The organism is Bryobacter aggregatus MPL3 (genome assembly GCF_000702445.1).
GTDB lineage: Bacteria > Acidobacteriota > Terriglobia > Bryobacterales > Bryobacteraceae > Bryobacter > Bryobacter aggregatus.
This window is the reverse complement of record NZ_JNIF01000003.1, coordinates 1,035,514-1,150,856: the sequence shown is the minus strand read 5'-3', so window position 1 is coordinate 1,150,856 and position 115,343 is coordinate 1,035,514. Positions and strand designations below refer to the sequence as shown.

99 protein-coding genes, 2 tRNA genes, 1 pseudogene and 1 riboswitch (2 of these 103 only partly in view) are annotated in these 115,343 nt (G+C 58.1%); of the genes and pseudogenes, 41 read left to right on the top strand and 61 right to left on the bottom strand.

The window, feature by feature from the left end; all coding sequences use genetic code 11:
- The 6 genes from M017_RS0105665 to M017_RS0105635 form a co-directional block, all read right to left on the bottom strand.
- A protein-coding gene (locus M017_RS0105665; RefSeq protein WP_031496471.1) for a phosphoketolase family protein crosses the window boundary here: on the bottom strand, positions 1–973 show its 5' portion. Its footprint begins 1,385 nt before the window's first position; the window shows 973 of its 2,358 coding nt (coding positions 1–973); it begins with the start codon at positions 971–973; its stop codon lies off the left edge, out of view.
- Entirely contained in the window at positions 966–2,153 is a 1,188-nt protein-coding gene (locus M017_RS0105660) for an acetate/propionate family kinase (protein WP_031496469.1), read from the bottom strand. The genes M017_RS0105665 and M017_RS0105660 overlap by 8 nt, the downstream gene beginning before the upstream one ends.
- A 48-nt stretch (positions 2,154–2,201) precedes the next feature.
- The gene (locus tag M017_RS0105655) at positions 2,202–3,056 is read right to left on the bottom strand and encodes an ice-binding family protein (protein WP_051669542.1); all 855 of its coding nucleotides are present in this window, start codon (positions 3,054–3,056) and stop codon (positions 2,202–2,204) included.
- 980 nt (positions 3,057–4,036) lie between these two features.
- Positions 4,037–4,453 carry a hypothetical protein gene (locus M017_RS0105645; protein WP_031496464.1) on the bottom strand — a complete coding sequence of 139 codons (417 nt, stop codon included), beginning with the start codon at positions 4,451–4,453 and terminating at the stop codon, positions 4,037–4,039.
- Complete coding sequence (locus M017_RS0105640; protein WP_031496463.1) at positions 4,446–4,958, bottom strand: SRPBCC family protein; 513 nt, start codon at positions 4,956–4,958, stop codon at positions 4,446–4,448. Before M017_RS0105640 ends, M017_RS0105645 begins: the two co-directional genes overlap by 8 nt.
- Positions 4,955–5,329 (bottom strand): ArsR/SmtB family transcription factor, encoded by a 375-nt coding sequence (locus M017_RS0105635; protein WP_031496461.1) that lies wholly within the window; start codon positions 5,327–5,329, stop codon positions 4,955–4,957. The genes M017_RS0105640 and M017_RS0105635 overlap by 4 nt, the downstream gene beginning before the upstream one ends.
- A gap of 220 nt (positions 5,330–5,549) precedes the next feature.
- Here M017_RS0105635 and M017_RS0105630 point away from each other — a divergent pair, with 220 nt between their 5' ends.
- Genes M017_RS0105630 through prpE form a run of 5 tightly spaced genes read left to right on the top strand, consistent with a single transcriptional unit; the run spans position 5,550 to position 10,545 of the window.
- On the top strand, positions 5,550–5,945 hold the full coding sequence (locus M017_RS0105630; protein ID WP_031496459.1) for a YciI family protein: 396 nt from the start codon (positions 5,550–5,552) through the stop codon (positions 5,943–5,945).
- Positions 5,945–7,162: an RNA polymerase sigma factor gene (locus M017_RS0105625; RefSeq protein WP_031496458.1), complete on the top strand. Its 1,218-nt coding sequence runs from the start codon at positions 5,945–5,947 to the stop codon at positions 7,160–7,162. The genes M017_RS0105630 and M017_RS0105625 overlap by 1 nt, the downstream gene beginning before the upstream one ends.
- A gap of 39 nt (positions 7,163–7,201) precedes the next feature.
- Positions 7,202–7,666: a (2Fe-2S)-binding protein gene (locus M017_RS0105620; RefSeq protein ID WP_031496457.1), complete on the top strand. Its 465-nt coding sequence runs from the start codon at positions 7,202–7,204 to the stop codon at positions 7,664–7,666.
- On the top strand, positions 7,659–9,725 hold the full coding sequence (locus M017_RS0105615; protein ID WP_031496456.1) for a xanthine dehydrogenase family protein molybdopterin-binding subunit: 2,067 nt from the start codon (positions 7,659–7,661) through the stop codon (positions 9,723–9,725). Before M017_RS0105620 ends, M017_RS0105615 begins: the two co-directional genes overlap by 8 nt.
- A 25-nt stretch (positions 9,726–9,750) precedes the next feature.
- Positions 9,751–10,545, top strand: a complete 795-nt coding sequence (gene prpE, locus M017_RS0105610; RefSeq protein ID WP_051669541.1) for a bis(5'-nucleosyl)-tetraphosphatase PrpE — start codon at positions 9,751–9,753, stop codon at positions 10,543–10,545.
- Here prpE and M017_RS0105605 read toward each other — a convergent pair.
- The 7 genes from M017_RS0105605 to M017_RS0105575 all read right to left on the bottom strand — a co-directional run bounded on the left by M017_RS0105605 (position 10,528) and on the right by M017_RS0105575 (position 19,692).
- Entirely contained in the window at positions 10,528–11,532 is a 1,005-nt protein-coding gene (locus tag M017_RS0105605) for a radical SAM protein (RefSeq protein ID WP_031496452.1), read from the bottom strand. The genes prpE and M017_RS0105605 overlap by 18 nt on opposite strands.
- Before the next feature lie 104 nt (positions 11,533–11,636).
- Positions 11,637–12,635, bottom strand: coding sequence for a ribonucleotide-diphosphate reductase subunit beta (locus tag M017_RS0105600; protein ID WP_031496451.1), 999 nt, complete (start codon positions 12,633–12,635; stop codon positions 11,637–11,639).
- A 1-nt stretch (position 12,636) separates the two neighbouring features.
- Positions 12,637–14,943, bottom strand: coding sequence for a ribonucleoside-diphosphate reductase subunit alpha (locus tag M017_RS0105595; RefSeq protein WP_031496449.1), 2,307 nt, complete (start codon positions 14,941–14,943; stop codon positions 12,637–12,639).
- A gap of 182 nt (positions 14,944–15,125) precedes the next feature.
- A riboswitch (cobalamin riboswitch) is annotated at positions 15,126–15,329 on the bottom strand.
- Positions 15,330–15,387: 58 nt separating this feature from the next.
- Positions 15,388–15,921 (bottom strand): peptidoglycan recognition protein family protein, encoded by a 534-nt coding sequence (locus M017_RS0105590; protein ID WP_031496448.1) that lies wholly within the window; start codon positions 15,919–15,921, stop codon positions 15,388–15,390.
- Positions 15,922–15,924: 3 nt separating this feature from the next.
- Positions 15,925–16,533, bottom strand: coding sequence for a hypothetical protein (locus M017_RS0105585; RefSeq protein WP_031496447.1), 609 nt, complete (start codon positions 16,531–16,533; stop codon positions 15,925–15,927).
- Between the two features lie 111 nt (positions 16,534–16,644).
- Positions 16,645–19,341, bottom strand: coding sequence for an ABC transporter permease (locus tag M017_RS0105580; RefSeq protein WP_051669540.1), 2,697 nt, complete (start codon positions 19,339–19,341; stop codon positions 16,645–16,647).
- Positions 19,342–19,347: 6 nt separating this feature from the next.
- Entirely contained in the window at positions 19,348–19,692 is a 345-nt protein-coding gene (locus M017_RS0105575; protein WP_031496443.1) for a PadR family transcriptional regulator, read from the bottom strand.
- 206 nt (positions 19,693–19,898) lie between these two features.
- On the opposite strand from M017_RS0105575, the gene M017_RS0105570 reads away from it, so the two are divergent.
- The 3 genes from M017_RS0105570 (at position 19,899) to M017_RS28545 (ending at position 23,370) form a co-directional block, all read left to right on the top strand.
- On the top strand, positions 19,899–20,252 hold the full coding sequence (locus tag M017_RS0105570; RefSeq protein WP_031496442.1) for a PadR family transcriptional regulator: 354 nt from the start codon (positions 19,899–19,901) through the stop codon (positions 20,250–20,252).
- Positions 20,253–20,256: 4 nt separating this feature from the next.
- Entirely contained in the window at positions 20,257–22,878 is a 2,622-nt protein-coding gene (locus M017_RS0105565) for an ABC transporter permease (protein WP_051669539.1), read from the top strand.
- 231 nt (positions 22,879–23,109) lie between these two features.
- The gene (locus M017_RS28545; protein ID WP_080507523.1) at positions 23,110–23,370 is read left to right on the top strand and encodes a 4Fe-4S dicluster domain-containing protein; all 261 of its coding nucleotides are present in this window, start codon (positions 23,110–23,112) and stop codon (positions 23,368–23,370) included.
- Here the strand turns inward: M017_RS28545 and queD are convergent.
- The 5 genes from queD to M017_RS0105535 all read right to left on the bottom strand — a co-directional run bounded on the left by queD (position 23,355) and on the right by M017_RS0105535 (position 29,911).
- A complete protein-coding gene (gene queD / locus M017_RS0105555) occupies positions 23,355–23,738 on the bottom strand; it encodes a 6-carboxytetrahydropterin synthase QueD (protein ID WP_031496437.1) in 384 nt (127 codons plus the stop codon). The two genes, M017_RS28545 and queD, sit on opposite strands and share 16 nt — an antisense overlap.
- Positions 23,726–25,651: a DNA repair helicase YoaA gene (locus tag M017_RS0105550; RefSeq protein WP_035957686.1), complete on the bottom strand. Its 1,926-nt coding sequence runs from the start codon at positions 25,649–25,651 to the stop codon at positions 23,726–23,728. The genes queD and M017_RS0105550 overlap by 13 nt, the downstream gene beginning before the upstream one ends.
- A gap of 55 nt (positions 25,652–25,706) precedes the next feature.
- The gene (locus M017_RS0105545; protein ID WP_031496434.1) at positions 25,707–26,912 is read right to left on the bottom strand and encodes an MFS transporter; all 1,206 of its coding nucleotides are present in this window, start codon (positions 26,910–26,912) and stop codon (positions 25,707–25,709) included.
- Between the two features lie 72 nt (positions 26,913–26,984).
- Positions 26,985–27,545, bottom strand: a complete 561-nt coding sequence (locus M017_RS0105540) for a hypothetical protein (protein ID WP_155121259.1) — start codon at positions 27,543–27,545, stop codon at positions 26,985–26,987.
- A 230-nt stretch (positions 27,546–27,775) separates the two neighbouring features.
- Positions 27,776–29,911, bottom strand: coding sequence for a hypothetical protein (locus tag M017_RS0105535; protein ID WP_031496431.1), 2,136 nt, complete (start codon positions 29,909–29,911; stop codon positions 27,776–27,778).
- Positions 29,912–30,114: 203 nt separating this feature from the next.
- On the opposite strand from M017_RS0105535, the gene M017_RS0105530 reads away from it, so the two are divergent.
- Positions 30,115–30,834 (top strand): nucleotidyltransferase family protein, encoded by a 720-nt coding sequence (locus M017_RS0105530; protein ID WP_031496430.1) that lies wholly within the window; start codon positions 30,115–30,117, stop codon positions 30,832–30,834.
- On the opposite strand, the gene M017_RS0105525 is transcribed toward M017_RS0105530, so the two are convergent.
- The 9 genes from M017_RS0105525 to M017_RS26325 form a co-directional block, all read right to left on the bottom strand.
- Positions 30,831–32,984 (bottom strand): hypothetical protein, encoded by a 2,154-nt coding sequence (locus tag M017_RS0105525; RefSeq protein ID WP_031496429.1) that lies wholly within the window; start codon positions 32,982–32,984, stop codon positions 30,831–30,833. The two genes, M017_RS0105530 and M017_RS0105525, sit on opposite strands and share 4 nt — an antisense overlap.
- Before the next feature lie 16 nt (positions 32,985–33,000).
- Positions 33,001–34,800 carry a SpoIVB peptidase S55 domain-containing protein gene (locus M017_RS0105520; RefSeq protein WP_080507522.1) on the bottom strand — a complete coding sequence of 600 codons (1,800 nt, stop codon included), beginning with the start codon at positions 34,798–34,800 and terminating at the stop codon, positions 33,001–33,003.
- 74 nt (positions 34,801–34,874) lie between these two features.
- Positions 34,875–35,726, bottom strand: coding sequence for a glycosyltransferase family 2 protein (locus tag M017_RS0105515; RefSeq protein WP_031496426.1), 852 nt, complete (start codon positions 35,724–35,726; stop codon positions 34,875–34,877).
- 3 nt (positions 35,727–35,729) lie between these two features.
- On the bottom strand, positions 35,730–36,911 hold the full coding sequence (locus M017_RS0105510) for a glycosyltransferase (RefSeq protein ID WP_051669536.1): 1,182 nt from the start codon (positions 36,909–36,911) through the stop codon (positions 35,730–35,732).
- A complete protein-coding gene (locus M017_RS27420) occupies positions 36,908–37,786 on the bottom strand; it encodes a glycosyltransferase family 2 protein (protein ID WP_031496422.1) in 879 nt (292 codons plus the stop codon). The genes M017_RS0105510 and M017_RS27420 overlap by 4 nt, the downstream gene beginning before the upstream one ends.
- On the bottom strand, positions 37,783–38,958 hold the full coding sequence (locus M017_RS0105500; RefSeq protein WP_080507521.1) for a glycosyltransferase family 4 protein: 1,176 nt from the start codon (positions 38,956–38,958) through the stop codon (positions 37,783–37,785). The genes M017_RS27420 and M017_RS0105500 overlap by 4 nt, the downstream gene beginning before the upstream one ends.
- Positions 38,959–39,005: 47 nt before the next feature.
- Positions 39,006–40,094, bottom strand: coding sequence for a hypothetical protein (locus tag M017_RS0105495; protein ID WP_031496418.1), 1,089 nt, complete (start codon positions 40,092–40,094; stop codon positions 39,006–39,008).
- Entirely contained in the window at positions 40,091–41,572 is a 1,482-nt protein-coding gene (gatB, locus tag M017_RS0105490; protein ID WP_031496417.1) for an Asp-tRNA(Asn)/Glu-tRNA(Gln) amidotransferase subunit GatB, read from the bottom strand. Before gatB ends, M017_RS0105495 begins: the two co-directional genes overlap by 4 nt.
- A gap of 5 nt (positions 41,573–41,577) precedes the next feature.
- The gene (locus M017_RS26325; RefSeq protein ID WP_051669535.1) at positions 41,578–42,300 is read right to left on the bottom strand and encodes a DUF2461 domain-containing protein; all 723 of its coding nucleotides are present in this window, start codon (positions 42,298–42,300) and stop codon (positions 41,578–41,580) included.
- A 56-nt stretch (positions 42,301–42,356) separates the two neighbouring features.
- On the opposite strand from M017_RS26325, the gene murB reads away from it, so the two are divergent.
- The 5 genes from murB to M017_RS30135 all read left to right on the top strand — a co-directional run bounded on the left by murB (position 42,357) and on the right by M017_RS30135 (position 45,130).
- Positions 42,357–43,268 (top strand): UDP-N-acetylmuramate dehydrogenase, encoded by a 912-nt coding sequence (gene murB / locus M017_RS0105480; RefSeq protein ID WP_238325820.1) that lies wholly within the window; start codon positions 42,357–42,359, stop codon positions 43,266–43,268.
- Positions 43,269–43,304: 36 nt separating this feature from the next.
- The gene (locus M017_RS0105475) at positions 43,305–43,589 is read left to right on the top strand and encodes a hypothetical protein (protein ID WP_035957684.1); all 285 of its coding nucleotides are present in this window, start codon (positions 43,305–43,307) and stop codon (positions 43,587–43,589) included.
- 190 nt (positions 43,590–43,779) lie between these two features.
- Positions 43,780–44,226 carry an SRPBCC family protein gene (locus M017_RS0105470; protein WP_031496410.1) on the top strand — a complete coding sequence of 149 codons (447 nt, stop codon included), beginning with the start codon at positions 43,780–43,782 and terminating at the stop codon, positions 44,224–44,226.
- A 108-nt stretch (positions 44,227–44,334) separates the two neighbouring features.
- Positions 44,335–44,652 (top strand): ArsR/SmtB family transcription factor, encoded by a 318-nt coding sequence (locus M017_RS30140; RefSeq protein ID WP_031496409.1) that lies wholly within the window; start codon positions 44,335–44,337, stop codon positions 44,650–44,652.
- On the top strand, positions 44,645–45,130 hold the full coding sequence (locus tag M017_RS30135; RefSeq protein WP_031496408.1) for an SRPBCC family protein: 486 nt from the start codon (positions 44,645–44,647) through the stop codon (positions 45,128–45,130). The genes M017_RS30140 and M017_RS30135 overlap by 8 nt, the downstream gene beginning before the upstream one ends.
- Here M017_RS30135 and M017_RS30625 read toward each other — a convergent pair.
- The gene (locus tag M017_RS30625; RefSeq protein ID WP_202901619.1) at positions 45,105–45,329 is read right to left on the bottom strand and encodes a DUF3565 domain-containing protein; all 225 of its coding nucleotides are present in this window, start codon (positions 45,327–45,329) and stop codon (positions 45,105–45,107) included. The genes M017_RS30135 and M017_RS30625 overlap by 26 nt on opposite strands.
- A 277-nt stretch (positions 45,330–45,606) precedes the next feature.
- Here M017_RS30625 and M017_RS0105450 point away from each other — a divergent pair, with 277 nt between their 5' ends.
- From M017_RS0105450 to M017_RS0105440, 3 genes are all read left to right on the top strand, one after another.
- Entirely contained in the window at positions 45,607–45,927 is a 321-nt protein-coding gene (locus M017_RS0105450; protein WP_155121258.1) for a hypothetical protein, read from the top strand.
- A 210-nt stretch (positions 45,928–46,137) separates the two neighbouring features.
- The gene (locus M017_RS0105445; protein WP_031496403.1) at positions 46,138–47,064 is read left to right on the top strand and encodes a glycosyltransferase; all 927 of its coding nucleotides are present in this window, start codon (positions 46,138–46,140) and stop codon (positions 47,062–47,064) included.
- A gap of 94 nt (positions 47,065–47,158) precedes the next feature.
- Positions 47,159–49,606, top strand: a complete 2,448-nt coding sequence (locus M017_RS0105440) for an ADOP family duplicated permease (protein WP_031496402.1) — start codon at positions 47,159–47,161, stop codon at positions 49,604–49,606.
- Positions 49,607–49,792: 186 nt separating this feature from the next.
- Here the strand turns inward: M017_RS0105440 and M017_RS0105435 are convergent, their stop codons facing one another.
- From M017_RS0105435 to M017_RS0105410, 5 genes are all read right to left on the bottom strand, one after another.
- Complete coding sequence (locus M017_RS0105435; RefSeq protein ID WP_238325818.1) at positions 49,793–50,944, bottom strand: hypothetical protein; 1,152 nt, start codon at positions 50,942–50,944, stop codon at positions 49,793–49,795.
- Between the two features lie 405 nt (positions 50,945–51,349).
- On the bottom strand, positions 51,350–52,057 hold the full coding sequence (locus M017_RS0105430) for a hypothetical protein (RefSeq protein ID WP_155121256.1): 708 nt from the start codon (positions 52,055–52,057) through the stop codon (positions 51,350–51,352).
- Between the two features lie 928 nt (positions 52,058–52,985).
- Positions 52,986–54,020, bottom strand: a complete 1,035-nt coding sequence (locus tag M017_RS0105420; RefSeq protein WP_031495428.1) for an IS481 family transposase — start codon at positions 54,018–54,020, stop codon at positions 52,986–52,988.
- A 799-nt stretch (positions 54,021–54,819) separates the two neighbouring features.
- Positions 54,820–55,881, bottom strand: coding sequence for an IS5 family transposase (locus M017_RS0105415; protein ID WP_031495380.1), 1,062 nt, complete (start codon positions 55,879–55,881; stop codon positions 54,820–54,822).
- Positions 55,882–56,249: 368 nt separating this feature from the next.
- The gene (locus M017_RS0105410; protein WP_155121255.1) at positions 56,250–57,221 is read right to left on the bottom strand and encodes a c-type cytochrome; all 972 of its coding nucleotides are present in this window, start codon (positions 57,219–57,221) and stop codon (positions 56,250–56,252) included.
- A 453-nt stretch (positions 57,222–57,674) separates the two neighbouring features.
- On the opposite strand from M017_RS0105410, the gene M017_RS0105400 reads away from it, so the two are divergent.
- Positions 57,675–58,019, top strand: a complete 345-nt coding sequence (locus M017_RS0105400; RefSeq protein WP_031496393.1) for a PadR family transcriptional regulator — start codon at positions 57,675–57,677, stop codon at positions 58,017–58,019.
- Positions 58,016–60,658: an ABC transporter permease gene (locus M017_RS0105395; RefSeq protein WP_031496392.1), complete on the top strand. Its 2,643-nt coding sequence runs from the start codon at positions 58,016–58,018 to the stop codon at positions 60,656–60,658. Before M017_RS0105400 ends, M017_RS0105395 begins: the two co-directional genes overlap by 4 nt.
- Before the next feature lie 65 nt (positions 60,659–60,723).
- Here M017_RS0105395 and M017_RS0105390 read toward each other — a convergent pair whose 3' ends face one another.
- From M017_RS0105390 to rsmG, 3 genes are read right to left on the bottom strand one after another with little or no spacing between them, the layout of a single operon-like run.
- Positions 60,724–61,473 carry a ubiquinone/menaquinone biosynthesis methyltransferase gene (locus M017_RS0105390; RefSeq protein WP_031496391.1) on the bottom strand — a complete coding sequence of 250 codons (750 nt, stop codon included), beginning with the start codon at positions 61,471–61,473 and terminating at the stop codon, positions 60,724–60,726.
- Positions 61,473–62,552 (bottom strand): 3-dehydroquinate synthase, encoded by a 1,080-nt coding sequence (gene aroB / locus M017_RS0105385; protein ID WP_031496389.1) that lies wholly within the window; start codon positions 62,550–62,552, stop codon positions 61,473–61,475. The genes M017_RS0105390 and aroB overlap by 1 nt, the downstream gene beginning before the upstream one ends.
- 10 nt (positions 62,553–62,562) lie before the next feature.
- Complete coding sequence (gene rsmG / locus M017_RS0105380; RefSeq protein ID WP_031496387.1) at positions 62,563–63,201, bottom strand: 16S rRNA (guanine(527)-N(7))-methyltransferase RsmG; 639 nt, start codon at positions 63,199–63,201, stop codon at positions 62,563–62,565.
- Positions 63,202–63,422: 221 nt separating this feature from the next.
- Here rsmG and M017_RS0105375 point away from each other — a divergent pair, with 221 nt between their 5' ends.
- Positions 63,423–64,517, top strand: coding sequence for a Fic family protein (locus M017_RS0105375; RefSeq protein ID WP_031496385.1), 1,095 nt, complete (start codon positions 63,423–63,425; stop codon positions 64,515–64,517).
- A gap of 166 nt (positions 64,518–64,683) precedes the next feature.
- On the opposite strand, the gene M017_RS0105370 is transcribed toward M017_RS0105375, so the two are convergent.
- The 5 genes from M017_RS0105370 to M017_RS0105350 form a co-directional block, all read right to left on the bottom strand.
- Positions 64,684–64,757, bottom strand: a tRNA-Gln gene (locus M017_RS0105370).
- A 63-nt stretch (positions 64,758–64,820) separates the two neighbouring features.
- Positions 64,821–66,353 (bottom strand): Ppx/GppA phosphatase family protein, encoded by a 1,533-nt coding sequence (locus tag M017_RS0105365; protein ID WP_031496384.1) that lies wholly within the window; start codon positions 66,351–66,353, stop codon positions 64,821–64,823.
- 3 nt (positions 66,354–66,356) lie between these two features.
- On the bottom strand, positions 66,357–67,400 hold the full coding sequence (locus M017_RS0105360; RefSeq protein ID WP_031496383.1) for a D-2-hydroxyacid dehydrogenase: 1,044 nt from the start codon (positions 67,398–67,400) through the stop codon (positions 66,357–66,359).
- A gap of 46 nt (positions 67,401–67,446) precedes the next feature.
- Positions 67,447–70,872: a peptidase M16 family protein gene (locus tag M017_RS0105355; RefSeq protein WP_155121254.1), complete on the bottom strand. Its 3,426-nt coding sequence runs from the start codon at positions 70,870–70,872 to the stop codon at positions 67,447–67,449.
- A 47-nt stretch (positions 70,873–70,919) separates the two neighbouring features.
- Positions 70,920–71,678, bottom strand: coding sequence for a response regulator (locus M017_RS0105350; protein WP_031496379.1), 759 nt, complete (start codon positions 71,676–71,678; stop codon positions 70,920–70,922).
- Positions 71,679–72,066: 388 nt separating this feature from the next.
- Here M017_RS0105350 and M017_RS0105345 point away from each other — a divergent pair, with 388 nt between their 5' ends.
- Positions 72,067–72,663 (top strand): sigma-70 family RNA polymerase sigma factor, encoded by a 597-nt coding sequence (locus M017_RS0105345; RefSeq protein WP_162179841.1) that lies wholly within the window; start codon positions 72,067–72,069, stop codon positions 72,661–72,663.
- Here M017_RS0105345 and mutM read toward each other — a convergent pair.
- From mutM to M017_RS0105320, 5 genes are all read right to left on the bottom strand, one after another.
- On the bottom strand, positions 72,632–73,378 hold the full coding sequence (gene mutM / locus M017_RS0105340) for a bifunctional DNA-formamidopyrimidine glycosylase/DNA-(apurinic or apyrimidinic site) lyase (protein ID WP_031496376.1): 747 nt from the start codon (positions 73,376–73,378) through the stop codon (positions 72,632–72,634). The genes M017_RS0105345 and mutM overlap by 32 nt on opposite strands.
- Positions 73,371–73,685 carry a Rieske (2Fe-2S) protein gene (locus M017_RS0105335; protein ID WP_031496375.1) on the bottom strand — a complete coding sequence of 105 codons (315 nt, stop codon included), beginning with the start codon at positions 73,683–73,685 and terminating at the stop codon, positions 73,371–73,373. Before M017_RS0105335 ends, mutM begins: the two co-directional genes overlap by 8 nt.
- Before the next feature lie 129 nt (positions 73,686–73,814).
- Positions 73,815–75,152, bottom strand: a complete 1,338-nt coding sequence (locus M017_RS0105330; RefSeq protein ID WP_031496374.1) for an alginate export family protein — start codon at positions 75,150–75,152, stop codon at positions 73,815–73,817.
- A gap of 16 nt (positions 75,153–75,168) precedes the next feature.
- Positions 75,169–76,803, bottom strand: coding sequence for a SulP family inorganic anion transporter (locus tag M017_RS0105325; protein WP_035957683.1), 1,635 nt, complete (start codon positions 76,801–76,803; stop codon positions 75,169–75,171).
- Positions 76,800–77,033, bottom strand: coding sequence for a hypothetical protein (locus M017_RS0105320; RefSeq protein ID WP_155121253.1), 234 nt, complete (start codon positions 77,031–77,033; stop codon positions 76,800–76,802). Before M017_RS0105320 ends, M017_RS0105325 begins: the two co-directional genes overlap by 4 nt.
- Before the next feature lie 102 nt (positions 77,034–77,135).
- Between M017_RS0105320 and M017_RS0105315 the strand changes: the two genes are divergently transcribed.
- The 5 genes from M017_RS0105315 to M017_RS0105295 all read left to right on the top strand — a co-directional run bounded on the left by M017_RS0105315 (position 77,136) and on the right by M017_RS0105295 (position 80,039).
- Positions 77,136–77,211, top strand: a tRNA-Thr gene (locus M017_RS0105315).
- A 190-nt stretch (positions 77,212–77,401) separates the two neighbouring features.
- A complete protein-coding gene (locus tag M017_RS29640) occupies positions 77,402–77,614 on the top strand; it encodes a hypothetical protein (RefSeq protein WP_031496369.1) in 213 nt (70 codons plus the stop codon).
- Positions 77,615–77,779: 165 nt separating this feature from the next.
- Positions 77,780–79,069, top strand: coding sequence for a flavin monoamine oxidase family protein (locus tag M017_RS0105305; RefSeq protein ID WP_031496368.1), 1,290 nt, complete (start codon positions 77,780–77,782; stop codon positions 79,067–79,069).
- Positions 79,070–79,117: 48 nt separating this feature from the next.
- Positions 79,118–79,531, top strand: a complete 414-nt coding sequence (locus tag M017_RS0105300; protein ID WP_155121252.1) for a hypothetical protein — start codon at positions 79,118–79,120, stop codon at positions 79,529–79,531.
- Between the two features lie 109 nt (positions 79,532–79,640).
- Positions 79,641–80,039 (top strand): YciI family protein, encoded by a 399-nt coding sequence (locus M017_RS0105295; protein WP_031496365.1) that lies wholly within the window; start codon positions 79,641–79,643, stop codon positions 80,037–80,039.
- On the opposite strand, the gene M017_RS0105290 is transcribed toward M017_RS0105295, so the two are convergent.
- From M017_RS0105290 to M017_RS0105275, 4 genes are all read right to left on the bottom strand, one after another.
- Complete coding sequence (locus M017_RS0105290; RefSeq protein WP_031496363.1) at positions 80,036–80,944, bottom strand: FecR family protein; 909 nt, start codon at positions 80,942–80,944, stop codon at positions 80,036–80,038. The genes M017_RS0105295 and M017_RS0105290 overlap by 4 nt on opposite strands.
- Entirely contained in the window at positions 80,937–81,482 is a 546-nt protein-coding gene (locus M017_RS0105285; protein ID WP_238325817.1) for an RNA polymerase sigma factor, read from the bottom strand. Before M017_RS0105285 ends, M017_RS0105290 begins: the two co-directional genes overlap by 8 nt.
- A gap of 10 nt (positions 81,483–81,492) precedes the next feature.
- Positions 81,493–81,936 (bottom strand): hypothetical protein, encoded by a 444-nt coding sequence (locus tag M017_RS0105280; protein ID WP_155121251.1) that lies wholly within the window; start codon positions 81,934–81,936, stop codon positions 81,493–81,495.
- Between the two features lie 84 nt (positions 81,937–82,020).
- Positions 82,021–82,905, bottom strand: coding sequence for an amidohydrolase family protein (locus tag M017_RS0105275; protein ID WP_031496359.1), 885 nt, complete (start codon positions 82,903–82,905; stop codon positions 82,021–82,023).
- A gap of 42 nt (positions 82,906–82,947) precedes the next feature.
- Here M017_RS0105275 and M017_RS0105270 point away from each other — a divergent pair, with 42 nt between their 5' ends.
- The 3 genes from M017_RS0105270 to M017_RS0105255 all read left to right on the top strand — a co-directional run bounded on the left by M017_RS0105270 (position 82,948) and on the right by M017_RS0105255 (position 87,067).
- Positions 82,948–85,098 (top strand): anthranilate synthase component I, encoded by a 2,151-nt coding sequence (locus tag M017_RS0105270; protein ID WP_031496357.1) that lies wholly within the window; start codon positions 82,948–82,950, stop codon positions 85,096–85,098.
- A 223-nt stretch (positions 85,099–85,321) separates the two neighbouring features.
- Positions 85,322–86,623, top strand: coding sequence for a hydroxysqualene dehydroxylase HpnE (hpnE, locus tag M017_RS0105260; protein WP_031496355.1), 1,302 nt, complete (start codon positions 85,322–85,324; stop codon positions 86,621–86,623).
- Positions 86,624–86,632: 9 nt separating this feature from the next.
- Complete coding sequence (locus M017_RS0105255) at positions 86,633–87,067, top strand: peptidase associated/transthyretin-like domain-containing protein (protein ID WP_031496353.1); 435 nt, start codon at positions 86,633–86,635, stop codon at positions 87,065–87,067.
- Positions 87,068–87,073: 6 nt separating this feature from the next.
- Here M017_RS0105255 and M017_RS0105250 read toward each other — a convergent pair whose 3' ends face one another.
- Both M017_RS0105250 and M017_RS0105245 read right to left on the bottom strand, forming a co-directional pair.
- Positions 87,074–88,324 (bottom strand): arsenic transporter, encoded by a 1,251-nt coding sequence (locus tag M017_RS0105250; RefSeq protein ID WP_031496352.1) that lies wholly within the window; start codon positions 88,322–88,324, stop codon positions 87,074–87,076.
- A gap of 128 nt (positions 88,325–88,452) precedes the next feature.
- Positions 88,453–91,920 carry a carboxypeptidase-like regulatory domain-containing protein gene (locus M017_RS0105245; RefSeq protein ID WP_031496351.1) on the bottom strand — a complete coding sequence of 1,156 codons (3,468 nt, stop codon included), beginning with the start codon at positions 91,918–91,920 and terminating at the stop codon, positions 88,453–88,455.
- A gap of 180 nt (positions 91,921–92,100) precedes the next feature.
- Between M017_RS0105245 and M017_RS0105240 the strand changes: the two genes are divergently transcribed.
- From M017_RS0105240 to M017_RS0105230, 3 genes are all read left to right on the top strand, one after another.
- Entirely contained in the window at positions 92,101–93,498 is a 1,398-nt protein-coding gene (locus M017_RS0105240) for an Asp-tRNA(Asn)/Glu-tRNA(Gln) amidotransferase GatCAB subunit A (RefSeq protein WP_051669533.1), read from the top strand.
- Positions 93,499–93,514: 16 nt separating this feature from the next.
- A complete protein-coding gene (locus M017_RS0105235; RefSeq protein WP_035957681.1) occupies positions 93,515–94,561 on the top strand; it encodes a WD40/YVTN/BNR-like repeat-containing protein in 1,047 nt (348 codons plus the stop codon).
- Between the two features lie 93 nt (positions 94,562–94,654).
- Positions 94,655–94,939 (top strand): hypothetical protein, encoded by a 285-nt coding sequence (locus M017_RS0105230; protein ID WP_031496345.1) that lies wholly within the window; start codon positions 94,655–94,657, stop codon positions 94,937–94,939.
- Between the two features lies 1 nt (position 94,940).
- Here M017_RS0105230 and M017_RS0105225 read toward each other — a convergent pair whose 3' ends face one another.
- Positions 94,941–95,384 carry a GNAT family N-acetyltransferase gene (locus tag M017_RS0105225; RefSeq protein ID WP_031496344.1) on the bottom strand — a complete coding sequence of 148 codons (444 nt, stop codon included), beginning with the start codon at positions 95,382–95,384 and terminating at the stop codon, positions 94,941–94,943.
- Between the two features lie 7 nt (positions 95,385–95,391).
- Positions 95,392–96,438 (bottom strand): aldo/keto reductase, encoded by a 1,047-nt coding sequence (locus tag M017_RS0105220; RefSeq protein WP_031496343.1) that lies wholly within the window; start codon positions 96,436–96,438, stop codon positions 95,392–95,394.
- Between the two features lie 224 nt (positions 96,439–96,662).
- On the opposite strand from M017_RS0105220, the gene M017_RS0105215 reads away from it, so the two are divergent.
- From M017_RS0105215 to M017_RS26320, 3 genes are all read left to right on the top strand, one after another.
- Complete coding sequence (locus M017_RS0105215) at positions 96,663–100,109, top strand: TonB-dependent receptor (protein ID WP_031496341.1); 3,447 nt, start codon at positions 96,663–96,665, stop codon at positions 100,107–100,109.
- A 66-nt stretch (positions 100,110–100,175) separates the two neighbouring features.
- A complete protein-coding gene (locus tag M017_RS0105210) occupies positions 100,176–100,796 on the top strand; it encodes a hypothetical protein (protein WP_155121250.1) in 621 nt (206 codons plus the stop codon).
- An 11-nt stretch (positions 100,797–100,807) separates the two neighbouring features.
- Positions 100,808–101,488 carry a formylglycine-generating enzyme family protein gene (locus tag M017_RS26320; protein WP_162179840.1) on the top strand — a complete coding sequence of 227 codons (681 nt, stop codon included), beginning with the start codon at positions 100,808–100,810 and terminating at the stop codon, positions 101,486–101,488.
- Here M017_RS26320 and M017_RS0105200 read toward each other — a convergent pair whose 3' ends face one another.
- Both M017_RS0105200 and M017_RS0105195 read right to left on the bottom strand, forming a co-directional pair.
- Positions 101,489–101,686 (bottom strand): hypothetical protein, encoded by a 198-nt coding sequence (locus M017_RS0105200; RefSeq protein ID WP_031496337.1) that lies wholly within the window; start codon positions 101,684–101,686, stop codon positions 101,489–101,491.
- Positions 101,687–102,508, bottom strand: a complete 822-nt coding sequence (locus M017_RS0105195; protein WP_155121249.1) for a hypothetical protein — start codon at positions 102,506–102,508, stop codon at positions 101,687–101,689.
- Positions 102,509–102,588: 80 nt separating this feature from the next.
- On the opposite strand from M017_RS0105195, the gene M017_RS0105190 reads away from it, so the two are divergent.
- The 3 genes and pseudogenes from M017_RS0105190 to M017_RS28540 all read left to right on the top strand — a co-directional run.
- Positions 102,589–103,641: an NAD-dependent epimerase/dehydratase family protein gene (locus M017_RS0105190; RefSeq protein WP_155121248.1), complete on the top strand. Its 1,053-nt coding sequence runs from the start codon at positions 102,589–102,591 to the stop codon at positions 103,639–103,641.
- Complete coding sequence (locus M017_RS0105185) at positions 103,635–105,470, top strand: thiamine pyrophosphate-binding protein (RefSeq protein ID WP_035957679.1); 1,836 nt, start codon at positions 103,635–103,637, stop codon at positions 105,468–105,470. Before M017_RS0105190 ends, M017_RS0105185 begins: the two co-directional genes overlap by 7 nt.
- 24 nt (positions 105,471–105,494) lie before the next feature.
- Positions 105,495–105,990: pseudogene (locus M017_RS28540) on the top strand (transposase); the annotation flags it as partial.
- 26 nt (positions 105,991–106,016) lie between these two features.
- On the opposite strand, the gene M017_RS0105175 reads toward M017_RS28540, so the two are convergent.
- From M017_RS0105175 to rfbF, 4 genes are read right to left on the bottom strand one after another with little or no spacing between them, the layout of a single operon-like run.
- Entirely contained in the window at positions 106,017–107,060 is a 1,044-nt protein-coding gene (locus M017_RS0105175; protein ID WP_080507514.1) for a glycosyltransferase family 2 protein, read from the bottom strand.
- Positions 107,057–108,406 carry a lipopolysaccharide biosynthesis protein RfbH gene (gene rfbH, locus M017_RS0105170; RefSeq protein ID WP_031496329.1) on the bottom strand — a complete coding sequence of 450 codons (1,350 nt, stop codon included), beginning with the start codon at positions 108,404–108,406 and terminating at the stop codon, positions 107,057–107,059. The genes M017_RS0105175 and rfbH overlap by 4 nt, the downstream gene beginning before the upstream one ends.
- On the bottom strand, positions 108,403–109,431 hold the full coding sequence (locus M017_RS0105165; RefSeq protein WP_051669531.1) for an NAD-dependent epimerase/dehydratase family protein: 1,029 nt from the start codon (positions 109,429–109,431) through the stop codon (positions 108,403–108,405). Before M017_RS0105165 ends, rfbH begins: the two co-directional genes overlap by 4 nt.
- Positions 109,431–110,207, bottom strand: coding sequence for a glucose-1-phosphate cytidylyltransferase (rfbF, locus tag M017_RS0105160; RefSeq protein WP_031496325.1), 777 nt, complete (start codon positions 110,205–110,207; stop codon positions 109,431–109,433). The genes M017_RS0105165 and rfbF overlap by 1 nt, the downstream gene beginning before the upstream one ends.
- A gap of 131 nt (positions 110,208–110,338) precedes the next feature.
- Between rfbF and M017_RS0105155 the strand changes: the two genes are divergently transcribed.
- On the top strand, positions 110,339–111,859 hold the full coding sequence (locus M017_RS0105155) for a glycosyltransferase family 39 protein (protein ID WP_162179839.1): 1,521 nt from the start codon (positions 110,339–110,341) through the stop codon (positions 111,857–111,859).
- On the opposite strand, the gene M017_RS0105150 is transcribed toward M017_RS0105155, so the two are convergent.
- Positions 111,846–112,679, bottom strand: coding sequence for an alpha/beta hydrolase (locus M017_RS0105150; protein ID WP_051669530.1), 834 nt, complete (start codon positions 112,677–112,679; stop codon positions 111,846–111,848). The two genes, M017_RS0105155 and M017_RS0105150, sit on opposite strands and share 14 nt — an antisense overlap.
- Positions 112,680–112,789: 110 nt before the next feature.
- On the opposite strand from M017_RS0105150, the gene M017_RS0105145 reads away from it, so the two are divergent.
- Together M017_RS0105145 and M017_RS0105140 are read left to right on the top strand one after the other, a co-directional pair.
- Positions 112,790–113,425, top strand: coding sequence for a sigma-70 family RNA polymerase sigma factor (locus tag M017_RS0105145; RefSeq protein ID WP_051669529.1), 636 nt, complete (start codon positions 112,790–112,792; stop codon positions 113,423–113,425).
- Positions 113,426–113,434: 9 nt separating this feature from the next.
- Positions 113,435–115,343, top strand: partial view of a protein kinase domain-containing protein gene (locus tag M017_RS0105140; RefSeq protein ID WP_031496319.1) — the 5' portion only. 602 nt of this gene lie beyond the right edge of the window; 1,909 of the gene's 2,511 nt are visible here — the first part of the coding sequence; its start codon is at positions 113,435–113,437; its stop codon lies beyond the right edge, outside the window.

Below are 115,343 nucleotides of genomic sequence, written 5' to 3'. Positions count from 1 at the left end.
TCCATTGCTCCAGCATCTGCAGGTGCTCGGGTTTTGTGGCCAATTCGGCGAGTGGCACTTGATGGGATCGAAAGGTATTTTCTACCGGTTTACCGTCGACAAACTTTGGTCCGGTCCATCCTTTCGGAGTCTTCAGAATCAGGAGGGGCCAGAGGGGCCTCACCTGAAAGCCATTTGTCCGGATCTCGTTCTGGATTCCCCGGATCTCTGTGACTATCTGATCGAGCGTAGATGCCATGAGCGGATGGAGAAGCTCAGGGTCATCGCCCTCGACAAAGTAAGGCTTGTAGCCATAACCCAGGAAGAGCTGCTCCAATTCCGGCTGCGGAATGCGCGCCAGCACGGTCGGGTTCGCGATCTTATAACCGTTGAGGTGCAGGATCGGAAGGACGGCCCCGTCGTGTACGGGGTCGAGGAACTTGTTGGAATGCCAGCTTGCCGCAAGGGCGCCCGTCTCTGCTTCTCCGTCGCCAATCACACAAGCCGCTATGAGATTGGGATTATCGAACACTGCACCATAGGCATGTGTCAGGACATAGCCCAGCTCACCGCCTTCATGGATGGAGCCAGGAGTTTCCGGTGCAACATGGCTCGGAATTCCGCCGGGGAAAGAGAACTGCTTGAACAGCTTCTGCAATCCAGCGGTATCGTGGCCAATGCTCGGGTAAACCTCGCTATAAGTGCCCTCCAGATAGGTATTGGCGACGACGCCTGGCCCTCCATGGCCAGGGCCTGCGAGAAAGATCATATTCAAGTCGAAGCGCCGGATGACCCGGTTCAAGTGGGCATAGATGAAGTTCAACCCAGGCGTGGTGCCCCAGTGTCCCAGCAGCCTGGGCTTGATATGCTTGATCGTCAACGGTTCCCGTAGTAGCGGATTGTCCAACAGATAAATCTGCCCGATCGACAGATAATTTGCGGCTCTCCAATAAGCATGGAGTGGTTTCCATTCGTCGCAAGACACGTCATTCATTCGTCTTCTCCTTGGATTTCTCCACGATTGCAAAAGCAGCGCGAGCCAGCACGGACTCTTCATTCGTACGAATCACGCGGACACAGGCGGGACTGTCCTCTTTGGAGATGACGCACGAATTGGACTGGTTTCGGGCACTGTCAATCGAGATCCCAAGAAACTCGAGACCGGCACAGATGCGCTTGCGGATTTCCGGAGCGTTCTCCCCAATCCCTCCGGCAAAGACAACCGTATCAATGCCGCCTAATACCGTGGCAAATGCGCCCAGCCATTTTCTGGCTTGATAGCAGAACAACTCGACTGCCTCAGCCGCTCGCTCATCCTGCGCTTGCCGCTCCAGCAGATCGCGCATATCGGAGCTGCTGCCGGAAACGCCCAGGAGACCGCTCTCATGGTGCACCATCCGGTTGAAGTCCTCTGCGCTCATTCTCTCTGTGCGCAGTATGTACGCTGCCACGCCCGGATCCAGATCTCCGGCTCGTGTCCCCATCACCAGCCCTCCGGCGGGTGTAAAGCCCATGCTTGTATCGACACTCCGCCCCTCTCGTAAGGCGGCCATGCTGGCGCCATTCCCCAGATGAGCGAGCACAACGCGGCCACGAGCCGCCTGCCTTCCGGCGATGTTGGTGAGAGATTCGAGGAGGGATTGGTAGGAAAGGCCGTGGAAGCCGTAGCGCTCTACTCCTTGCGCCTCGAATCTTTGGGGAATGGGGAGCAGGCGCGCAACGCGGGGCATGCCGCGATGAAAAGCGGTGTCGAAGCAGACGATCTGCAGGAGTTGCGGCATTCTACGAGCGAACGCCTCAATCCATTCGATTTCCCGTGGCAGGTGTTCCGGATCGAACGGACTGATCTGGCGTAATTCTTCCAGAAGTTCGGGTGTCACCCGCTCCGGCTGCGTATGGTGCATCCCATGAACCACGCGATGCCCCACCGCAACGATCGCATCGAAGCCAATCTCCTTCTCGATCCAGTCCAGCAGGGACTCGCCATCGAGAGTCAGGTTCTGCACAGCGCCGCTGCGTAGAACCTCAAACTGCAATGTCTCTTGCCCCGATCCCACGCGGTCCAGCTTGCCTTGTCCCCAGCAGTTGAGCGAATCCGATTGGATCTCGTAGCAGGCAAAGCGAATGCTGGAGGAACCCGCATTGATGGTGAGGATCGTTGGTGGAGGGGGCATGCCGATTGGACTAGCATATGCAATCGGCATGCAAATCACAGCAAGGCGCTAGGTTCGGAAGAAGCGCTTTCCGATCAAAAGCAGTCCCGCGGCCGACATCAGAATGCTGGCAGGCTCCGGAACCGCAGAGGGTGCTCCGACAAAGCCGTTGCTTCCGAAGTCCACCCGGCCCGTGGAGTTATCGAATGCGTTACAGCTATTTGAAACCACATTGGTGTCCATGGTAACGGCAGCATTCAGTGCGATCGCGCGGCCACAGATCACAGAGACATTTGTGGTCAGAGTGATGCTGGTGAGTGCAATCACGTTGCCCGCAAACGTCGTACCCGTACCCAAAGTGGCTGAACTCCCCACCTGAAAGTACACCCCGGTACTGGCGTCACCGTTGATCACCGTAACATTAGCGTTGGATGCGGTGGTTAAGGTAGAGCCGATCTGAAAAACAAATAGAGCATTCGGATTGTTCTGCGCGTCGAGCGTTAGGGTTCCTGTCAACTGAGCAGAAGAGCTGAAGTAATAGACTCCGGGGGTCAATGTCAAGCCTCCAAGGTCCGTTCCCGACAGGTTGGTAGTGAACGGAAGGGCGACAAGTTCATTGTATGCCGTGAGTGCATCGGCTTGAGCGTTCTGGGCCTGGATATCGTCATTATGTACGACAGAGGATCCAATCAATGTGAGGTTGCCCTCACCGGTAATTGAGGTGCCCGGCCATAGTCCCAAGTCGCCATTGAGCGTCGTCGGACCGGTAATGGTGACTGTGGTTGCTCCGAGAACGGCAAAAGGTACGGCTGTGCCAAGCGTTACAGTTGCTGCTGCGGCTTGGGTTCCGAAGATTGAGAGAAGTGCCAGGATGGAAAGTCCTGGAAAACAGAGACGCACATTCGCCTGGATGGGTGAATTCATGTTGACAAGCTCCGGAGCTGCAAGAGCAATTCCAGGCCCATATCTCAAAAGTGCTGCAATTTCTACTGAACTCTCTTAGGCCGAACGGTGGAATAGTACTCCACTCAAGTTGTACTTACGGGCTAGCCGCTGGGGGGAGAAGAATCCCGCGCCGCGAGGTGACCATGTGAGGTCAATTGACGGAATAAGGTCAGCTTTCCAGGATGTGTTCTGATGATTCCCTGCTTGTAACGCCAGCCCCCTTTCGGCTGTCTCCAGAGCAAAGAAAGCTTGGGTTAGAAAACGGCTCTCAGTTGCAGAAATGTAGCTGAATCAGGTCCTGGTTTGGGTTGTGATGGAACGCCTCGGTGCAACAGTGCGATCCTAGATGGAGGACTCGCTCCGGTGCAGTTGTCTCGTGAGCCAGCAGTATCGGTTTGAACACCTTCGTTGCCGCTACGAATGCTCTGTTCGGTTTGATATTGGTTCGCTCACTTGGTGCGTCCCCATTCCCTACACCTACGTTTCTGCAGCGCATTGGCAATGGCTGAAATGCTGCTAAGCGTCGATTCGAAGGACTTCACGCGGCCGGTCCAGAATGCTCTATGGCACCCCGAAAAACGATGGATCGAGGCACTTTGAACAAATCAATCATGGGGCAATTTCTGCCCGGCGCGCTACGCTTGCGTCTGGTGAGCCTGGCTGATATTTTCTTTGGCTGCTCCCATCGCAGAATCTCTCTCCCAATGACTCTCCAAGAGGAAGAAGGCGGGTACCACAAGCAGCTGGGGCGGCCGGAATCTTATGTCGCGTGTCTTGATTGCGGACGCCGGTTCATATACGACTGGAACACGATGCGCGTGACGCGCCGCGAACTTCCCATTGTGAAAGTGGTGGTCTTGCTGTGCTTGCTCGACACAAACCTTGTGCGGAATGCCGGGCGGCTATCGGATCCAACCGTGGTGTCTCCACGCTTTCATGCTTGAGCCGTGAGAGCCTCTTTAGACTTGAGTTGTTTTGCCCGCCAGCCTTCCCCCCACCCACGCCCACGGTAAAGCCGTCACGGCGAGTCCGATGGAATACCACTTGGGGCCATACTCTGGCCCTTCATTCCAGGTGCCGATGACGCCCGCGGTTGCCAGCACCGTTCCGATCACTCCCAGAACGAGCGCATAGAACATCGGTCTTGCCGGGGCCAGCTTGGCCGCGACATAGCTTCCCAGAATGCCGAAGATCGCCCGATAGACAGAGGCCAATAGCCAGAGCGGTGTTTCCATCGGCTGCCCCATCGGAGGGAAGATTCCCGTCCCGTGCATCAAGGCGTCGGTCCCCACGGAGAGCAGCACCACAACCAGAAATCCTGCGCCGAGTGCGGCTGCGGCGCGGCCGGTCTGCTGCGGCTGTGTTGTTTCAATCATTGTCCTTTGATCCTTTTGATCCGTAGAGTGCTGTTAAGAGAGCAGCAAGATTGTTGTAGCATTCGGCGACGCCCTGGTCCATCGGGGTCTTCAGGATTGCGTCGCGTGTTTGCTGGGAATCGTACTCCATGGTCAGAGTCAGGAGCGTCTTTTCTCCCACTTCGCTGAGCTCAAGTGTTCCCACGGCCTCGCCCTCATACCAGCTCTCGTCGAACTTCTCGGTCTGCACCATCCGCTCTGGAATGATGAGTTCGCGAATCACGCCGCCCATCCCCATCTCGATTCCTTTGGGGCTACGCCAGACATAGCGATAGGCGCCACCGACGCGGAGGTCCATATCGCAAACCACCATCGTCCATCCTGGAGGCCCTGAGAACCAGCGCAACATCAACTCAGGCTGGGTCATCGCATCGAATACCAGATGGCGCGGGGCATGGAACAGCCGGGTCATCACAATGTTGCGCTCTCCGCTCGTCGATACGGTCAAGTTTGCCGGATTCGTCATTGTTTCTTTCCTTTCAAACCTCGCGGGTGCCGGGCGCCCGCTTTCTTCATCTCCACCAACAGGGCATCCAGGCGTGAGAAGTTGAGTTCCCAGAATTCCCGGTAGCTTTCGAGCCATGCATTGGCCTGCGCGAGGGGTGCAGGCTCAAGGCGGCTTGGCCGTCTTTGTGCATCCCGGCCGCGAGAGATCAATCCGGCTTTCTCCAATACCTTCAAGTGCTTTGAGATTGCCGGCTGTGTCAGCGCAAAAGGCTCTGCCAGTTCGCTGACGGACGCTTCCCCTTGGGCGAGCCTTGCCAGGATTGCTCGCCGTGTCCGGTCGGCTAGGGCCGCAAAAGTTGCATCCAGACTTGCATCACTACTTGATTGCATAACCAAGTGGAAATATACGGTCTCTTGTTCTTTCTGTCAATCGAAAAGTTTTGAAATGCCATAAGATCATTGGAGTCAAAACTCACTTCTGGATCACTCCGGACGCTGCGGAGATGCCTGGACAGGATTTTTCCCTTTCCATGTCGAGAACGCCCGGGCCGCTCCGACTCCTCTATGAAATCGCGTCAAGCCGATGCGAGAATCGAAAGGATCAAATGATATGAAATACATTCTGATGATGTCGCAGAAGTGCTCCGAGGGCCCTAGCATCCTCGATTGGCCTCAGGCCGACATCCAGGCTCATATTGGCTTTATGATCAAGCTCAACAAAGAGCTTGTTGCCTCAGGGGAGTTGGTTTCTGCCGAGGGCCTGGCTTTCCCGAATGAAGCAAAACTTGTTCGGGCTGGCGCGGATGGCGAACCGATCACCGATGGTGTTTTCCCGGAGTCAAAGGAGTTTCTCGCCGGTTATTGGATTGTCGATGTGGAGAGTCCCCAGCGCGCTTACGCGATTGCGGCAAAGGCTTCTGCTGCTCCTGGTGTGGGTGGGGCGCCGCTGAATATGGGGATTGAAGTCCGGCAGATCATGAGTGGGCCACCTCCAGAGTCTCTGTGATTCCCCGGCGACTGGACCCGCAAACAGAGCACCTGCTTCGCGAATTGGCGCCTCAGGTTCTGGGCTCTGTGATGCGCCGCTTTCGCGATTTTGCTGCAGCGGAAGATGCGGTGCAGGAGGCACTTGTTGCCGCTGCGTTCCAATGGCCCCGCGATGGACTCCCGGAACATCCACGAGGGTGGCTGATCCAGGTCGCTTGTCGGCGTATGGTGGATCACCAACGCAGTGAGATTGCTCGCCGCCACCGCGAAGGCATTGTGGCCGGGCAGCAAAAGGAGCAGGAGTCAGAGCAGGACGATACGCTCATCCTGCTCTTTATGTGTTGTCATTCCGCTTTGACGCCGGCTTCGGCAATTGCTCTGACCTTGCGCGCTGTTGGTGGGCTGAGTACTGCAGAGCTGGCAAGTGCCTTTCTTGTGCCAGAGTCGACGATGGCGCAACGCATCAGCAGGGCGAAGCGCAGCATCAAAGACTCGGGAGTGCCGTTTCGTCCTCCTACCAGCGAAGAGCGGGCGCAACGTCTTCGCTCTGTCCTGCATGTGCTCTATTTGATCTTCAATGAGGGCTACACGAGCAGTAGCGGCAGCAGTCTGCAACGGTGCGAATTATCGCGGGAAGCAATTCGGCTTACCCGGGCTGTCCATGCTCTGTTGCCGGAAGATGCGGAAGTGACGGGTCTGCTGGCATTGATGCTGCTGACCGATGCCCGTCGCCTTGCCCGCACCGGTGTCGATGGGGAACTCATCCCGCTGACGCAGCAGGACCGCAGCAAGTGGGATCAAGATCAAATCAAAGAAGGCATTGCACTGCTAACCGCTGCACTCTCCAAAGCTTCGGTTGGACCCTATCAACTCCAGGCCGCCATCGCTGCTTTACACGATGAAGCGGCAACGGCAAAAGAAACAGACTGGCCGCAAATCCTGGCGCTGTACGAACTGTTGCAGCGCGTGTCTGACAACCCGATGGTGATCCTGAATCACGCGATTGCAGCCGCAATGGTACATGGCCCGGCCACCGGCCTCAGACTGTTGGACCAGCTTGAGCGCGACGGGCGTCTGGCGGGTCATCATCGTCTTGATGCCGTGCGTGCCCATTTTCTCGAGTTGGCTGGGGATCGCGAAGCGGCCATCACATACTATCTTCTTGCCGCCAGCCGCACCACCAATCTTCCCGAGCGCAACTATCTGACCACTCAGGCGGCACGCTTGCGCGACTAGCGCCCTTCCGTTCTCCGCCCATGCCTGTAAACTTGTCGCATGGACCTCACAATTAATGGTGTCCGTCGCACCGTGCGCAGCGATCCTGGTCGTCCCTTGCTTCACGTCCTTCGTGATGAGCTCGACCTCACCGGAACCAAGTATGGCTGTGGCGAAGGCCAATGCGGCGCCTGTACTGTGCTTCTTGATGGAGCCGCTGTGCGGTCTTGCCTCACCCCCATCCGCGCCGCTCAGGGCAAAGCAATCACCACGATTGAAGCGCTCGAGCGCAACGGCGAACTCCACCCCGTGCAGCAGGCCTTTCTCCAAGCAGACGCGCTGCAATGCGGCTTTTGCACCGCTGGAATGATCATGGCTTCGGTGGGACTGCTCCAGAAGAATAGCGACCCGAGTGCGGGTCAGATCCAGTCCGCCCTCCAAGGCAATCTCTGCCGTTGTGGCACTTATCCCCGCATTGTCGAAGCCGTTCAACTTGCAGCGAAAGCAGGCACCCGCAATGTCTAATTTCGAAATCGAAGCCGAACGCTACGAACTCCACGCAAGCCCCACTTACAACTTCTCTCCCCATCGCCGTGGCTTCCTGAAATCGATTGGCGGCGGCCTGGTCGTGTTGCTCTCGCTGAACGCGCAGGAATCGGGACGGCGCGGTAGCGGCAACGCAACCCCGCAGAATCTGGGCGCCTGGCTGCACATTGCCCAATCTGGAGCGATCACCGTCTATACGGGCAAGGCGGAAGTGGGGCAGAACATTCGCACTTCGCTCGCGCAGGCAGTGGCCGAAGAGCTCCACGTCGATCCCAGCACGATCACACTGGTGATGGGCGACACGCAACTGACGCCTTACGACATGGGCACCTTCGGCAGCCGCACGACGCCGATCATGGCGCCGCAACTGCACAAGGTGGCGGCCGAGGCTCGTGAGATGCTGCTCGATCTTGCGGCCGCGCAGTGGAAGCTCGATCGCAAACTGCTGAGCATCCGTGATGGCCGCGTCCAGAACCCGGCTGGCGCCTCGCTTACTTTTGGTGCACTGACCAAAGGCCAGCAACTGACGCGCACCATTACGGCAGACATCGCCGTCACGCCTGCTACCGAGTGGAAGGTGGCGGGGCACGATCTGCGCAAGCTGAATGCCCGCTCGATCGTCACAGGCAAAGAGAAGTACACATCAGACCTGAAGCTGCCGGGAATGGTCTACGGCCGTGTTGTGCGTCCTCCGGCTTTTCGAGCCCAACTGCTCACGGCTGACCTCGATGCGGCAAAGCAAATGCCCGGCGTCGCCGCGGTGCGCGATGGCGATTTCCTCGGCGTCACCTGCAGCGATGCAGCACAACTCGAAGCAGCCAGCGCTGCTGTCAAAGCGACGTGGAAGACCACACCACAACCGAAGTCGAGCGAGCTTTTCTCCTGGCTCAAAACGCACCCCGCTGCGGCAATCGAATGGAAGCCAAGCGAAGCCGACATCCACACCGAGGCAACTTACACGCTGCCTTACATCGCGCATGTACCGCTTGAGACACGCGCGGCTGTCGCGCAATGGGAGGGCGATGCGCTGACGGTTTGGACAGGCACGCAGGTTCCCTTCGGTGTGCGTGCGGAGTTGGCCGATGCCTTCAAGATTCCCGAAGAAAAAGTCCGCGTGATCGTGCCGCCGACAGGTTCTGGCTACGGTGGTAAACACAGCGGCGAGTGTGCGGTGGAGGCGGCCCGTCTCGCGAAGGCGGCAGGCAAACCCGTGAAGCTGCAATGGACCCGGGAGGAGGAATTCACCTGGGCTTACTTCCGGCCCGCAGGCGTGATTGACGTCCGCGCTGGAGCACGCAAGGACGGCACGATTCTCGATTGGCAGTTCCATAACTTTAATTCCGGCGGCGCTGCCTTGCGCAGTCCTTACAACATCCCCAATCAGATTGCGGTGTTCCACCAGGCAGATTCGCCTCTGCGGCAAGGCTCATACCGGGGCCTGGCTGCTGCGGCCAACCACTTTGCCCGCGAATCGCACATGGATGAGCTGGCCCGCGCCATCGGGATGGAGCCCGCCGCCTTCCGTTTCAAAAATGCTACGGACCCGCGTCTCCGCGCGGTCATCGAAGCGGCAACAGAACGCTTCCATTGGGGGCAGGCAAAGAGCCGTCCAGGACAGGGCTTCGGGATGATGGCTGGTTTGGACAAGGGCGGCTATGTCTCGGCCTGTGTCGAGATCACGGTGACGAACAATCAGGTGCGTGTGGATCGCATCGTCCAATCCTTCGAGTGCGGCGCGATTGTGAATCCGTTGCAGTTGAAGAGTCAGATTGTCGGTGGGGCGATCATGGGCCTTGGCGGCGCGCTGTTGGAGCAGATCGATTTCGACAACGGCCGCATTTTGAACCCGAAGTTGTCGCAGTACCGTGTTCCGCGCTTCGGCGATGTGCCGTTGATTGACGTGGTGCTGGTGGATCGCAAAGACCTGCCGTCGGCAGGCGCGGGAGAAACGCCGATTGTTGCGATCGCCCCGGCGATTGCCAATGCGATCTTCGACGCAACCGGCAAGCGCCTGCGGGCGATGCCGCTGAAGCTCTAAACCCCTCTGCAACAATGAAGTACAAGTGACAGGCCCCTTTGACATCATTGGCGATGTGCATGGCTGCGCGGAAGAGCTCCGCGCCCTGCTCGTCCAACTCGGCTGGCAATCGCAGCCCCTCCCAACCAACAACGCTCTCTGGGGCAACGAATCCTGGCAGCATCCCGAAGGCCGGATCGCGATCTTTGTCGGCGATCTGGTCGATCGTGGCCCGCGCATCCTCACCTCGCTGTGCATCGTGCGCAATATGATCGCCTCGGGCGTTGCCCATTGCGTGCTGGGCAATCATGACGAGAAGCTCTCCCGCTGGTTGCGTGGCCGCAAGGTGCAGATCAATCACGGCCTCGAACGCTCCGTTGCCGAACTCCAGCGGTTGCACCGCAGTGAACGCGGGCTCATCGCCACTTTCCTTGAGGAACTGCCGCTCCAATTGATTCTCGATGGTGGCGCGCTCGTTGTTGCTCATGCCGGCCTGTCCGAAGAATTGCATGGCCGCAATTCGCCGGCAGTCCGTGCCTTCTGCCTCTATGGACAAACCACGGGCAAGACCGACAAGTTTGGCTTGCCCATCCGTGGCGACTGGGCGACAAAATATAGTGGCAAGGCGCTGGTCGTCTTCGGGCACACGCCGGTGGTCGAACCGCTCTGGAAAAACAACACGGTCAACATCGACACCGGTGTGGTGTTTGGGGGCAAGCTCAGCGCGCTGCGCTACCCCGAGCGCGAGATCGTTTCCGTACCCGCGCGCAAGCAGTATACAGTTCCGGCCCGGCCGCTGGCTGCCGTAGAGCCGGAAGACGCCTCATTGCAGGATCTTTAGCTCCACCGGTTTCATTGGCACCGGCTTCTTCGGCCACACTTTTCCCACCGCGATGGAGGCCTTGAAGAGCAGTCCAACCGGCAGAACGCCGCCCAGCTTATAGTTCCCGATCGCGGCCAGCCCCATCGAAGCGATGCAGCCGCACTGCGAGCAGTCCGGTTTGCCACCAAACTGGCAGGGCGTCACCTCGGTTTTGAAGTCGGCTGAGAGCGTCTGGGTCGTCAAGGCAAAGATGCAGTCTTCCGGACGATGGGGCGGCGCCTCAAACTGGTGGATTAGGGGCGAGCTCATGTCGAGCTTCGGAAAGGCAACCCGCAACTCCAGCAGCTCCGCCACAACCCGGCGACGTTCCTCGGGCGTCAGGATCTCCGGTGCGACGTCCCCCACCTGCGGCGTGAAGATGCTGAACCAAACTTTATGGATCTCGGCCCGTGGGGTCCAGAACTCCAGAAACTCGCGCAAGTAGCCGGGCCGCTTCAGCATCTGCCCTGTAATCGTGCTGTGGATGGTCACCTTCTGCCCGGCGATGTTCTTCAGGATCCGCTCATAGGTGGCCGGGCTGCGCCGCACGTCGTGCTCGGGCTGCAAGCCGTCGATCGACACCACCAGGCTCATCTTCGGCAGTGTTGCCCACTCATCTGGAAAAGTCCGAAACGCGCTCGTCACCACCTGGACATGCACCCCACGCTGGACAATCAGGGGAATCATGATCTCCAACTCGCGATAGCGCACCAGCGGATCGCCCCCCACTAAGGAGAGATGCATCGGCTTGAGCCGATCCACCACCTCCAGTACCCCATCCACCAGTGCTTGCCCCTTACGGTCACTTAAGCTGCGCAAGGTGGCGCCGCCCCCCAAGTGAGAATCCTCATAGGCATAGCAACCGGGGCAACGCAGAGGGCATTCCTTGGTGATCTCGATCGATAACGATGGATGCTCCCCTTTCAGAATCTTCCCCCAGGCCCCCAATATTTCAGAAGTCTTCACTCCACATCCTTTCGACTCCGCAGCGGATCCCTCATTGCTTAGATGCTTTTGCACCCCTTCGGAAACAGGAACTATGCAGGGATTGGTACGATTTCCCGTTTTCCTTAGAACTCTTCAGAGAAGGCGACGTCTCCCGTGACCGCCACCTGGTAGGCCGAGACACGGCGTTCAAAGAAATTGGTGAGCTCTTGCACGTCTTGCAATTCCATGAAATCGAAGGGATTCTTCGATCCATATAGGGGAGGCAACTGGAGGGCTTCCAGTCTGCGATCGGCTACATATTGCAGATACTCGCGCATACTGGCCACCGACAGTCCCGTCACGCCAATGCTGAGCGTGTCTTCGGCAAAGGCGACTTCGCACTCCACCGCCTCGCGGATCATCTCCGCCACGCGTTCTCCGAAACTCGCGTCAAACAGTTCTGGCCGCTCGTGGCGTGCGGTGGCGATCACTTCCATCGCGAACTGAATGTGCGCGCTCTCGTCGCGAAACACCCAACTGGTGCCGGCGGCTAAGCCTTGTAGTAGGCCGCGCGAGCGTAAGTAATAGACATAAGCGAAGGCGGCAAAGAAAAATAAACCTTCAATGCAGGCCGCGAAACAGACAAGATTCAATAAAAAGGCCCGCATCTGCTCGTCCGTGCGGAGTTCCGTCAGTTCGTTGATCGACTCGATCCACTTAAAACAAAACTGAGCCTTCTTTTGAATCGACGGAATGGTGTCAATCGCCGCAAATGCTTCCGCTCGCTCTTGTGGATCGGAAACATAAGTGTCCAGCAGCGTGAGATAAAACTGCACGTGCAAGGCTTCCTCATACAATTGCCGCGACAAGTACATGCGGGCTTCGGGTGAATTGATGTGCTGGTAGAGGTTGAGCACCAGATTGTTGCCGACAATGCTGTCGCCGGTGGCAAAGAAAGCCACCAGCCGCTTGATCAGATGCTGTTCTGCAGGCGTCATGCGGGAGCGCAGGTCGGTGACGTCGGTGGAGAAATCCACTTCTTCGACGGTCCAGGTGTTCTTGATTCCCACCTTGAACATGTCGAAGAAGACGGGATATTTCATCGGGCGCAAGGTGAGGTTGAAACCGGGGTCGAGAATCATGTTACTGGCAGGCCTCACAGCTTTCGGGGCTTTCTAAGGAACAGGCGACGGCACGCGCCGCACTCGGAGCGCTGACGGTGGTCTTGGCGATCTTGGACGCCGGACGGGAGCGCAGATAGTAAGTCGTCTTGAGTCCTTTCTTCCAGGCATACATATACATGGAAGAAAGTTTTCCGATGGTCGGGCTTTCGAGGAAAAGGTTCAGCGATTGGCTCTGGTCGATGAAGGCTCCACGCTCGGCAGCCAGATCAATCAGGGAGCGCATCGGCACTTCCCAAACAGTGCGATACACCTCGCGCAATCCCGCCGGTACTTCTTCGATTCTTTGCACAGAACCTTCGCCAAGCTTCAGCCGGTTTCGCAGATCCTCCGTCCACAGACCGAGGGCCTTCAATTCCTGAGCGAGGTAACGGTTGACCTGGATGAAGTCGCCCGAAAGCGTCTCCCGCTTGAACAGATTGGAGATTTGCGGCTCGATACATTCATAGCAGCCGGCAATCGAAGCGATGGTTGCGGTGGGGGCGATGGCGATCAGCAGCGAGTTGCGCAATCCAAAGTGCTGGATGCGTTGGCGCAGGGCGTCCCAACGGGTGGGATCGTTTGGTGCGATGCCCCAGGCATCGAACTGGAGATCGCCGACTGCGGCACGCGTCTCGGCAAACGAAGGGTGCGGACCAAACATCTCGGCCAGGCTGCAAGACGCACTGAGGGCATGAAAGTAGATCTCCTCCTGGATCTGTGTCGAAAGCCGGCGTGCCTCCTCTGAGGCAAAGGCGAGCTTCAACTGGAAGAAGACATCCTGCAAGCCCATGATCCCCAGGCCCACCGGACGCCAGCGCCGGTTCGACACGGCTGCTGTATCAGTGGGATAGAAGTTAATGTCGATCACACGATCGAGGAAGGGAACGGCGCTCGCGACGGTCGCGGCCAGCTTCTCAAAGTCGAAGGCCCCATTCGTCACATGCCGCGCCAGATTCACCGAACCGAGGTTGCACACCGCCGTCTCTGATTGTGAGGTGACTTCGGTGATCTCGGTACACAGATTGCTCAGATGGATGACATTCTGCGGCTGTAGCGTCTGGTTCGATTTCTGATTGCAGGCGTCCTTGAAGGTCATCCAGCCGTTGCCGGTCTCAGCGAGGGTACGCATCATCCGCGAGTACAGGTCACGCGCTTGCATCTGGCGTTCGTACTTGCCTGCGGCTTCGGCCTCGAGATAGGCCTTGCGGAAGGCTTCGCCATAAAGATCGGGAAACTCCGGCACCCGCGCCGGGTCAAATAAAGACCAGGGGCCATCTGTCTCCACCCGTTCCATAAACAGGTCGGGAACCCAGTGAGCAAGATTCAGGTTGTAAGTGCGGCGCGCCTCGTCGCCGGTATTTTCACGCAACTCAAGAAATTCTTCAATGTCGGCATGCCAAGGCTCCAGATAAACGCAGCAGGCGCCCTTGCGCTTGCCGCCCTGATTGACGGCCAGCACTGAAGAATCGAGGGTCTTCAACCACGGCACGATGCCATTGGATTGGCCGTTCGTACCGCGAATCAGAGACCCGCGCGAGCGAATGCGGTGATAGGCCAGTCCTACTCCGCCCGCAAACTTCGACAGCCGTGCGATGTCTTTGTAGCGGTCGTAGATCGAATCAAGATTGTCTTCCGGCGAATCGAGCAAAAAACAGGAAGACATCTGCGAATGTGTCGTTCCGGAATTGAACAAGGTGGGCGAACTGGGCAGATACTCCAGAGCTCCCAGCAAGCGATAAAAGCCCACGGCTTCGGGCACATTTTCAGACAAACCACAGGCGACGCGCAAGAAGAAGTACTGCGGTGTCTCGATCACTTCGCGCGTGACCGGGTCCTTCAATAGATAGCGGTCGTAGACCGTGCGGATGCCGAAGAACTCAAAACGATCGGAATACAGATCGTCGATCGCCGCATTCAGCTTGCGTGCGTTGGCCCGCACAAAGGTGGCGGTTGTTTCTGCAATCAGGCCTGCACGAAAGCCGGCCTCAATTGATTGCGAAAACGAGAAGACGTTCTGATTTTGCACTTCCTTCTCGATGCAGCGCACGAGCAGGCGGGCGGCCAGACGAGAGTATTCCGGCTCCTCGGCAATCAGCGATGCCGCAGTCTGGATTGAGAGCGAATCAAGGTCCTTCGTCGTTGAGCCATCAAAGAGGCCACCGATGGTGTTGGTGGCAACTCGCATCGGGTCCACGTCCTTGAGCCCAACTGAAGATCGCTCGACGGCGCGAATGATCTTGTCGACGCTCACCGCTTCAAAGCTGCCATTGCGCTTGCGTACACGCATGCTCGTCGGAGGAACGGTGGCATGAATGCCGGGAATCAGCTCAGCTGTCTTGAAATTGCCTGTGGAGACCACGCTGTACCTTTCGCGCCGAAAGGAAAACAGCAGAAGCCAGCGCCCGCAGGCCAATCGCCCACGATGCGCCAACACCAGCCCTTCCCTCGAGGCTTGTGACAATACAGCACCTGGGGTGCTGGCTATCGGCAGGTCTTCGGACTCACAGGCATGTGCTTTCGCTTTTCCTAACACCCACGCTTCCCAATCGGCTTGTGCCAACCAGTGCTTTTACTGGGCTTCGTTCCTGTATACCGCTGCGGGTCAGTTCTGGATTTGCACCAGGATTCCCTTTTGATTTCCAACTTTGGAAAACCGACAGCAAGCCCAATATAAGGGGCCACTTTGGACGAAGTCAACTGCTAATTGTGGTGGATCCTTGAGCAACGATCCTTACCCCGCTTCGGTCATCCGCTGGAGGATGCCTGCAATCATGTCGCTTTTGGAAACACGGCTGCCGGGGCAGGCATGTGTCGTCTTCTTGTCTTCTTTGTGGAGCTTCAAGGATCTGGGATCAAGGCCCGCAAGCGAATGCAGTGCCGAGAGAGCAATGATTGCATTCTGACGGACAGCGCGACTGAAAGGCTCAGATTCGTAGTCTCCCACCATCTCGACTCCCCAACTCACAGAATTCCAAGAAGGTGAGTGGATGCCGGATGTCGTCAATGGCGTAAACTCCCAGATCAGGAAGTCGGCGACAAAGAGGTGTGGCCCGGCAGACCATTTTTGCTGGTTCTGGTAGTAGTTCTGGAGATTGAACATGCGGCGGATTCCGGAGACCTTGTGCCAATCCGCCAGTTTCGGTACTCCCGTGTTGTGCAGCACGACAAACTGTGGCTTCCAGCCGGTCAAATGGATGCCCTTCACGTAGGCCTCAAACTGAAGCGGGGTAAAGCACCGCGCCGAGATTCCCTTCCAACTTGCCATGGTTCACTCCTTTTTTGCTGGCACACTCTGGACTTGGCCGTAGAGCTTGCGGAGATCATAGGACCGGGTTCTCGTGGGCTTCACCTCCACGCCGTTCGCCAGTTTCTCCCAATCCTCTTCCTGGTAAAACCCGAGGACGATCGATGAGCCATCGACCCGAAGCAATTTTGCTTTGGAAACCCGCAGCAACTGGCCGCGCTTGGTGTCCACAACCGCAATATGGGAGGCTCCCAAGCCCCCGTCTTCCATCAGCAAAAGAAGCGCCCGGTTGCGGCCCACCATGACTTCTTTGAGATCGGAAATCGCATAGCGCTGCGCCGTGAGCTTTCGAGACTTGCCCCCGGGCCCATAGAGCCACAGAGACTGCCCTTCATTCTCATAGCCACCCGCGCCGTCTGTTCCTGTATAGGCGATTTGCGTCCCATCGCTGAGGATCCATCCCCGATAGGCTCGATTCGCGATCTTGACCGGCTTGCCATGGTCCGTGGCCCACAGTGGCCCGGTAAAGGCCCCTTCCGCATGCTCGACGTGCAGGTCGGCGTAGGCGGGGCTGCCCTGAGAAAAAAGCAGGAGCGGAATGGCGGCCATCATGGCAAGAACTTTGAGAAGCATCCGGTGTCGTTTCTCTCTCTAGACTCCTGGCTCGCTACACCCGTAACGCGCCTACACCCCAAATTGCGTCACAGTTGCCAATCTTGGGCCATGCTCCCGGCAGAAACTTGTTTACTCTGAGCGCAGCGACTGGATTGGATCCAGCCGTACCGCCCGGATCGCAGGCGGCACCGCGGCCAGGATGGCGGCGGACAGCAGCACGATAGCCGTCAGCCCGATCATGCCCCAATCGGCAGCTTTTGCTCCGTAGAGCAACTCCTGGAGATAGCGTTGCGCCGTAATGCCCAGTCCTGCGCCCACCGCCAGACCGGCAATCACCATCGCAAACGAACCGGCGGTCACGCCACGTACGATGCTGCTCCCCGGTGCGCCCATTGCCAGGCGAATTCCAATCTCGCGCCGCCGCTGGAGCACCGAGTAGTCGAGCACGCCATACAATCCGACCGACGCCAACACGAGTGCGACTACGGAGAAGAACAGCGCCAGCATGGCGAGCAAGCGTTCGCGCACCGTATGCATTTCGACAAGCTCCTGCTGGGTCCGCAAGTTACTCACCCGGAAGCCCGAGCCCGCGGCGGCCACCTGTTGCCGCAATGCTGGGCCCAGCAACAGAGGGTTTGCGCTACTGGTGCGGACAAAGATGCTTCCCCCGCTGATGGCTTGTTCCACACCCTTCTCATCCACATTCCGCAGTGGTGTATAGGCAACCGGGAGCATCGGCTGTCGCATCCTACTGTAGCGGGCATCCCCTACCAGTCCCACGATCTGATAAGGAATCGGCGCTCCGTTTTTCCTTGGGATGGCAAAGCTCTTGCCTATGGGACTCGCTCCGCTAAAGTAAGTCTTCGCGAAGGTCTCGTTGACCAGCGCGGTTCCTGGGTGCACATCATCGGGCCGCAGATCCCGTCCCTCGAGCAGCGGAATCTTCATCGTCTCCATCCACCCGGGGCTCACTCCCAAAAAGTAAGTCAAGCGATCAGTTGGCGGCGCTCCCTGAATCGAAATGAAGTTGTTCGACATGGTTCCGCTCAGTAGCGGCCATTGCGCCAGGGCCGACTTCTCAATTCCTGGCAAGGCGCCCAACTGGGAGCTGAGTTGTGCCCACTTGATCGGGGATTGCGGTGTTTGGGTGACGGCCTCCAGTACAAGCAAACGTTCTGAGGAGAATCCCGTTTGCTCATGGGCGAGCCGGTCGTAGCTTGCCACAAACATCGCGCCGAGAAACAGCACCACTGCGCAGAATGCGACTTGTGCTGCAATCAGTCCCTGCATCAGCCGGCGCGACTGGCGTGGATCGGCGCTGCCTTTCAATGCGTTGGCCGGGCTCACTCCGGAGGCTCGCAGCGCTGGAGTCAAGCCGAAGAGCAGCGTCACGCCGCAAGCCACCGCCAGCCCAAAGCCCAAGACCCGCCAGTCCATTGTCAGGTGCAGGCGCGCCGGGTTGTCTGGTGGGTTGATCAGGCTGACCACCAGCGGGGCAGACCACAGAGCAAACAAGGCTCCGAGTCCTGCGGCGAGAAAAGCGATCCAGGCGCTCTCGATCAACACCAACTGCACCAGCCGCCCGCGCCCGGCGCCGAGGGACACCCGCAGCGCCATCTCCTTGGCACGTGCGGCGGCCCGCGCGGTCATGAGGTTGCCCGCATTGCCGCAGGCAATCAGCAGCACCAATGCCACCAGTCCTGCCAGGGCGATGAGTCCCAACTGATTGTTGCGCTGTATGCCAGACATCCCCGATGCGGCGGGTTGTAGCACTAGCTTGTCCTTCGGATAATCGCGAAGCAAATGCGCAGGGAAGTTGACGAAGCTCTTGGCGCGCTCTTTCTCCATCTGGTGGTAACGCGCATAGAGCTTGTGCTGGAATCCGTCGATCGATACGCCTTCATGCGGTCTCACAAAAATCCGCAGCCAGAAGGCATTCCGGTTGCTGAGGACCCCTGCGTTTTGCATCATCATCGGGAGAAACACGTCGACCATCGTTCCTGGTTCTGTGCCGGTGAAGTTTCCCTCAATCACTCCTACGATCTCGAAAATCTGGTTCCCCATCCGGAAGCTACGGCCGACGGCGCGCGGGTCTTTGCCAAATCTGCGAGCCCAGAAATCTTCTGAGATCACGGCATAGGGATGGGTGCCGGGCTGTTGATCGTCGGTGTCGTTCAGCAATCGCCCTTGTGCTGGGCGTAACCCAAAGCTGGAGAACAGCGAGCCCGAAACAAATTGGCGATAGGCTTTCTCCATCTCCAGGTCTGAGCCGAATGTCATGTCCGAGCGGTCGGCGAATGAAACTGCCAGCGTATCGGCCTGCCCGTGCAAGGCTTCGCGAAAGGCTAGAAAAAGCGTGTAAGAGAAGCTCTCGTTCGACTGCGGCTTGCCGTCCTTGTCGGTGCCATTGCATAGCGCGGCAAAGAGCCGCTCGGGAGCTGTGATCGGAAGCGGACGCAGCAGCAGGGCATCGATCAGCCGAAACGCCGCCAGACACGCCCCAATTGCCAGTGCGAGCGAAAGAATCGTTGCCGCCGAAGTCACTTTGGTCTTCATCAGTTGGCGCCAGCCATAGCGGAGGTCCTGCGCAAAGCGTTCCCACCAGGTCCAGGTCCAATGCATACGAGTCTCCTCCTGAATCTGCCCTTGGTTGCCTAAGGATCGGGCCGCTGCGTCGCGGGCGCTGCTGGGGTCGACGCCTGCCTCCATTTGTTCCTCTGCCTCGGTCTCCAGATGAAAGCGCAGCTCTTCGGCCAGTTCTTGCTCGCGTCTGCTCCTGGCCCGCCAGTTCCGAATCTGAAACCAAAATCTGCGCAATCGGTTCATACGTTCCTACTCTGCGGGCCGCAGCACCCGTCCGATAGCTTGCGATAACTGGTCCCAACGCGCCTGTTCGGTGGTCAACTGCTTGCGTCCTGTCTCGGTCAGGCTGTAATACTTTGCTCGTTTCCCTTTGTCGGAAAGCGCCCACTCCGCTGCCACCCACCCCTGCGCCTCGAGGCGATGCAAGGCGGGATAGAGGGAACCCGTCTCCACCTGCAGCACCTCATCAGAACTCTGCTGGATGTGCTTTGCCACGGCATGTCCATGGGCGGGTCCAAACAGCAGCGTTCGCAGAATCAGCAGGTCGAGGGTGCCTTGTAGCAGCTCGAGCCGGGAGCGAGGGGAAGGTGGCATAAATTGTATAGACAGTCTACGGAATCAATACGTAGGATGTCTACACAAGGTTGGGGAAGAAAAATGATCTTTCTGGGCTAAGTGGAGCGAGATGCGGACAAGGCAATCTTGGGAAGCAGCAGGCAATCTCCGTCTCATCCCAGAAAACTAATTATTTCTTGCTGTTTTGCTCCACTAGATTTTCTTCTGGTGCTACATTCGCAACAATGGCAAGAAAATCTCGAGCAGACAAGCCCGGCGACATGCTGGCTGGCACGCTCGACATGCTCATTTTGAAGACTCTCCATGCCGCTCCCGCTCATGGCCATACCATCGCGAACGTCATCGAGAAATCTTCAGACGAAATCTTGCAAGTGGAGCATGGTTCTCTCTACCCGGCGCTCCATAAGCTCGAAAATCAGGGGCTGATCGCCTCTTTCTGGGGGACTTCCGAGAACAACCGAAAAGCGAAGTATTACCGCATCACGACCGAGGGAAGGGGCCACCTCCTGCAGGAACGCAGCCGCTGGGAAGCCTTGGTCAGTGCGGTGGTGCGCGTTTTGGGGCCGCTTCCGGATTAGCCCGATGTCCTGGCGTCGCATCTTTCAAAAACGGCGGCGGGACACGGACCTGCAGCAGGAGCTGGCCTCCTATCTCGAGCTCGAAACCGCAGACAACATCGCGCGCGGCATGTCGCCTTCTGAGGCGCGCCTCGCGGCCCGGCGCAAGCTGGGCAATATCACGGGAATCAGAGAGGCAGAGCACCACTTGAACACCATTCGCTTTTTCGAAACAGTATGGGCCGACCTGCGTTTTGCCGCGCGAGGTCTCGCTCGCAACCCCGGCTTCACCTTTTTTGCGGTGCTCACCATCGCGCTGGGGCTTGGCGCCAATGCCGCCATCTTCAGTCTGGTGGACGGCGTGCTGGTGAAAGCCACCGGCTATCCCGAGCCCGACCGGATCGTGCAGCTTTGGGAGCGTGGGCCCAGTTGGCCCCGCAACGTGCTCTCACCCGCCAACTACATCGATTGGACGCAGCAGAGCAAATCCTTCTCCGCGATGGCGGCGGAAAATCGCGTCTCGATGACTTACTCGGGCGGTGGCGAACCGCGCTCGCTCAGCGTCGGCACTGTCTCGGCGCCGTACTTTGAGGTCTTCGGCGTCAAGGCTGCCGCGGGCCGCACCTTTGCGCCGGACGAGGATCAGGCTGGCAAGGGCAAGGTGGCCGTTCTCACGCACCGCCTCTGGCAAGGGCTTTTCGGGGCCGACCCGCAGATGCTGGGCCGCTCGGTCCAACTCAACGGCGAAAGCTACACCGTCATTGGCATCCTTCCCGGATCGAGTGAATTCGACCGCCGCCGTGCCGATCTTTGGATTCCTCTCGTCTTTGATGCGAAACCGGCTCGCGACTATCATTCCTACACCGCCGTGGCTCGCCTCAAGCCCGGCGTGAGTTTGGCCCAGGCGCAGTCGGAGATGAGTGCGATTGCCGCAAATATCGCGTTACTGTACCCGGCGATCAAGAAAGACTGGGGTGCCACCGTCGATCGCTACATCGATCGTCTGGTGGGCAACCAACTCCGGCTTTCATTGACGATTCTGATGTGGGCGGTGGTTGCCGTTCTGCTCATTGGCTGCGCGAATCTGGCGAATCTGCTGATGGCCCGCACTACGCTCCGCTCGCGTGAAATTGCTTTAAGAACTGCGCTGGGCGCCCGGCGCGGACGCATTGTTCGTCTGCTGCTCACCGAAAGTCTGTTGTTGTCCGCCTGTGGAGCGCTGGCCGGGGTCATGCTCGGCTATGGTCTGCTGCACTGGATCAAAAGCCTGCTGCCGCCTTTCTATTTTCCTGCCGAAGCGGACATCGCGATGGATGGCCGCGTGCTTCTGTTCCTGGCGGTGGTCACGATTCTGACGGGCATCGCTTTTGGTCTCGCGCCTGCGCTCGCCGCCTCCCGCCGCGACACGGTGGAGCATCTCAAGGAAGGGGGGCGCTCGAATTCTTCAGGCCGCTCGAAGGTCTATGCACGCCAGATCTTCGTTGCCGCTCAGGTGGCCGCGGCGCTGATTCTGCTGGTGGGTAGCGGCTTGCTCCTGCGCAGTTTCGAGCGTGTGCTGCACATCGATACCGGCTTCCAGTCAGAAGGGCTTGTCTCCGGCTGGCTGCCGCTGGCGATGGAGCAGGATCCCGATCCGGTTAAGCTCACACCCTATATCCATCGCATTCTCGATGAGGTGCGCGCTGTCCCGGGTGTCACGCATACCGCGGTCGGCACCGGAGTGCCGCTCCAGGGCTGGGGGGACGGAATGCCCTTCCGCAAGCCCGAGGCCCCCAATGACACGCTTGGTTCCGGTTTTAAGATCGTCACCCATGACTACTTCGCAGCTCTAGGCCTTCATCTGGTCGCGGGCCGCTTTCTGGACGCTCGCGACACGGCCCATTCGCCGGCGGTAATCGTTGTCAACGAGTCTTTTGCCAAGCGCTACTATCCGGGCGCCAATCCGCTGGGGAAGACGATTCTGGTGGCAAAGATTTTGCCTTCGCGCCTGGGGCTGGGGCCGGAGCTGTCGTGGGAGATTGTCGGGGTTGTCGCCGACGAGAAGGGCAATGGACTCGAAAGCACGACAGACGAAGGCGTCTATGCCAGCTTTGAACAAAATCCTGTTGTGCGTGTGGGGCTGGTGGCAAAAGGAGGAGGGCGCGCGTCTTCCCTGATTCCGGCTGTCCGCGAAGCGGTCTGGCGCGTGAACAAGAATCAGGTGATCGACCGGCTGCGCACGGTGGAGGAGATCAAGACCGAGTCGATGGCGTCCCGCCGCATGACTACCTCGCTGCTGGCAGGCTTTGCTTTTCTGGCGATGCTCCTCGCTTGCGCCGGCATTTATGGAGTGTTGTCCTTTGTCACCGCTAGCCGCAGTCAGGAACTTGGCATCCGGGCGGCGATGGGAGCCACCCGTACTGACCTCATCCGCATGGTTTTGAGCGGTGGGGCCAAACCCGTCCTGGCGGGTATCGCCATCGGTCTGATCGGCTCGATTGCCCTCAGCCGCTTCATCCAGTCGATGCTGTTTGCCACAGACCCGATTGACGCACAGGTTCTGATCTCGGTGAGCCTGCTCTTCCTGACGGTGGCGCTTGGCGCCTGCTTCCTCCCCGCCTGGCGGGCCTCTTCAGTCGACCCGATGAGCGCCCTGCGTCAAGATTAAAGGCTACTTCTGGTTCTAACGCTGTGGGTTCTCGTGCGGCGCTCTGTGGCGCCGCCTGGACAGTTGCTGGGTGACACTCGATGGACCCGGGGCACGGACTTGCATCCAGAGGAATTGACCGGCCCCGCTTCTGACAGCAACTTCAATCGTTTCAAGCGGATGGGTTGAAACGCAAAGCTGCTGTCAGACCTCTAAACAGTTCGCTTTTCCTCATGCTAATCTGGTAAAGACATGGCTTACGTAATTGCAGAACCTTGCATTGGGACGAAAGACACGGCATGCGTTGACGCCTGCCCCGTAGATTGCATCCACCCCAAAAAGGACGCCGAAAAGTTCGAAGGTGAAAAGATGCTCTACATCGATCCCGTAGAATGCATCGATTGTGGTGCTTGCGTTCCGGTTTGCCCCGTTTCGGCGATTTTTGCTCTCGATGATCTGCCAGAGAAGTGGTCGGAATTCGCCCAGGAAAACGCAACCTACTTCGGTCGGTAAGCCGCCGAGCATTTCTCGGTCTCAAACACCCGGACATACGAAACTCGTGCTGAGGCAGTCGCCATCGACTGCCTCAGTGCATTTTCGACCTCGTCGGAAAAGAACTTTGCCAGATTCTCCGCAGTCGGATTGATCTGGTCGAAGGGCGCCACCTCGTTCAACAGGGCGTGATCGAACTTGTCGATCCAGGGCGCCAGCGCCTTCTTGATCAATTCAAATTCCGTCAACATTCCCAGTTCGTTCAGCGTCTCGCCCTCGAGGGTGATCTGCACCTTGTAGTTATGCCCGTGAACGCTTGCGCATTTGCCGGGGTAATCCTTCAGGAAATGTGCAGCTGAAAACTGCTGCTCCACAATCACTTCGTACACTGGAAAAATCTCTCTATCTCCGAAATATCGGTTGTAAAGCCATAGTCGGGCAGGGAATCGAAGAAGACCTGGCCGTATTTGGTCGCGGTGATTCGGGTGTCGAGTAAGGCCAGTACGCCGCGGTCACTTTTGGCGCGAATCAGCCGTCCAAAGCCCTGCTTCAGGGCGATTGCGGCCTGCGGAATCTGATACTCGTAGAACGGCTGTCCGCCCGCCTGCTTGATCTGGTTCGAGCGCGCCTCGACAACCGGGTCTGTCGGCACCGCAAAGGGCAGCTTGTCGATGATGACGCACGACAACTGATCGCCCTGCACATCCACTCCCTGCCAGAAGGAACTGGTTGCGAATAGGACTGCGTTGGGCGTCTTGCGAAACTCGTCGAGCAGCACATGCCGCGGTTTGCTGCCCTGCAGCAGAATCGGATAGGGGATCTCCATCGCCACCCGTTCGTGCGTCGCTTTCATTTGCGAATAGCTGGTGAAGAGGCAAAAGGCCCGGCCTTCGCTCAGGTTCAGCAACTTCACAATCTCTTTGGCGGCGAGGGTCCCATAGCTCGCACTCCGCGGGTCCGGAAGATGCTGGGGAATGTAGAGCAGCGCCTGCTTCTGGAAGTCGAAAGGACTATCGACAACCAGGGTTCGTGAATGCGGAATGCCTAAGCGGTTTTTCAGAAACTCAAAATCCCCGCCCACCGCGAGCGTGGCCGAGGTCAGAATCGCCGAAGGAATTTGTTCGAACAGCTTCTCTTCGAGAATTGCCGAGACATCGATCGGGGTCGCCTGCAAATGAATGCCGCGGCCGCGCTTCTCGGTCCAGAAGACAAAACGCGTATCCTCGCCTTCGAGGAAGAACTGGAGAGCTTCCTCGATCGCCTTGGCGCGGCGATGCAGCGGGATCACCTCGTCGACCGCTCCCTCCACCAGTTGTAACTGCGTCGCCAGCACCCCGAGGCCCATGATGGCGCCCGCGTATTCTTCGCGGAACTGCTCGAGAAACGCCTTGTGTTCGCGAAAGCTCGAGCGGCCCTCCACCTGTCCAAACAGCAGGAAGAAGCGCTCCGTACTTTCCACCGCCTTGCGCAGCAGCCCTTCAAACGAAGTGGTGAGAAACTCTTTGCGGCGCGCCAGATCGGTGATGTCACGCACCAGATCCTGCACCTGCAGATTGGATACGGTCATGCCGAAGTACTGTCCGACGACATCTTCGATCTCGTGCGCCTCGTCAAAGATCACCGAATCATACTTCGGGATGATGCCCCCGAAATCTTCCTGCTTCACGGCCAGGTCGGCAAAGAAGAGGTGGTGATTGACGATGATGATGTCGGAGTCCACGGCGCGGCGCATCATCGCGGTGATGAAGCAATCGTCGAAGTGGACGCACTTCTGGCCGGTGCATTTGTCGCTCCGCGCATCGACCTTCGCCCAAACGCTGGAGTGCTCGGGCAGAGTGCGCAACTCGCTGCGGTCGCCCATCTCGGTGTGCGGCATCCAGTCGCGAATCGTGCGAAAGTCTGAGACCTCGTGCATGCCTTCGAGCCAAGCGGATTCAGAAACCGTCGCCTCGGTCACCTTCTGGCGGCACAGGTAATTCGCCCGGCCCTTCATATAGGTGACTTTGAGCGGTCGCTGGAAGATCTTCTCGAGGAGCGGAATGTCTTTGAAGTAGAGCTGCTCCTGCAGATTCTTTGTTCCGGTAGAGACGACCACCCGCTTATTGCTCAAAATCGCCGGAATCAGATAGGCCATCGTCTTGCCGGTGCCGGTACCGGCTTCGACAATCAGGTGACGGTGTTCCTCAAGGGCCTCAGCCACGGCCTGGGCCATTTCCAGTTGCCCTTCGCGGAACTCGAAGTTCGGATGGATCTTGCTGAGGATGCCTCGGGAGTGGAAATAGTCACGTACGGATGGAGGCATCGGGAGAAAAACGGGTTCGCTCTCTCCATTGTCTCTCGGATGGGAAAGCTCAGCGCTAGGTCTTGATCGGCTTGAGGTCGCCCATCAGTCGATTCAGGAAAAACAGACCGATCAGGTGGAAGACGCCCATGATGAAAAACAGGGGCGTGTAGCCGAAATAGGTCACGATGTATCCGGGCAGCAAGGTGGAGAAAATCACCCCGCCCAGCCCTCCGGCGCTGGCTCCAATGCCGGTGGCCGAGGCTACGGCGCTCTTCGGGAAGACATCGGAGATGGTCGTATACAGATTCGCCGACCACGCCTGATGGGCGGCGGTGGCGAGACTCATCAGGGCGATGGCAATGATGGGATTGTCGAAGAGTACTGCGGTGGCGGCGATCGGCATACACGCAGCCGACAGGCCCAAAGCGGTCTTGCGCGCCTTGGCCACGCTCCAGCCGAGCCGCATCAGATAGCCGGAGAGCCAGCCGCCCGCGACACTCCCTAAGCCTGCTGTGGCATAAATCGCCGGGAAGGCCCAGGAGACCTCTTTCATGTCGAAGTGACGCACGCTGTAGAAATAGGGCGGCAGCCAGTACAGATAGAACCACCAGACGGGGTCCGAGAAGAATTTCGCAAGCGAGAAGCCCCAGGTCTCCCGGAATCCGGCCACCTCTCTCCAGGTGAGAGCTGGCGTCACCGGATCGTCGTCCTCCTGCGGGGGAGGCTGCTGGCGCACCATCATCCAGAGCGCCAATACCACCAGCCCACTGATGCCTGTAATCAGGAAGCAAGCTCTCCAGCCATAACGGGTGGTGAGGAAGAGAAAGATGGCTGGGCCCACGACGGCTGCCAGGGTGGCGCCGGAGTTAAAGAGCCCGGTGGCAAAGGCGCGGTCCTTCTTGGGGAACCATTCGGTGACGCTTTTGATCGCGGCGGGAAAGTTTCCGGCTTCGCCCACGCCGAGCAGGACACGCACAGCGCCGAAACTGAAGGCGCTGCTCATCAGGCTGTGCGCTGCTGCGGCGAGACTCCACCAGAGAATCGAAACCGAATAGCCATAGCGCGTGCCGACCTGATCGATGAACTTGCCGGCGGCGAGAAAGCCAATCGTATAGGCCAATTGGAAGGCGGAACTCACGTATCCGTAGGTAAGGTCGTTCAGCTCGAAGTCCTTGCGGATCTCCGGCAAGAGAATCCCAAGGATCATTCGATCGAGGTAGTTGACTGTCGTTCCGAGGAACAACAGCGTGAGAACCCACCAGCGGAGGCGTGACGGCATCTGGCAATTATATGGGCTGTTGGGGGGGGGGCGGTGGCGAGGAATACCGCATATCCCAGTCCACCGCAGTACTTACAGAAGCGTGATGTGGATATGATCGTCGTGCACGGAGTTGTAACTTATCTTTAAGTTGCCTCTTTCTGCCCAACTGCCGAGGTCGAGATCTAAGGTATGGTTGGTTCCAGCGATACTCACCGTGAGAACTCCTTCGCGTAAGAGTGTTCTGGCCCATCCAATTGGCAAATTCCCCACTCGGCTGCCGATGGTCGTAAACAGTTGATCTACGGAACTGAGCGCTGCCAGGTTAGCGAGTCCAGTGCGCATCGCTCCCACCCAACTGATCACCCTATCTCTCGCGCTGCTGTCACCCATAAGACCCGATGTGACCGCAGCCTGGAGAGCGTGGTAATTCTGAGTGCCAGAGAGTCCTTGCGAGAATGCGAAGAAGTGGTAAATATCGATATCGGTCCCTTTCGTGTGCGTCTGATGGCCGATGTATCTTCCGTGTTCGCCACTGATGTCATTGATTTTTGTAATCAAATGTTCATTGGCGACGATCCAGTTATATGTAGAAAGGGAGCACCAGTCATCACCGCCAGGGTCTGGTTTACCACCGAAGCGACGATTTGCCATCACATCCGGCATGCGCCACAACGGATGCTGTTTTAAAGATACTAAGTTTGTGTCTCGGCGCCGTCGCCCAATAGTTCGAACCGGTACCTGATACTGTCTGTGGGTGGTGGGGTGCTCGACATCCCCGCTACCCCAGCCAGCTGAAATGTCACCGTTGCGGTTATCTTGCTTGTTGTTGGATTGTAGGACCAAACGGTAGAACCGACCGCCTCATTAAATATTGTCGTTAGTTAGTTTGCGCCTGGTTGCGATTCCAGGAATGTTTTGAGACGTGTTAATGTTACTGACTCAGGCTTTTTGATGTCGAGCACAAACTTTCGATGGAATGTGTTCGTGCTGCCAGGTCTGGGCATGCTGTAGTAAGAAGAGTCATTAATCGGTAAAGTCTTGATGTTATCTTCTTCGAGTGATTGTCTCCTTATTCCGCGGATCTCGAGAGCTTGCGGCGGAGAGGTTGAAATTTCGCCGGATATGGTGGCCGCGCTACTCACGTCGCTAAACTCTCGGTCTGGATTGAGAGGGTCGCTCGGACCATCACTACTGGTTATGCTCACGACGAGATAGGCCGTGATGGCTCTGGATGCTGTGAGCGTAGAAACATCGAAGTCCTCGTGAAGTTCAACTGTAGACCCATCCGGTTGCCATCCTGGATTGACACGGAGTTGCGCTTTGACGGCATTGCTTGTCGCGAATAATTGTTTACCTGAAGCACCGATAAGCAGGGATACTGACCAGAGATCGTTGAATGGAGATCGTTCAATTCTATAGGTCGGGTCGCATCCTGGGCAGAATGGATAGTTTCCTGAGCCAATAATATAACGAAGGGAAAGCCGGCTTGTACCTTGGGGTATTGTCAAGGTTGCGGTGCCGACTTGTGCAATATCCTCAAATGAGGCCATTGCAAATGTGCTCTGGCTGACACCCTCGACGTTTCTTGGAGTGATCCTCTGGAGTGCTGCTTGTTGAGCCGCTCTTGGTAGGTGCATGATCGTGTCTGCGCGGCGAGGAAGCGTCTCGTTCAGGAGATGATAACTGGGGACTCCATTGAGCTGATCTATTGCTCCTAGGAGGGGGAGGGCGATATCCCGGTCACCCGACATAAGGAGGGTAGCAGTCGCGTAGTAATACTTCCCACCTTGCATCGTCTCTGCTCGGATGAGGATCGGAAGCCTCGGGACTTTGGTTGCGAACTCGAAGCTGCCATCCGCTTGGCTTGTTGTTACCAAGCCAAGATGTTCTTCGAGAGTCCAGAGCGATATGGTCAGACCTGCCACGGGTAGCGTAGGCGCCGAAGGTGGCGGTTGGAGCCGACCTTTGATCGTATAGCTTCCCAGAGAAAACGAAAGAGTATCTGCATGGCTGAAGCCATCCAAGTCCTGAGCCGACACATGGAGTTGCAGCTTTCCAGCTTGAGCCGTAAGGGCATTGCGCAGGACCGCGAGATTGCTGGCGCGGATGGTCCCGTCCGCGTCCAGTTGGAACAGATCGGTCAGGTCGGAAAAGTTACCTGGAGCTCTAAGCGTTACCTCAGAGAAGGATTCAAGCTTTGCGACAGCGCCGTTTAAAGCAAACTTCAGTTGGAAGGAACTGAAGTCCGCTGAGAGAATTCCGTCTGGACATTCGGGTGATTCTAATGTCGTTTGTTCCGTAGTTTCTCCTTCGTCATTCAGCAGAATATCCAAAGTTGTTGTTTGTCCGGCTACGACATCAATGGCTTGTTCTTGGAGAAGGACTCTAGCTTGAGAAGGCAAAACTGCGTCCAGCTGATACCTCGCGGGCGCAAGGCTCAGCGTGCTGATGCCGGCGTTGCTTACGCCGACTGAGATTCCATTGAGTCGAATCGTAGCGTCTTCACTCGCACCGAGGAGCCGCCGTCCATTTGGTGCGGTCGTTTCTGGCAAATAGAATCTCGCGATAATGGTTCCCAAATTCGTTGCTGTGGGGAGCGTAACAGCGTGAGTGAGCGCAATCGTTCTTGGAACTGCTTCGTAAGAGTAGCTTCCAGTGACGTTGAGAGTGCCGTTGGCAGACGTCCCTATGTTGCTCGTGGGGAAGTCGAAGGCGAGCGGGATCTCGCCATTTGCGTCCAGCTTCCCTTGATAGAGGGGGAGCCGGGTTGTTTGCGCATTTACCCCGTTGAGTGTGACCGTTTGCAGTTTGAATTGCGCGACGTTTCTGCCATCGGCGTCGGGTCGTAAGGTGAACGCAATCCTCGTCATACCGTTTGTCCCAGAAGGGATGGCGACAACATCTCGGAGGAGGATACGTGGTGCTGCCGCATTGACTGTTGCCGCACTGAACAGAGTGAGGAGTACGACAGTGTATCGCCACCAATTGTACAATTTCAGGACTGTGCGTTTCTGCATAAGCAACACTCCCGCGTCTTATTCTTGATGTCAATGGTAATTTGGTTTGAATTTTTCTGCATGCAGGAATTCATAAAGCAGGGATTTTCTTGAATAGATTTGCCAATACTGTGAGTTTCTTTCAAGGGAATCCTTTATTGCCGGTGCAATGTTGTTTTGAGAGAGTAACCCCATGACACTTCACCTTGCGAGACGATAGCCTTATGAGGCTGACGACAAAGAAGGCGGTGATTCTAGCTGCTGGGCGGGGCACACGGATGGGCGAACTGACACGGGAACTCCCCAAACCTCTGATCCCGCTGAACGGAAGGCCGATGCTGCTGCACATCCTTGATCGCATGCAGGCGGCAGGCGTCGAAGAAGTCCTGCTCGTCACCGGCTACCTGGCCGACCAGTTGGAGGCCACCGCTTCCTCCCACGGCATCCCGGTTCGATTCGTGAGGCAAGAGATTGCGAACGGCACGGCCCGCGCCACGCTGCTGGCCCGCGATTGGGTGGGCGGCGAGCCCTTCCTGCTCACCTTCGGTGACATCCTCGCCGAATCGGATCACTACCGTGGCATGTGGCAGCGCTACCAAGGCGCCGACGGCGTTCTTGCCGCGCGCTTTGTCCCAGACCCCTATCAGGGTGCAGCCATCTACACCGATGCCGCAGGCCGCATCGAACGCATTGTCGAGAAGCCGCCCATCGGCAGCTCCACCACCAACTGGAATAGCGCCGGCATCTACCTCTTTGCGCCGCTGATTTTCGACGAACTCGCTCGGGTGCCGCTCAGCGAGCGTGGCGAGTATGAGCTGACCTCCGCCGTCACCCAGATGATCGAGGCGGGCCGCAACTTGGGGCTCTTCGCCCTCGAAGGCACCTGGATGGATGTCGGACGTCCCGCTGACATTGCTGCCGCCGAACAAAAGCTGCGCGGCTAGCGAACGCTCACCTTCTCGACGCTCTGATTGTCGAACTCATCGGTTACACGCACCGCGATGGTGAGCTCCCCGGGCGCAGGCCGCTCGAGCGGCACCTGGAACTCGAGGTCCTTGGAATCAATGAGGCGAACCGTGGGTTCAATTGGCGTCCAGGCTCCGCCATTGAGCGACACTTCTGCCTTCGCCAGCACGCTCGAAGCGTCACTGGCTTTGAATCGTAAGGTTACGCGGTTACCCGACGCGGTTGCGGCCAACTCACGGATGACCGGCGCCGTGTTGTCGATCAGGAACGGCGCGCTGATGCTGGTGGCGGTGAGCGCTTCGTTGATTGGATTGGAGGGGGCGTCGGTAGCGGTCACGCGCACCCGGTACAAGCCGTCGGCAAAGGCGGTGGAATCAAAGCTGTAGTAGCGATCGCGCAACTTGTCCTTGAGCGGCTTCCAGTTCTGTTCCTTCTCACCCTTGATCTCCAGGTTGAACTCGAGCGTATCGTTGTTCTCGTCGATGGCCACCCAGCGGGCGCCGATCATCCCACGGGCATAGGTGAGCGCAGGGGAGGTCGATCCGTCGGGAGGCGCGGAAGACGTCGAGGTAGAGTTCCGGCCAATCGCAGGCAGGGTGAGGGTGACGGTTGCGGGCACGATGGGAACCGACGGGGCGGGGAAACGATAGTTGGCCGGAGTGGCTTCCACGGCGTCGATCCTCGGGGCGATGTTCTTCGGGAGATAGGCGATATCCACCTGGCTCAGCGATGGGTCTGTTCCGGCGAAGGTCGCGCGCCATTGCAGAAAGCGCGCGGCAGGCGAGACAATTCTGCCTTCTTTGAGCGCCACCCATGGGCTCCACAACTGCGTCGGTCGGTCGAGATTGCCGCTGCGGGTTTCATAACGGATGCTGCCGCCATTCGTGATTTCCTTGGTGTGCATCCGGCCCCACTGCGAAAAGCTGCCGGCATCGAAGATGTCGCTTTCATAGCTGCCTTCGCTGTCGAGCGTACTTGCGATCTCCAAGAGCTTTCCGACATTGCCGGTCACCGCGAGCAGCCGCTTGCCATCCTTCGCAAAGCCGGTGATCTGGGTTGGGGAGAAGCTGCTGAGCAGAGTCGATTCTGACGGCGAGTCGACACGATACAGATTGCCCTTATTCCCAGTGCCGATGATCAATTTCTGATTGTTGTCCACGGCCAGACTGTAGACAATGTCGCTACTGTGGCTCCACACCTTGAGTGGGGCGCCGCCCGGATCGATCTGGATCACCTCGCTGCCGCCGGGGACGGAGGCCGGAAGCGGCGGCGTGGCGGGGGCGGCTGGCCGGGCTGCGCCCTGGCTTTGTGCATTCGGTGCGGGCGCAGGAGCGGCGGTTACCGGCAGCGTTGGCGTGAGCAGTGAAGCTCCGGTGGTTTTCATGCCGATGATGGACGCATAGAGATTCCCATTCGGAGAGGTGGCGAGGCTCGTCACTTCCCGTTTGGCTGATTGGTACACAACGAAGCCATTGCCTTGGTCGTCGACACGCACGATCAACCCGCCAGGTTCCGTTCCGACATACACCGTGCCTTTCGCATCGACGGCGAGAGAGCGGATGTGGTCTTCGTCCAACTTCATCCAAACCTTGCCAACGCCGGCGGGCGTGATGCGATGCAGTTCGCCCCTATCTCCGGTCGCAGCGAGCAGGTCGCCGTTCGGCAGGAAGGCGAGCGACCAGATGTACTTCGACTTCGGATCGTAGAACAACTCGGCCTTGCCTACGGCAGAAATCCGGTAGATGCGCCCATCGGGTGAGGTGGCGGCAAACAGGCGCCCTCCACGATCGACCGCCAGCGCGAAGATATTCATGCCTTCGATCTCGGCGAACTTCTTGGACTGCCCGGCGCGTGTCACCTCATAAATAGCGCTCTGATCGCTCGAAGGGCCGCCCGCGGTATAAACCGTACCATTTGCCGTCGTCGTGACGGCCCAGAGATAGGGAATCGACAGATCTGCCAACTCTTTGACGGCAGGCGAAAGCGAGAGCCGGCCATCGCTGCGCAAGGCTATTTTTTTGAGATTGCCTTTCTCAAAATCCGACTGGGCGTCTTGCGACCAGTAACGGGTATCTACCGCGAGCCCGCAGACGGCGAGGCATAGAAAGACAGAGACAGACTGAAACATTGGAAAAAGAGATCCTTTAGCGGACGTTGAAGCGCAGGACATACTGCCCACCAACGACATAATCGAAGGGGATGGTGGCCGCCTCCGTATACGATTCCATCGCGGCCAGCATCGGCTTGGTCGTCGCACGACCCGCCTGTAATACATTCATCACCGAGCCCGGCAAGCTGGTGAGATTCTTGTCGTCCAAATAGACGGTGGTCTTCGGACTGGTGATCACCAGGAAGAGCTGGTTGTTCGTCCGCTCCTGATTGATCAGCTTCACCGCCTGGGGCAATTCGAGAAAACGATTCGCCATGCCGGCCATCGTGGGCAGGCGGTTGAGGGTGTCCCCGTCCACCAAGACCAATTTGTGTTCGCCCTTGGAAAGATTCGTCGGGATGTGCAGCTTGACATCGCGGATCAATCGGCCACCACGATAAGGCTGGAGGAAGATCTTCACTCCGACATCCTCACCTGGTTCGACGTCGGTCTTATCCATCCAGGCACTCTCGATATTGGCGATGCGGCGCTCGGGGATCAGGTCCACCGTCGCGTTGACGGCCTTCAGCTTCGGGTTCACCAGGCTGTTGCCATAGAGGCGTGAGAATTTGTCGCCCCACCAGGTGGCTAAGGCGACGGCAGGAGGAAGCGGTCCATCCGTAATCGCGGCCATGTTCGCCAGATTCAGCGAAGGCAGGCCATCGAGATCCACTTTGCCGCTGATCCGGTAACTGGTTTCATCGGCAAATTCATTGAGTCCCGAGATGGAGTTGAACAGAGTCATCGTCATCAGGAAGGGCGTCCACTTCTGATTGACGAAAACATTGAAACGGAAATCTTTGACGGTCTCGGCCGTGCCGTTTGCATTCAGGTTGCGCACCTTCAGCGTCACCGGAATCGTATCCGCCTGCTCGCCGAGTAAGCCTTGGATCCCGGAATGGCGATCCTGCCGCAGCGCTCCAACGATCTCGGTGGCATTGCCCACCTTATTCGGCTGGAAGGTGGAACTGAGAACCGTCAGGATGTCCCCCTTGGCCATCGGCATGTCGACTGGCCCCATATTGAAAAACGGATGCCCGAAGCCGAGTACTTTCTTGCCGTCGTTGTAAGTTACCGTACCGAGGCCCGAGATATTCATGTCGCCCGAGACGAGAACGCCGACAATCGGCTCCCCGGGGGCGAGGGATGTTTTCCAATCGTTTGCCGGTTTCACTTCATAGTTCGCGCCCGCCGCGCCGCCCATCACCGGGCGCAAGCCCATCTGTTGCATGGCCGGGCCGAAATAGCGGAGCGTGGCTTCTTCAAAGCCAGAAAAGGTGAGAGGGGTCTCGATCGGCGTCATCATTGCACCCGATAAGACGTGGTCTGGTACTGCGATGCTGCGATTGCCCGCAACGGACTGCGGCGTTTTTGAATCGGGCGGTTTCGACGAATCGAATTGATTGATCTCTAGCATCAGATCGATCGGGGTAATCCCACAGATCGCATCGGGGGAGAAGACGCTGATGCGCAAGCTGACGGCACCCACCAGCTTGCCGTCGATATAGACAGGCGAGCCGGACATGCCGCCAGCAACACCGGTGCGAAGTGCTTTTCCGAACATCTTCGCGAGGATAATGTCTTGTTTGGGGCCCCAGGCGTTTTTCCAAAGGCCGATAATCTCGATGTCGACAGGCTCAGCCTGCGTCCCTTCAAAGACAGTCCAGGCCGTAGCTTTCATGCCGGGCTTGAGCTGATCCATCGGGAAAATATCGACTTTTCCAGCTTTTGGCGCTTGGCCAAAGAGCGTGGACACAGTGAGAGCAGCGATTGCCAATAACGATAAATTCTTCATTCACTTCCCAGGTCTGACTCTATAGACGGTATCGGCAGCCCGGCGGATGCCATGAATCTCACTATTATAGGGACTCAGCTTTGCTGTGTTTGGAACGACTCGTAGACAAAGCCCAACACGTTCGCCGTCTGCGAAAGCAGCAGGAGCGCCAATACCGTCCAAGGAGATTGGACGGCGGAATTGCGAAAGGGTGCCTGGAAGAGGCCAGGGTAGAACTGATTTTTGAGCAGTCTGCGATTTGTGCCCCGCTTCTCACGGCGGCGGAAGAGCGTATAGGCTCCGCGTCCATAGCGGAAGTGTTGGTTGCAAAATCCGCTGAGATTGAGGTGGTGGTAGTGCGTGACGACAGCCGCTGGCGCAAACACGAGTTGACTCCAGCGCTCGCTCAAGTCCCGGTCTTCCGCGGCAGGAAGCGGAAAAGACGTATCAAAGCCATCGAGCCGCCCGAGTTCCAAGGCCGCGCCGCCAAAGTTGTTGCTGGTAAAGAATCGGAGGCTTTGCTCGTGCTGCTCGAAAAACGCATAGACATAATCGACCAGGCATTGGCTCGCACTCGAAAAGACATTCTCCGGGAGCCCATTGACGGTTCGCCCCCCGACCATCGCGCTGGGATTGTGGCGGTGGGCCTTCACCAGTTCCATGAGCCATTGGGGTTCCGGCTCGCAATCATCATCCGTAAAGACGACAAATTCGCCTTTAGCTTTCCCGAGGGCCGCATTCCGCGCCGAAGCAGGGCCGTTTTGTTCTTGCCGGAGGAGCTGGACTCCGTCATAGGCCGGGACCGGAGGACTGGAGCCGTCATCGATGACAAGAATTTCGACGCATTCCTTGGGGTACTCCAAGCGCTGGCAGGCGGCGATGCAACGTTTGAGCGAGTTGTGGCGGTTGTGTGTTGGGATGAGAATGGAAACGAAAGGACGCGTCACAGTCTAGGCAAGACCTTTCAACGTACACAGAAGTTGCTGATCCAGTTCGGCCGAATTGTACTGCTGGAGGATGCGCCGCCGGCCTGCTTGGCCCATCTGCCGGCGGAGTTCCGGGTCGGCGCCCAATTGGGTCAAGGCTGCAACCAGGGCAGCGAGATCACGTTCTGGCACCAGAATGCCCTCTTTGCCGTTCTCGATCAATTCAGGAATCCCACTATGGAAGGTAGAGACCACAGGAATCTCACACGCCATGGCCTCCATCAACGCTACAGGGATTCCCTCTTCGTCTCCATTCCCTTGTGTTTCGGAAGGTAATAGAAAGAGGTCTGCCTGCTGCAACTCCTGGAGCACGGCCTGCGACGATTGGATGCCACAAAACTTCACCTGATGCTCCACGCGGAGTTTTTGCGCCAAACAGATCAACTCTTCCCGCATTGGCCCATCGCCAATGAGGCGGTACTCAAACGGGATGCTGAGTTTGGCCAATGCGGTGATCGCGGTGGCAAGCCCTTTATAGGGAACGAAGCGGGCCACTGTAAGAATTCTCAGGATCGAGTGTTCTTGGTGAAGGGGAACGAAATGGTTGGGGTTCACACCCATCCGCAGCACTTGCATGCGATCGGGTGGGCAACCCATCACTTCGAGCTTTTGCCGGCCGTAGTCGCTGATCGGTAAAAACAAATCGCCCGTAGCAAAGAGCGGCTCATAGATCTGGCCTCGAAAGCGGCGGGGGTAGCCGCTGATGTCATCGCCATGCAGCACGGTAACGAGCTTTCCTTCGATCGCACCAGCCTGCTTGAGCAGTGCCGCCTTCCGTCCATGAGCGCCGAAGTGGGCGTAGAGAATATCGAAGGGCGCATTGGCGCCGGCTTTCCAGACACTCCAGGGCAGCCGCAAGGATAAGGCGTCGAGCCCAAAGCGAAAGGGATTGAGCGAGCGGAGCAGCGGCCAGGACATTTCACCTTGGAGCACGGCCCGCAGCAGCCCGAGCAGGCGGGGAAGCGGACGGGCGGGCATTTCTTCGAGCCGCCACGGCCAGGTCGGCGGCGCACCGTGGACTTCCGCGGCCTGCGTCTCTGCAAACAGACGAACTTCATGCCCGGCCGTGAGCAGGACTTCCAATTGATGCAGAACGAAGGTCTCCGAGTAGACCGGGTAAGGGCCGACGAAGTAGGCGATTCTCATCGGCCCCCGCTCCGGAAGAGCAGGGACCGGAGCTGCCACCAGACCGGACGACGGGAGATGGGCGAGCGAACCGTATGGGGCGACCGGAGCACTGCCTGCAACAAGGCTGCGAGCTGCTGCTGTTCAAACAGCGCGGCTGCGGCTCTCAGGTCTCGTGCAACCTGGCGCTGCGAGGGCGGGAGTGTTTCGATGAATTCGGCGATCACCCGTTCGCGAATCTGGTCGATGTTCTTTGGTTTTGATTGCCCGTCGTGCTGGCGATACTCGAGCACCACCTGCGGCAGCACACGGACAGGACCCAGCCTGGCAATCTGGAGCCACATCCCACGATCCTCGCAAGAAACATGGCGTGGATTGTAGCCGCCGACGGCACGCACGGCGTCGGTACGATAGAGATTCTGTCCGGAGTTGGGCGTCCAGTGAAAGAGCAAATCCTTCCAGGCTTCGAGGAGGGTTTGCGGACGGGAGATCTGAAAGTGGAGCGTTGAATCGCGATTCTTTTCGAGGTAGCGGCGCGAACCGACGGCGGCAACAATCGTGGCGTCCGCATCCAATTCTTGCGTGAGAACTGCGAGCGCATCGCGGCGGAGCAGGTCATCGTCGTCGAGGAACATCACATAGGGCGCGCGCGCCAGTGACAGGCCCAGGTTGCGCGCTGCACTGCGTTCCCCGTGCTTCTCCAGACGCTGGGTCACGATCTGGGGATGACTCAGGGTCTCGAGATACTCCGCTGTACCGTCCGAGGAATTGTCATCAACTACGATGTACTCCCAGTCGGTGAGGGTCTGGTCGCGAACGGAGGCCAAGGTCTCGATCAGGAGGTTCCGGCGATTTCTGGTAGGAGTAATGATGCTGACGCGGGGAGAAGAGATCATCGGACGCCCGCCAAACTGCAGAGACGTGCAAATCTGTTGAGAAAGTTTTTCTCGCTGTGATGCTGATTCACCCACTGGCGCGCAGCGCGGCCCAAATGACGGCGGCGTTCTTCATTCGCAAGAAGCTGGCGCAACCCTGTTTCCATTGCATCGAGGCCAGCCATGCCATTGCCGTCAAAGTGACCGTAATAGTGGCCGAAGCGTGAGGTGAGCAAGTCCGGGTCCTGGCCGCTGAGCAACACCGTCTCGCAGGCGAAAGCCTCGAGGAAGCTAACGGCAAGCCCTTCGTGGATGGAGCAATTTACCGCGGCCCAGGCTGCGGTGAGCAGCTTCAGTTTCTCCGCCTCGCCGACATGGCCGAGTGTGCGTACATTGGCGGGAAGATCGACCGGCGCATAGCCGCCGTTGCCATGAAAGTGAGGTTGCCCCAGAAACAAGAACTCGACTTCTGGAAAGCGACGGGCGAGTTCGACAAAGAGCCAGGGGCGCTTGATCGGATCGAGACGGCCGAGGAAGACCACATTGGGTTTGGCACTCTTCACGACTTGTACGGGATGCAGTTCGATGGGATTGGGCAGGAAGTAGCAGTTGCGCGGTTCCTCTCCGTAAGCGGATTGGAGCTTTGCGATCAAGGAAGGCGCCGGAGTCGCCACCAGAAGTTTTCGCCGGAAGAACCATGCTTCCCTGACAATCTGGCGCATGGAACTTGCGTCATAACAAAACAAGCCCTGGGGTTCTTCTTCTGTTGCTTGGCCAGGAATGCGGCAGGTGTAAATTTTCTTGGCATCCTGCGGCGTCCTGGGGTCTCGGGTCCAGACAATCGCCGGTGTCCGCGGCAGGGAGCGCAGGTACACGCTATGTGCCAGCGTATAGTCCACTGTCAGCAGTAAATCAAAGTGCTCGCGCTGCATCTTCCGGAAGTTGTCAAGGCGGTTGTGGGCGCGGAGCAGCACGCGGGCTCCATGAGATTCCGCTTCGGTCCGGGCTCCATCTTCAAAATTTTCCGTGGCAACAAAGGTGAGGTCGACACCGAACTCGCGGTTCCGTTGAAAGGTCAGTGCAAGCTGGCGTGCTGCCCATCCAAACCCTCCCATGCCACCGAAGGCTGGATCGAAGAACTCTGATGTAATGACGCCGAGCTTGAGCCGCTTCGACTGGGAGAGGGAGACCACCTGTAGAGCATCGCAAATCTAAGGGGAGCAGCGCTAGGAAGAATCCCTTAATCGACTGCTTCGCGGTCGCGCGGGTCAATCTCTTGCGGTACGGCGGGCAGTTGCCGCCGGAACAGCAGTCCGATCACTCCGCCGATGAGGATGGCTCCCACCAGGGAGATGCCACTCACCAGAAAGAATGGGAAACCGCCTGATTCCACCATCGTCGCCTCGCGGCCCGGTTCTTCCAACGCGAAACGGATCACCTTGTGGGTGGCGGTGGTGGTCTCATCCGAATCGATAAAACGGCCGTCGAGCTTCACATGGGCCAGTTCCTTGCCCAGGCCGAGCATCGTGCGCGGGAAGGCAAGGCTGACCACGGTCTTGCGTGCGGTGGGTGGAAATTTGATGCGGAGCTGGCGGCGAGCGGCATCAAATTCAATCTTTTCGATCGCGGAGGCTTGCGGCCAGGCGACGGTGAGGCGTCCGGCTTTGCCTGGCTCGATGAACGCCGCGACTTCTTCCTCGTGGATGCTGAAGTCTTCCTCTGTAGGCGCAGTGATGCAGTTGACGTGATTCGCCTCAAAGCGGCGCTCCGGCAGAATTTTACCGAGTGCTGCGAGGTTCTCCGCCTGGGGAATCGCCGAGAGCGGATAACTCCGCGCTCCTGTGAGCACGCGAATCCAGCGGCCAATGCCATTCTGGAGGGCCATCGTGTCATATACCGTCAGTTGTTGGCTGGCAAAGTTGTAAACGCTGTGGTGTCCAGCCTGGCTGTCCCAGTTGTTGTGGAAAAAACGGATCAGCCGGCCTGGAGTGCGAAGAAACTGGCCGCCGCTCTCCAACTTGGACTCGGCGATGGGGCCGGTATGATCCACCGAAGCGGAACTCAGGCCGTCGAGAAGCTGGCAGCGATCGAGATACTTCGATTTGCCGTCCGCACTGGTGAGCCGGTATTGGTAATTGAAGCTGGCTGCTTCCTTGGCGCACCAGATCTCGATGCCCAGGCCACTTGGGTCCTTCAGCCGCAGGAGCAGGGTGCTGTCTGTTGCTTGCGCTGCCGGACAGGCTGGCAGGTTGGCGAAACGCATCGGCATCACGTCGGTTTGTGCGCCGAGTGTGAGCGCCGATGCGAGAAGGAGGAGAATACGGATCACGAGTCGAGCTTAGCTTTCAGCAGTTCGTTGCAGACGCCGGGGTTCGCCTGGCCTTTGGATGCCTTCATCACTTGACCGACGAGGAACCCAATGACCGCTGTCTTGCCGCCCTTGTACTGTTCCACTTGTTTCGGATTGTTGGCCAGAACCTCGTCAATGATCTTGTCGAGGGCGCCGGTATCGGAGATCTGCTTGAGGCCGTCGCGCTCCATGATCGCCTTGGGCGACAGGCCCTCAGCGAACATCTTGGGAAAGATCTCCTTCGCCAGCTTGCCCGAGAGTTCGCCACTCTGGATCAGTCCAACGAGTTCGCCAATGTTTTCCGGCGAGATTGGAGAAGATTCGATGTCTTTGCCTTCTGCATTGAGCAGACCCACCAGTTCGCCCATCACCCAGTTGGCGGCGAGCTTCGGATCGGGCGAGGCCTTGGCGGCACGTTCATAGTAGTCGGCCATCGCACGTGTGAGAGTCAGGACCTGGGCATCGTATTCGCGCAGACCATACTCATGGACAAAACGCGCGCGGCGCTCACTCGGCAACTCTGGCATGCGGGCCTTCAATTCGGCCTTCCAGTCTTCCGGTACGACGAGCGGCAACAGATCCGGCTCGGGGAAGTAGCGATACTCTTCCGCAACTTCTTTGTCGCGCATGAGCATCGTTTCGCCGGTTTCGGTGTTGAACAGGCGACTCTGTTGGCGCACCCGGTCTCCAGCTTCGATCAGGCCGATCTGACGGAGAATCTCATATTCGATGCCCATCTTCACATGGCGGAAGCTGTTGAGATTTTTGATCTCGACCTTGGTGCCAAACTTCTCTGTGCCCTTCAGCCGGACACTTACGTTTGCGTCGCAGCGGAGCTGGCCCTTTTCCATATCGCACTGCGAAACTCCGGTGAATTGCATGGACTGCTTCACTTCGGTGAGATAGGCGTAGGCTTCGTCGGAACTGCGCATATCGGGTTCGCTCACAATTTCACAGAGCGGGGTACCGGCGCGATTGAGGTCGACATAGCTGTACTGTTCGGAGTCGCGGAAGCCATCATGCGAACTCTTGCCGGCGTCATCTTCCATATGGACGCGGGTGACGCCAATGCGCTTGGTGACGCCTTCGACATTGATATCGAGCCAGCCGTGCTCGGCCAGTGGCTTGTCATACTGCGAAATCTGATAGCCCTTGGGGAGGTCGGGGTAAAAGTAGTTCTTTCGTGCAAACACCGAAGACGGGTTGATCTCACAGTGGAGGGCGAGGGATCCTTGCACACCAAGCTCGACGGCTTCGCGGCTCAAAACAGGCAGTGCGCCGGGGAGCCCGAGGCAGACGGGACAAGTGTTGGAATTCGGCTCGTCTCCAAAGCTCGTGGGGCAACCACAGAAGATCTTGGTGTTGGTGGCAAGTTGAACGTGCACCTCCAGACCAATCACAGGCTCGTATTTAGCAACCTGTTCAGGCGTCGGAAGCGCAGCGACAGCAGAGGACATAGCCTCTATTTTGGCATGTTGAAGTGGATGGGTTTGCGATTTTGGAGCAGAGGACGGTTGAGGAATTCGATGAAAGGCGTCAGGGCCTTCATCCGTTTGGAGATTTCTCCGAGTAGTGCTGAGGTTTCTGCGAGTTCCGGGGGGAGGGAAGTCCAGAAGATATACATCTTCCGCTTCAGCAAATCCTCTGCCGGATGTCCGGGCAGATAGCCTTTCGGGGTGCGCTTCATCACTTCCCCTTGCAACTCGCCCATCAGGTTCTTCAGCTTTTGGTTCTCGACGATCTTCCGGAACTCCGCATGATGGTCTGCGATCCAAGCCCGATAGAGTTTCAAGTGCTCCGGGAGCGGATTGTAGACACCCGCCGCAATCATGAACTCCTTTGTGGTCAGGTGAATATAGAAACTCGCGCCTTCCCCCTTGCCCAGATTGTGGCGATGGAAGTCGGCTGCAATATTGGTTTTGTAGGGCGTCTTGTCTTTTGAGAAGCGAATGTCGCGGTAGATCCGCAAAATGGCTTTCTTCGGCTCGACAATATGTTCCGGTGCAAAGGCCAGTAACTCCTGATTGAGGGCGGCCACCAACTCGATCATCGGAGCCTTCACCTTCTCCTCATAGACCGGCTTCTTCTTTTCAAACCACTCGCGATTATTGTTTTTCTCAAGGCCCTGGAAGAATTGCAAGGCTTCTTTCGGGAAACCAGGGAAGCCGACAGTGCTGCGGGGCATACTAATCAATGATGCAAGGATTTGGGCCGAATGTCATAGTTCGGGAAAACGTGGCAATGAGCGGGTTCACCCGATTTGGACTCGGCGGACCGGCCGCATACCTGGTGGACGTGCAAGATGCGGCCGCGTTGCCGCACGTGGTGAACACATTGCGAGAACAGAAGCTGCCTCTCCTCACCTTGGGCGGTGGTTCCAATTTGATCGTCTCCGATGCCGGCTTTGACGGAGCGGTGCTGCGTTTTGTGGGCAAGCGGATTGCGCGCAAAGGCGGCATCACGACAGCCGAGACCGGCGCCGTCTGGCAGGACGTCGTTGATTTTCATAGTGATTTGGGCCTGACGGGTATGGAGCGGATGACCGGGATTCCGGGCTGGCTGGGCGGTGCGATCTACGGCAACGCCGGCGCTTACGGCCAGACGATCATGGATTTTGTCGAGAACGTGCGCGTTTTCGATGGCCTCTCCGTCCGCGAAGTGTCGAATCCGGATTGCCGCTTTGCCTACCGCACCAGTGGCTTCAAATCGCACAAAGACTGGATTCTGCTCGATGCGCAGCTTCGATTGGTGGAGGGCGATCGTCTCGAGATCCGGCAGACCGCAGCCGAAATCCTGGCGACCCGCAACGAGAAGTTTCCGCCGACGATGAAGTGTGCTGGGAGCATCTTCAAAAACTTACTGGTCGCCGGCTTGCCTGAGAAGGCGCTGAACAGTGTCCCCCAAGGCGTCATGCGGGCAGGAAAAGTTCCTTCGGCCTGGTTTTTGGAACAGGTCAGTTCCAAGGGTATGAAGCGCGGCGGCATTGAGGTGGCCAGCTACCACGCGAATCTGATCTACAACACCGGATCGGGGACGGCTGCCGAAGTCTGTGAGTTGATCGATGAACTCAAGGCCCGGGTGCTGGCGGCCTTTGACCTCCAATTGGAGGAAGAGGTGCAGTATGTCGGGTTTGCGGACCGCGTCAGCCACTAAAGTTCTGCGCCGCTCCAGTCGATAGCTGGCGCACAGATGTTACACAATCGTCGGCGACGTGGCAGTTCCGTGCCGTCCGGATATTACCGCTTCCAGGGCAGCGGCAACCAGGTTCTACATGGCTTTGGCGACGGAGATTTCATCCGTCTGCGAGACGAACATGGACGGGAGTGGCGAGGAATCGCGGAAGTTTACGAGACGATGGTGCGTTTCCGCTTCCGTGACGAGGACGGGAATCATGTTTCCGGCATCTCCGACTCTGGGAACGGAATCGTACTCCGCGACGAAAAAGGCAACACCTGGCGTGGTTTTGTGGACTAGCTTCGCGCCTGGCCACTGAGTGGCGTGACCGTTTCTCTCATCCTTGGACCACCTGGGATGGCGCCGCCTCCCCTGCAGCAATCCAATTCCCACTATTTTTTTGCGCCCCTGCGCCGCATGCAGGGCGTGCACTCTGTCTTGACATGCAAGTAAATGCTTGCCTATTATTGTCAGCAAGGAGAGTTTGAAAATGGTGGACATTCTACATAGAATCGGCATCAAAGCGTCGCTCGATCAAGTCTATGAGGCGCTCAGTACTCGCGACGGCCTGGCTGCCTGGTGGACGCAGGACACGACAGGCGAAAGTCAGATTGGCAGCGCGCTCCGGTTTCGCTTTCTACAAGGACGCGGCGGCTTTGACATGAAAGTTTTAGAGCTTCAACCCGCCAAGTCTGTGCTGTGGGAAGTGGTGGACGGCCCTGCGGAATGGATTGGCACAACGGTCCGTTGGGAGCTCAAACAAGAGGGCGACTACGCCATCATCCTGTTTTATCACCAGGGTTGGAAGGAACCGGTGGAGTTCATGCACCATTGCAGCACCAAGTGGGCCATCTTTCTGATGAGCCTAAAATCCCTGCTGGAAACCGGCCAAGGAACTCCTGACCCGAACGACGTCAAGATCGACAACTGGAACTAAAGCACCGACAATGAAGGGCTTGAGCGTGCGGGACGCTGGGAACCCTTCCTGGCCCTCGCCTCGGGAATCCTGGTACGGAGTGATCGATTGGCCACACATTCTCTCGATATGGACAAAGTCTTCAAAGCACTTGCGGACCCGAACCGCAGGCGCTTGCTGGACCTGCTGCATCAGGAGAATGGCCAGACTCTCACCTCACTGTGTGAACACATGGACATGACTCGCCAAGGTGTAACCCAGCACTTGCAACAGCTCGAAGATGCAAACCTCGTCTCGATGTTGCGCCAAGGCCGGGAGAAACTCCACTACTTGAATCCGGTGCCTCTGCACGAGATTCATAAGCGCTGGATTGGAAAGTTCGAGCGCAGCCGCCTCGATGCGCTGCGCAATCTCAAACAGAAATTGGAAGGGGATGACAATGACTAAACCTGACTTTGTGTACGTAACCTACATCACGACAACGCCGGAGAAGGTGTGGCAAGCATTGGTCGATACGGATGTGGCAAGCCAGTATTGGACGGGTCCGAATGACTATGGTCCTGCGCATGTGAATGTATCGGATTGGAAGCCCGGTTCTTCCTGGGAGCACCAACTCCTCGACGAGGGGCGCACGGTTCACATCACCGGCAAGGTCCTCGAGAGCAATCCTCCGCATCGTTTGGTGATCACATGGGCGAGGCCGCAGGAGGCCGATGACGATTCCAAACATTCGCGTGTCAGCTTCGACATTGCAGCGCAGAGCGATGGGACGGTTCGCCTGACCGTCACGCACGAAGACCTGCAGGGCGACCCCAAGATGCTGGGCGGGATTTCGAACGGCTGGCCCAAGGTCCTTTCGAATCTCAAGACACTGCTCGAAACCGGTCGCACCCGCCCCCTCACACCGGTGTCGGCGGGATCGTAAGTGGTGATGGACTGTCTTCGCACTTCGTGCAATTGAGGTCTGTACCCAGAAAAGCCGCGCGGCCTTCTTCCGTCAAAACCCATGGGCGGAGCTCCCACGGGGGGCGATGGCGGAGGTGCCGCGTATGGCCGCAGGCCAGCACTGCCACCCACTCGTCCTCTGCGTCTTTCTGATAGCCAACCACCTTTGCAAGCGGCATCTGCTCCATTCTATGGGAGCCCTCAAACGGTATCTAGAGACTGGACGCAACCAAAGGGCGGAACTGCTTCCTGGACTTTGAGCCATGCCTCATCGCACCAGACGTCTTCGTAACTCCAACCTGTGGTTCCTCCCAATAGTTGCCAGCGCCAAACCAGCAATGTCTTGCCCTCGAGCAGGGGCACATTGCTCGCGCTGTACACGGTTTTTTAAAGGTCAAGTCTCGACACGATACAAGGGGGCCATCGTCAGAGCCCGGGTTGCATGCAAGTACAGAAGTGCCCGCTTTCGCGTTGGCGCAGTCGAGCAACACTCTCTCGTTCCGGTCTCAATCGATTTTTGATCGAGCTGAAAAGCCTTGCCAGGTCATCCGGACGATGAACATCCTGAACCGCTCGTACTTCTCAGAGGAACTTCTGAAGCAAGCGAGTCTGGTTCCAGGGGGAATCTGGATCGTCGGACGCACAACGGAAGACAACTTCATCAATCACACCAGTATCTTTGAGCTTCGTCCTCAAGGCTGGCACTTAATCGAGCGTTTGCATGATGGCTCCGAGATCGAAGGACTTGCTCTCTCGATGCCTCCGGTTCGCGCATGAAACCGCTTTCCTTCCTCCTGATCTCTGACACTTATCCTCCGCACATCGGCGGCAGTGAAGTAGAAGCCCAGCGCGTTAGCGCTGGCATGATGCGGCGGGGCCACAAGGTACAGGTGCTGTGTGCGGGAGGACTCCCTATGCCGGAACTGCGCGACTGGATTGATCCTGCTGGTGTTCCAACCCGCATTCTCACCCGGCAGCCGCGGGAGAATGAAGGACATAACCTTTGCCTTGCGTGTTGCTTGGTCCCTCTGGCGGGAACGGAAAAACTACCAGATTGTCTACTTCCTGATGCAGGGCCTCCATTTGGCCGCTGGCTTGCCTGTGGCTCGCTTGCTCGGTAAGCCAATCATCATGAAGTTTGGGGCCAGTGGTGTGATTCCCTTGATGAGAGGGAGCCGGGCTGGACGTTTTGAACTGGATTGGCTCAACCGCTGGGCCTCCCGGCTGATGGTCCTGAATCAGGGGATGGTCGATGAGGTGATCTCTGACGGCTTTCTTCAAGAGCAGCTCTTTGGGATGCCGAACCCAACCGATACCAACCAGTTCCATCCGGCTGCGGATGGAGCAGAGAAGAACCAGTTGCGCCAACAGTTGAGCTTGCCCGTGGATGCTCGCATTGTGCTCTATGTTGGCCGGCTATCTCCCGAAAAAGGCCTTCCGTGGTTGCTTGAATCGTTCGCCGTCGTCTGGCGTCAAATGCCCCAGGCTCTGCTGGTTCTTTGTGGCGATGGCCCCCAGCGCACCGCTCTCACTACGCAAGCAAACTCACTCGGCATTCCACAGCAGCAGATTATCTTTGCCGGCTTGAGGCCAGTTGCTGAGGTTGCTCTCTGGTGTCGCGCGGCGGATTTCTTTGCCCTCACCTCCCCGAGTGAGGGATTTTCTTGTGCTCTGGCCGAAGGCATGGCTTCTGGATTGCCTTCTGTGGTGAGCGACATTCCTGCAAATAGACAGCTCATTCTCAATGAGGAGAACGGCCTCCTGGTGCCTACTGCGGAGATCAGCGCGATTGCGGCCGCGCTCCAAAGGCTACTCGCTTCAGTGGATTTGTGCAACGGGCTCGGCCAGGCGGCGCGCCAACGCATCGTTGATCACTACTCACTCGACAAAGTCGTCTCTCTTTACGAGAACTGATTCCAAGAGATCCTGGAAACGCAGCACCAGTAAACACGAGGACGCCGTTCTCACAAGCCTTGTCTCGGCAAGAGGCAACGGATATGATCTGCCCATGAAAGATCTGATTGTCGCTGCCAGGGCTCTTTATCGGACACCAGTATTTACTTCCATCGCAATCCTCTCCCTCGCTCTGGCCATCGGCCCCAACGCTGCGATCTTTGCCGTGATTGATGCGGTCCTCTTTCGCCCCTTGCCCGCCATTACCCAGCCTGATCGTCTGGTCTCCATCTACCACAACAATACTCAGGACCCGAAGACCTTCAACGCTCTTTCCTGGCTCGATTTCAACTACTACCAAAGCAGCGCACGCTCCTTTTCCGGGATGCTCGCCTATTTGCGGCTCCCGCTCTCAGTCCGCCTCGCAGAGCGCAGAGAAAATCTTTCCGCTGAGCTTGTGAGTGACAACTATCTGCAGGTACTTGGCGTCGCGCCCCGCCTCGGCCGCGACTTCAATGCCGCCGATCGCGAGCCCGCCGTGCTGATCAGCGAGCAACTCTGGCGGGATCGCTTCCAAAGCGATCCGAATCTTCTGGGCCGGACAATGCAGGTGGGCGCAAGCTCCTTCGCGATCATCGGCGTGCTGCCGGCAGCCTTCCGCGGCATCGTGATGGATTGGGGCGAGCGGCCGCAGGTCTGGATTCCGATGCGCTTCTATCGGGAGGCGGTGCCCGCTCTGGCGCAGGTCGAGATACTCCGCGAGTGGGGCATGCGCTCGATGGTCGTCACTGCCCGTCTGGGAGACCAGGTCAGCCTCGATCAAGCTCAAGCCGAGGTGGAAGCGCTAGCTAGGCGAATCAACCTCGATCATCCCGAACGCGATCGGAACCCGCAAAAGACTTGGATCGCCACTGCGATGCCACTTGGACAGGCACGCTTCTGGCCCGGAGCCCGAGCAAACGTAGTGACCGTGCTTCTCGTATTGATTCTCGTTGCGGCAAGTGTTCTCGTCATTGCTTGCGCCAATGTCGCGATGCTCCTGCTCACGCGCGCGGCACATCGGGAACGGGAAATCAGTGTCCGCATTGCGCTCGGCGCTAAGCCTCGGGCGGTGCTCAAACTTCTCCTCGCGGAAAGCCTGATCCTCGCGCTAGGTGGCTGCGGCCTCGGGTTGCTCCTGGGTGTGGCTCTCACCAAGGGACTTTCCAGCTTCCCCAAAATTCTTTCCGTGCCTCTCACTCTCGACCTTTCCGTCGACTGGCGCTCCCTCAGCTTCTGCGCCGCGATTGGAATCCTGATCTGCATTGGAGTCAGCCTGGCTCCGGTACGGCACTTCTTACGAACGGACTTGACCACGGCCTTGAATCTACGGGGAGCAACCTCGCGCCTCGGCTGGCGGCGGTGGAACACTCGTTACGTACTGAGCGCTGCGCAGATCGCCATCTCGCTGGTGCTGCTGGTGCAGGCTGGCCTCTTCTTACGCACCTTCCAGAGTGCCGCCGAATCGGACTCCTTCCTGCGTGCCGGCAATCTCTTCCTCGCCAAGTTGCAATTGCCCCAGTCGGAGAACTCTCTCGAAGTCCAGGCCAAGATCGCACGCGAGCTCCCCTCACGCATGCAACAGTTCCCCGCCGTGCAGCGCGTTGTCTTCGCCAATGTATTGCCGTCGAGTGGCGTCCGTTCTGCAACCGAAGTGCAGATCCTTGCGCCATCGACGCAGCAGGAACCGATCCGGAACAGCATGGATAGCAATGAGATCAGCCCGGGCTTCTTCGATCTCACTGGGTCCTCCTTGCTACGCGGCCGCGATTTCACGGCGCTCGACCTGCAAGGCCAATCGAAAGTCGCCATCGTCAATCAGGAATTGGCAGACCAGTATTGGGGCGGGGACGCGATTGGCAAGCGCGTGCAAGTGCGCGGCCAGGACATTGCGATTGTGGGCTTGGTGAAAGATCAGGTGCGCCGTTCCTATCGCGATGCGGTTCCGCCGCGCATCTACTTCCCGATTACTCCCGGCACGCGCGCATCGTTGTCGGTGATCGTCCTGGCCCGGGACAACTCCCTGCAGGCGTTGCCGTCCTTGCAGCAAGCGCTGGCGCAACTGGCGCCCGATGCGGTTCTCGATGCTCCGCAAACACTCGCCGCCTATGCCTCAGTTGTGCTTGCCCAGGAGCGCCTGGCCGCTTGGTGCCTGGGCGCACTTGCCTCGATCGCACTGATCCTCTCGCTGATCGGGCTCTATGGAACGGTCGCCTATTCGGTGGCGCAGCGCAGAGGCGAGATCGGCATTCGCCTGGCGCTCGGCTCTTCGAGCTTTGAGGTGGTGCAGGCGATGTTGCGGCCGGTGGCTGCCGTATCGCTGGTCGGCTTCGTTGCGGGTTCGATCCTCTGTGTTGCAGCGATGCGCCTGTCGGAATCCTTACTTTACGGAATCACTGGCGCCGACCCGTCCACCTGGATTCTAGCTGGGGGCTTGCTGGCCTCGACGGCCCTGGCCGCAGCCGCGCTGCCCGCCGTTCTGGCCTCCCGGAGCGATCCATCGGAGGTGTTGCGGTCGAGCTAGGAGGCGGTAGTTCACGGAACAGGTCTTTGAGATCCTCTCCCAGTTGAACGATCTCAAAGTCAAAGAAGCCGCAGATAGAACGCCTGCCGTCTGGATCCAATACTAAGTTCCAGCTTGAGGAGTGAGTTGCTCTCACGCATACCGTCTTTTCAGTGGAAGCGGAGGCGGTGGAGCTTTGGCGTCTGGCTATTGAGTTTGACCGAACCACACCCAATAAACAGGCCTTTGCTCGGAGTCTCGGATAATCCAATCCGGAGGGTAATCAATCTTGGTTGATTCGTGTCTGGCTAATGCCACGGCAGCGCACTCGGAGTTTCTGCAGCCTACAGACGCACGAAGTATTGGGGTGTTGATTTCACGGATCTCAAAGCTTCTGGGGGCGTAAAAAAGTAAAGGCAGCGCTATTCCCCAGTCTGCGGACTCAACGGTCTTGATCCTTTTTCTTTGCAATATGGTGGCTAGCTCACGAACCTCAGGATGCCAGTACAGTCCCGGGCCACCATCTCGTAATGTAAGCCAGAAGCTGACTGGGGCAATCGTTAAGCTCAAGAGAATAGTAATTTTGAGAAGGGGCGAAGTGCGAAGGAGACTCTCGATCAGAAGTGCCAGCACGATTTCTGGCACGGGCCACAGAAGTCCGATGTGATGGACGCTGTACCCAGAATTCGATCGCACAGCCATGATCATCCACGCAAGGATGAAAGATAAGCTCAGCGCGAAAGCACGTAAGAGATTATCCAGCTCAGACCTTGAGGAGTTCTCCCATCTGCGAAGATACTTGACGATTCCCATCACAAGCAATACCAGAAGGATCAAGGGTAGAGGAGAAGCAAAGCCTCTACGCAGACGTTCAACATATTGGGTGGGGGACTCAATACTTGTCATATACCCGTACAAAACTGTTCCATCTAGAGCTGCCCATAATACGGACAACTTGTAAGGAATGACAGCCAGGTCCCAGTGAGTCTCCGTTTGTAAGGAGATTGCCGGCACAATCAAGTTAGCCAAGACTAGCGGAAGACTGCCAAGCGCCAGGCCAGCGGCTACTCGAAAATAGAAGTACAACGAAGGTTGGGCAGTACTCGTTGTCCAACGATGGATCAGAATATAGCTGCTTAAGACTAGACAGATAGGCCAGATAAATGTGAGCTTGTCCCAGAGACCTAGCCCAATTGAAATTCCGCAGCAATAAGCGGCCCAGTTGCTCGGAGATTTACGGCCAAGCGACACGTTCATTGCCACGGCAAATGCAAGATTAGATAACGCCATCGGCCCCCAGTCACAGATGTGCGTGAGCCAAAACACGTGGTTGAAAGCCACCAGAAGCATAAAATACAAGGCCCCAGGCGCTCCGAGCCAGCGTTTGACCAAATCGACCCAAACAACGAGGGAGATTAAGGTTAGGCAGAGTGGCAGCCCTCGTAACGCTCCGAGATTACCGTAAACATCTGGCCACCCATATCGGTATAGAAAGTACTTGATGTTGCCCAGGTAGGGCATCTCGAGAAGAGGAAGGCTACCTAACAGCGAAGATATAGCTGCGGGCGCACTTCCCGGGTGAGAAATGAATTGTAACCAGAGTATCTCGTCCTGCTGCGGGCCCAATACAATGAACGCAGCATCGTAAAGAAAAAAAGCGGTGGCACCTAATCCTATGAGGAGCAGGCCCACCACCAATCTGAATAGCCAGTGCCGTATCAAGATGAAAAAACAAATATTGCCGGAGGAGCCTTCCGACTGACTTTAGAGCTTACCATCTGATGCCTCCTCCACAAGCAGCTCGTGCTTGGTGCCCCTTTCATAAGCTGGCAGATCAAGCAGTGCACGATCACCCGGACGTGAAGCAGTTGAACCCCCAAGCCCTACTCGAATGCCTGCACCCGCAGCACTGGCTTTAAGGCTCGTGTCAACAGGAGCGACCAGCGTCCAGAGTGAGTTTTCGGTCGGCGTGGCGGGCTGGAACTCGCCTCTTTCGTTTATTACCCCCACCACTACACCTGGACTCGAGAAATGTTTTTTTGCGTATTTTTCTGCCAAGGCAGTAGACAACCGAAATGTCAGTTGAACGCCTTCCGACAACTGCAGACTCGTCGTTGCAGGAATCTCTCCCGCAGCAAAATAAAGTGGCTTATTAGTGATGCAGTTACTTACAAGGAGTTTTGCTAACATCGATCCGCAGATCAGCACACTCTGACCGTCTTTGACTGGAATCATAGCCAGCCCTGTGGCATCAGTGATGAAGTCTGACCTCAATCTCCTTGCTATATCGGACGAGCGGCTTAGACTCCATGGAGAGTTGGCTTGCCCGTCAGATTGGCGAGGACCTCCAAAAATCGCGGTGACTTGCGCGCCCGCCACAGGCTGATTATTAGAGTCAACGACCCGAAGAACCATATCGGAACCGCAGAGTGTGGCCGCAGAACATGCAATTAGAATCAGGATAGCTTTCATGTCGATTTCCTTACGGGACTGGGGTGTATGGAGGGTTGATTGTATGTGGATAAGGATAACAGGCGGAGCCTTCCTGCACATTATTCCAGGGCCGAAAGATAACGGTCGGCGACCTGCCTGCCATGGAGCTAGCATTGTACCCAGTAACAACATTGGACGCATCGGTCTTGGTCTGGCCGCACGCGTTCACATTTGAATGGGTCTCCCCGACGATAAAGATGCTTGTATATACGTCGTGGTTGTATCCCCGCCATCCGATGGGAGAGAAGCTATTGTAGAATGACCAAACGTTATTAAAGAGCAGCGTGACCTCCGACGCTCCCCCCCCGATATATGTATGGAAATCAATGATGGTAGGGGGAGTGAATGGGTAAGACGTAGAGGGCATACCAACAGTCGAGCTCGATGTGACGGGGATTGTGGCGCAAGGGAGACCGTTTACTGGACTGATTGATCCCAATCCAAATAGACCGCCCGCGATAGCCGACACCAGAGCAGATGTGCGGGTTAAGCGCGCTGAGTCCCCGTACAGAGAACTGCAGTCGTACGAGAGAACTGTGCCGACGTCGCCGGTTGAATAGCTAGCGTGCAGATAATCAGACCCATAGGTATTGAGATAATAACGGACCGCCTCAAGGGGCCTGGGATTGATGCCTGGCCCGGTGTGCTTGTTATCCACAATCATGCGTCCCATGACTGTATGAAATGCCGGATCGATTTCGTTGGTGATGTCAAATTCACTCGCAATCAGTCCGGCGGACTGAACGGCTGACATGGCTGCATCGTAGACAGTATAGATATTGTTCCAACCCACGAAGTATGGATTTGCCGGCGCACAATTGTAGCTGTTATCGTTCGCTTTCATCTGTATTTAGCTGAAGATCTCCGGACACGAGGGCTTACGGGCCTCGGTTGAGATTCGGTTACTTCATGCTGCCATAGGTTGCGCCTGGGCGATTTTCCCATCGAGGAAAGCCTGGTATGGCGTTCGGCCTTGAGTCCGATATCCATGATGGGGTCGCTGGCGATTGTAGAAGCTCAGATAGGCGTCCAGATCATCTTGTAATTCAGCCACAGACTGATAGATCTTTTGCCGGAACTTGATGCTGTAAAACTCCTCCTTGATCGTGCGATGGAAGCGCTCACAGAAGCCGTTGGATTGAGGGGAAGCGATCTGCGTTCTCTTGTGGCGGATCTGGTTAATCGCCAGATAGATCTCGAAGGGATGACGAGCTTCGAGTCCACAGTACTCGCGGCCATTGTCGGTGAGCAACCGCTCGATCCCCACCTTCTCATCGTCATAGAAGGGGATGACTCGATCATTCAGTGTGTCTGCCGCAGTGATCGGCATCTTGCTGAGATAGACCTTGGCGAAGGCTTGCGAGCAGTGTGCGTCAATGACCGTCTGCATGTAGACCTTGCCGACGCCTTTGATCGTGCCTACAAAGTAAGTGTCCTGGCAAAGCAGATAGCCAGAATGCGGTGCAGCGATATGTTGTTCCGGGTCAACGTTTCGGCCCTGATGCTTCTGCAGGAGCCGCTTGGCTTGCTCCGTCAGCACGCCGCCTTCGGTGGCGGTCTTCTTGTCCAGCCAGAGCAGGCGCTGGAGCCGGAGAGTGATGCCGTGCCGTACCCAGACCCCTCGGACGGCGGGGGCAGAGACACCGATGCCGACCAAACGAAGCTGGTCGGCAATGCGGATGTAACTGTAGGTCGGATACTGCGCCGTCATCTCGAGGATCTGCTTTTCAAGCTCGGGCGGAGTCTGATTCGGCATCCGAGGCGTCCGGCGTTGCCTCGGCTCAAGCCCGTCGGCTCCGTGCTTCTCGTAGGCTTCCTTGATCTCGTAGAAGTGGCTGCGGCTGATGCCGGCTCGCTGGCAGGCGGCCTTGATGTTGCCCAATTCCTGGGCGAGTTGGAGCAGTCCAATGCGCGCTTTGATAAGCTTCTGGTTGTCGCTCATGAGTGTGTCCTTTCGGGGTGATTTTGGTGTTTTGGAAGATTCCAAATCTATCACCGTAAGGACCCGCTCGGGGCGCTTAGGGGCTTCGGCTCCTGTCGGGCTACGCCCTCCCTTCGCCTCTTCCCCTAAGCGCCGTTTCCCATCATTGTGTCCGCTGATCTTCCGCTAATTTCATTTCATCCAAGGTCCCTCTTCCTGCCCCATATTGTTTGCGCCTCGGACTGGAAAAGGCGCCGTGGGCCAGAAGAAGAGTGGAACGTTGCTTGACGTGCAGGGATCGTACGTCAGTTGCCATTTCAGTCCATCATTCAGGGACGGCACTCTTGCATTAACAAGGAAATTATAGTTCCCATTGGAATCGCCGCACTTTAGGTCATTTGGGTTCAGAGGATTATTGCAATACGAATCGTACTGATTGTAAAATGTCCAGTGCATCGGAGAAGGAATGACGCTATTGATCCCCGCATTTTTCACATCAGTAAGAAATAGCAAGAGCTGACTGCGCCAGGGAGAGTTATAAATTATGGGACTCGTCGTCCCACAATTTGAGAGCGGGGTGCTGAACCCGCCGCCACACATACCAAACATGAATCGAACCGCAGTAACCTTCTGACTTGCGTAGTTAGAGAGCAAGCCCTGCACGCAAGCGCGGACGGTTAAGAACTTGTTGAAAAATACCCCTCTACCGCGAATATGATGGTATCTGGATGAGGATGTATTGAATCATTGCTCAAAATTGAACCTGCCCGCGCTCCCGCGATAGGCCGAAAACCATTGATTTTGGGCCATTTTCCGTCATTTAGGCACACTGCTCCTGCAGGGTTTTGACTCGAAGCAGATTGTAAGCTGCGGCTGTATAAGTGACCAGCCATCCGACCTTATCGATTCCCCGCAGCTTGATCTTTTTCAGTCCGCCCGTTTGCTTCATCCATCCGAAGGCCTTCTCTACAAGCCACCTCTTGCTGAGGCTCATGCGATACCCTTCATGCCTTGTCGTACGCTGATCAATGGCGCTTCTGCGATTCTTGTTGTTCTGCGCCACATGTGGGGTCACTCCCAACTCGCGCACTGTTTTGACAAAGTCCTTGCGGTCATAAGCTTTGTCGGCCCCCAGCGTTATGCGTTTGCCGGGCCGCGCTATTTTGGCCGCCATCAATAAGGCGGCATCGGCTTCGCCATGACCATCGGCTTGCGTGCTCATCACCTCACGGATCAAACCATTGCGGTTCTCGATCACAATGTGGCCGAGGTAGCTGAGCTTGGCTTCCTGCCCATTCCCCTTCTTGTACAAGCGGGCATCTGGATCTGTCTTGGACTCGTGCGTTTCATTGCTGCGCTTCTCGCCGTGGAACTGCTTGCCATCTTTGGGGCCTTCGCCATCTTTTCGTTGAAATCTCTTCTGTCCTGCCCAGGCTTCGATCAGCGTTCCATCCACCGTGAAGTGCTCATCGGACATGAATCCAGAGGCCAACTCATTGACCCGGCTAAAGAACTTCTGCGCGACCTCTTCATTCAACAGCCGCTCCCGGTTCTTGCTGAATACGGCGTGGTTCCAAACCGGCTCATCGATCTCAAGCCCAATGAACCAACGGAACAACAGGTTGTAGTCCAACTGCTCCATTAGCAAGCGCTCGCTGCGCACCGAGTAGAAGATTTGCAACAACAACGCTCTGAGCTGACGCTCGGGCGGAATCGAAGGACGCCCCACTCGCGAATACATCTGCTCAAACTCTCCATCCATGCTCTTGAGCAACCCGTCTACCAGTTGCCGTACTTTCCTCAGTGGATGGTCCTCTGCGATCCGATCTTCAAGGTTCACGTAGCTGATCAGGGTTCTTTGTTGCTGGTCGGTTCCGCGCATAAAACATAGATGCTCTAAAATATTTCAGCGTCACATCCAGCGGCGAGTTTTTCAACAAGTTCTTAAGGAAGAGGAACAATTCTTAATATAGGTAGTGGAAAGCGTTGAATCGTAATTAGTGGAGGAATATTTGTCGATTGGTAGTGGGCCAAGATTAACTTCGAGTTTGCTTGGACCTGTGATACTTGCATGAACCGGCGTTGCCGCCAGTGCAATAACAACGGCGCAAATCGTCGCCATTTTACTTAACAATAATGTCATCTTTATCTCTCATTTCGATGTATAGCCGCCCGAACACTGACTCGACCATAAGACGTGGCCAAAATATATCATATTCTGCATCGAGATAAAGTGAAATTAGCCGAAACCTATGGTCTCAGCGACCCAATATACGCCGCCAAGGCCACCATATCGCTGTTCGTCATCTCCTTGACCACCTTTTCCATCTCCGACGTCTTGCCACCACGTCGAACGCCAGCCTTCATGTCATACAGCTGACGAACAATGGCGCTTGGCGAACGGCCTGCAATGCCTGGAACAGCCTCCTTACCCCGGTAGCCCGGACCGTGACAGCTGGAGCATTCCAGCTCCTTATTGTTCCCCCAGGTCTCCGCGAGGCGTTTCCCCAACGCGAGGCTCCCGACCGGTGCATAGGCAATGTAGCGGGTCTCCGGATCGCGCAACTCAAACTGCTCAAAGTCCTCAGGCCCTTCGAGAATCCGTTGGCCGAGGGCCTCTTCCCCCTTCTCCGGCTGAAAGTGGAACAACCACCCGGCGATGCGGGATTTGGGAACCATCGTTGTCTCCACCACGCGGACGAAAGACAGTGGTTTCAGGCTTGCAAAATATCGGGCAGCAGTCTCGATCTCGGCATCGGTCATCGCCTTGGCCGTCTTGGTCATATTGATGGTTGGCGCTCTGTCGACAAGGAACGGTGTTCGGGAGCCATCGCGGAACGCCTTCATCTGATCGACGAAGTATGGGATGGGCAAGCCAGCCAGTCGAGAGTTCTCCGGCCGTCCGCTCCCAGTTGGCAGGTGGCAATAGGCGCAGGCCCGCACCTCGGGTTCTCGTCCATGAGAGACAACGGATGGCATCGTGGGATGCCCCTCGGGGCTCCAGTCCGGGGCAGCAAAAAGATTGGAGAGTTGGGCCCGTGTAAAGGAGAGTTGGCTGCTTTTGATCTGGAAGGGGCCTTGCGGCACGGGAGGCTTCGGGCCAGGCGCCGGAGCTGGATTGGTGGGATAGGCCCACTCCGGAACGGGTTCGAGAACGGGTGCTTGCTTACAACCAGATAAAGACAGGAGCAGCAGGGGAATCAGGGGCAGCGGGCGAATCACTATGGCCTCCATGCTATCAAGCGAGTGCCGCTTTTCCGGGAGGTTTTGCGGATTCTCACTCTCGACGAACTGAACGATTCACGATTGGGGGCAGCCAGAATCAAGCGTATCTGCAATTCGACCAAAGCATTGGTTCGCTCCGTCTTCTTCGCCAGTTCGGTGAACATTCCACTTAGAGCTGTCATTAACTGTTGAGATTCTGAAGGGGATGGCCTCCCCCGGCTCCGAAAGCGATACTATTCTGGCGGAACAGGTGCAAGAAGGCACCGGAGACAGTGTTGCATGGGCTTGGGTCGAACCAGGCTATACCAGATCGGCAGCCAACACGGAATCCAACTGGATGTAATCTTGCTCCCTCCACGATAGGTAGTCGGGAGAGTATCTGGGAGGAGAGTGTGCGCGCACCTATTGCTTTCCAATATGAAGCATGGCACACTCATGTGGGAAACCAATATGAAAAAGAAAGCAGACGTCTGGCAGGGCACGCTGGCTATTATGGTTCTCAAAACGCTCCATGCTATGGGGCCCCAGCACGGATATGGCATTGCGCGCCGCGTCGAACAGACCAGCCACGACCTGCTCGCCATCAATCACGGCACGCTCTACCCCGTCCTCCTCAAACTCGAACAGGAAGGTGCCATCGTGTCTGAATGGGGCGTTTCCGAGAATAAGCGGCGCGCCAAGTTTTACCGAATCACCCGGGCTGGTCAGAGCCAACTCGATGCAGAGGTTAAGCAGTGGGCTCAGGCTACCGAAATCGTTGCGCGCTTTCTGGCGTTGAAAGGATTCAAGGCATGATCCGTAGACTGCGCGGATTCTGTCACCGTTTTCTCGGCAGCCTGAATGGGCATGGCCGGGAAATCGACCTAGCCGAGGAACTCGAGTCCCATATCCAGATGCTCGCGGACGAAAACATGCGTAGCGGCCTCCCGCCCGATGAAGCTCATCGAAGAGCAAAACTCCAGTTCGGCAGCGTGGAATCGGCCAAGGAGACCTACAGGGAACAGCGCGGTCTGCCGGTCCTGGATGCGATCGGCCAAGATCTTCGCTATGCTTTCCGGTGGATCCGCAACAATCCCGGTTTCGCAGCAACCGCAATTCTTTCGCTCGCTATCGGCATCGGCGCCAACACCGCCATCTTTTCCGTTGTCAACACGGTGATCCTCCGGCCTCTTGCCTACAAAGATCCGGAGAATGTCTTCGCGGTTCGCGAAGTAGTCTTCAATTCGCCCGGGCAAGGTTCAGCGAGTCCAATCAATCCGCTCCACGCTCGCGAATGGGCGAAGCGATGCCCGTCGCTGGAACAGGTTGCGCTGATGCATGCGACCACGAGCAATGTCGTCACCGGCGAAGATTCTGTGTCTATCCCGGGCGTCGACGTGCCCCACAATCTTTTTGCGCTTTTCGGCATCGAACCGATCCTGGGCCGGGCTTTCCTCGCAGAGGAAGAGCTGGAAGGTAAGAATAACGTGGCGATTCTATCTGAATCCCTTTGGCGCTCTCGCTTTCATGCCGATCGCTCCCTCATTGGCAAGATGATTGTGGTCGACGGCCAAAATCACGAGGTGGTCGGCATTGTTCCTGCTCCGTTGTGGCTCCCGTACCATGGAAGAACAAACGTTCGCTTCGAGATCTTCCGGCCCTTGGTTCTCGCCCAGCCAGAACTCTCGCGGATCATGGGCAACTTTAATTATTCGGCTGTCGTTCGAGTCAGGCGCGGCGGAACACCCGAGCAGGCACTTGCTGAGATTAATGTCGTTCAGGCACGTTTTCCTGCACAGCTCGGACGTAAAGAAGGCCTTACGGCGAGGCTGATTCCCGCACACGAGCTCTTCACCGGCAGCGCGCGGCTCGGCTTGTGGCTGTTGGCTGCATCTGTCGGCGCGGTCCTGTTCATCGTGTGCGTCAATCTCGCAAATCTGCTTCTCGCCCGGAACGCGTCACGCAGTCGAGAAACAGCAATCCGGACCGCCCTCGGCGCCAGTCGAGGACGCCAATTCCGCATGGTGATGACTGAGAGTCTGGTGCTCGCCGTCTCGGGCGGAGCTCTCGGAATTCTCCTGGCAAGATGGAGCCTTCGAATACTCGTGGCAACTACTACGCTTGACATTCCCCGCCTGGATGAGATCCGCGTCGATTCCACAGTTCTCTTCTTTGCTCTCTGCCTGACCCTTCTGGCCGTGGTTGTGTTCGGCGCCCTTCCCGCGTGGCGGTTGACGCGTGCGGATCCGCAGGAAGCATTGCGGGCTGGCGGCCGCTCAGCAACCGAAGGACGCCACGGCCTACGTCTTCGCGAAGGCCTCATCAGCATCGAAGTGGCACTCAGCGCGGCGCTGCTGATTGTCGCCGGACTCCTCACTGGCAGCCTTACACGACTCCTCCAAGTTGATAAGGGATTCGACATGGAACGTGTGCTCACAGTCGACGTTCAACCTACTAGTAACTTGTATGCAAACGACGGTGTACGGGAGAAATTGTTTGAACGGCTTCTAACAAAAGTCAGGGCGATCTCTGGAGTTGAAGTCTCTGGAGCCATTACTCACTTGCCCACGCTCGGCCATACCTGGAATGACCCGATCTACCTCGAAGGTACGCCCCGCGAACAACAGCACCCAGTGGATAACCGATACTCCAGCCCGGGATATTTCTCTGCGATGAACATTCCCATCCGTGCCGGCCGGATGTTCGAGGAGAGTGATCGCGGGCGCGGTGTGGCTGTTCTATCGGTCAAAGCGGCAAAGCTCCTCTGGCCGGCGGAGCTCAACCCGGTAGGCCGGACTTTCATGGGCGAGGACGACAAGGTCAAGACACTGGTTGGTATCGTTGCCGACGTGCGTGCCGAGCTCCAAAGCGACCCACCACCTACGGCCTATTATCCCTACTGGCAACGTGTGCCCGACGGTCTTTCCTTGGTAATTCGGACCCGAGGGGACCCGCGTGCGATTGTCGGAGCCATTCAGGCCGCAATCCGTAGCGAAGATGCACAATTGCCGATCAAAGCAATTCGGACACTGGAGGATGTTGTCGATCGCTCAGTCGCTCAACGCAGATTCCAGTTGACACTCATGGCTGCCTTTGCCACGTGCGCGCTTTTGGTGGCTTGCCTGGGCATCTATGGGGTAGTCTCTTATTCCGTGATTCGCCGCCGGAGTGAAATCGGTATCCGGATGGCGTTGGGCGCTCAGCGGTCGCAGGTGCTGTGGATGATTGTTGGGAAGGGAATGGCGCCGGTCGCTGTAGGGTTGGCAGTTGGTATTAGCGTCGCGCTGATTGTCGGCCGGGCTATTCGGGGCCTTCTCTTCGCAGTTGAGCCGACTGACCCTCTTACCATTGCAGGGGGCGTTGTAGTGCTAATGATTGTCGCCGCGTCGGCCTGCCTGATCCCCGCTAATCGCGCAGCCGGAACAGATGCGATCACGGCACTCCGTTTTGAGTAGTGTACCCAAGCTAGAAACTCGGAATATTCGCATCCCATTGCTTTCAACCAGAGGGGCCGCCATCTTCAGGCCTGTTTTGCAACAGAAATCGTCGATTTCTTCATTCCAACATGCAGCGCTGCAATTCCGAGATCGAAATAGCGATAGCTCACTTCGGCAAAGCCACCCTCGCGCATCAGCGCCGCAAATTCTGCAGCCCCCGGAAAGCGGCTCACGCTCTCTGGCAAATACTGATACGCATCGCCCTGGCCCGAAACCAGCCGCCCAATTGGGTCCATCACCCAGCGGTTCCACACCTGCATGAACCCACGCACCACCCCATACGGCGGTGTCGTAAACTCCAGAATCGCCACCCGCCCCCCAGGCTTCAATACCCGCAGCAACTCCACCACGCCAGCCCGGTAATTTACAAAATTGCGAAACCCAAAGCCAATCGTGATCAGATCGAGACTCCCATCGGCAATCGGTAAGCGCAGACCATCGGCTTCTACCAGCGGCGCTTCAGACTTGCTCCGCGTCTGCACCAACATCGGATGGCAGAAATCCGCTGCGATGTAGCGCGCCTTCCCGGTCCGCTCGAGCGCCTGTAGCAAGTCCCCGGTCCCACAACACAAATCGAGTACCACCGCGTCCGGCTTCAAAAACGGAGCCATCGCCCGCGCCGTCCTCCAGCGCCACACCCGATCCACCTGAAAACTCAGCAGGCGATTCAACAGGTCATAGCGCGGAGCCACCCGCCCGAACATATCCCGAACCCAGACCGACGCTTCCGCCTCGCTCAACTCCGGCCGCGGCTTGGTGCCCGTGGCCGCCATCACCGGATCGCCAATGCCGCGTCAATGGCTTGCCGCACCAGCCCGGTCTCGACACCGCTCATCACCTTCACTTCGCCAATGCGCACCGGCAACACAAAATGCACCTTGCCATGCAGCGTCTTCTTGTCCGAGCCCAGGCGCGCCAGCAGAGCATCGGCGCCAATGCCATCGAGTTTCGGAATGGGTCCGTACAGCTCAATGCCATTCAGAATCGTGTTGCATTCGGCAAGTGGCAGGCTGCCCGTCAGGTGCGCCAGATGCGTCGCCGCATTCATCCCAAACGCCACCGCTTCGCCATGCAAAAAGCGCGTATATTCCGTTTCTGCCTCGAGCGCATGACCCACCGTGTGGCCAAAATTCAGGATGCGCCGTAGGTCGCCTTCCTTCTCATCCGCCGTCACCACTTCGCATTTAATCCGCACGCTCTCTTCGATGATCTTCTGCACCACGTCCGGATGCTGGCCCAGCACATCCGCCGAGCGGAACGCCATCAGGTCAAACAATTCCTTGCTGCGGATCACGCCGCACTTCAACACTTCATACAGGCCCGCGCGATACTCGCGCTCGGGCAGCGTACGTAACACATCGGGATCAATCAACACGGCCAGCGGCTGATGGAAACTTCCGATCAGATTCTTGCCGCTCACCAGGTTCACCCCGGTCTTGCCGCCCACCGCCGCGTCCACTTGGCCCAGCAGTGTCGTCGGGACCTGAATCACCGGCACGCCACGCAGGAAGATCGCCGCAAGAAAGCCCGCAACGTCCGTCACAATGCCACCGCCAAAGCCAATCACCAGGCTCGCGCGATCGGCGCCCTGCGCCATCATCTGTTCGGCGAGCGCTTCGACTTCACGCAGCCGCTTGTTCGATTCCCCACCGGGAAAATAGAGAACATGATGCACGCGCGCGCCCAACGCCTTCTGGAAGGTCTCGCCATGGTATTCCCACACATCGCGCGTGGTCACAACGAAGATCTGGCTTACTTTCGCCGGCAGAAATTCGGACAGACGCGCAATCGCATTGCGCTCGACAATCGCATCGTACTGCTGCGTCGCAGTGCGAACGGTAAAAGTAGCCATATACTTCCTTTTACCACCCCGCCAGAGAAATCAGCGTCCGAATCCCTGCCGCGTCGGGCAATTCATAGCGCAGCGCCACCTTTGCCTTCACCCGCCGCCTCTGGGCTTCCGCCACCGCTTCTTCAATTTCCTGCTCGGCGTCCGGTCCTTTATAGAGCAATGCCCGCATCCCATTGCGCAGCGCTGGCGCAAATAGCGGAATCGCCCGCGTCAACGGAGCCACGGCACGCGCCGTCAACAGATCGGCTTTGTGCTGCTGCAGCCATTCTTCGGCCCGCACCGGATGCACTTCGACATTCGTCAACCCTAGCTTTTCGACCACGCTCTGGACAAAGCGAGCCTTCTTCTGGATCGACTCGAGCAACACGAAGCGTGTCTCCGGCAACACCAGCGCCAGCGGAATCCCAGGGAAGCCCGCGCCGGTCCCGGCATCGGCCACCACCTTCGCCGAGGCAAAGGATTTCCAGGGAATCACCGAGTCGACGACATGCTTGATCGCGGCCTCGCGCTCTCCGACAATGCGGGTCAGATTCAGGTATTGATTCGCTTCGACGATCAGATCGAGATGCGCCGCTGCCTGCGCCATCACATTCTGGCGATGCGGCAGATCATCCGGCAAAAGGCTACTCAGCTCAACAGCAAAGGACACTCGCCCATCATCACACGGCGCCGGCAGCATTCGCTGAGCAGCCCAAACTCCTCATTGACAACGCGAACAGCGGCAGTCATACTCTCAGAAAAGCGAAGAAAAGACGAAATAAATCGACGCCAGCAGAACGCGTGATTCACCCCGGCAAGCCAGCTGCGGTGAATCAGTGCGTTATTCGCCGCATATTCTGCGGTGAATAGCTGTTACAATCACCGCAAGGCATGTCGCAACGATACATCCACGAGCGTGCGGACTGGCCCAACTTCCATTGGAGCCAGGAGCAGATCGCTGAAGAGCTGGCTTCCGTGCGGCATCGCCAAGGCAGGCTTCTCGGGCACATGGAGGCTTTAGGCTTCGACAGCCGCCAGGAGGCAGTTCTCAAGACCCTCACCAATGACGTCCTCAAGAGCAGTGAGATCGAAGGCGAAGGTCTCGATCAAGAGCAGGTCCGCTCCTCGATTGCTCGACGTCTTGGCATGGACATTGGAGCCCTGCAGGCGGTGGATCGCAACGTAGAAGGCATTGTCGAGATGACGCTCGATGCAACACGCCATTTCGATCAGGCGCTCACGGCTGAAAGGCTCTTCTCCTGGCATGCGGCGCTCTTTCCGGCTGGTCGGAGTGGCTTGAGTAAGATCACGGTTGGTGCCTGGCGTCTTGGCCCGATGCAGGTGGTTTCCGGGCCGATTGGGCGCGAGCGCGTGCACTTCGATGCCCCTGCCGCTGAACGTCTCGAAAAAGAAATGGAGCAGTTTCTCGACTGGTTCAACTCTGGTCCGGTGATGGATCCGGTTTGGAAGGCGGCGCTCGCCCACCTCTGGTTTGTCACGGTGCATCCCTTTGACGACGGCAATGGCCGCATTGCGCGTGTCATCGCCGACATGGTTCTGACTCGCTCCGAGAGCAGCCCGCAACGCTTCTACAGCATGTCGGCGCAGATTCGCCTGGAGCGGAGTGCTTATTACGAAATGCTCGAACGAACCCAAAAGGGCTCCCTCGACATCAGCCCCTGGATGGAATGGTTTCTCGGCTGCCTGGGCCGCGCAATCGATGGAGCGCAAGGTAGCCTGGGCTCCATCTTGAGAAAAGCCCGTTTCTGGGAACGGCTCGCGGGAACCACGCTCAACGAGCGTCAGCGTCTGGTTCTGAATCGTCTGCTTGACGGTTTTGAAGGGAAGCTCACGACGTCGAAGTACGCAATTCTGGCGAAGTGCTCACAGGATTCCGCTCTGCGCGACATCCTCTTCCTGGTTGCTCGGGGAGCCCTTTTGCGCAATCCCGAAGGTGGCCGCAGTACCAGCTATACGCTGGGCTGATGCAATACGGCGGAGATTCGCAGTTCGGGAATCGCTTGAGGATTGGTCACGAGGCGGGGCGCAGCCACCTGCAGCGTGAGAAAAAACAATGGAGGGAGTTCAGGACCACACACGACGATCAACAGGGGAGGAGAGGAGAACGCGCTACCGGCTCAGCGGGAGAATTTGGCTGGGAGACAGGGACTCGAACCCCGATAGGCAGAGTCAGAATCTGCAGTCCTACCATTAGACGATCTCCCAGCAACGCGAACTTCTTCAGTCTACCAAAGCTCCCGGAGAGAAGGAAATCCCTTCTCTCAAAAATCAGGGCCGAGCCACCAAAAGAGCCTTGTCATAGACGCTCCGAAACGCAGTGCTGCAGCGTTCTACCGCCCATTCTTCCAGCGCATAGTCCTTGCCCTCTCCGGCCTCCAGAGTCAGGACCACCGCATCGCCCCACACCTCGCAGCGCCGTAGTGTGACATGCTGGTCGCGGCTGCGATCAAGCGCATCGGCGACGCGAACAATCGCCGCCAGCAACTCAAGCGCCCGCCGCTGCGCCGTAGACAGGTGCAGCAACTCGACATGGCGGCTTGCGGGCATGCTCTTGCGATGGAAGCGGCACAGCAGGGCTACCAACTGCTTCTCGGTTGCCGTGAAGCCGGGCAGATCGGCATGCGCCACCAGGTAGTGGGAATGTTTGTGGTGCCCGGTATCGCTGACATAGTGCCCGACATCGAGCAGGTAGCAGGCCGCCTCCAGTAGACGCACATAGCTGCGATCGAGCTTATGCAGGGGCCGCAGGCGCTCAAACAACTTTGCGGCATGGGCCGCCGTTTGTCTTGCGTGTTGCAGATCCACCCCAAAGCGCTTGGCAAACACCTCGACAACGCGCCGTTGCCCCTCGCGCATCGCAACGGAATCCGTGACCGCGCCTCGCGTGGCCAAATCGGCGATGATCCCTTCTCGCACGCCCGCTCCGCAGTAATCGAGCCGCGGCAGATCGAGCCGTTCCATCGCCCGCAGAAACACCGCGACTCCAGCCACCAGAATCTCTGCGCGCTTGGGTCCGATGCCGACCATCTTGCGCCGCTTCTCGATCGGCGATTGCATCAGCTCGCGATACAGCGTTCGCACCTGTTCAAGTGTTGCGTGCCGTCCCTCCGCCTCGACGCGCGCACTCCGCGGAATGCCATTCACCGCGCAGACAATCGCTGCCGCCGATGCCGATGTGGCAATCGCGCGCGCAAAGGGCCGCCCCCCCAGACGGCGCACCACCAGTTCCAGCTTCTCGTCGATAAACTCCTGCAAGCGATGCACCTGCTCGCGTTTTGGCGGATCCTTATCGAGAAACACTTCCTTCAGCCGCACCGCACCAAGTGGCCGCGAATAGCCTTCCACCATCGTGCCCTGGTCCATCAGAATAAACTCGGCGCTGCCGCCGCCGACATCGACGATGATCAGCGGCTCCGGCTCCTGCGGCCAGATCGCATGGACGCCCAAGCCGATCAGCCGTGCTTCTTCAATGCCGCTGATGATCTCGATCGGCGCGCCCAGCGCCTGCTTGGCCCGGGTGAGAAACTCTTCCTGATTGCCGGCATCGCGGGTGGCGCTGGTGGCTACGGCGCGCACAGCCGCCGCTCCGAATCCCCCGATGGTCAGCCGGAATCGGGTCAGGACCTCTTCCGTCAGGCGAATCGCTTCTTCGCTGATCAGGCCGCGCGAGAATACGCTTTCGCCGAGCCGGGTCACTTGCCGGTCTTCTGCCAGGCGCAGGAGCTTGCCGTCTTCTGTGGTTTCGGCTACCAGGAGCCGCATCGAATTGCTGCCAATATCGACAGCTGCAAAGCGCGCCATCCGCTAGTAGCCCGCCGCTTTATCGACAACGGCAAGCAGCGGCTCACCCAGGGTGTAGCGTCGAATATTCTCAGCAAAATGAGCCACCAGCCGGACCTGCCGCTCCTCGCCCCAGCCGGAGGTGTGCGGTGTCATGACTACGTTGGGGCAATCGAAAATCGGGTGATTCGCCGGAACAGGTTCGATCGGAAACACATCGAGACCTGCTCCACGCAAGTGGCCTTCTTTTAAGACCTTGACCAGCGCCATGTCGTCATAGAGCTTGCCGCGCGACATGGCGAGAAAGATCGAACCTTTCTTCATCGAACGGAAGATCGCCTCATTAAACATCCGCTCGGTCTTCGGCGTATGCGGGGCCGCGCTCACCAGAACGTCCACCTGTTTGGCCATCTCGGGGAACCAGGACGGTTCTCGCAAGATCTCCACCGAATCGGGTTTCGCCATTGGTTTTGCATCGGTGGCGACAATCCGCATCCCGAAGCCATAGTGGGCCCGTTTCGCGATTTCCGTACCAATGCCGCCCATGCCGACGATGCCCATCGTGCGGCCAGCCAGTTCGATGTGGTCCGGGCTGCGTACCGTACCCACCGGCTTCCACTCGCGTTTGTAGAACTGTGGCATGTAATAGGTGCTGATGCCGCGCGAGATGCACAGCAGTAGTCCCATGGCGGTGTCAGCAATGCCAGGCGCGAAGATGCGCTGCATATTTGTCACCGGAATCGGCGAGGCCAGCACTTTCTTGTCAAAGCCTTCCATGCCGGCGCCACCGGCCTGGATCCACTTCAGGCGTGGAGCAAAATCCAGTTCGCTGGCCTGCAAGTCGCCATAAAGAATCTCGGTATTCGGCAGCAGGCTTTTCAACTCCTGCCGATTCTTGGCGTAGGTGATTTCCACTTTGCGGGAACCCGCCGCACGCCGCAGAATCTCGAGCTCTTTGGGATCGAACTCCTGGAGGACGACAATCCGCAGCGGTTCCTGATTCTGGGCACTTCCGGCCTGAGCCGCCGCAAGAGTGATGCCACTGGCAATCAGACTACGACGGCTCATTCGATGGGGCAAAGACTCTCGCATGCGTTGAGAATATCACTCCAGGTCAGTCGACGATCACCCAGTAATCACGGCCATAGAGACGATAGAGCTTGGTGCCGAGATACTTCTCCCAGGCGTTCAACTGTTTCTCCGGCCCAATGACGTAATAGGTGGCCCCGGCAACGCCCTTCTGTTTGGGGTCATAGCCCGGCAAGACTCTCGCAACTGCCGCATCCATGCGCGCGTAAAGCGCGGCATCGAGATCCTTCTTCTTGCGCAGATTCAGGATGTTCTGGCGGAAGGCTTTCACCACTTCGGGGGTGAAGCCATCGGCAAGATCGCCGGCCATGGCGCTGGTGCGAGATTCAAAGCTGCCACCGGCGCGGGTACCGGCGAAGACTTGGGCGAGTGCGTAATCGGCGAGCGGCTTGTCGCGCGGCGCTTTCTTTAAGGTCTGAATGACAAACTCAAGAGTCTGCGGCAACTCGGGAGTACGTTCCGCGTAGTAGTTGATGCGGCCGTCGGAGGCGCTCGATCGCAGTCCGTTCGAGTAAGCCAGCCCGGCGCCCCAGGTTTTCATGAAGACGCCATGCGGCCCGCCGCCTCCGTAGAGTTTCACGGCCAGGAAGCGTAAAGCGGATTCCTCATCAAGATCCCGAATGCCAACAAAGGGCGCTGAATGCAGATGCACGCCCCCCTGCATGCCAGGAGCAACTAAGCCGACAAAGCGTGGCTCGGTCTCTAACTTCTCACGGGCCATCACCCGCTGGGCCACCTGTCTTGGCGCCAGTGGCGTGGAGGCGCCGCGCGGGGCATCGCTCAGCCCCTTCACCAACTCAGCCAGCTTCGGTTGCAAGGCCAGCGCATTCTCAGGAGAAGCGGTCAGGAAGAGCCGGGCATTTGACTTCTTCAGCAGCGTCTTGCGCACCCCCTCCAGTTCCTCCAAGGCTTGGCTGGCGGGCGCGAGCAGGTCTTGGCGCGTGATGCGCACCAGATACTTCCAATCCGCTTCTGCGGAATTGGCGGGGAAGTCGGCTGCAATGAAGACGAGATCCTTCACCGCTTCCTGCGCCAGGGCTTGCGCGCTGGCCGGCAGCTTCTCAAGGAAAGAGGCCACACGATCGGGGCTCTGCGATTCGATCTCCAAGAGGAAGGCTGCCACTGCGTCCCGATCGGCCTCCGTCGGGGCCTCGGTCAGCAGCCAGCGCAGGCGGTGGAGATGATGGAGGCGTGTGTGGAAGCTGCTCAGGCTCAGCAGGAGCGGATCATCTTGATAAGTCCAGGCGTCGGCAGGGCCGTTGACCCAGTTTTCCTCGCTGCGCTGCATGGAAGTGCGCAGGGTATTGATGGTTTGATCGACGACATCCTTCAGGCGGGCGATGTTTGCGATTCCCCAGTTCGGGGCATAGAGCAGCGCCTGCATCCAATCGATGGCGGTTTGGGATTCTTCGAGCGTATTGCCCGCTCCGCTGAGCACCACCTCGATGCGGCCGGTGGTGGCGTTGGTGACGTGGCTGGCGCCCACCCCCAGAATCTCGCGGCGCATCTGCTGCATCGCGTCCTCAAAGCTGAGGGTCTTGCCATCCTTTGTCGCTCCGGCGCCGCTGAGCAATTGCGGCAGGATCGAGGCATAAAGCAACTGCCGCCCTTTCCACTCCTTGGCGTTCAAGGCAAGCCCGACAGTCGCGCTACTCATGCCCGCAAAGCGGCCCGTCACCAAGGGGATTCCATTGACCTGGGTGACCGTATAGTCGAGCTGTTCATCGAGCGTCATCGGCGGGTTGTCGATAAATTTCGCCGGAGCGTCCAGGCTCTGTACCCGCTCGAGCTCCGCACTCGCTTCCTGGTATTCCTTCTGATAACGCCGGATCGCTTCTTGCTCGTCGCTCACCTGATACTTCGCCTGCAGGCGCTCCACCTCGGCGGCCAGGCGCTGCTTGAGCGCCGCTTCCTCGGCTTCGATCAATTCCGCCTCCGGTTTGGAGGCGACTACATAAGGAACAAGCTCTACCAGCTTCCACTCGCGAATCTTGTCGCGCCAGATGTTCTTTCCGCTATGGACTACGCTTTCGAGATAGCCAAAGAGTTCCGGCTGCACCAGCGACTTCTCAAAGCCAGGCTCCTCGGCGAGTTCACGGAGCAGGCTGGGCCAGGAGCTCTGTCCCATGCGTGCGCCAAAGCCGGGCGGGGAACTGGTGAGCTTATCGGCGCTCCGCCGGATCCGCAGCAGGCTGGCCTGCATTCGCTCATGGAATTCGAGCAGTTCCGGGCTGTTGTCGGGCCATGAGGCGACCCGCTTCAACTCGGCTTGTACCGCATGGCGAATCTCCTCGAGCCGCTTGGTCTGCACCTGTGAGGCCGCGAGATCGGGGATATAAATGGTGAACTCGGCGTAGGCCTCATTGTCGAAGCCCATGCCGACCGAGCGAGCCCCGATGTCCATCTTCCGGGTCTTGGAGTCGATGAACAGCTTGTAAAAATTGGTGGCCGGGTCGCCCCCAATTGCCTGGGCAAAGAGTCCGGCGAGGCTTTCATCCCGCTGATTCAGGCGCGGCATCACCGGCCAAGCCAGTTGTGCCGGTCCCGGTTGTTGCGCATTGCGGGAGGGGAAGCTGACCACTTGGATGGTTCCTGCGGGGGCAGGCGCGGGGGCAGGCAAGTCACTCACCTGCGCTCCCTGACGGACCGGCTGGTCGCCCTGCAGCTTGCTGAGGATGCGATCGAAGCGGCCGAGCGTCTCCTCGAGGGTGAGGCCCTTCGGCAGGCTCGCCACCATCTCGATATTCGCCAGGTGGTAATTGGCCGCGTGGAAGCGGCGAATCGCCTCGGGCTGCATCTGCCGGATATAGGCCGGGTCGCCACCCGAATCAAAGCTCATCGGGTGCTCGGGTCCAAGCTGAAGCCGTCCCATCGCGCGATAGACTCGATAACCGGGTTGTGAGGTGGCGCTCACCATCTCGGCGTAGATGGTGCCCTTTTCCTCCAGCTCTAACCGGCCGTCTGCCCCGGTCTTGACGCCAAAATTCCGAACTTCACGGCGGATTTCCTCGTCGGTGTAGTCCGGGTTCAGGAGCGCATACATCGAACGCTCAAAATGTTCGAAATAGGCGGCGAGTCCCGCATTGGCTGCAAAGGGATAGCAAGTTTTCAACTGCTGTGTGAAGGCAGTGGATTCCACCATCGACATCGTCTCGCGCGCCGCAACGGCGCGGCCGACATTGCCCTTGCCGAGCAAAAGATGTTCCTGGGTGTGGGGTTCCCCCATGTTGGAGGTGGGGAAGGTATGGACGCAAACAAAACTTTGCGGGACGCTTTGGATCTCGATCAGATCGAGTGTGAACCCACTCTTGTTGTGAACAAAACGGCCGCCCATCGCCTGTTCTGTTCCATTCTTATAGACTGCTTCCGCGCGAAATCCAGCGACGGCTGCATCCTTCTTCAGATCCCCAAATTGAATACTCATCAGCAATAACAAGGGTAGTGGATTCACGGCGCTTCTATCGTAACGCTGTGGCGGACTAGCCCTTTATTGCAAAATTACTTTTCGCCGCCGAGGTGCAGACCCTTGTGAATCGCGTAGAGAGCCAATTCCAGACGATCGCTGACGCCAAGTTTGTCAAAGATGTTGTGCAGATGGTTTTTGACGGTCTGCTCGCTGATAAACATCTTTTCGGCCATTTCCTTGTTCTTATAGCCCTGCGCGACTAGCCCGACGATTTCGCGTTCGCGGGCGCTCAACGGGCTGCGCTCCCGCATTTTGGTGCCATTGGAGCCGCTCGAAGAGCCGCTGGTGGAGTGTCCATCGGGGCCTACCGTTGCAAACTGGCGCATCACGGCTGCCGTGGTGTGCGAATCGAGCCAGATTTCGCCGTCATTCACTTTGCGAATGCTCTTGACGATCAGTTCCGGCGCCGTCTGTTTCAGCACAATGCCGCTGCAACCCAGCTTCATGGCTTGGACAAACTCATTCTTGTCCTCACTTGCCGTCAGGATGATGACTTTTGTCTTGCGATTGATGTGTTGCAGAGTCTGCAAGGCGCTCAATCCATCCAGATTCGGCATGCGAAGGTCTAAAAGCAGAATGTCGGGCTCGTGCATCTGAATTTGCTCGAGTGCTTCCCGGCCGTCAGACGCCTCGCCTACCACTTCAAGATCGCTCTCGAGGGACAACATTTTCTTCAAGCCATCCCGCACGATCGGATGGTCGTCTGCCAGCACGATCCTAATTTTGCGCTTCGCTGTTTCCTCCATCATGGGCGGCAACTCCGTTTCGATGGTATGGCTGAGCTCGGTCATGGCCAGGTTCCCCTCCAATTTCTACTTCTGTCCTCAATGCTAAGAGTGAACTAGTACTTTTTCAATTCCAGTAATCACTAGGTAGCGATCAGGATTTCCCTTAGAATGCTATGAGTAAAGACCCTAGGGGATTTGTTTCTTCGCTTGAGTGGAAAGTGTTCAAACTCGCCAACCTGCTAGTACTTTCTTGTTCGCTATAGTACCAAATTGCTATCTTCGCCGGTTGGCCTTTGCCCCTCATTGCGGAATCCTGCGCTTGCTTGCGCCGGCAGATGACCCCTTTTGTGGGTTGTTGCCGCAATCTTTAGCGTGCTGGTTTCATCTAAGGGAGACAGCGGAAGACGGGAGAGACGTGGGCCATTTTCCGGCTCGAGAATGGATGCAGGACATGGCTGACGGCGAGATCACACAACTGTTGCAGGATTGGGCGCAAGGCGACAAGAACGCCTTTGAGGAACTCGTCCCTGCTGTCTACGAGCAACTGCACAGGATTGCGGGTGGCCTGATGCGCCGCGAGCGATCCGATCATACGCTGCAGGCGACGGCGCTCCTGCATGAGTTCTACTTCCGCCTGGCGCGCCAGCGCCAAATGAACTGGAACGACCGCAATCACTTCTATACCTTTGCCGCAAAGGTGATGCGCCTGATCCTGGTGGATCATGCCCGCCAGACGAAAGCGCAACGGCGGGGCGGTGAGTCTGTCGTGAAGGTGCCTCTTACGCCGGATCTCCCTTGGTTTGGCAACGAACCGGACAATTGGCTCGATCTCAACCGGGTTCTCGACAAGTTGGGGCGGCTCGATCAGCAGAAAGTACGCATTGTCGAGCTCCGCTTCTTTCTCGCCTTCACGACCGAAGAGATTGCGGATCTACAATCGGTCTCAAAATCGACAATCGACCGGGAACTCCGCTTCATCCGGAGTTGGCTCTACACCGAGCTGAAGGGGGAGAAGCTTACAGGGGCTGACAGCGAGTGCAATAGGTAGTGCCACGTTGGGCCACCAGGATGCGCAGGAGAATGGCGCCACAGTGGGCGCAGCTCTGGCCGGCACGGCCATAGACAAGATGCTGCTTTTGGAAGCTTCCCTTTTCTCCCCGGGCGTCGACATAGTCGGAGATCGAAGACCCACCTGCGGCAATTGCCGCCTCCAGCACTTCTCTGATTGCCGTATGGAGTGAAATGAGTTTCTTTTGGGACAAGTCCGCGGCCGCCGCAAGAGGATGGATGCGGGCTCGAAAGAGTGCCTCGTCGGTGTAGATGTTGCCCATGCCACGCAGAAAGCTTTGGTTCAATAGCAGGGCCTTCACTTGTCCCCGCTTGGAGCGGGCCAGGGCGACGAAGTCTGCCGCACTGATTTCGAGCGGGTCCGGACCGCGCTCCGGATAGCTGGTGGCCCAGAAGATTTTCCCGAACTTGCGGATGTCGTCGTAGCGGAGAACACCCTGATCGAGCAGGATGCGCCCACGCGTGAACTTTCCGGCCTCCCGGGAGGTGGTGAGTTGCCCGGTCATCCCGAGATGCACAAAGAGCATCCCGCCGGCAAAATCGAGCACGATGAACTTCCCGTAGCGGCGCACCGCGGCAATTGTCAGTCCGACAATCTTCTCTGGAACAATGCCTTCGACGCTCTGGACACACCGGCCGGGCAGCAGGTCCCGCAGGCCCCGGACTACGGTTTCGACTTCTGGCAGTTCAGGCAAGTGCTTCGATCTCAATCAGAACCTGGCCGCCTTCGATGCGGACCGGGAAGGTTTTCAGCCGGACGAGCGGATTGCGGTCGTATTCGCCGCTGACGCAATCGAACTCCCAGCCATGATACGGACAGATCACCCGGCCATCGGCAAAATTCCCGGCGCCCAGCGGGCCATTGCGGTGGGGACAGATGCCCTCGAGGACATGAATCTGGCCCTGGTGATTGCAGATGACATAGGTCTCGATTCCGATGACTGCTTCCGTGCTGGTGCCTTCCGGGATGTCGTCGACCTGGGCGACTGCAACTACTGCCATAAGGACGAGCCTAACATGCGAAAACGCGCCTGTAAGGCGCGTTTTGACTGCTTGCGCGGCGGATCCAGGCTGGAAGAGGATCTGCCGCGCAAGCTCGGGAATGGAGGCTCCCGAACTTGCGGAAGAGGTCTAGAACCGATAGCCGACGTTCAGATACAGGTAGTTCAACCCGGTGCCATTGCTCATCCGTTTGAGGAACTCGCCGGGAAAGATGTGCCCATAACCAATGCTGGCGTAGTGCGGACCATAGGTGTAGGTGCCGACAATATCGGCTTCCTGGCCGATGTGGGTGCCGGAGGATCCGGTTGGATCGCGATAGACGACATTGCCGTTGGTGAGATAGACGCCATCCTTGGCCTGGGCGAGGTGCCAGTCATGGACTTCTGCCTTGATCACAAAGCGCCGGAAGGGAGTGATGTCAAAACCGGTGCCGACATGCTGCACGTTCTCCCAGCCCACCTGATCGGCGAGGCCGGTTTTGTCGTGCGGCGTGGGATAGAGCTGGTCAAAAGTGCCACTCTTGCCGTCGCCAGGATTTTTATCGCCCGAGGCGTAGTTGTATTCGATCAGCCAGCGCGGGTTCCACTTGCCTTGTGAAAACTGGTAGCGGAGATTGCCATGGAAGGCCGAGGCTCCGATGCTGGAGGCCCCGATATGGCCCGCCTGGTAGATGCCTTCGACGACGTAATCGAAACGGGCGGGCAGCTTACCGGCCACGCGGAGTCCGGTGACGCGGCGATCCTGATGGCCGATGCCTCCGGGAACATCCCCCTTCCCCTTGCCCACGCGCCAGAAGAAATAGGGCTCGACGGACGTGTTGGGTAGTGGATTGGTCCATTTCAGATAGGCGCCGTGGATGTTATCGCCCTGTGTATGATGGCTGATGCCACGTTGCAAGGGCATGACGACAGACGCCGAGAACAGATCGAGTTGCAGCGGACCCTGCCGCAGCACAAGCTTGGCTGCATCGAAGCTGCGTGCGGTGGCGCCCCAGTTTCCCGCGCCCAAGACCCGCTCATCGCCATAGATCAATTCCTGCCGGCCGACACGCAGGGCGATTCTGCCCTTGCTGATATTGCCGAGGTCTGTAAAGGCGAGCCGGAGATCGGTTCGATTGGTGAAGGGGGCTGCCCCGGCTGGATTCTCCTTGAAAAAGACGCGGGCGTCCTGCCCCTGGAAGGTGAAACTCCACCAGGAGGTTGGCAGCAGGGTCAGGTTGACGCGCAGCCGGTTGAGGAGCCAATGGTCATCGTTGTTGTCGTTATAGCGAAGCGCCGTGTAGTTCTCCACCCGGAAGCGATGCTCAAATCCGATCCGGATCCACTCGGGGAGCTGATCATTGATCAGCCCCGAGGGCGATTCGATCTTCTTTTCCTCTTTTTTCTCTGCCGAGGGACCCGTCGTTGGGGCAGAAGGGGCCTGTGCGAACAGCGAGGCTGCCGCCAGAGTGGCTAAGATGTACTTCAATTTGGTGACTCCGGAATTATAAAACGCGCGCAGCGAAAGGATGCGTGCTCAGCGGTTTGTGTCTTTCGACGCCAACAAGTTCCAGCTTCTTGCCGGCGAGGGCGTAGTCGGTATCGAGCTCCGACAATTTTTTCATCACGGTATGGTCGATCAGCGGGCATTGTGACACATCTACTACGACCGATTTGTTTGCCGTGGCGGTTTCGATTTTCTTCTTCAGGGAAAGCCAGTTGGAGAAGATGGCAGGGCCGGCGACCTGCAGCCGGGGGCTCCCGCTGTCGTAATGGAGCCTGGTGTGGGCGACAAAGAGTTTGGTGGGCTGGGCGCCGCGTACGATGTGGAAAATCAGCTTGACCAGAATGCCAACCGCGATTCCGATCAGAAGATCCGTGGCCAAGGTGGCAATCAGTGTCGAACAGAACACGACGAACTGTTCTTTCCCAATTTCGTACATGTGATGAAACTCTTTGGGGGAGGCGAGATTGTAGCCGGTAAAGCAAAGCATCGCGGCCAGTGCGGCGAGCGGAATCTGATTCAGCAGAAACGGCACGCTGGCCACCATGGCCAGCAGCAGGGCGCCATGAAAGAAGTTGGCCCAACGCGTTTTGGCTCCGTTATTGCGATTCGCGGAACTGCGCACGATTTCGGAGATCATCGGCAGGCCTCCGATGCAGGCCGCGAGGGTATTGGCGGCGCCGACTGCGAGCAGGTCTTTGTTGTAGTTGGTGCGGCGTTGGTAGGGGTCGAGCAGGTCGACGGCTTTTGCGCTCAGCAGTGACTCGAGGCTGCCGACGAGCGAAAACATCACGATGTACTTGATGCTCACAGCGGAGGTGATCTCACTGAAGTCGGGGAAGGTGATCGCGTTGATCATCGACATTGGCAATTGGACCAGGAATTTCGGCCCCAGCTTATAGGTGTGGTCGGCCCAGGTATAGAGGTGATCGTGGTTGATGTCGAAGAGGATGCCGAGCGGGGTGGCTACGATCAGAACGACGAGTGGTCCGGGGATCTTCTGGATCAGGCTCGATTTGACGAGCGGTTTGAGGAACAGGATCAACAGGCTGAGCGCTCCGATCGCTGCGATTTCTGGATTCAGGTGCAGGATGCTGTTGGGGACTTCGGCGAGGAGTGAGAGGGGTTCTTTCGCATGGGGGGAGACGCCCAAGGCCACATGGGCCTGTTTGGAGACGATAATGACGCCGATGGCTGCGAGCATTCCGTGTACGGCGGCGACGGGGAAGAATTCACTGAGGGTTCCCATTTTCAGCAGCCCGAATCCGACTTGTACGAGTCCGGCGACGACGCCGACGGCGAGTGCTTTTTTATAGCCGAGCGCGGGATTGCCACCGCCGAGTTCGGTGATGCAACCGAGTGCAATGACGATCAGACCGGCAGCGGGGCCTTTGATGGTGAGTTCGGAATTGGAAAAGAAGGGGGTGAGCATGCCGCCGAGGATGGCAGTGAAGATACCGGCCATGGGAGGGTAGCCGCTGGCGAGGGAGATCCCGAGGCAAAGGGGAAGGGCAATGAGGAAGACAAGGAAACCGCTGAGTAGATCATCTTTCCAGTACTCGCCGAGACCGGCGAAGCTACCGGTGGGAGGGGGGCCAAGGGGTGCAGTCACAGTAGGGCTGCTAGGGGAACTCATAGTGCGTTTCTCCGGGATTGGATTGTGGGGTGCTGGCGTTTCTGGAAGGACAGCCAGAAGGCAAGCGCGACGCCTGCGAGCATCAGGAAGACGGCGATAAGGGCGCAATCAACAGTGGAGGTCAGGGAGATCACTTGGAAAAAAGTAAGCACACTGGTGGAGAGCAGAATGGCAAAGCCACCGCCCAGGAGCAAAACGACGCCCACCAGTGTGCGAAGGGATAGTTCCATGACCTCCCTCAGTATGAAGAGACAGAAATGTTGGAGCCATCCCACCGAAAAGGGAATCCACTAGCCGCAGAAGGGGTAGCGATGATAAAGTAGAAAAAGCGGGCCGCCCTAGCTCAGTTGGTAGAGCGACTGATTCGTAATCAGTAGGTCGCCGGTTCAACTCCGGCGGGCGGCTCCAGAAAATCTTGACCGTATCTGCAGATACGAGAACGCAAAAGCGGCCCTTCAGGTCGCTTTTATTTTTTGAGTGCATCGCCGTTCGGAAGCCACCGTTTGAGGGGAGCTCGGTCACAGCGTTTCTTTTCAGCTTCGGTTTCCGTTCCCGAATTCACCGCTCTCGCTGAAGTAAGTAAAGCAGTGTGTGAGTGATGGATTCGACAACTCTCGGTGCGGTGTCTCCCTGCGCTTCGCCAAAGCGGGAACTCAAATTGACGACCGTCTTTGCTATGGCTTGTACAGCGGTGCGTTCCCCCATTCCCGTCGTCCACGCGCCGAAAGGCGGGCTCACCAATACCAAGCCACTCTTGCCGATTGCTGCAAAAGTTTGGCGTGGTGGAATGGTGTCCCAGACTGCCCGGTAGCGTGCTGTACCCCCACTTTTTCAAACAGAGCAACGTAAATTTGGGGCAGCCCGCATGCGCGAGTCCAGCTCAAGAGGCATCTGTGTTGATCTGGCCAGCACCCGAACTTCTTTCCAGTAACATCCTTCACTCCCACATCATCACGGAATAGGCGTGAGGTGAACAGTGGACTGCGACGTCGCCATTATTGGAGCCGGAGTTTCGGGTTTGGCGGCGGCCTCCCGGCTAACCCGGCACGGCAAGCAAGTGATCTGCCTCGAGGCGAGCGGCCGGATTGGGGGCCGGATTCTCACCATTCACGATCCGCTCTCTCCACTCCCTATGGAGTTGGGCGCGGAGTTTCTTCATGGCCGTCCTGCGGCTTCCTGGGATCTCATTCAGGCTGCCGCGCTTCCTTTTTATGAACTCGGTTCGCAGTTCCTCCATCTCCATCGCGGCGAGATCCGAGGGGACGAGAAAGTCGCCGAGGCTGCCGACGAACTGGTGTCGAATCTGGCGGCCACGCCAGACCGCAGTTTTGCCGATGCGCTCCAAGGTTCCCGCTATCCGCCGCAAGTACAACAGTGGGCCACGGCAAAAGTAGAAGGTTTCAACGCCGCCCGGAAAGACCGCATCAGTGTCGCTTCTCTGCAGCAGGATGCGGAAGCAGCCGATGCGATTGAGGGCGACCGCTCCTTTCGCATCCTCAGTGGCTATGACCAGTTGCCGCTCGCGATTTATCACTCGATTCCCGATGCGCCATCCGTCGTGCGGCTGCACCAGTGGGTCTCGACGGTGCAATGGAAGAAGGGCGAGGCGCGTTTGCAGATGCGCTCTACCTTGACCGGGAACGAGTCGTCCTTGCGCTGCCGCCACCTGATCGTCACTGTCCCGTTGGGCGTGCTGCAGGCGGAGGAAACCATTCGCTTCGAGCCGCGGCCGGAAGCGATTCTTGATGCGGTGGGAAAGCTGGAGTTTGGGCAGGTTTACCGGCTGGGGCTGCGCTTTGAGAATGCGTTTTGGGAAGAGGATGAGCGGCTGGCAGACGCCACTTTTCTACTGTCGCAGGAAGACTGTTTCCCCACCTGGTGGACGACCAAGCCAGTGATCACGCCGTTGTTGACCGGGTGGAGCTCGGGCCCCTCCAGCGACAGGCTGATCGGCACGAGTCAGGCGAATGTGATCGAGCAGGCGCTAGAATCGCTCTCGCGCATTCTGAATCGAAAGGTTCCGGAACCGGCGGCGGCCTACTTTCATGATTGGTATTCCGATCCTTTCTTTCGCGGCGCTTACAGCTATGTGCCGGTGCGGGGCCGGAATGCACGCCGGACGCTGAGCACGCCCGTTGAGGATACGCTCTTCTTTGCCGGTGAGGCGACGAGCACAAACGGACATGGGGGGACGGTTCATGGAGCGATCGAGACGGGGGAGCGAGCGGCGAAGCAGATTCTGGATCGAGACAACGGCGCCGACTAAGCAAATGCCATAATAAGCAGGCCCACAACGATGGGAGGAGCTTTTCTCTTGGCCTATCTAGCCTACTTAGTCTGCCTTGTCCTCATGCTGCCAGCCTTCGGCCTGACACTCTTTGTCAGCGCGCTTTTGCTTTTTGCCGCAGGCCCGCGCGATGGCTGGTCTGTCCTCATCCAGGTCCTCGCCTTTTTTGGGGCAGGCATTGAGGATCCGCTCCGTTATGGCTGGCGGATTCTTGCTTTCTTCGCTGTTCTTGGCTTTGTGCTGGGCGCTGGCGCCATTGCGCCGCTGCGGATTCCAGCCTTCTACGGGCTCGCTGTGGTGGGAGCCAGTTGCGCCTTATTTTGTCTCTACGCGGCGGCGCAGCAAGACCGCTATAACGTGATCAATGCGCTGATTGTGTTGTCGCCCAGCTTCGTCGGGATGGCGGCCTGTTTGTGGTGTGCTGCCAAGTTTCGCGTTTGAGTGGATTCGTCGCGAAAATAATTGCGAAATGTCGAAGGCCCTCCGAATGGCTTCGACCTCCTCAGGAACCGGCGCTCCGCCGGCGCCAAAATCGAAAGGAGTCAGTGCAATGAAATACATGCTGATGATGTCGGCGCCCAAAGCCGATTTCGACTGGTATGCGAAGTGGTCGAAGCAGGATCTTCAGGCCAATATCAACTTCATGCGCGCGTTCAGCAAGGAATTGAAGGACGCCGGAGTCTTTGTTTCGACAGAAGGGCTGGCATTCCCTCAACATGCCAAGATCGTGCGGGCCGGGAGCCGTGGAGAGCCGGTGACGGATGGTGTCTTTCCGGAATCGAAGGAGTTCCTCGCCGGATATGGGATCGTCGAAGTGGAGAATGAAGCGCAGGCTCTGCAGATTGCGGCGCGGGCTTCCTCGGCGCCGGGCCCGGGAGGGATTCCGGGGCAGATTCCCATTGAAGTCCGGCAGGTGCTGAGTGGGCCGCCGGAAGAGATGCCGCTTTAGGGCGCGCCAGTTTGCCAGGGGTGTTTCCAGCTTCTCCACCAATCGGTAGCACCGTAGCCCAGCTCATTCCACGCGGCGTCAATCGCGGCCGCGCTTTGCGACTTGAGTCCGCTTTCGTTCCCGCCGGGGACCAGCGCGACAAATCGTTCGATGACTCGATCGCGCTGCTCCCCGGATTGCCGCAACATCAAGTGCCAGAGCGTGAGTGCGTCCTCTTTGCGCGCGTGGGCAAGGATCGCTGGCACTCCTTGTGCCCCATCGCTGTCTTCAAACTGCACAACCGCTGCCTGGAAGGCCGGGCTTGCATCTTCGAGATAAGGCAGGCCGGGGCCTCGCCGCGCTTTGGTCCGGCAGGCTGCACCTGCAGGCAGAAAGGATTCGATCTTGCCCGCCTGGAAGGCGACCCAGCCACTTTGCACCGTCAAAAAGCCGGACTCGTCCGGCAACACGCTCAACGTGTACGCGCAGCCGAGGTCGATCGATTTTGCCGAAGGAGTATCGATGCTGAAGTTGCCGGGCGGCGCCCAGATGAAGGCATGCAAGCGGCCCCGTTGCAGGGCGAGCTGTTGCTTGCCATCTTTCGCTGCTAATACGCGCAGGCTCGAGTGCGGGTCGAGATTCACTTCGCCGAAGCCATCGGCTTCGAGCTTCACGGGTTCTTGTCCGGTCTCGATTCTCTTGCCGGTCTGGACATTCTGACCCGCAATTTTCCAGTCCGAGGGGGAAGCCTGGCTGCTCCAGTAGCCGAGCGCGGCCAGCAGCGCTACGCTTGCGGCGATGGCGAGCGGCGCCCAATGATTCCGCTTCTTGGGAGTTTGATAACGGTAGGGCTGGAGCAGCGATTCCAGCCGCGCGATTTCCGGGTCCGGCTCACCGGATCGATCCCACAGATACTCCTCACTCATGGTTGCTTTTGCCTTTCAATTCCTCTCGCAGCAGCTTCATCCCCCGGCATAAGTTCACGCGCACGCTTTCGGGTGTCAGTCCGGTACGCGCCGCAATTTCTGGCCCGGTCATTCCCTCTACCAGGCGTAGGATTAAGGTTTCCCGATAGGCTTCCGGCAAGCGGCGGATGGCCGCGATCGCCTCCTCGGCTTCATAGGTTGGGGTGGCATTTCGGCATACTTCGTCGGCCTTCTCCACTTCCACCAGATTCCTGCGGCCCCGATGGTGATCCTTGGCAAGGTTGCGTGCGATCATCGACAACCAGCCCCCGAAGGCTGCTGTCTCGCGGAGCGCCTCCATGCGCTGCATCGCTTGGACAAACACTGTCTGCATCAGATCTTCGGCCTCTCCATAACGGACATGGGACAGCAGAATCCCGTGCACCATCGCCCGGTAGCGCTCGTAAAGCGTGCCGAAAGCCACACGATTCCCGGCTCTGGCGGCTTGCACCAGTTCGGTGTCGGAGGCTTCCGGCGATCGGACGAGGGGAACAGCCACGGGACCTATTCTAGTTTTCTGAAATCTGGAAGTCTCTCGCCTCCGGGGGCTTGCCTCCGAAGTGCTTGAAGCTGTTCCATTGGATGCCCTTCTCGTCGGTGCGGATCAGGACGTGCGGATTGTAGTGATCGAATTCCGGGTTGGTGACGCCAAGATCGATCGTGACGCCCTTGGGCACCTCGCCCAGAATGGCGTAAGTGCCAACGGTTTTGAGCGGCACCACCTTCAACTCCGTGCGGTGCAGCGTGCCTGTCTTTGACTCGACCATCGCCGCGGTGACGACAGACTTTCCTGGCTCGTGGCAAGACGTCACTCGTGCCACAAGGACGGCACGCATTGCCTTCGCTTCAGCGTTCGCCGAGGGGTTGCCCACCTCAAGATAGAGCCCTCCCGCCCAGACCAGCGCGGCCGGGAGGGCGAGCGCCATCACGAACCATTTCCAAGCATGTTTCATTTGCATCTCCTGTTTCCGAAACTCCTTCCGGGAATTTCGCTTGAGAAGACGGAAAAAGGCTGGGAGTGTTAACGATTCCTGTGATTATCCGAGGATGATGCGGTTTGCATTGGTCCAGGTGACTTTGCGGAAGACCGCCGGCGTGGTCAGGCTCTTGAGCACCTCGAGCGTGTCGTGCCCGGTGCATTTGCCCTTCAGGCGCGGCAGCAGAGGGCTGCCGCCTGCTCCATTGCCGTCGTAGCAGCCACAGTCACTGCCAAACATCAGCTTGTCCTGGTGGCGGATGAGGAAGTCTTTGGCAAACTCGGGGTCGCGGGTGAGGGCGTTATTGCCGGAGTTGGCGGACATGTCGCCATAGAGATTCGGATAGTCGGCGAGAAAGCGGTCTGTGAGGCCGCCCTTCTGGATCTTGCCGCCTGGGTAGGTGGTGCCGAGAGCGTAGTCGGCGCTGATGTTGGCCCAGAAGAAATCAGCGTGGCCAAAGAATTTCGTGCGTGGGTGGGCCTTGAGCACTTTGTCGAAAGTACGGAAGCCGGTATTGAAGTCGCCCGCGCCTTTCGAGTCGGGGAGTTCTCCGAAGTGCAGGGTGATGGGCACTTTCATTTCGGCGCAGAGGTCATAAACTTTGCGCATCTCAGGCGAGTCTGCGGCCAGATGGTCCTTCATTTCGCCGACCCCTTTGGCGCCGCTTTCGATTGCCTTGCGCAGCAACTCGATGGCGTTCGGTTGTTTGGGGTCGGTTGCCGCAAACCAGACAAAGGCCTTCGGATGGGCGGCAATCTCTGATTGGGCACGGGCTTCGTCGCGCAAATGAGTGAGCAAGGCGGCGCGGGTCATGCCGGAGCCTTGCAGGTGTTCCATCGCCGAGTGGGTGTCGCGCCGGGGGTGCAGGTGGATATCGAAGACATCGTTGCCCCAGGTGGGAGCAGCGGCTGCGAGAGCGGAGGCCAAGAAGTCACGTCTGTGCATAAGCTACGGTTTCAGACGAGAGCGTATCATCAAAGAATAGCGATGTCTCAAATTGAATACCTCAGCCGCAGCGGCATTGCCGTTTCGCGCAGCACTTCCAAGCTTCCTTACTCCAAGGGTTTGGTGAAGTGGCTTCGCGAACTCGACAAAAAGCGCGGCGTTTTTCTGTCTTCCGGTTACGAATATCCGGGACGGTATTCCCGTTGGGATTTCGCAAGCGTAGCGCCGCCTTTGGAAATTGTGGCTCGCGGGCGTGAGATGGAGTTCCACGCGCTGAATGAGCGGGGCGAAGTGATTCTGCGCATGCTCGAGGGCGTGCTGAAGGATCATCCGCACTGGGAAGCCTTCACCAGCGAGCCGGCGATTCTGCGCGGCCTGCTGAAGCCTCTGCCTGCCTTGTTTAGCGAAGAAGAACGCTCCAAGCAGCCTTCCGCCTTCTCGATTCTGCGCAGTCTGATGCAGGAATTCGGCAACCCGGAAGTAAAAGACCTGATGTTGATCGGGGCCTTTGGCTATGACCTGCTCTTCCAGTTTGATCCGATCGAGTTGAAGCTGCCGCGCGATGGTGTCAAGGACCTGCAACTCTTCCTTTGCGACGAAATCTATCTGATGGATCGCAAAAAAGAGGCGATCGAGCGGGTGAGTTTCGAGTTCCGCCAAGGGGAGCTGGCGACAGCCGGCATGCCGCGCAAGGCGGGTCCGGTAACGAAGCCAGTCAAGCGCAAGGCCGGCCCGATTACGGCCGATCATGAGCCTGCCGAATACATGGCGAAGGTGGAGAAGTGCCGCGACGGCATGAAGGTGGGCGACTACTACGAAGTGGTGCTGCGCCAGACCTTTTCTGCGCCGTTCTCAGGCAAGCCTTCGGAATTATTTGAGCGGATCCAGGTGGCCAGCCCGAGTCCCTACGAGTTTCTGATTCAGTTTGGCGAAGAGCAACTGATTGGCGCCTCGCCGGAAATGTTTGTCCGCGTCGACGGCGACCGGGTGGAGACTTGTCCTATCTCCGGCACCGCCAAGCGCACCGGCGATCCGCTGAAGGATGCGGAGAACATCAAGCAGCTGCTGAACTCGGCAAAAGAAGAGTCTGAGCTCACGATGTGCACCGATGTCGATCGTAACGACAAGTCGCGTGTATGCCTGCCGGGAACCGTCGAAGTGATTGGACGGCGCTTGATCGAAAGCTATGCCGGTGTGTTTCATACCGTCGACCATGTGGTGGGAACCCTCGATCCAAAATTCGATTCGCTCGATGCTTTCCTCACCCACATGTGGGCGGTGACGGTAATTGGCGCGCCGAAGAAAGCGGCCGCTCAGGCGGTGGAAGATCTCGAAAAGACGGCTCGTGGCTGGTATGGTGGCGCAATCGGCATGATCAGCCTGTCCGGAGACATCAATACCGGCATCCTGATCCGCACCGTGCACCTGAAGGACGGCTACGCGAAGTATCCTGCTGGCGCGACGCTGCTCTATGACTCCGACCCGGCGTCTGAGGAAAACGAGACGCGGCTCAAAGCCACCAGCTTCTTCCGCGCTTTACAGCCAGTGGCGAAAATCGAGAAGGTAGCTAACGCCGAGGACAAGCTCGAAGTGCCGGTGAAGCTGATGCTGATCGACAACGATGATTGCTTCATCCATACGCTCGCAAATTATGCGCGGCAGGCTGGCGCCGAGGTGGTGACTTATCGCTCTGGTTTTGACCTGTCGCTGATCGAGCAAGTGAATCCGACCTTGGTTCTGATGTCTCCAGGGCCGGGCAGGCCGGGGGATTTTGGAGTGCCGCAGACGGTACAGTACTGTGCGCAGCGGGGCATCCCGGTTTTTGGCGTCTGCCTCGGATTGCAAGGAATCGTGGAAGCCTTTGGCGGCGTCTTAGATGTATTGGATTATCCGATGCATGGGAAGCAATCTGATGTGTCGCATCAGAATCAGGGTGTGTTTGAAGGCTTGCCGAACCCGTTGAAGGTGGGCCGCTATCATTCGCTTTACGCGCGGCGCAGCGTCTTGCCAGCCTCTCTGGAGATCACGGCGGAAACGGCGGACGGCATCATCATGGGGGTCCGGCATAAGGAGCTTCCGATCGAGGCAGTCCAGTTTCACCCGGAAAGTATGCTGACCTTGGAGGATGAGGGCGGCCTGCGATTGATCCGGAATGCCATCCGCATCCTGGCCCAGCGGCCTGTCCGCGCTTAAGTAAAGAATAAGAGTACTAGATCGATATGGATCGGATTGAAGCTGCCCGAGCATTGCTCGCATTTGTAAAACAGAGCATACTGGAGGCCAAGCCGTACTATGGAATCGTTTTTGCAAGATATCGTCTTTTACGCCGTATGCGGCTTGATCGCGTATTACTTGCTCAACGACTCGGGTGGCGGAGGCAAGCGGAAGCGCGTCTTGACACCGGCATAGGTGCCTGGTGAAAGACGCCATCGTGATTGGCGGCGGTTTGGCTGGGCTCGCGACAGCCACCGCACTGGGGAGTCTTGGTTTTCAAGTGGAGCTCCTGGAGGCCAAACCCTTTCTGGGTGGCCGGGCGACCTCCTATCCGATTGCCGGCGCTGACGGCGAAACCGAAGAAATCGACAATTGCCAGCACGTCCTGCTGAAGTGCTGCGTCAATCTTCTTGATTTCTACGAACGTATGGGCGTGCGCGATGGAATCGAATTCCATCGTGACTTCTATTTCATCGAGCCTGGCGGCCGCACTTCTGTTCTGCACAAAGGAAATCTGCCCGCGCCGATGCACTTCCTGGGGAGCTTTCTGCGCGCGAGCTGGTTGAGTATTGGAGAGAAAATCCAACTGGGCCGGGCAATGCTGGCGCTGCGGCGCGAGCGCAAGACCCGTACCGATCTGGACGATATCTCGATGCTCGAGTGGTTGCAGGAAAAAAAGCAGTCCACCCGTGTGATCGAGCGATTCTGGCGGCAGGTGCTGGTGAGCGCGATCAACGTCGAGCTCGATCAAATGGCGGCGGCGCATGGTTTTCAGGTCGTGTGGCTCGGGTTTCTGGCTGGAGCCGACACCTACGAGATGGGCATTCCGAAGGTGCGTCTGGGCGATTTGTATCGTCTGGAGATGCCGAATGTTGCGGTGCACGAGCGGGCCGCGGTGAAGGCCTTCGACGTTTCCCGCGGCGTCCTGGTGGGCGACGAGTGGAGAACTGCCAAGACCTATATCAGTGCGCTCCCTCCCGAGAAGTTGAAGCAGATTACGGAGGAGTTGCCGCTGGCCTATGGAGCCTTTGAGCCTTCGCCGATTACGGGGATCCATCTCTGGTTCGACCGTTCTGTCACCACACTGCCACATGGAACTCTGCTCGACCGGCACATCCAGTGGTTCTTCAACAAGGGTGGCGGCAGCTATCTGATGGTTGTGGTGAGCGCCTCGGAATTGATGCTACGGATGCAGCGGCAAGAGATTATCGACATGACGGTGAAGGAACTGGGCGAGTTCCTTCCAGAGCTGGCGGGCGCCAAGTTGGTGAAGGCCCATGTGGTGAAAGAATTTGCGGCCACCTTCCGGGCGAAGCCTGGTCTCGAACCGAAGCGGCCGAGGGCACGCACGGCGATTCCCAACTTTTTCCTGGCCGGAGATTGGACGCGTAACGGCTGGCCGGCAACGATGGAAGGCGCTGTGCGCAGCGGTTATCTGGCCGCGGAGGCGGCGAGCGCATATCTTGGAAAAGGGAGTCGCTTCCTGCTGCCCGATGTGGCCTAAAATAAGCTTATGAAAACTCGCCGGGAAGCCTTAGCCGCGGGCGCATCCTTTGCAACTCTCCTGGTGGCGCCGGCCTATGCCGCGACTCCGATGACCACACTGCGCGTTGAAGTGACCAATGACATCGGCAACCCGATCGACCGGGCGAGTGTGATTGTCCGCTTTGTGAAGGGCCGCAGCGTCACCAAGCTGGGCAAGAAGATGATCACGAATTGGGAAATGCGGACCAACAGCGAGGGCTGGGTGAAGATTCCGCCGATCCCGCAAGGTGACATCCTGGTGCAGGTCATTGCCCGCAGCTACCAGACTTTCGGCCAGACCTTTGAAGTGAATGAGGAAGAGCGGACGATTCAGGTGAAGCTGAATGTGCCGCAGCGCCAATTCTCCTCACACGGCGACATGGTGACGGAGCCGGCGAAGAAGGACGAACCCAAGAAACCGTAGGGTGCGCTAGGCCGCCATCCACCAGACTGCAATCGTTGCCAGCAGCAAAGCGGGCGGCATCACAATGAAGCCCATTTTGAGAAAGTGCCAGCCGCTGATCTCAATTCCTTCCCGGCGCAAGGCGATCAGCCACAAGACGGTCGCCAACGATCCTGTCACCGAGAGGTTCGGCCCCAGGTCGATTCCGATCAGCACGGAATCCCGGAGGTAGCCGGGCACTGGCAACTCCTGCAGCACGCTTCCGGTCAGCAGCCCGGAGGGCAGGTTATTCATCAGGTTCGAGAGCCCGGCCACGCCGAATGAAGCGGCCAGTGAGCCAATGAGCGTAGGCATTCTTGAACAGTGGCTCAGCAGATTTCCGATTCCATCCCGGGCGCCGGTGTGGTTCAATGCTTCGACCAAAATAAAGAGGCCCCCAACGAGCGGTAGCACCGCCCAGGAAACTCCTTTGGCCACTGCCGTGAGGGCCATGATTCTGGCGCGGGTTGCAAGGAGCACGGACAACAATGCTGTCACGAGGGTAGGCAAGCCGAGTTCCAGGCCTAAAGCGGAAGCGGCGATCAGGACAAAACCTGTGAGCACGACGCCCCACAGGGCCAGCCAGCCGTCGCGGCTGAGCCGGACGGCTGCGGCATCGCCTGCCAAAGGCACCTCCAGTTCCTTGCGCGCCAGCCACCGTAACACCAGATACGTGGCTCCGATGGAGCACAGTGAGGGAAGCAGAAAGGTGCGGAGCCACGGGAACAAGGGCGGTAGTGTCTTTCCATAAACCACCAGATTCGCTGGATTGGAAATGGGGAGGACAAAGCTTGCAGCATTGGCAATGAAGGCGCAGATGAACAGGTAGGGCAGGGCACTGGTGCGAGCCTTCTTCACTGCTGCATAGACCGCCGGGGTCAGGACCACGGCCGTCGCGTCATTCGAGAGAAAGACGGTCACTGCGATTCCCACGGCGTAGATCAGCGTGAAGAGCCGGGTTTGTGAGCCTTGGGCGGCGCGGACGGCCAGGCCGGCGAGCCAATCGAATACGCCTTCCAGGCGTGCCAGTTCTGCCAGCAGCATCATGCCAATCAGGAAGAGATAGACGTCGCTTCCCCTGCCGATTGCGGCGATGGCGTCTTCCACGGGAAGCAGTCCTGCGGCAATAAGCAAAATCGCTCCGAGAGAAGCCCAGATTGCTTCAGGCCATTGTCTGGGCCGGAACAAGACCCCCAGGATGACGCCGGTTGCAATCAACCAGATCAGGACGGCACTCATGTGCACGGGGAGTTGGGTTCAGCGGCGGTCATTCGTGTCTCTTTCGATTGTCGCCGATTTCTGAAGGTGGCCAAAAGCAAAGAGCCTCCCCGAAGGGAGGCTCTTTGCAACTCGGGTTATGCCGAGGCTTAGAAGTAGAACTTCAGAGCCAACTGCATCTGACGCGAGCCTACTGAGGTGCCAGTGATGACGCCAAAGTTGCTGTCGCCGAAGTTCGAGTTGGGGCCGCTGAAGATCGGATGGTTGAAGAAGTTGAAGGATTCTGCGCGGAACTGGAAGTACCGCTTTTCACCCAGATTGAAGTTCTTCATCAACGCGGTGTCGAAGGAGCGAACACCCGGGGTACGCGTGTTGAGTGTACGGGCAGAGCTGCCGTAGGTGTCAGACGCGGGACGGGTGAAGGCAGCCGGATTCAGGTAGGCATTCAGGCGGTCCTGGATGCGGCCGGAGGTGCCGGGGTTGCCAACGAGGTTCGGACGCTGCGAAGCATCCCAGAGCTGGCCATTGGCCAGGGTCGGGATGATCGGGAAGCCGACTGCCAGTGTGGTGAGACCGGAGAGTTCCCAGCCACCAACCAACAGGTTGGCAACCTGGTTCATCCCGGAGCCGAACTGACGGCCACGGCCGAAGGGCAACTGGTAGGAGAAGGTGATCGTGGCGCGGTGCGTCAGATCGTTCGCGGAGAGCGAGCGCTCCTGGCGGAGATCGTAGCGGTTCTGCACGTTCGTGCCGCCACCCAACCAGGAAACGTTTCCGTTGGTCAGAGCGGTGTCGTCAATGCTCTTCGCCCAGGTGTAGTGAGCAAGAGCCGAGAAGCCCTTCGAGAAACGCTTCTCGAAGCGGAGCTGCATCGAATGATAGATGGAGTTTGCACGGCTGGGTGAGTTGCCGCTGACGCCGCCATCATACTGCGGGAAGGGGCGGAGCAGTACGCTACGCGGGATGGTGGTCTGGCTCAGGCGCGATTGCGAGTTGGTGATGACCGAAGCGAAGGGGTTCGCAACGGATTCGTTCAACGCGGTACGGCCCAGGCTCCAGTAGCGAGGATCGAGAAGGTTCTGATTCTCGAGGCCACCGTAATAGAGGTGGTTGCCCTTGGTGGCAGCGTAGTTGATTTCGAACACGCTGTTCCAGCCGAGTTCACGCTGTACCGAGAGGTTCCAGGCGAGGATCTGGGGATTCTCGTTGTCGCGCTGTTCGGTGCCGATACCGAGACCGAGGAAGGTCGAGGTGCCGAGCGTGTTGCCAGGAGGCAGGGTCAGACCGTTCGGGTAAGGATTCGACAAGGTGGCGTAGGGCGTGAGGCCGCTATCGCGTGAGAACTGCGGCGAAGAGTTGGTGGTGAAGCCAGAACCCGTGTGGCCCTTCACGGTTCCACGCGAGGTGGCGTACTGGACGCCGAAGCCGCCACGGATGGCAGTCTTGCTGTCGAGCGCATAAGCAAATCCGGCGCGGGGCTGGAAGTTGTTCATGTCGCTATTGAGCGGCGAACGGGTTTCGCTGTCGGTGAAGCGGAACTGGCCCTTGAGGTTTTCGTAGCCAGGAACCTTACCGGCGATCGGCGAAGGAGCGCCGAAGTCGAACCAGCTCAAGCGGTTGTAGCGTTCCGTGCGGGGCACGTCAAAGTCATAGCGCAGACCGATGTTGAGGGTCAGCTTGCGGGTGACCTTCCAGTCGTCCTGAACGTAGAAGCCGAAGTACTGCGAAGCAGAGGCCGACCACGGATCGATGTGGTAGTCACCGCCAGTACCCCAACCGAGCAGCATCGATGCAATCGCGTTGCCCTGGGTGTTGGAAGCCGTCAGCGGGTTCTCGCCGGTGGTACCGCGACCGAAGTTGAAGTTGCCCTGCGGATAGCCAGGCTGCAGATAGTTCAGGCGCATGAAGCGGCCTTCGCCGCCAGCCTTGATCGTGTGACCGGAAAGGTTCTTGACGACGCTGCCGGTGATGCTCGAAACGTCTTCGCCACGGCCCATGAGGGCATAACCGTTGGTGCCGATAGCCTGGTAATTTTCAGGAGCAAAGCTCGGGAAGAGGTTCACGCCCGAAGTGTTGTAGATGGCAGGCAGTCCCAGCGAGGTGGGGTTGAATCCGAAGGACTGGGGAATGCGCGAGTAGTCCGAGCGGGTGACGCCCAAGCGGAAGGTGTAGATCGTCGAAGCGCTCTGTACGCGCGTGAAATCGAGCACACCATTCTGGGTATGGGTGTAGCCATCACCGTCAGAGAAACGGTTTGCTGCACTGCCCCAGAGGTTGGCAGCAATGGATTGGCTGCGGTTCCGCGAGTAACGGCCCGACAGACGGTTCTTATCGTTCAAGGTGTGATCGATCTTGAAGTCCATCTGGTTGGCGCTGCTCTTGTTCGTGCTCTGGTTGAAGAAGTTGTTCGTCTGGGTGTATTGATTGCCGGCCGTGGTCGGATCGAGGTAATAGCTCATGACCTTGCGAGCGATCGGGTTCTGCATCGACAGAGGAACAATGTTCCCTGGGAAGGGGTTGCGGCGCGTGTCGCCATTGGCCAGCTTATAGGTGTCGAAGGGATTGTAGATGACGCTCAGCGTGCCGTTGGAGTTGCGCGTGTTGGAGAAGTCGCCGGTGCGCTCGGCGATGGTCGGCATCGTCGCAGTCGCGGAGGTCGCGCTGGTTTGACGAGTGCCTTCATAGTCGACAAAGAAGAAGGTCTTGTTCCGGCCGTCATAGACTTTCGGAATGTGAACCGGTCCGCCGAGGGTGCCACCGAAGACGTTACGGGTGAAATCGGGGATCGCACGACCGTTGCGGTTGGCAAACCATTCGTTTGCATTGAGCGCCGAGTTGCGATGGAATTCATAGGCGTTGCCATGGAACTGATTCGTACCGGACTTGGTCACCATGTTGATGATCGCAGCGCCCGTGTTGCCGTATTCAGCCGCCAACGAGTTGGTGGCGACTTTGAACTCTTGTACGACGTCCACAGAGGGCTGATACTTGAGGTCCGTCACGCCCGAGTTCTGTTCGATCGTCGTTACCGACATACCGTCCAGAAGCACGTCCGCAGTGGAGTTGCGCGTACCGCTGGCAACGAAGTTCGTGTTGGTCTGTCCATTGGGGTTCTGGTTCACCGGGGTGATGCCAGGAGCGAGGGAGACCAGGGCCAGAGGCGAACGGCCAGCTAGCGGCAAGGCCTGGATGTAGCGGTTCTCAACCACTTGGCCGAGCGACGAACTGGTGGTGTTGATCAGCGGAGCAGAAGAGGAAATTTCGATCGACGTGGAGACGTCACCGACGCTCAAGGTCACATCAATTGTGGCCTGCTGCGAGACCTGCAATTCAAATTCCTTCTGCTGGAATTTCTTAAATCCGGCGAGTTCGACGCTCAGGGTATAACGGCCCGGTGGCAGGGCGGTTACGACATAGCGACCTTCGCTATCACTCGTGGTGGGATGGTCAATGTTGCGGGCGGCTTCGCGTGCGACAACCTTCGCTCCCGCTACGCCAGCATCCGATCCGTCTTTGACGATGCCGCGGATGGTTGCGGTAAAGGACTGGGAAAATGCGGGAGCAGCCGAGAGTAGGCCGAACACGCATAAGGCAGTCAGTGCTAAATGTTTCTTCATAAAGACAGGTCCGATTCCATCACCTCTTGATCTGTCATGCAACTGTTTTAATGTTTTAACCATAGTTCAATTCATATTCCGTTCTCTATTTGTTCGCCTTCCCGGGTATTTTTTATTACTTCAAGACCCTATACTGGCGGGATGACGATGGAAACAAGCAGGCGGGGATTCCTTCTGACAATGAGTGCGAGCTCTGCCAACGCGGCCGATGCGCCACCAGAGTTCTGGAGTCTGGCGCAAGCCGCGATCGCATTGCGGCGGCGGAAAATCTCGTCTGAAGAGCTCACCAAACTCTGCATTGCACGCGTGAAGAGGCTGGACCCAAAGCTGAACAGCTTCATCACCTTAACGGAGGAGGATGCCTTAATGAGGGCACGCGCGTGCGATGCAGTGCGACCTGCGGGAATGTTGCACGGCATTCCAATTGCGCTGAAGGACAACATCGACACAGCAGGAGTTCTTACGACTGCTGCGAGCAAAGTCTTTCGCGATCGGATTCCGTCACAAGACGCCGAGGTTGCGGCGCGTCTTCGCACCGCAGGCACTGTATGTTTGGGGAAGCTAAATCTGGACGAGTTTGCCTTGGAAGGCACCGGTACCACGAGCAATTTTGGCGTGGTCCACAATCCGTGGAACCTGGACCATATTGCCGGTGGTTCTTCTGCTGGTTCAGCAACTGCACTTACTGCTAGATTCTGTTACGCCTCCGTGGGTAGCGATGACGGCGGTTCGATCCGCATCCCCGCTAGTTTCTCTGGGATTACAGGGCTCAAAACGAGTTTGGGCCGGGTGAGTACGCGCGGAGTGATTCCTTCGGCTTACTCTCTCGACACAATTGGCCCGATGGCACGATCCGCCGAAGACGCTGCATTGGTATTGCAAGCGATTGCGGGAATCGATCGTGACGACTCTATCACAATCGATGCCCCCGTTCCAAACTACAGTGCGGCGCTCCGGGCGCCCTTGGGTCATCTGCGCCTCGGGATTCCCAGAGATCCGTTCTTTGAAAAACTGAACCCGGAGGTCGCAGAAGCCGTCGAGGCCGCGATTCGGCTGCTTCGTCCCAAGGTCCGTGAGGTGCGCGATATCGTTCTGCCGGCATTCGAGTTTGTGAAGGATGGCAGCTACGATGTGGAATTGCTGCACTTCCACGCGCCCCTCTTGGAAAGATCACCGGAACTGTACCATCCCTGGTCGCGGCGGCAGTTGACCGGGCTTAAACAGGTGACGGCAGTGAATTATGTCGAGACGCTGAAGCGTTTGCGCGAGTGCCGGCGCGACATTCGCCGCGTCTTTACGCAGGTGGATCTTTTGCTTCTTCCCACCAAGCGCGATACCGCGCCCACCATCCAATCGACAATCGACGAGAGCTACCAGCGTCCTCCGAGTAATACCTCGGCTTTCAACCGTTTTGGCGTGCCTGCCATTTCAATCCCCTGCGGCTTCTCGCGTGCCGGGTTGCCGATTGGGCTGCAGATTGCCGGGCCGCTGTTTGGCGAGCCGCAGGTGCTGGCATTAGCGCATGCCTTTCAAATGGCAACGGATTGGCACCTGCGACGCCCGCCAGGTTTTGCTTAACTGTTATCCTGCGCGCATGCGACGCGGTGCTCTGCTCCTGACTGTCTTTCTCCCTGATCTTCTGCACGCACAGTGGACGATGCAGAAGTCTCCGGCGGTGGCGAGTCTGCGTGGCATCCACAATGTGGGGAAGGGCGTGGCTTGGGCGAGCGGCACGAATGGAACTGTCCTTAATACCAGGGATGATGGCGAAAGCTGGAAGGCCTGCGCGATTCCTCCCGGGGCAGAGCAACTGGACTTTCGGAGCGTCCAAGCCTTTGATGCCAAGACGGCGATCGTGATGTCGTCCGGGAAAGGCGATCTGTCCCGGGTCTACCAGACCACGGATGGCTGCCAGACTTGGAGTCTATTGTTCACCAACCCCGATCCAGAGGGATTCTGGGATGCGATTCGCTTTGAAAACCGCAGAACGGGTGTGCTGATTGGTGATCCGGTCGGGGATTTCTTTACGATCTTTTGGACAACAGATGGCGGAAGGACCTGGAAGCGATTCCGGGAGGCTGGCGTCAGAGTGACCAGCAGCAAGCAGTCGATTTTTGCTGCCAGCAACTCGGCGCTTCTGATCGATGCGGGGCGCTTGTATTTTGTGACCGGAGGCGGCGCGACGGCGCTCTTCGCCGTAGTGTTGGACGCCCGTTGCACAGGGTGCCAGCCGATTGCGGCGACGCATCCGCCACTGGCGACCGGAGAAACCGCGGGTGGCTTTTCGCTCGCGATGCGACGAGAGGGGAAGCGCTTGATTCTCGTGGCGGTAGGCGGCGATTACAAAGTGCCGGAGGCGCGCGACGGCACGGCCGCGACCTGGACCGACGGCCATTGGACCGCAAGCGGCGTCTCTCCGGGTGGTTATCGCAGCGCCGTTGCCTATGTTCCGGAGATCCAGGCCTGGCTCGCCGTCGGACCGACGGGAACGGATCGATCTCAGGACGAGGGGCGAAACTGGCGCGCCGTGGGGTCGGAATCGAGTGAGGACAAGGGCTGGAACGCTTTGTCCTTCCCCTTTGTTGTGGGCGTGAATGGCAAAATTGGGAAGTGGGAAAACAGGAAGAGGTTGAGGCAGTAGTCCTGGGAACTGCCCCCATAAGCGAGCTCGAGGTCTGGGCGGTGGTGGGAGGCGAGGCGCTTCCGCTACAATCGTGACCTGTTCGCTGTCGGGATGGTGTCGCTGTTTCTGGTTGTTGTGGCAGGCTCCGCCGCAGTCAAGCCTGGCGAAGACTTTATCGAGCCGTTCGTGCTGATCGCCGGCCCATTGGTGTATGGCTTTTTTGCGAACCTCTGCTACTCGGCAGGCCCATTTCTCGACCTCAAGGACAAGTGCAGCAGGCCGCGCGAAAAGCGCTTTGAGGAGGGGTATCGATTCTCCATCCTGCTGACTGCGCTTCCCGGTGTCTGGGCCGTCCTTGCCTGGCTGTTCACACTCGTCAGCGGCAAAAAACTCTGACTCAAGCAAGGCGGTAGCGGCACTTGCGCGGATGCCCGGACTGGAAGATCACGCAGTCTTCCGGCACATCGACGATCTCGACAAACTCGGCGCCGGCCAGTTCGAGACTGCGCCGCGAAGCGAGATTCTCCGGGTCGCAGGTGATCCAAAGCGGTTGGAGTCCAAGTCTACGTGCCAGCGGCAACAATAGCCGCACCGCCCTGCTCGCATAGCGATGACCGCGATGTGCTTCGTGCACGGCATAGCCAATGTGCCCGGCAAACATCTCGATATGACGGGTGGAGCCCACGCGCAACCGGATACTGCCGAACTCCTCGCCTGTGATCGCGTCTGTCATTCGGAAGTGGTAGGTGGGGACATGATGGACGGGATGCGGAGCAACGTCGAGCAATTCCAACTGCAAGTTGCCGTCGCGCATTGGCTCCACATCCGTCCGGGGAATCATCGGAAGATCAGTCTCCCTCTGGCACGTAGCTGGGCGGCAGCGGATTCCGTTCCTGGAACTGCCGCTGGTGCCAATACGGATAAGGGATGGCCTGTTCGCTGGCCGCATCGAGCTTCTGCACCTGTTCCGGTGTCAGTTCGAACTCGGCAGCAGCGAGATTCTGCCGGAGTTGCTCTTCATTGCGTGCGCCAATGATGACAGAGGAAACGGTCGGCTTGCGCAGGAGCCAATTCAAGGCGATCTGCGATACTGTTTTCCCGTTCTCCTTGGCCACCTCGTCGATCGCATCGACGACCCGATAGATGTGTTCGTCGGCCACTGGCGGACTCTTTTCGGCCGTCACCTTCAACCGGGCGCTGTCGGGTGGCGGTTGGCCGCGCCGGATCTTGCCGGTGAGTCTTCCCCAGCCCAGCGGACTCCAGATGAGCGCTCCAATCTTCTGATCGACTGCGAGCGGCATCAATTCTGTCTCGTAGTCGCGGCCAATGAGCGAATAGTAGACCTGGTGCGCGACATATTTAGACCATCCATAGCGTTCAGAAACGGAGAGCGACTTCATGAGGTGCCAGCCGGAGAAGTTGGAGCAGGCAATGTAGCGGACCTTGCCACTGCGCACCAGGGTGTCGAGGGCCGAGAGTGCTTCTTCTACAGGCGTCAGCGCGTCGAAGCCGTGCAGGTGGTAAATGTCGATATGGTCGGTCCGCAGGCGGCGCAGGCTGTTTTCGCAAGCCTGGATCAAGTGGTAGCGCGAAGAGCCGACATCGTTCGGACCCTTACCGGTGCGGAAAGTGGCTTTAGTGGAAATCAGCAGGTCGTTTCGCTTGCCTTCAATGGCTTCGCCAAAGACTTCTTCTGCCAAACCGTCAGAATAAATGTCGGCGGTGTCGAAAAGATTCATTCCTGCGTCCAGGCACAGCCCGATCAACTTTCTGGCTTCCTCGACGCCAGTGGAACCCCACGCTTTGAAGAACTCGTTGCCGCCGCCGAAGGTACCGGTGCCGAGGCACAGCTCTGATACCTTCAATCCTGAATTGCCGAGAACACGGTATTTCATGCTTCCATTCTCCGCTAGTGTGCTCTTGGAGTGGCGAGGCTTCCCGTCGCAGTTACTGGCTTGCAGACGATGTGGATCTGGGGTAAGAATCTGAGATCTCCGCTTGCATTGAAATGGCTTAATCCAGAAAAGCATTTCCATTATTGATAGAAAGCGATAGTATCTGTGCCATGCGGAATCTGAGTCTAAGTCGAATACGGTTCACCAATCTTGTTCGTGCCACGATGCGGGCGATCTCTCTGTTGTTGTATCTTCTGGTGTTGTTGCAAAGTACTGGCTCTCAGTTAAGCGCCCAAGGGCTTACTGGAAAACTGAGCGGCACGGTGCTTGATGGTTCTGGTTCCGTTGTGTCCGGAGCCGAAGTGAGTGTCACCAATTTACAAACCTCGCAGTCGCGAATTGCAAAGACGGACGATGAGGGATACTTTGTATTCAATGAGCTGCTGCCTGGAGAATACCGGCTCAGCGTTACGGCAGCGGGTTTCAAGCGCTACGAGCAACGATCGATCTCCCTCACTGCGACCGAGCGTGTCAGCCTCCCGAAAATTGCTTTGGAAGTGGGCGCAGTCAATGAAACAATCTCTGTGACTGCCGAAGTGGTTCGACTGCAAACGGAGAGCTCCGAGCGTTCTGGTCTAATTACCACTCGCCAGATGCAAGAGTTGCCGCTGAAGGGCCGCAGCTACATTGGAACAGCGAAACTGCTTCCCGGTGTGACGGACACGGCCAACCGCGAGTCGCCCGGCTGGAACGATCTGGTAGGCATCAACATCAACGGAACTCGCGCCGGGTCGATCAATCTGACCCTCGATGGCGTGACGAGCCTTGATACCGGTTCGATGACGGGACCCTACTTGGCGCCGAATCTGGATGCTGTTGCCGAGGTGAAGGTGCTCACCAGCAATTACCAGGCGGAGTATGGACGTAGCTCCGGCGGAACGATCAACACCGTGATTAAGAGCGGCACCAAGGACTTCCACGGTGGCGCCTATTACTTCTTCCGGAATGAGGCGATGAACGCGAATGAGTTCTTCAACAATAAGAACGGTCTGCGCCGCCCCAACTATAAGTTCAACAATCCCGGTTATTTCATTGGAGGCCCAGTCCTCATCCCCGGTACGAAGTTCAATCACAACCGGGATAAACTGTTTTTCTTCTGGTCGCAGGACTTTTTGCCGTTGACGATTCCGTCGGGCGTCCAGAACCAGACTTTCCCGACGCTGGCTGAGCGAGGAGGAGATTTCTCGAAATCCGGTGTCACCGTCACCGACCCTTTTAATAGCAACACCCCCTTCCCGGGGAACATCATCCCCGCCAACCGGATCGATGCGAATGGGCAGAAGCTGTTGAACCTGTTTCCTGCGCCCAACACGGCGGGTCCGGGTGGTCAATACAACTGGGCCGGGCTGAGCGTGAACAAGCAACCGCGGCGGGATTCCATTCTGCGGCTGGACTATAACATTTCTCCCAAGACCCAGGCCTACATTCGTCTGATTCAGGATTATCAGGCCTCGAAAGGCGGCTTCCAGCTCCTGGCGGGTTTAGGAGGCAGCAACAACTGGCCGCAGTTGCCGATCGCCTATGAGATCCGGAGTGCCGGCCTCGTCTCTACTTTGATCCATACCTTCAGTACCAACAAGGTGAACGAGTTTACCTTCGGTGTGAACCGGGCGAAGCAGAGTGTGGAAGCACTGACTCAGGCGGCGCTCGATGCCAACAGCCGTACGAAGGTCGGCTTGAACATTCCTCAGTTTTTCCCGCAGGCCAATCCCCTCGGGCTGATCCCGAATGCGACCTTTGGCGGGGTTCCGAATGCTGGATCTTTGAATATCGAACAGCGCTTCCCCTTCTTTGGCACAAACAACATCTGGAACTGGTCGGACAATCTCTCCTGGGTGAGCGGCAAGCACAGCATGAAGTTCGGAATCTTTCTCGAACGTGGCACTCGCAATGCTGCTCGCAGCACCCCTTTCAATGGAACCTTTAACTTCGATCGCGATGCGACGAATCCGCTTGATACGGGCTATGCCTATTCCAATGCTTTGCTGGGCGTGGTGGATGGTTATACAGAAGCGAATGCGCACCCGGGCGCCCATGCCCGCTATCTCAATGTGGAGTGGTTTGCACAGGACACCTGGCGTGTCACCAAGCGTCTGACCATTGATGCGGGCGTCCGTTTCTATCTGATCAGGCCAACGATCAGTGCAGGCGACAAGCTGGGAGCCTTCGATATCGCAACCTATGACCGGACTCTGCAGCCTCCGCTGATTCAACCTTTCATCGATTCCACCGGAACTCGCGTCGGACGGGATCCCGCCACAGGGCTCACCTCGCCTGCGGTCAAAATCGGTTCTTTCTCGAGCGCTGCGGGCACGCCGTTTCAGGGTGTGAAGATCTACAACGAAGGCATCCTGTATACGCCGCCCATCAAGGTGGCTCCGCGCATTGGCCTCGCCTGGGACGTCTTCGGCAATGGACAGACCGCGATCCGGACGGGCTTCGGTATCTTCTATGACCGCTTCAGCGACGACCAGATTCTGCAACTTGTGCAAACCCCGCCGCTTGTGCTCACCTCGACGGCAAACTTCACGACCATCAACAATCTGTTGGCGACACCGCTGAGCAAGAGCCCGGCGAGTGTCACCTCCGTGCAGCGGGATTTCAAGCCGCCTTCGGTCTACAACTGGAGCTTCGGGGTCCAGCAGCGTGCCTGGTTCGGCACCGTTGTGGACGTGGCCTATGTCGGCAACTCACAGAAGAATCTGTTGCAGACTCGCAACTTGAATGCGGTGCCCTATGGCACCAACTTCCTGCCACAGAACATTGATCCAACGGTGACCGGCAACCGGCCGCTCAACTCCAACCTGCTGCGGCCGCGTCCGGGCTTTCTCGATATCAACTATCTCGAGTTTGCCGGGATTGGAAACTACAATGCTTTCCAGGCGCAGTTGACCAAGCGCTTTGCGCGGAAGCTCACTTACAACCTGAGCTATACGTGGTCCAAGGCGATGGATCTGGTGGACGGGATCGGCGGCACGGTGAGTCCGGTGTTGAACTATCGCATGCGGAACTACGGACGCAGCGGCTTTGACCGGACGCAGAACTTCCAGATGAACTACACTTACAACCTGCCCGACTTCAGCAAGCACTGGAACAACAGGGCGACGAGGATTGCGCTCGATGGTTGGGAAGTCTCGGGTGTCACTGCCTTTGTCACCGGTGCGCCTTCAGGTGTTGGCTACAGCTTGAGCTACTCGGCAGATCTGACGGGTGGCACGGGCAATGGCCTCGATAGCCGCAGTGTCGTTGTGGCTAAGGTGGATCAACCGGGGCCGCAGGGGCAATGGTTCAATGTCAATGCCATCAAGCCTCCAACAGTGGGCAACAGCGTGAATGGAACCGGGAATGCCGCAAAAGTCCTGTTTACACAGCCGGGACTGGCCAACTGGGATCTCTCGATGTTCAAGAACTTCAAGCTGGGTTCGAGTGAGCAGCGGAGAATTCAGTTCCGGGCCGAGGCCTATAACGCTTTCAATCACACGCAGTTCACTGGTGTGGATACCGGCGCGCGCTTTGACCAGAGTGGTGCGCAGATCAACTCGAATCTCGGCTACTTCAATGCCGCGGCGCTGGCCAGACGGCTGGTGCTGGGCCTGAAGTTCTATTTCTAGATCGCTGTGAGAGCGATCCTTCCGGTTGGTGTGCCCTAGGATGGTGAATAGGAGGCGGCCAACTTGGTGAGGATCGCTCTTTTTCTATTGCTGGCGCAGTGCCTCTTGGCGCAAGTGTCCACGGTGCGCATTGTTCCGGTAGACCGGGATGGAAAATCATTGGATGTTCGGGTATTCCGTTTCACCAGCGATGCGGGGCCGGAGTTTGCTGCCCGATTCAAAGGACTGCTGGCGACGGGCATTCCGTATGGCAGCTACACAGCGGTTCTGCGTTATCAGAATGGCCCTGCGGCGGCAGATTGGAATGTTCGTTATGTCGTGAAGCAGGAGGAGTCTCTGGTGCTGGCGGTGGATACGAGCAATGTCGTGGTGATGGCGGGACAGGCGTTTACGATGGGGCGGACGAGTGGGACACCGAGAGCTTTGTCCGGGAAGGTGGTGGGCGGAGACACGGTTGGGGCAACCTTGTGGGTGCGGATCCAGCCGCTGTTTGGAACGGAATCGGCAGAAGATGTTCCCGTCGGGCGCGATCGCAGTTTTCAGTTTTCCAAGCCTCCGGAAGGCCGGAACTTGCTGCTGGTATTTCGCGATGGGGCGGTGCTGGGTTCGCGGGTGGTGGATGTGGACTATGTGTCCCTTGGCAAGCCGGTCACAATCGATGTCGATGGCGTGGACAAGATGAGATAGCGGTGGAGGAGATGGTCTGGGTTCCCGGAGGATCTTTCCTCTATGGAGAAGCGGAGACACAACGGATCGAGAGCGTGGCGCATGGCTTCTGGATCGATCGTGATCCGGTCACGAATGCGCAGTATGCGGCGTTTCTAGCGTCGCTTCCTGCCCATGCGATCCCTCCGTGTGCCGATCTGTTGGGCGAGGCAAAGTGGTTTGAATGTGAGAATTCCTTTGCAAAGCCTCAGTTTGCGCAACATCCTGCCACGGGTGTGACCTGGCGAGGCGCTTGCGCGTATTGTGCCTGGAGAGCGGCCCGGCTCCCGCTTGAGGTGGAATGGGAACTCGCCGCGCGTGGGACCGATGGCCGTGTCTATCCGTGGGGCGATGTGTTCGATGCGGTCCGCTGCAATACGGATGGTGCTGGAACCACTGCCGTGGATCACTATGGACAGGCGGGCGCCTCGCCGTATGGATGCCGCGACATGGCAGGCAATGTACTGGAGTGGACTGCCAGCGACTCCGGCACGGGCAATGTGTTTCGTTTGCGCAATGGGCTTCGGGTGGATGACTTGCCGTTGAAGATCTTGCGAGGCGGCTCCTGGATCATGCCGGCCGAAATGGCCCGTTGTGCGTTGCGGCGCTGGGATTTTACACCGGTGCGCGGCAGCCGCGTGATCGGGTTCCGTTGTGTCCAGGACGCGGTGTGACTATCCTCGCCTCCAGGCGATCAGGTACGCGATCCCGCTTGAGACGGCAGCAAGCGCAGCCAGACACCCGGCGAAGAAGGGAATCATGCCACTCATCTCGTCGAAACGCTGGCGGCCGGAGGTGGTGAACAGCCCCCAGTAAGAGAAGACCCCCAGCGCTGCAGCCGAGGCGAGGAGAAGAATTGCAGTAAGGCGCATTTATTGGAATCCGAATTCGCCTGTGACCTGACGGGTCCTGGAATCGAGCAGTAGTTGCACGGAACGTCCGGAACCGGGCTGCTGCGCTGTGGCATCAGCGTGATGGAGGGCGGCGAGGATCTCGTGGGCGCCGTCTGCACTGGGGCCGCGGTCCTCAAGATGGTAGGTGGCGGGCGCCCACTGTTTTGTTGTGGCCAGGTAGCGTACGGCGGCTTCGTAAAGATCTTTCGTTTCCGTGATGCGGACATGCAGGAGGCCGCCTGTTCCGAATTCGATCTTCTCCGGGCGCCAGCCCCCATCGCTGAAGTAGCCCTGTTCATAGCGCCAGAGGATCTCAAGCCGGGCGTGGCTTCGTTTGGTCCATTGCAGGCGCGAGTAGAGGTGGCGCTTCCAGGAAGGGCTGACGCCGGTCATGAAGTTCATTTGGAAGGGAGTAGGCCAACTCAAATGGCTTCGTTCCGTCGTGTAGGTGACAGTGTCCCCGGGGTCGGGGGTGAAATCGATGTCGGGCAGTCCGCTCGGCGGAAAGTTGGAGTGGCCCGGGCCGCAGGGGAACTGTGCCGCGCCAAAAGAGAGCGTGGCACGTCCCCTGGGACTGAGCATGACTTTGAGATCCGTAAGGACGGTTGCGGGGGTAAAGGAGTCCAGGCGGATGCCGGCAAATTCCAGCGTGCCGTTGTCGAAGCGAAGCTTGGAAACCGGAGTTGCCCCGATTGGCTTCGTTTGGAGCGTGTCCAGAAACAGGCTGACAGAACGGGCGGCGAAGATCCACAGGAGAAGTGCTCCCAGAGCAACAAGGCTATAGAGGAGCGTGGTGCGCACGGATTGAGGGTAGCGCAATGAGCGGCTCGATGGCTAAAGCCTTTCCCTTAGTTTGCCGATTCTTGCTTGGTGGAGAACTTGTGCCGATACGCGTGATGGATTCGGATCTGGAACAAATTGTGGCCTCGGCTCTGCCGTGGGAGCGGATGTTTGGGAAGACCATCCTCGTTACTGGGGCCAATGGTTTTTTGCCGGCCTACATGGTGGAGACGCTCTTACATCTGAATGCTTCGCGTGGGGCTGGAATTCGGGTGCTTGGGCTGGTTCGGAATTTGGAGAAAGCCCGGAAGCGATTTGCTGGGCGAGGCGCGGTGGAGTTTGTCGTCCAGGATGTTTGCGATGCCTATCGTGGGCCGGAGGGACCGGTCGATTTCATTGTCCATGCGGCAAGCCAGGCGAGTCCGCTGTACTTGGGCAGCGACCCAGTGGGGACCTTTGAGGCGAATGTATTTGGGACGCGGCGGATGCTCGAGTTGGCGCGCGATCGGAAGAGCGAGAGCGTCCTGTTCTTTAGTAGTGGTGAGGTTTATGGGGCGATCGATGGGAGCATGATTCCAACGCGCGAGGATCAGTATGGACTGCTCGACCCGTTGAAGCTTCGCTGCAGCTACGGAGAAGCGAAGCGGGCAGGCGAGGCTCTTTGCGTCTGTTGGCAGACGCAGTTTGGAGTGCCGGTGAAGATTGTCCGTCCCTTTCATACTTATGGTCCCGGGATGGCTTTGGAGGATGGCCGGGTCTTTGCCGATCTGGTAGCCGACGTAGTGGCCCGCCGGAATCTGGTTCTTCGGAGCGATGGGTTGGCGACGCGGGCTTTCTGCTATCTGGCGGACGCCACACTTGCGTTTTTCCGCGTGCTGATCGAGGGAACTTCCGGGCAGGCTTACAACGTCGGGAGTGCCGAGGAATCTTCGATTCGGAATCTTGCGGAGACACTGTGCCGCCTATACCCGGAGCGGAACCTGTGCGTGGAGTATCAGAACCGTGATGCGGCAAGCAGTTATGTGAATAGTACGATCTCGCGGAGTTGCCCGGATATCGGGAAGATGCGAGCGCTGGGCTGGGAGCCGCGGGTGGGAATTGCGGAGGGGTTTGGACGGACGATCTTGTCGTTTGAGGAGCAGTCAGGATGTTGATGAAGCTAAGTGAGTATGTGGCCAATCGGTTGGCTGCATATCGTGCCAAACATGTCTTTGTGGTCTCGGGTGCGGGAAATGCGCATCTGTTGGATTCGATCGCCTATCATCCGGAGCTCAAGTACGTCTGCCCGCATCATGAACAGGCCGGATTGATGGCTGCGGTTGCCTACGCTCGCTTGACGGATCGGCCCGGCGTGATGCTGGTGACGGCAGGGCCGGGAGCGGCGAATGCGATCATCGGCGTCTTAAATGCCTGGGCCGATTCAGTCCCTTGTCTGATCCTGTCGGGACAAGAGAAGTCGATACACGCCACAGCGGCGAACCCGTTGCGGATGTGGGGCGTGCAGGGTTTCGATGTCGTAAAGACGGTATCCGGAATGACGAAGTATGCGGCGCTGGTCGACCGGCCCGAGTCCATTCGCTATCACCTGGAGAAGGCGCTGTACCTGGCGTCCGCAGGGCGGCCGGGGCCGGTGTGGCTGGATCTTCCGGTCGATGTGCAGTCGGCGAGGATCGATCCAGACTTGCTGGAAGGATACACGCCGCCGGCGAAAGAGCCATCAGCGCTGGAGGCCGCAGTTGCTCAAGTACGTGCGTATCTGGCGCAGGCCCAGAGGCCGGTGATCTGGCTCGGCAATGGGATTCGAATTGCGGGGGCGAGCGCTTTGGTGGCGCCGCTGCTGCAGAGATACCCTGCCGCCTACTTGACGGCCTGGAACGGTGCCGACCTCCTCGCAACCGATGAGCCTCTGCACTTTGGACATGCCGGGGTGTACGGGCAGCGCTGCGCGAATTTTGTTCTGCAGAACTGCGATCTGTTGCTCGCAATCGGGACCAGGCTGGCTATCCCGCAGGTGGGGTATGAGGCGTCTGAGTTTGCTCGCGGCGCAACTCGGATTATGGTCGATATTGATCCAACTGAGATCGCGAAGCTGGCTTCGCTTTTGCATCTAGGAATTGAAGCCGATGCAGGTGATTTTCTGCGCGCCTTGCTCGACGAGCCGCGCGAGCCTGCATCGTCCTTGTCCCATCTGGCCGGGGCGCTGGCCGAACCGACGGCCTGGCTCAAGCAGTGCAATGCCTGGCGCAAGAAGTATCCGATCATCGAGGCGGGGACGCATGACCATGAGCCGGGTTATATCAACTCCTATCGCTTCATCGACAAGTTGTCGGACCATTTCTCTGCTGACGAGACGGTGGTGCTGGATGCCGGAACTGCGTGCACTTGCAGTTTTCAGGCGCTGCGGCTGAAGCTGGGCCAGCGGGTTGTGTATTCGACGGGACTGGGCGAGATGGGATTCGGGTTGCCGGGAGCGATTGGCGCAAGTTTCGCCCGTGGCAAAGGACGCGTCATCCTGATCAGTGGTGACGGGTCTTTCCTGATGAATCTGCAGGAGATGCAGACTGCGATCCATCATCGGCTGCCGTTGAAGATCTTTCTGTTTACCAATGGGTCGTATCTGTCGATCAAGCATACGCAGAAGGCGATTTTTGGACGGCTTGCCGGGGCGGATCCGGAGTCGGGAGTGACTTGTCCAGACTTTGGCAAGGTGGCTGCCGCGTTTGGCTTCAGGACGGCGACTTTGTGTGACTGGGAGAATGCCGATGCCATTCTCGAAGATGTGTTATCGGGGCCGGAGCCAGTGCTTTGCGAAGTGCCAATGCATCCGATGCAGTTACTGGTGCCGAAGCTCGCGCTCGCCATTACGGCGGAAGGGCAGATGGTGTCACCGCCGCTTGAGGATTTGAGTCCGCTGCTGGGACGCGAGCCGCTACGGGAAGAGATGATGCTGGTGGGGATGCATCCGAAGAGCCAAAAACTCTAGAGGCGGCTGTTCACTGTTGAGAAGGTGAAGGGATGGCTTCCCCGGCTCCGCAAGCGATGCCGGGCCGAGCTCAGTGACGAAGAATGGGGGGCGGCGCCCGAACTGGCCTTGCTGGATGAAGCCGCACCACAGCACAACCATGATCTACGAGAGGTCTTCAACGGGCTGCGCTACATCATCAAAACGGGAGCCCCTTGGCGTTGGATGCCGAATGATCTGCCACCTTGGGAGGTGGTTGATCAGCAGACGCAGCGTTGGATTCGAGCGCGGCAATTCTCGATAGCCGCACCTTGCAGTCGACACCGGAACTCGGGGCGCGCGGTGGCTACGACGGAGCCAAGAGGAAAAAAGGCACTCAGGTGCATATCGCCTAGATACCCTGGTCCATCTGTTGGCTCTCCATGTCACTCCGGCCGATGAGCAGGATCGAGCTCAAGTGAGTGCACTGGCCGCTCAAATCCAGCTGTTGACGGGAGAGGATGAGGGTGATCCCGGACAAGTGGCAACCGAGGCAGCTCAACGTCAAGTTGCCTGGGCAGCCTAGCACTAGAGAGCGGTTTCGGTCCGCACGGACACTTCGGGATTGGCCGGCGTGATCGTTGCCTGTGAGATTGCTTGGAGATCCTGGGTGAGGAACCCGGGATGGTCGGACGTTTCGAAGTTGATCCGCTCTTTCTCCACCGTCAGCGGGCGGCGGAGGACTTGGGCGTGGATGGCCGAAATGTACTCCGAGAGTATGCCAACAAAGATCAGTTGCACCGAAGTGAGAAAGAAGAAGCCGATGACTACGGGCGCCATGCCGACACTGAAACGATCCCAGTAGATCAATTTGTAGATGAGGTAGCCGAGAGAACTGAGGATGCTAAGACCGGCGCAAGCAAATCCAAAGAAGGTAAAGAGCCGAAGTGGGACCTTTGAGACATTCGTGATGCCGAGCATCGCGGTGTCATAGAGCACATAGAGATTATTCTTGCTGAAGCCGCGTAGCCGGCGCTTCTGGTTGTAAGCGATCTTCTTATGCGGCAGGCCGATTTCGGAGATGATGCCGCGAAAGAAGGGGTCGGGATCATTGAAGCTGCGGACGAGGTCGATGACTTTGCGGTCGAAGAGTCCGAAGCCAGTGAAGTTATCGTAGGTCTCCATCTGTGCGAGTTTGCGCACGGTGCGGTAGTAGAGTCCGCGTACCCAGAACATCAGGCGATTCTCATCGCTGCTTTCCTTGATGGGCAGTACGACGGGAGTGCCTCTGGCCCACTCGGCGATCATCTCGAGGAGTAACTCCGGTGGGTCTTGCAGGTCTGCGAAGAGGAGGATGATGGCGTCGCCGCTGGCCTGGAGGAGTCCGTAGACGGGGGAGCGCAAAGGACCAAAGTTGCGGGTGTTGACGATGACCTTGATGCGCGGCTCGTTGGCGGCAAGCTCGCGCAGGATTTCGACGGTGCCATCGGTAGAAGCATTGTCAATGAACAGATGTTCCCAGTTGTAGTGCGGCAACTGCGCCATCACCGCGCGGACGCGAGCGTGCAGTTCGCCGACATTCAGTTCCTCGTTGAAGCAGGGAGTGACGATGCTGATCTTCTTTGGGCTCACGCTGCAAAGACCTCGTGGAGGGAAGCTTGCATGTAGTCGAGCTGGGCTGTGCTGAGTCCGGGATAGACGCCAATCCAGAAGACGTGATTCATGATCGTATCGGTGCGATGGAGATGGCCCGCGACGCGGAAGGGCTTTCCGAGATAGGCCGGCTGGCGAGTGAGATTGCCTGCAAAGAGCAGACGGGTTTGGATCTTGCGGCTCTCGAGAAAACGGACGATCTCATTGCGCGACACCGGTGAGCTGGGCCGGACCGCGATGGGGAAGCCGAACCAGCTTGGGTTGGAGCCAGTAGTGGCCTCAGGCAGGATGAGGAAATCTGCAAGGTCCTTGAGGGAGGCGTAGAGAGAGTTGAAGTTGGCACGGCGCGCCTCGATAAAGCCGGGGAGTTTCTTCAACTGCGCCACGCCGATGGCGGCCTGCATGTCGGTGACCTTCAGGTTGTAGCCGATGTGCGAATAGGTGTACTTGTGATCGTAGCCGCAGGGGAGTTCGCCTTGCTGCCAATCGAAACGTTTGCCACAGGTGTTGTCCCGGCCGGGTTCACACCAGCAATCCCGTCCCCAATCGCGGAAGGATTCGGCGAGAGTTTTGAGCAGCGGAGTGTTTGTGAGGACGCAGCCGCCTTCGCCCATCGTCATGTGGTGTGCCGGGTAGAAGCTGACGGTGGCAAGGTCTCCAAAGGTTCCGGTGAGCTTCCCATTGAGGGTGGACCCGACGGCATCGCAGCAATCCTCGATCAGCCAGAGATCGTGCTTGCGGCAGAAGGCGCTGACGGCTGCTGCGTCGAAGGGATTGCCCAGCGTGTGGGCGATCATGACGGCCCGGGTGCGGCTGGAGAGTGCGGCGTCCAGCAGACTGGTGTCGAGGTTATAGGTGGGGATCTCGACGTCCACAAAGACGGGGACCAAGCCATTCTGGAAGATGGGATTGACCGTGGTAGGGAAGCCGGCAGCAACCGTGATGACTTCGTCGCCTGGTAGGAGCGCGCGGTCGCCGAGGCGCGGGGAGGTGAGCGCAGTCAGAGCCAGCAGGTTGGCCGAGGAGCCGCTGTTGACGAGCAGGGCATTGCGGAGGCCGTAAAAGCGAGCAAACTCGCGCTCAAATTCGCGGGCAAAGCGTCCGGTGGTAAGCCAGAAATCGAGAGAGGACTCTACCAGCGTTTCGATCTCTTCTGCATCAAAGACGCGTCCAGCAAACGGGATCTGGCTTGTCCCTGGAGAGAAGGGTTGGGGCGCGAAGGCGGTGGCGTGGTACTCCCGCACGAGTTCACGAATTTGACCGCGGAGTTCCTCCTCGCGGTGCTTGGAGACGGGGGGCTTTACAAGGAGGCTGGCGTTTGTCATCGGAGCACCGTTGCGAGCGTATGGACGTCGGCGGCATGACTGGATTGGTTACGCTGCTCATTCCATTGGCGGTACCAAGCGATCGTCAGCTCGAGACCCTGGTCCAAGCTAAAGAGCGGTGACCAGGACAGCATCTCTCTGGCCTTGGCGGCGCTGAGCTGCTGATTTCGAATCTCATGGGAGGCCTGATTCAGGATGCGCGGCTCAAGACGCGAACCCATGAGACGGCTGATGCGCCGAACCAGATCCGTGACCGTCACCTGGGACTCATTGGAGAAGTTAAAAGCGTGGCCGATGAGCAAGCGGTTGCCGGCGAGACGTTCGGCAAGGAGGAGATAAGCAGCAGCCCCATCCTCAACGAAGAAATAATCCCGGATGAACTGACCGTCGGAGCGGATGAGGGGCGGCTCATTGCGGAGGAGCGAACGAATGGTGCCAGGGATGATGCGGTTCCAGTTGAGATCGCCCCCGCCGTAGAAGTTGCCGCAACGCGTGACGACAACTGGAAGCTGATAGGTGTGGGCGTAGGATTGCGCGATCAGATCGGCACAGGACTTGCTGACATCGTAAGGATGGCGGCCTTCCAGCGGCGTGGATTCTTCGTAGGGAAGCTTTTCCTGGTCACCGTAGGCTTTATCGGATGACGCGACAACAATCTGGCGGACTGAGGGCGCACGGCGGGCCGCCTCGAGCAGCGCCCAGGTGCCTTCGATGTTGGACGAAAAGGTCGAGACCGGATTCCGGTTCGCCACGCCGACGATGGTCTGTGCGGCAAGGTGAAAAACGGTATCGATTTCGTACTCGCCGAGAATGCGTTCGAGGAGCGCCTGGTTGCAGATGTCGCCATGCACGAGGCGAACCCGGGCTGCGTCCCCCGATTGGTTCAATTCCGATTGGGGAACGCTGTCGCGAACCAGGCAAACAACTTCAGCTCCCTGGCGTAACAGTGCCTTGACGAGCCAACTGCCGACCAGGCCGGTCGCCCCGGTGACGAAGACGGGCCGGGCGTCCCAGAATCCTCGCATCACTGCCACACCTTCCAGGGTGCTTCGCCCGAGCGCCAGAGTTCATTGAGTTGCAAGTATTCGCGATAGGTGTCCATCGCGAAGAAGAAGCCATCGTGGCGAAACGCCATCAGTTGCTTGTCGGCAGTCAGTTGCTCGAGAGGACCGTTCTCAAACACGGTTTCGTCGGAGTCAATATAGTCGAGGATCTTTCGATCGAAGATGAAGAAGCCTGCACTGGCGCAATCGCGCGAAACTGGTTTTTCAAGAAAGCTCGAGACCTCGCCACTTGCTGTCGTGCTGAGGATTCCATAGCGAACCGGCGGGTTGACGCTGGTGACCGTCGCGATGCGGCCATGGGACTGATGGAAGGCGAGCAGCGCCCCGAGATCGATATTGGAGAGGCCGTCGCCGTAGGTCATCATGAAGGTGTCGCCGTCCAGATACTTCGCTGCGCGGCGGATGCGGCCGCCAGTCATGGTCTCAAGCCCCGTGTCGGCTAGGGTAACGTGGAAGCCTTGCTCCCGATGTCGCTCGTGGAAGTGAATCTGATTGGTTTGTCCCAGGCAGATGGTGAAATCGTTATTCATCGCCTCGTAGTTGAGGAAGTATTCTTTGATCACTTGGCCGCGATAGCCAAGACACAGCACAAAATCCCGGAAGCCGAAGTGCGAATAGTACTTCATGATGTGCCACAGGATCGGCCGGCCGCCGATTTCGACCATCGGTTTGGGCCGATACTCTGTCTCTTCTCGCAACCGGGTTCCCATTCCGCCACAAAGGATCACGACTTTCATGATGCTGGAGGAATAATCGGCTGCTGTCTGCCCGCACGTTAGGTTCTAGCTGTGAATTCCGTAAGGGAAAAGTCTTAGATCTTTGGCGGATTGCCTAATGACGGATCGTTGAGGGGCCGATGGAGCAAACGATGAACCGATTTCTGGAATTCGTGGCTACGCTCGACCGCAATCCACGATGGGCACTGCTGTTCTGTCTCGCCGTATTCGCGATGGTGATGATTCCAGCCGCTCTGCGGCCTCTCTGGTACGACGAGTTGGTGACCTATTACATCGCGATGTCGCCGAGCTGGGATCGATTTCTCGAGAGTGTACAGACGGTGGATCTGCAGCCTCCCCTTAACTTTCTCCTGGTGAGGATCAGCATCCTGCTGCTGGGCGATTCTGATTTCAGTGCGCGCGTGCCATCCTTGCTGGCATTTGTGGCGGCGAGTTTGGTGGTCTTTCAGTTGGTGCGGCACAGACTGGGTGGGCTGTTTGGACTGATGGGGATGGCGGTCTTCTGGTGCGTCTGGTTGGTTTATTTTGCTGTCGAGGCGCGGCCCTATGCGCTGATGCTGGCGTTGCTCTGCTGCGGATTGTATTGCTGGTTGGCGGCGATCGAGAGGCCGCGCTGGAGCCGATGGCACACCGGGCTGACGGTCTCCTTGGCGGCCCTATTTCTCACCCATTGTTTCGCTCCTCTTTTTGGCTCCGCAATCGGAGTGGGGGAACTGGTTCGGAGCGTAGAACGCCGCCGTCTGGACCGCAGGATCTGGCTGGCGATCCTCTTGCCTCTGCTGATTCTGCCGCTATATTTTCCCTTATTACGAACGGCGCATTCCATGCGTTTTTCCCCGGCCCTGGAGTCCACGATGGCCTTGCTCTCGACCTTTTACTACTCCCTGGTGATGATTCTGTTGCCGGTGGTGGGGATCGTCGTGGTTCTCGGATATGCCGTGCGGGACTCGGGGAAGCCGTGGTGCAAGATCATTCGATCTCATGAGCTTGCCTTCTGTCTGACGACGCTGGCCATGCCGGCGCTGGTCGGCGTCTATTGCATGATTTCGGGCATTCAGTTTGTTGGCCGCTATGGAATTGGCGCGATGCTGGGCGTGACCTTGCTGGTGGTCGCCATTTTGGCACGCCTGCTTCGGAATCCAGGTACGGTACTTCTCATCACGGTTCTTTTGGTGGGTTTGTTTGTCTGGAGCAAGGGGCTGACTGGAATGCAGATGGGCAGGTACAGGAATGTTTCGCTGCAATATCGTGAGATCGAGCCCAACTTGCCCTTTATTACGGCAAACGGCATGACCTTTCTCGAAATGGATCGGCGGGAACCCACGCAACTTGCGGCGAGACTTTTCTATCTGACCAACAACGAGGCCGCCTTGCACTACATCAAATCGAATATGTTCGAGGGCCTCGTACATGTCCAGCGACTCTTCCCGATTCGAGGCCAAGTCGTTTCCTATGAGCAATTCTTAGCGACACACCGTCGATTCCTGGTCTTTGCGATGCCTTCGGATCATGAAAACTGGTTGCTCCCGAAGTTGAAGGATGATGGGGCCACGATTTCCCTGCGGATGGAAGCGGAGCAAACTGGATATCTCGATCGCCACGTCTATGAGGTGGTGCTTCCTGGACCTGTCGCCACGATCAACGGAAACTAGCTGAGTCTGGCAGCTCAATGCGCGGCCGGGCCCCGGGGAACAGGAACTGCAGCATGGACGGCACGCGGGCGGCCCAGGCGCGCTCGTCGTGGCCGCCTTCGTGATCTTCGTAATAGAACAGATTGCTTCCGGCCTTCCATCCTTTGTGCATCAGCACGTCGCGGAGCAGGCGCACGTCGCGCAAAACTGCCTTTGGATTATTTCCTTCGCGCAGGCCGACGTCGAGCCAGAGCTTGGCCCGGTGCTTGTGGGTGATCGAGACGATCTTTCTGAGGATCATCCGGTAATCCCACCACACCGATGGGGACATGACGGCAAGACGGCCAAACACCTCGGGATACCGGATGCCTAAATAGATGGTCACCAGGCCGCCGAGCGAACTGCCGCCGAGGCCGGTGTGTTTGGGGCCGGGAAGCGTGCGGTAGTCCCGATCGATGAAGGGAATCACCTCTTCTACGAGCATGCGTCCATAGGACGCAGCCTGGCCGCCGTAGTGCTCCTGAGGATTCGGGCTGGGCGTGAACTCGTCAATGCGCCGGGTGCCGCCGTGAGGGATGCCAACCAGAATCAGTGGCTCGACGCGCTGCTCGGTGATGAGGCGGTCTGCTGTTTCGGGGACTTGCCAGTACTGCCCAGGGATGAACGCCGTATGGGGCTCAAAGACGTTCTGGGAGTCATGGAAGTACATGACCGGATAGCGTTGGGATGGGCGCTGCTCATAGCCTGGAGGCAGATAGATGACCAGTTCCCGCTCTCCGGTAAGGATGTGGGAGTCAAAATCGTTGCGTTTGTGCAGCGTGCCATGGAGAGTCGAGATCACTTCAGGTGGAGTCTCTATTTTCTCATCGAAACATTTCTCATAAAATGAGAGATCTTGAGCCGAACGTTTTCTCTTTCAACGCGTACCTAATTTGAGAGGAAACGCATCACATGGTTCTCGAGGCCGATATTTTGGAAGCAACCCCCGTCCGGACCCCTGGCCAGCAGAACGAACCGGGCCACGACGTCACCCAATTGCTACAGAGCTGGTCGCATGGCAATCGCCAGGCGCTCGCCGATCTGTTGCCGCTTGTTTATGACGAACTGCGCCGTTTGGCCGCCAGTTACATGCGCTTTGAAAATCCGGGCCATACGCTGCAAGCGACGGCTCTGGTGCACGAAGCGTACATGAAGCTGATCCAGCAGCGCGATGTCAGTTGGAAGAGCCGAGCCCACTTTTTTGGAATTGCGGCGCAGATGATCCGCCGTATTCTTGTCGATCACATTCGCGCCACGCGCGCCCAGAAACGCGGTTCCGGCTTTGCCGCTCTGTCGCTGGATGAGGCGATTGGAGTTCCTGAGAAGCGGAACTGGGAGATTCTGGCACTGGACGATGGCCTGAAAACGCTCGCCAAGGTCGACCCCCAACAGGCAAGAATTGTAGAATTGCGATTCTTTGCCGGACTGTCGATTGAGGAGACGGCGGCGATTGTCGGCGTCTCTCCCGCGACGGTCAAGCGCGACTGGGTTTGCGCGAAAGCATGGCTGTTTCGCGAATTGACCCGAGGTGGATCCAACGAGTCTTAATATGGATGTGTGCACACCCGCTGGCAGCAGGTGAAACAGATCCTCCATGACGCGGCTGAGATGCCTGCGTCGCGGCGTGACGCCTTCGTTGAGGAGGCCAGCGGCGGCGACGCGGAATTGATCGCCGAAGTCAAAAGTCTGCTCGAAAGCTTTGAAGCAGCCGACGAGTTTCTGGAAGACGCTCCAGTGCAACTGGGCGGCTTTCTCGAAACTCTCGAAGGCCGCCGGGTCGGCGACTATCGAGTAGAAAAGCTCATTGCCAAGGGCGGCATGGGCAGCGTTTATCTGGCCAGCAAAGAGATGGACGGCGTCCCGATGCAGGTGGCGCTCAAAGTCATCCGCTTTGCCGGTAACCACGAGTATCTCTCTCGCCGCTTTCGCATGGAGCGCCAGATTCTGGCCCGTCTCACGCATGAGAACATTCTGCGTCTGCTGGACGGCGGCGTTACCAGTGAAGGTGTCCCTTATCTCGTCACCGAGTACCTCGATGCGCAGAATCTTGAGGAATGGCTGGTGGAGACGAAGCCAAGCCTCGCGGCCCGTCTGGAGCTCTTCACTCGCATTTGCGATGGCGTTGCTTACGCGCACCGCAATCTGATCGTCCACGGCGATCTGAAGCCGAGCAATATTCTGGTCACCCGGGATGGGGGGGCCAAGCTGGTGGATTTCGGCATTGCCCGCTTGATTCAGGGCAAAGACACCACCGATCCAGCGGTACAGAATACGATCACGATGGCTCCGGCCCTGACTCCCTGGTGGGCCAGTCCGGAACAGTTGCGCGGCGAGCCACTGAGCATCGAGAGCGATTGCTATGCGCTCGGGCGTATTCTGTTCTTTCTACTCTGCGGCAAGCTGCCCTTCGACTTTACGGGCATGACGACGCAGGAGATTCTCGAACACCTGCGTAAAGAAGCTCCGCCGAAGCCGAGCCAGGTGAGCGGTGATGGCCGCTTGTCGGGGGATCTCGACAATATCAGCCTAAAGGCGCTTGAGTTTGAACGTTCTCATCGCTATCGCGGCGCCGATGCGCTGGGCGAGGATATTGAACGCTATCTGCACTTGCGCCCGGTGTCGGCGCGGCCGCAGACCTACGGCTACCGGCTGCAAAAGTTTATCCGCAGAAACCGGGCCTTTGTTGCGGTCTCGACTCTTGCGAGTATCGCGCTCATTCTCGCGGTGGGTGCTGCCTTCTATCAGGAGCGCCTGGCGCAAAAGAATTACGAGAAAGCGCAGCAGCGTTTTGACCAGTTGCGGAATCTGGCGAACACCTTGGTGTTTGACGCCGATGAAGCCCTGTCTACATTGCAGGGCGCCACTCCGGTGCGCGCCAAGTTGGTGAAGAGCGCCCTGGGCTACCTGGATGAGTTGGCGAAGCAGGATACCACCGACATCGTATTACGCGAAGAGCTTGCCGCGACCTACGAGAGAATTGGCGATATCCAGGGCCGTCCTGGAACGATGAATCTCGGGCAGATCGCTGAGGCGCTCCAGAGCTATCGCAAGAGCGAGATGCTGCGGATGGAGATTCGCAAGAATGCAAAGAAGGCACCCGAGTTTCAGAAAGCCAGCGAGCAATTGGCTTCGAGTTACTCCCGGTTGAGTGCTGCGTTGCGTGTGATGGGCGATGCCAATACGGCGCTCTCTTATGAGCGGAAGGCGCTTGGCATCCGCCAGGCTCTGTTTGAAGGCGATCCTACGAATCTGCTTCGCAAGCGTGCGCTGGCTAGCAACCTGACCTCCTTGAGCGGGAGTTTGTCCCAGATGGGAGATTGGCAGGGAGTGCTCGAAACCCGCCGCGAGGCCTTGCAGATGCTCGAAGAAGTTGTCGCTCAGAATCCGAATCAGGTTGCCGATCTCAGGGCGCTGTCGCTTGCTCTTTCGAGGATGGGTTCCATTGAGAGGCACGAGAATGCGCTGC

What these genes read in the sequence shown, in the direction of transcription:
- M017_RS0105660 (WP_031496469.1), bottom strand. Translation starts at nt 2,153, where the DNA reads ATGCCCCCTCCACCAACGATCCTCACCATCAATGCGGGTTCCTCCAGC.
- M017_RS0105655 (WP_051669542.1), bottom strand. Translation starts at nt 3,056, where the DNA reads ATGAATTCACCCATCCAGGCGAATGTGCGTCTCTGTTTTCCAGGACTT.
- M017_RS0105645 (WP_031496464.1), bottom strand. Translation starts at nt 4,453, where the DNA reads ATGATTGAAACAACACAGCCGCAGCAGACCGGCCGCGCCGCAGCCGCA.
- M017_RS0105640 (WP_031496463.1), bottom strand. Translation starts at nt 4,958, where the DNA reads ATGACGAATCCGGCAAACTTGACCGTATCGACGAGCGGAGAGCGCAAC.
- M017_RS0105635 (WP_031496461.1), bottom strand. Translation starts at nt 5,329, where the DNA reads ATGCAATCAAGTAGTGATGCAAGTCTGGATGCAACTTTTGCGGCCCTA.
- M017_RS0105630 (WP_031496459.1), top strand. Translation starts at nt 5,550, where the DNA reads ATGAAATACATTCTGATGATGTCGCAGAAGTGCTCCGAGGGCCCTAGC.
- M017_RS0105620 (WP_031496457.1), top strand. Translation starts at nt 7,202, where the DNA reads ATGGACCTCACAATTAATGGTGTCCGTCGCACCGTGCGCAGCGATCCT.
- M017_RS0105615 (WP_031496456.1), top strand. Translation starts at nt 7,659, where the DNA reads ATGTCTAATTTCGAAATCGAAGCCGAACGCTACGAACTCCACGCAAGC.
- M017_RS0105600 (WP_031496451.1), bottom strand. Translation starts at nt 12,635, where the DNA reads ATGATTCTCGACCCCGGTTTCAACCTCACCTTGCGCCCGATGAAATAT.
- M017_RS0105595 (WP_031496449.1), bottom strand. Translation starts at nt 14,943, where the DNA reads ATGCGTGTACGCAAGCGCAATGGCAGCTTTGAAGCGGTGAGCGTCGAC.
- M017_RS0105590 (WP_031496448.1), bottom strand. Translation starts at nt 15,921, where the DNA reads ATGGCAAGTTGGAAGGGAATCTCGGCGCGGTGCTTTACCCCGCTTCAG.
- M017_RS0105585 (WP_031496447.1), bottom strand. Translation starts at nt 16,533, where the DNA reads ATGCTTCTCAAAGTTCTTGCCATGATGGCCGCCATTCCGCTCCTGCTT.
- M017_RS0105580 (WP_051669540.1), bottom strand. Translation starts at nt 19,341, where the DNA reads ATGAACCGATTGCGCAGATTTTGGTTTCAGATTCGGAACTGGCGGGCC.
- M017_RS0105575 (WP_031496443.1), bottom strand. Translation starts at nt 19,692, where the DNA reads ATGCCACCTTCCCCTCGCTCCCGGCTCGAGCTGCTACAAGGCACCCTC.
- M017_RS0105570 (WP_031496442.1), top strand. Translation starts at nt 19,899, where the DNA reads ATGGCAAGAAAATCTCGAGCAGACAAGCCCGGCGACATGCTGGCTGGC.
- M017_RS0105565 (WP_051669539.1), top strand. Translation starts at nt 20,257, where the DNA reads ATGTCCTGGCGTCGCATCTTTCAAAAACGGCGGCGGGACACGGACCTG.
- M017_RS28545 (WP_080507523.1), top strand. Translation starts at nt 23,110, where the DNA reads ATGGCTTACGTAATTGCAGAACCTTGCATTGGGACGAAAGACACGGCA.
- M017_RS0105550 (WP_035957686.1), bottom strand. Translation starts at nt 25,651, where the DNA reads ATGCCTCCATCCGTACGTGACTATTTCCACTCCCGAGGCATCCTCAGC.
- M017_RS0105545 (WP_031496434.1), bottom strand. Translation starts at nt 26,912, where the DNA reads ATGCCGTCACGCCTCCGCTGGTGGGTTCTCACGCTGTTGTTCCTCGGA.
- M017_RS0105540 (WP_155121259.1), bottom strand. Translation starts at nt 27,545, where the DNA reads ATGGCAAATCGTCGCTTCGGTGGTAAACCAGACCCTGGCGGTGATGAC.
- M017_RS0105535 (WP_031496431.1), bottom strand. Translation starts at nt 29,911, where the DNA reads ATGCAGAAACGCACAGTCCTGAAATTGTACAATTGGTGGCGATACACT.
- M017_RS0105530 (WP_031496430.1), top strand. Translation starts at nt 30,115, where the DNA reads ATGAGGCTGACGACAAAGAAGGCGGTGATTCTAGCTGCTGGGCGGGGC.
- M017_RS0105525 (WP_031496429.1), bottom strand. Translation starts at nt 32,984, where the DNA reads ATGTTTCAGTCTGTCTCTGTCTTTCTATGCCTCGCCGTCTGCGGGCTC.
- M017_RS0105520 (WP_080507522.1), bottom strand. Translation starts at nt 34,800, where the DNA reads ATGAAGAATTTATCGTTATTGGCAATCGCTGCTCTCACTGTGTCCACG.
- M017_RS0105510 (WP_051669536.1), bottom strand. Translation starts at nt 36,911, where the DNA reads ATGAGAATCGCCTACTTCGTCGGCCCTTACCCGGTCTACTCGGAGACC.
- M017_RS27420 (WP_031496422.1), bottom strand. Translation starts at nt 37,786, where the DNA reads ATGATCTCTTCTCCCCGCGTCAGCATCATTACTCCTACCAGAAATCGC.
- gatB (WP_031496417.1), bottom strand. Translation starts at nt 41,572, where the DNA reads ATGTCCTCTGCTGTCGCTGCGCTTCCGACGCCTGAACAGGTTGCTAAA.
- M017_RS26325 (WP_051669535.1), bottom strand. Translation starts at nt 42,300, where the DNA reads ATGCCCCGCAGCACTGTCGGCTTCCCTGGTTTCCCGAAAGAAGCCTTG.
- murB (WP_238325820.1), top strand. Translation starts at nt 42,357, where the DNA reads ATGAGCGGGTTCACCCGATTTGGACTCGGCGGACCGGCCGCATACCTG.
- M017_RS0105475 (WP_035957684.1), top strand. Translation starts at nt 43,305, where the DNA reads ATGTTACACAATCGTCGGCGACGTGGCAGTTCCGTGCCGTCCGGATAT.
- M017_RS0105470 (WP_031496410.1), top strand. Translation starts at nt 43,780, where the DNA reads ATGGTGGACATTCTACATAGAATCGGCATCAAAGCGTCGCTCGATCAA.
- M017_RS30140 (WP_031496409.1), top strand. Translation starts at nt 44,335, where the DNA reads ATGGACAAAGTCTTCAAAGCACTTGCGGACCCGAACCGCAGGCGCTTG.
- M017_RS30135 (WP_031496408.1), top strand. Translation starts at nt 44,645, where the DNA reads ATGACTAAACCTGACTTTGTGTACGTAACCTACATCACGACAACGCCG.
- M017_RS30625 (WP_202901619.1), bottom strand. Translation starts at nt 45,329, where the DNA reads ATGCCGCTTGCAAAGGTGGTTGGCTATCAGAAAGACGCAGAGGACGAG.
- M017_RS0105445 (WP_031496403.1), top strand. Translation starts at nt 46,138, where the DNA reads ATGAAGGACATAACCTTTGCCTTGCGTGTTGCTTGGTCCCTCTGGCGG.
- M017_RS0105440 (WP_031496402.1), top strand. Translation starts at nt 47,159, where the DNA reads ATGAAAGATCTGATTGTCGCTGCCAGGGCTCTTTATCGGACACCAGTA.
- M017_RS0105430 (WP_155121256.1), bottom strand. Translation starts at nt 52,057, where the DNA reads ATGAAAGCTATCCTGATTCTAATTGCATGTTCTGCGGCCACACTCTGC.
- M017_RS0105420 (WP_031495428.1), bottom strand. Translation starts at nt 54,020, where the DNA reads ATGAGCGACAACCAGAAGCTTATCAAAGCGCGCATTGGACTGCTCCAA.
- M017_RS0105415 (WP_031495380.1), bottom strand. Translation starts at nt 55,881, where the DNA reads ATGCGCGGAACCGACCAGCAACAAAGAACCCTGATCAGCTACGTGAAC.
- M017_RS0105400 (WP_031496393.1), top strand. Translation starts at nt 57,675, where the DNA reads ATGAAAAAGAAAGCAGACGTCTGGCAGGGCACGCTGGCTATTATGGTT.
- M017_RS0105395 (WP_031496392.1), top strand. Translation starts at nt 58,016, where the DNA reads ATGATCCGTAGACTGCGCGGATTCTGTCACCGTTTTCTCGGCAGCCTG.
- M017_RS0105390 (WP_031496391.1), bottom strand. Translation starts at nt 61,473, where the DNA reads ATGGCGGCCACGGGCACCAAGCCGCGGCCGGAGTTGAGCGAGGCGGAA.
- aroB (WP_031496389.1), bottom strand. Translation starts at nt 62,552, where the DNA reads ATGGCTACTTTTACCGTTCGCACTGCGACGCAGCAGTACGATGCGATT.
- M017_RS0105375 (WP_031496385.1), top strand. Translation starts at nt 63,423, where the DNA reads ATGTCGCAACGATACATCCACGAGCGTGCGGACTGGCCCAACTTCCAT.
- M017_RS0105365 (WP_031496384.1), bottom strand. Translation starts at nt 66,353, where the DNA reads ATGGCGCGCTTTGCAGCTGTCGATATTGGCAGCAATTCGATGCGGCTC.
- M017_RS0105360 (WP_031496383.1), bottom strand. Translation starts at nt 67,400, where the DNA reads ATGAGCCGTCGTAGTCTGATTGCCAGTGGCATCACTCTTGCGGCGGCT.
- M017_RS0105350 (WP_031496379.1), bottom strand. Translation starts at nt 71,678, where the DNA reads ATGACCGAGCTCAGCCATACCATCGAAACGGAGTTGCCGCCCATGATG.
- M017_RS0105345 (WP_162179841.1), top strand. Translation starts at nt 72,067, where the DNA reads ATGGCTGACGGCGAGATCACACAACTGTTGCAGGATTGGGCGCAAGGC.
- M017_RS0105335 (WP_031496375.1), bottom strand. Translation starts at nt 73,685, where the DNA reads ATGGCAGTAGTTGCAGTCGCCCAGGTCGACGACATCCCGGAAGGCACC.
- M017_RS0105325 (WP_035957683.1), bottom strand. Translation starts at nt 76,803, where the DNA reads ATGAGTTCCCCTAGCAGCCCTACTGTGACTGCACCCCTTGGCCCCCCT.
- M017_RS0105320 (WP_155121253.1), bottom strand. Translation starts at nt 77,033, where the DNA reads ATGGAACTATCCCTTCGCACACTGGTGGGCGTCGTTTTGCTCCTGGGC.
- M017_RS29640 (WP_031496369.1), top strand. Translation starts at nt 77,402, where the DNA reads ATGGATTCGACAACTCTCGGTGCGGTGTCTCCCTGCGCTTCGCCAAAG.
- M017_RS0105295 (WP_031496365.1), top strand. Translation starts at nt 79,641, where the DNA reads ATGAAATACATGCTGATGATGTCGGCGCCCAAAGCCGATTTCGACTGG.
- M017_RS0105290 (WP_031496363.1), bottom strand. Translation starts at nt 80,944, where the DNA reads ATGAGTGAGGAGTATCTGTGGGATCGATCCGGTGAGCCGGACCCGGAA.
- M017_RS0105280 (WP_155121251.1), bottom strand. Translation starts at nt 81,936, where the DNA reads ATGAAACATGCTTGGAAATGGTTCGTGATGGCGCTCGCCCTCCCGGCC.
- M017_RS0105275 (WP_031496359.1), bottom strand. Translation starts at nt 82,905, where the DNA reads ATGCACAGACGTGACTTCTTGGCCTCCGCTCTCGCAGCCGCTGCTCCC.
- M017_RS0105270 (WP_031496357.1), top strand. Translation starts at nt 82,948, where the DNA reads ATGTCTCAAATTGAATACCTCAGCCGCAGCGGCATTGCCGTTTCGCGC.
- M017_RS0105255 (WP_031496353.1), top strand. Translation starts at nt 86,633, where the DNA reads ATGAAAACTCGCCGGGAAGCCTTAGCCGCGGGCGCATCCTTTGCAACT.
- M017_RS0105250 (WP_031496352.1), bottom strand. Translation starts at nt 88,324, where the DNA reads ATGAGTGCCGTCCTGATCTGGTTGATTGCAACCGGCGTCATCCTGGGG.
- M017_RS0105245 (WP_031496351.1), bottom strand. Translation starts at nt 91,920, where the DNA reads ATGAAGAAACATTTAGCACTGACTGCCTTATGCGTGTTCGGCCTACTC.
- M017_RS0105240 (WP_051669533.1), top strand. Translation starts at nt 92,101, where the DNA reads ATGAGTGCGAGCTCTGCCAACGCGGCCGATGCGCCACCAGAGTTCTGG.
- M017_RS0105235 (WP_035957681.1), top strand. Translation starts at nt 93,515, where the DNA reads ATGCGACGCGGTGCTCTGCTCCTGACTGTCTTTCTCCCTGATCTTCTG.
- M017_RS0105230 (WP_031496345.1), top strand. Translation starts at nt 94,655, where the DNA reads ATGGTGTCGCTGTTTCTGGTTGTTGTGGCAGGCTCCGCCGCAGTCAAG.
- M017_RS0105225 (WP_031496344.1), bottom strand. Translation starts at nt 95,384, where the DNA reads ATGATTCCCCGGACGGATGTGGAGCCAATGCGCGACGGCAACTTGCAG.
- M017_RS0105220 (WP_031496343.1), bottom strand. Translation starts at nt 96,438, where the DNA reads ATGAAATACCGTGTTCTCGGCAATTCAGGATTGAAGGTATCAGAGCTG.
- M017_RS0105215 (WP_031496341.1), top strand. Translation starts at nt 96,663, where the DNA reads ATGCGGGCGATCTCTCTGTTGTTGTATCTTCTGGTGTTGTTGCAAAGT.
- M017_RS26320 (WP_162179840.1), top strand. Translation starts at nt 100,808, where the DNA reads ATGGTCTGGGTTCCCGGAGGATCTTTCCTCTATGGAGAAGCGGAGACA.
- M017_RS0105200 (WP_031496337.1), bottom strand. Translation starts at nt 101,686, where the DNA reads ATGCGCCTTACTGCAATTCTTCTCCTCGCCTCGGCTGCAGCGCTGGGG.
- M017_RS0105185 (WP_035957679.1), top strand. Translation starts at nt 103,635, where the DNA reads ATGTTGATGAAGCTAAGTGAGTATGTGGCCAATCGGTTGGCTGCATAT.
- rfbH (WP_031496329.1), bottom strand. Translation starts at nt 108,406, where the DNA reads ATGACAAACGCCAGCCTCCTTGTAAAGCCCCCCGTCTCCAAGCACCGC.
- M017_RS0105165 (WP_051669531.1), bottom strand. Translation starts at nt 109,431, where the DNA reads ATGCGAGGATTCTGGGACGCCCGGCCCGTCTTCGTCACCGGGGCGACC.
- rfbF (WP_031496325.1), bottom strand. Translation starts at nt 110,207, where the DNA reads ATGAAAGTCGTGATCCTTTGTGGCGGAATGGGAACCCGGTTGCGAGAA.
- M017_RS0105155 (WP_162179839.1), top strand. Translation starts at nt 110,339, where the DNA reads ATGAACCGATTTCTGGAATTCGTGGCTACGCTCGACCGCAATCCACGA.
- M017_RS0105145 (WP_051669529.1), top strand. Translation starts at nt 112,790, where the DNA reads ATGGTTCTCGAGGCCGATATTTTGGAAGCAACCCCCGTCCGGACCCCT.